The following is a 110,347-nucleotide window of genomic DNA, read 5'->3' as shown; positions in this document are numbered from 1 at the left end:
GGGGTGAAGGGCGAGGTGACGGTGGTGTCGCCCGCCTGGGTGTCGTCCGGCCTGTCGGCGCGCGCGGCCTATGCGCAGGCGGCAGAGCGGGTGATGGACGCGGTGCGCGATCTCGAACGCGCCCCCGGCACCAGCGACCGCGACCTTGGCGACATCGCCGAGTTGCCCGAGCTGACGTCGAATTTCAGCCATGACGCCTATCTCGCCGCCGTCGAGAAGGCCAAGGAGTACATCCGCGCGGGCGACATCTTTCAGGTGGTGCCCTCGCAGCGCTGGTCGCAGCCGTTTCCGCTGCCGCCCTTCGCGCTTTACCGCTCGCTGCGGCGCACCAACCCGTCGCCGTTCATGTTCTATTTCAACTTCGGCGGCTTCCAGGTGATCGGCGCCAGCCCCGAGATCCTCGTGCGGGTCTTCGGCGGCGAGGTCACGATCCGCCCCATCGCGGGCACCCGCCCGCGCGGCGCCACCCCCGAAGAGGACCGCGCCTTCGAGACCGACCTGATGTCGGATGAAAAGGAACTGGCCGAACACCTGATGCTGCTCGATCTGGGGCGCAACGATGTTGGCCGGGTGGCGAAGATCGGCACCGTACGCCCGACCGAACAGTTCATCGTGGAACGCTACAGCCACGTCATGCACATCGTGTCGAACGTCGTCGGCGAATTGTCGGACGACCACGACGCGCTGTCGGCGCTGCTGGCTGGCCTGCCCGCAGGCACCGTCTCGGGCGCGCCCAAAGTGCGCGCGATGGAGATCATCGACGAGCTGGAGCCTGAAAAGCGCGGCGTCTACGGCGGCGGCGTCGGCTATTTCAGCGCAGGCGGCGACATGGACATGTGCATCGCGCTGCGCACCGCCGTGTTGAAGGACGAAACCCTGTATATCCAGGCGGGCGGCGGTGTCGTCTACGACAGCGACCCCGAATCCGAGTATCTGGAGACGGTCAACAAGTCCAAGGCGATCCGCAAGGCCGCCGAGGATGCTGGGCGCTTCGTGCGCGACGGATCCAACAGCTAGGGTCGCGCGTCAGGGCTGCGCGGAATCCATCAGCGCGGCCGACAGCGGCGCTACCGCCACGTTCCCGGCGCGCTGTCCCAGCGACCATTCCGCCAGCGCCTGCAACGTCTCGGGCCGCATCACGCCTTCCAGGATGACCGGACCGCCAAGCCCGGCCTGAAACGCGCCCTGGTCGAGAAACCGCTTCATCGAGGCCACGTCCCGCTCGCCATCGTCAAAGGCGCGGAACACCGTTGCGGCGGCGACACCTTCCTGCGCGGCGATCTGAAGGCCCGCGTTCAGCCCCTTCTCGTAGGTCAGCAGCCCGTGGCCCGTCTCCTTGAGGATGGCGACGACCTGAATGGCACGCGGGCGGTTCTCTTGCAGGCGGCCATCGTCCATGTCGATCACGGCGACCGCTTCGGGCACCGAGGACAGGTAGACGCCAAAGGCGACCTCGACGTCGGATGGCTGGGCCGCGTCGGGCAGCGGCGATCTGACCGCGATCTCCAGTCCGGCGCCGCGATACATCGCCGCCGTGACTGCGGCATCCTCGGCCATCGGGTTGATCGAGACGGTGACGGGGATCGGCAACGCCTCGAGCGCTGCCGCGTCGGGCCGCCTGCCGGGATCGTCGTGCAGCAGGATCGACAGCAGCGGTGCATCACCGGGATTCTCGAAGGCGATTGCGTTGGCCTGCAGCGCGGGCGCTGAATCGCTGCGCGCGGGGCCCGCGCTGCGGTCCGGCACCAGCGGATCGACCGAGCGCAACAGCGGCGGCGGATCAGAGTCGGGCGGCGCGGGCATGGCGACGGATTCCGCACCCAGCCCAAGTGCGCTGGCGCGCGGTGCCACCTGGGTCGAGGGCGTGGGCGCCGCGCCGGGGGCAGCGTCCTGGGCGGGCTGCGGTACCTCGGTCACGACAAGCGGCGAAACCTCTTCGGCGGGAAGCTCCACGTCAAGTTCCGGCGCGGGCTGCGGCACGTCGGGCGTCACGGCGGCAGGGTCGGGGGCAAGTTCGGTGGCAGGGTCGGGGGCAGGCTCTGCCGAGGGTTCGGGCGAAGGGCCGGCGGCAGGCTCCGCCGTTGCCTCGGGGGCGGCGCGAACGGTCCCTTCCGGTTCGGGCGCGGGTGCGGCCTCAGGGGTGGTCTCCGCCATGGCCTCGGGCGCTCCATCGGCCTGCGGCGGCTCAGGCGCCACCTCCGCAACTGGCGGCTCGTCCGGTGCCTGCACGTCCGCGCGAACCGGAACCTGTCCCGACACATCCTCGATCGCCACGACCGGCGCATAGGCCACCGCGCCGATCAGGCCGAAGGCGGCCACGATGCCGCCGGAAATGAGACCGAACAGAAAGCCTTTCACGTCGCGCATTCTCCTGCGTGCGGGGGAGACACGGGCCGCTCTTGACCCCCGCCCCCGCGTCGGACCACATATAGCGCGACCGAAACCGGGGATGCACCCCCAATTTCCTCAAGACCAAAGGGGCGCCCTGCGTGATCCTGCTCATCGACAACTACGACAGCTTTACCTACAACCTCGTCCACTATCTGGGCGAGCTTGGGGCAAAGGTCACTGTGCGCCGCAACGACGCGCTGACCGTGCAGGACGCAATGGCGATGCGCCCCGATGCCATCGTGCTGTCCCCCGGCCCCTGCGATCCCGATCAGGCGGGCATCTGCCTACCCCTCACGCTGGCGGCAGCCGAGACCGGCACGCCGCTTCTGGGCGTGTGCCTTGGACATCAGACCATCGGCCAAGCCTTCGGCGGCAAGGTCGTCAGGGCCGCCGAGATCGTGCACGGCAAGACCGGCGCGATGCTGCATGAGGGCAAGGGCGTCTTTGCAGGCCTGCCCTCGCCGCTCAAGGCGACGCGCTACCATTCGCTCATCGTCGAGCGCGCAAGCCTGCCCGCCGCGCTGGACGTCACGGCCGAGCTGGAAGACGGCACGATCATGGGCCTTCGACACCGCGAGCGCCCCATCGAGGGCGTGCAGTTCCACCCCGAGAGCATCGCCTCCGAACATGGCCACGCGCTGCTGAAGACCTTCCTCGCCTCCGTGAAGGTCGCGGCATGAGCGACGCGCTGAAGCCGCTGATCGCCGCCGCCGCGGAACGCGCCCTGACCCGGTCCGAGGCCGAGGCCGCCTTCACGATCCTCTTCGAGGGCGAGGCGACGCCTGCCCAGATGGGCGGTTTCCTGATGGCCTTGCGCACACGCGGCGAGACGGTCGCGGAATACGCCGCCGCCGCCGCCGTGATGCGCGCCAAGTGCCACAAGGTCACAGCGCCCGAGGGCGCGATGGACATCGTGGGAACGGGGGGCGACGGCAAGGGCACGCTGAACATCTCGACCGCCACGGCCTTCGTGGTGGCAGGCGCCGGGGTCACGGTGGCCAAACACGGCAACCGCAACCTGTCGTCGAAATCCGGCGCGGCGGATGCGCTCACGCAGATGGGCATCAAGGTCATGGTCGGCGCGGACGTGGTGGAACGCGCCCTGTCTGAGATCGGCATCGCCTTCATGATGGCGCCGATGCACCACCCCGCAATGGCCCATGTCGGCCCGGTCCGGGCCGAGCTTGGCACCCGAACGATCTTCAACATCCTCGGCCCCCTGACCAACCCCGCCGGAGTGAAACGGCAACTGACCGGCGCCTTCTCCGAGGCGCTGATCCGACCGATGGCGGAAACCCTCAAGGAACTCGGCGCGGACAAGGCCTGGCTGGTGCACGGCTCGGACGGCACCGACGAGATCTCCATTGCCGGGACGACGGCCCTGGCCGCGCTGGAAAACGGCGCCGTGACGATGCGCACGCTTCACCCCGAGGATGCGGGCTTGCCCGTGCATCCCTTCGAGGCGATCCTCGGCGGCACGCCCGAACACAACGCCGCCGCCTTCCGCGCACTTCTGGACGGCGCGCCCGGCGCCTACCGCGACGCGGTGCTTCTGAACGCCGCCGCCGCGCTGGTGGTGGCCGATCGCGCGACCAACCTGCCCGACGGCGTCGCGATGGCGCGTGACAGCATCGACGCCGGACACGCCCGCGCCAAGGTCGAGGGGCTGGCGCGGATCACCTCTGCCTGAGCCCTTCGCATCTTTTGGTCCACAAATACCTCCGGGGGTGCGGGGGCAGAGCCCCCGCCCGCGCGCACAGCGCGCGCAAGCCCGATCTGCGCGCAGCGCGCGTAAGTCCATATCCGCGCGCAGCGCGCGCAAGCCTCGCGTGCGGCGCAGCCGCTCCGCTTGGCAACGGCCGCAGCCCGCGCTACTGACGGGGTCATGACAACCGTTCTCGACCGCATCAAGGCGTACAAGCTGGGCGAAATCGCCGAGCGCAAGCGCACCCGTCCCCTCGCCATGGTAGAGGAGGCCGCACATGCGGCCCCCGGCCCGCGCGGCTTTGCCGACGCGCTCCGGCGCAAGTCCCGCAGCGGCTATGCCCTGATCGCCGAAATCAAGAAGGCGTCGCCCTCCAAGGGTCTGATCCGCGCCGATTTCGACCCGCCGCGCCTGGCCGAGGCATACGAGGTCGGCGGCGCGGCCTGCCTGTCGGTCCTGACCGACGGGCCGTCCTTTCAGGGCGCCGACGCCTTCCTGCCCGTGGCCCGCGATGCCACGCAGCTGCCCGCGCTGCGCAAGGATTTCATGTACGACCCTTACCAGGTCGCCGAGGCCCGCGCGCTCCATGCCGACTGCATCCTCATCATCATGGCAAGCGTCTCCGACGCGCAGGCCGCCGAACTGGAGGCCGCCGCGACCGACTGGGGCATGGACGCGCTGATCGAGGTGCATGACGAGGCGGAACTCGACCGCGCGCTGGCGCTGAAATCGCCGCTGATGGGTGTGAACAACCGCAACCTGCACACCTTCGAGACGTCGCTGGACACCACCCGCCGCCTCGCCGCGCGCATTCCCGAGGACCGGATCATCGTCGCCGAAAGCGGGCTGTCGACGCCCGCGGATCTGGCCGATCTGGCCGCGCACGGCGCGCGCTGCTTCCTGATCGGCGAGGCGCTGATGCGCCAGCCCGATGTCGCCTCGGCCACCCGGGCGCTCCTTGCGGATCCGGTGCCTGCGCGATGACGGGGCTCACGCATTTCGACGCCAAGGGCGATGCCCACATGGTCGATGTGTCGGGCAAGGACGTGACCGCGCGAATGGCCGTCGCGGCGGGCCATGTCCGGATGACGCCCGAGACGCTGGCGCTGGTCGTCGAGGGGCGCGCCAAGAAGGGCGACGTCATGGGCGTGGCGCGGCTTGCGGGCATCATGGGCGCCAAGAAGACCGCCGACCTGATCCCGCTGTGCCACCCCCTGCCCGTGACATCGGTCGCGGTCGAGATCACGCCCGATGACACCCTGCCCGGCCTGCGGATCGAGGCGACCGTCAAGACCACCGGCCAGACCGGCGTCGAGATGGAGGCGCTGACAGCGGTGTCCACCGCCGCGCTGACCATCTACGACATGGTCAAGGCGGTGGAAAAAGGCATGGAAATCGGCGGCATCCGCCTTGTCCTGAAGGATGGCGGCAAGTCCGGTCGCTACGAGGCTTTGCCAGAGGCGCCCCGGTGATTTCCGTCGCCGAGGCGCTGGCACGGGTTCTGGCGCTAGGGGCCCCGCTTCCGCCCGAGGACGTGCCGCTGCGCGCCGCCCATGGCCGCATCCTTGCCGCACCGCTCACCGCACGCCGCGCCCAGCCGCCGTTCCCTGCTTCTGCCATGGACGGCTATGCCGCCCGCCGCGCGGACGCCGTCAACGGGGCAAAGCTGACCGTCATCGGCGAGGCCGCCGCAGGGGACCGCTTTGCAGGCACCGTCGGCCCGGGCCAGACCGTGCGCATCTTCACCGGCGCGCCGGTGCCAGAGGGCGCAGACCACATCATACTGCAAGAGGATGTCGCCCGCGACGTCGACACGATCACCCTCGGCGACCGCCTGGAACCGGCCGATCACATCCGCCCCGCCGGGGCCGATTTCGCCATCGGCTACACGCTGGACGCCCCGCGCCGCCTCGGCTCTGCCGACCTCGCGCTGATCGCCGCGATGAACCACGGCATCGTCCCCGTGACCCGCAAGCCTGACATCGCGATCATCGCCACCGGGGACGAGCTGGTGATGCCCGGAGAAGACCCCGGCCCCGACCAGATCGTCGCCTCCAACATCTTCGCGCTGGCCGCGATGGTGGAAGACGAAGGCGCAGAGGCGCGCATCCTGCCCATCGCCCGCGACAACGCCAATTCCCTTCGGCTGGCCTTTGAGCTGGCGGCAGGCGCGGATCTGATCGTCACCGTGGGCGGCGCATCGGTCGGTGACCACGACCTTGTCGGCAAGGTCGCGGGCGACCTTGGCCTCGACCGCGCGTTCTACAAGATCGCCATGCGCCCCGGAAAGCCGCTGATGGCCGGGCGCCTGTCGGGATCGGCCATGCTCGGCCTGCCGGGCAATCCGGTGTCGGCCATCGTCTGCGGGCACCTGTTCCTGCTGCCGCTCGTGCGCCGGATGCTGGGCCTGCCGGACGGCGCCGCGCCGCGCATCCGGGCGCCGCTGGCCGTCGATGTCGCCGCAAACGGTCCGCGCGAACACTATGTCCGCGCCCGGCTTGAGGGTGGCGCGATCCACCCGTTCGAGCGGCAGGATTCCTCGCTCTTGACCGTCCTGACCGAGGCGCATGGCCTGCTCGTGCGTCCCGTGGACGATCCGGCGCGCAAGGCGGGCGACATTATGGAGTATGTCCCGCTGACGCAGCGTTGACACGAATCCGGAACGGGTGTAGAACATAACCTGAACACGTCCATGACGATGCAGGTGCCGACATGCTGACCAAGAAACAGCTCGACCTTCTGGAACTGATCCACAAGCGGATGCAGAAGGACGGCGTGCCGCCTTCGTTCGACGAGATGAAAGAGGCGCTCGACCTGCGGTCGAAGTCCGGCATCCACCGCCTGATAACCGCGCTTGAAGAACGGGGCTTCATCCGCCGCCTCGCCCACCGAGCCCGCGCCATCGAAATCGTCAAGCTGCCGGACAGCATCGCCGCGAAATACAGCGCCGCGCCGCAGACGGGCGGCTTTACCCCGCGCGTGATCGACGGCGACCGGCCCAGCAGCCGGCCCTCTGCCGCCGCCCCGGTGTCGCAATGGGGCGCGACCGATGTGCCACTGATGGGCAAGATCGCCGCCGGTGTCCCGATCGAGGCGATCAGCCAGATCGAAACCCATGTCGCCGTTCCGGGCACGATGCTGGGCGGCAAGGGCCATCACTATGCGCTCGAGGTGAAGGGCGACTCGATGATCGACGCGGGGATCAACGACGGCGACATCGTGGTGATCCGCGAAACCTCGACAGCCGATGACGGCGACATCGTCGTTGCGCTCGTCAAGGGGCAGGAGGCGACGCTCAAGACGCTGCGCCGCCAAGGCGGCCGCCGCATCGCGCTCGAGGCTGCGAATCCCGCCTATCCGGCGCAGATCTACCCCGATGACCAGGTCGAGGTGCAGGGCAAGCTTGTTGGGCTGATCCGCACCTACTGACCCGTCCACAGCCGGTCGCCCGACAGCTGCCGCGCCGTGATCGTGCGCGGCCCCTCTGTCGCCGCCACCAGGGCGACGGCGCCGGTCTTGCGTAGCGATTGCCCGTCGTGGACGTGGCAAGGCCCGGCCGGCCCAGGCAGTTCCGCCGCCGAGACGACGATGCCGCCAAGTGCACAGGCACGGACGGCCTTTTCGTCAACGCCCCGCCCCGAGACGTGGCGCACGGTGACGCCCCCGATGTCGGCAGCAATCCAGTCTTCTGACCTGTCGATCCCCGCCCGTCCGGATGCCTCTGGCTGCGCGGCGGCGTCGCCGTCATTCTCCAGCCAGACCTGTGCGGCGAACCCCTGCCCGCGCTCTTTCGACAAGGCCCGCCCCGCCTCGGTCATCACGCCCATGAGGCCACCATCGGGCGAGATCAGCAGCGCCGGTCGCACGCTCGCCGACCAGAGCGCGAGCGCCGCCGCCAGTGGGATCATCCCGGCCCATCGCCCGCGCCCCTGCCACAGCACCGCGATCAGCCCGCCGACCGCGAACAGCGGCAACACCATCCCCTGCGGCGAGGGCACCGGCGTCACCGCGCCGTCCCAGCCCGCCACGGCATGCGCCACCCCGAGGATCCAGGCGATCGGCCAGCGCATCAGCCAGAGACCGATCCAGGACAGCCCAAGCGGCCAGAGACAGGCCGCCAGCACCGCGGCAGGCATCACGACCAATCCCATCAGCGGCACGCTGGCGAGGTTGGCGATCAGGCCATAGTCCGACAGGCGGTTGAAATGCGCCGCCGCCACCGGCGCCGTCGCCGCGCCCGCCACGGCAGAAGAGACGACGACCGCCAGGATCGGCCGCGTCCAGCGGGGCAGCCCCGATCCCGTGTCACGCAATCCGGCAAAGACCGCGACCAGCGCCGTGGTCGCCGCGAAGGACATCTGGAATCCGGGTTCGGTCAGGGTTTCGGGCCGCAGGACCAGAACGATCAGCGCGGCAATGGCCACGGCGCGCAGCGTCAGCGCCCGGCGGTCCACCAGCACGGCGCTCAACGCGACAGCGACCATGATGAACGCGCGTTCCGTCGCCACGTTGCCGCCCGACAGCAGGTAATACGCCGCGCCCGCGACGATGGCGACCACCGCCGCGATCTTCTTGCCCGGCCATGTCAGCCCCGTGCGCGGATGCAGCGCCAGCGCCAGGCGCAGCGCCGCAAAGACAAAGCCGGTCAACAACCCCATATGCAGGCCCGAGATCGCCAGCAGATGCGCAAGGTTGGAATCGCGCAACGCCTGCAGGGTCTCGGTGCCGATGCCCGAGCGGTCGCCGGTCAGAATGGCAGCGGCAAAGGCGCCGTTCTCCCCCGGCACCTGCGCCTGAACCGCCCGCGATATGGCAATCCGCAATCCCTGCACCGACCCGCCCGGCGGCGCGGCGGCGGTCATCACCAGCGGCATCCGGGAATAGCCCACCGCACCGATCCGGTCGAACCAGGCCATGCGCTGAAAATCGAAGCCGCCAGGCTCTACAGGTCCCTCGGGGCCGGACAGATGCCCGGTGGTCGCGACGCGCATGCCCGGCACAGGATCGAAATGCGCCTCGGCGTGGTGCAGCGACACCCGCACCCTTTCCGGTGTGCGCGCGGGCGCGACATCCAGCAGGACCACATCCGTCAGCGTCAGGCGCATCTTGTCGGATGCCGAGCGGTCGATCGCGGCGATGCGTCCCTCGACCGGGCCGTAGTAGCGAAATTCCAGCACCGGGGCGGCCACCAGGTGCGCCCGCGCGCCCGCGACCGCGTGTCCGCAGGCCAGCGCCGCCAGTGCGACAACCAGCGGCCCGACACCTTCGGGCACGCGGCGGGCGATCAGCATCAACACCGCAGCAAGGGACGCCCCGGCCCACAGCATCCAGACCGCAGGTTCCCACGGCACCGCGAAATACAGCCCGATGCCCGTACCGAAGGCCACAGGCACCCAAGGGAACAGGTGCCCGCGCTGTGCCGCGACGACGGCAGACAGGGAAGGGACGCGCACCTTGTTCTCTCCGATCCCGTTGGCTAGACCGACGCCGACGCTAGGCTCCGCCTGGTTTCCACAAGGTTAACCGCGCAAGGCCCTTCCCCATGTCAGACCCCAAGTCAGACCGCCCCGTCGTCACCCGCATCGCGCCCTCGCCGACCGGTTTCATGCACATCGGCACCGCCCGAACCGCGCTGTTCAATTGGCTCTATGCGCGCGGCCGCGGCGGCAAGTTCCTGCTTCGGATCGAGGATACCGACCGCGCCCGGTCGACCCCCGAAGCGACCGAGGCGATCCTGCGCGGGATGACGTGGCTGGGGCTGGACTGGGACGGCGAGGCGGTCAGCCAATCGGCCCGCGCGGACCGTCACGCCGACGTCGCGCACGAGTTGCTGGCGCGCGGCGCGGCCTACAAGTGCTTTGCCACCCAGGACGAGATCGAGGCCTTCCGCGAGGCCGCCCGCGCAGAGGGCAAGTCCACCCTCTACCGTTCGCCCTGGCGCGACGCGGATCCCGCGACCCACCCTGACGCTCCCTTCGTGATCCGCATCAGGGCCCCGCTGGGCGGCGCTACGATCATCGCCGACCGGGTGCAGGGGGATGTGCGCTGGGGCAATGACCAGCTGGACGACATGGTCCTGTTACGTTCCGACGGCACACCGACCTACATGCTGGCTGTTGTCGTCGATGATCACGACATGGGCATCACCCATGTCATTCGCGGGGACGATCACCTCGCCAATGCCGCGCGGCAGATGATGATCTACGACGCGATGGAATGGGAGGTGCCGGTCTGGGCGCATATCCCGCTGATCCACGGGCCGGACGGCAAGAAACTGTCGAAGCGGCACGGCGCGCTCGGGGTCGAGGAATACCAGCGCATGGGCTTCACCTCTGCGGCGATGCGCAACTACCTGACCCGGCTGGGCTGGAGCCACGGCGACGACGAATTCTTTACCGATGCGCAGGCGCTTGACTGGTTCGACCTTGGCGGCATCGGCAAGTCGCCCGCGCGCCTGGACCTCAAGAAGCTGGAGAACCTTTCAGGTCAGCACATCGCGGCAACGGATGATGGCACGCTGATTGCAGAGATCGCAGCATTTCGTGCGGCAACGCAGCAAGACCCGTTGACGGACGCGCAGCACAGTGGCCTGATGCGCGCGATGTACTGTCTGAAGGACCGGGCCAAGACGATCCCGGAACTTCTTGAAAAGGCTCACTTCGTGCTGACCGAACGCCCCATCGAACCGGATGAGAAGTCTGCTGCTGCGCTGGATTCTGTATCCCGTGGTATACTGGCGGAATTGACGCCGCACCTGCAGAATGCTAGCTGGACGCGCGAGGCGCTGGAGGCGGCCGTGGCCGAGGTGGCCGAGGCGCGGGGGCTGAAGCTTGGCAAACTGGCGCAGCCGCTTCGGGCCGCGATTGCCGGGCGCAGCGTTTCCCCAAGCGTGTTCGACATGATGCTTGTCCTTGGCCGCGATGAAACCATCGCACGGCTGTCGGACGCGGGCGGGGCCTGACGGCCCGGCCAGACAAGTTCACGACCGATCCGCCCCCGTATCGGGCCGGGTCCTTAACGGAAGGGACGACGATGGCTGATACCAACAAGACGGCGACGCTCAGTTTCGACAACAAGCGGATCGAGTTGCCGATCTATGCCGGCACCGCCGGGCCGGACGTGATCGACATTCGCAAGCTTTACGCCGAGGGCGGCGTGTTCACCTACGATCCGGGCTTTACCTCGACCGCAAGCTGCGACTCGACGATCACCTTCATCGACGGCGAGGAAGGCGTGCTGTTGCACCGCGGCTATCCGATCGATCAGCTTGCGGGCAAATCGCACTATCTCGAAGTCTGCTACCTGCTGCTCTACGGCGATCTTCCCACCGCCGAGCAGCTTGAGGATTTCGAAAGCCGCGTCACGCAGCACACGATGCTGCACGAACAGATGCAGTATTTCTTCCGCGGGTTCCGTCGTGACGCGCACCCGATGGCGGTCATGGTCGGTGTCGTCGGCGCGATGTCGGCGTTCTACCACGACTCGACAGACATCAATGATCCCTGGCAGCGCGAGGTCGCGTCGATCCGGCTGATCGCCAAGATGCCCACCATCGCGGCCTGGGCCTACAAGTATTCGATCGGCCAGCCGTTCGTGTATCCGCGCAACGATCTGGACTATGCGTCCAACTTCCTGCGCATGTGCTTTGCCGTTCCCGCCGAGGAATACGAGGTCAACCCGATCCTCAGCCGTGCGATGGACCGCATCTTCACGCTGCATGCCGACCACGAACAGAACGCATCGACCTCGACGGTGCGGCTTGCCTCGTCCTCGGGTGCCAACCCGTTTGCCTGCATCGCGGCGGGCATCGCCTGCCTTTGGGGCCCCGCGCATGGCGGCGCCAACCAGGCCTGCCTCGAGATGCTGCGCGAGATCGGCACGCCCGACCGCATCCCCGAATTCATCGCCCGCGCCAAGGACAAGAACGATCCGTTCCGCCTGATGGGCTTTGGCCACCGCGTCTACAAGAACTTCGACCCGCGCGCGACAGTGATGAAGCAGTCCGCCGACGAGGTGCTCGACCTTCTGGGGATCGAGAACAACCCGACGCTTCAGGTCGCCAAGGAGCTGGAAAAGCAGGCTCTGGAAGACCCCTATTTCGCAGATAAAAAGCTGTTCCCGAACGTCGACTTCTATTCGGGCATCATTCTTGACGCGATGGGCCTACCGACGTCGATGTTCACCCCGATCTTCGCCATCGCGCGGACCGTGGGCTGGATTTCGCAGTGGAAGGAACAGCTGTCGGACCCGCAGCTCAAGATCGGCCGTCCGCGTCAGCTGTATCACGGCGAGACCACCCGCGATTACATCGACGTCGAGAACCGCTGAGCCTCGGCACGCGCGTTGCCAGGGCCGCCCTTCGGGGCGGCCTTTTCAGTTCAGGCGCGGGCGTATCGGCGAAAGCCGCTCGCCCCCGGCCCCCTGCCCGCGCTGTCCGCGCCGTTCCAGCCGCAACAGCAGCTCGCTCGCCTTGCGTGCGCGCAGGAACGGATAGGCCGGGATCGGGCGCGCCGTGTGCCCCATGATCTCGGGAAAGACCTGGTCAATCTCGCCCCGCAGCGCCGTCGGCAGCCCGCTGCGGGCCTGATCGCCCAGATACAGGCTTTCGGCGGGCAGACCGTTCGCCCAGACCACCTCGTGCCGGTCAAAGATGAAATGCGAATAGCTGACGCCCGAAGCGCAAGGCGCCGCATCGATGCCTGGCAGCCGCGTCAGGTGCTTGGCCGCCACCAGCACCTCGTCGCTGCCGCAAACCCGTTCGACCAGTGACCCGCCCAGCATGATCCGGTGCTGCGGCGACACCACAAGCTCTTGCGCGGGCAACCCGGGGCCAAAGGTGTTCTGCGCGATCCGCACCGGCGCGAGATTGCCCTGCCGCGCCAGCCGTGACGCGGACAGCGTCGTCGTGCCGATCCAGCGGATTTCCTGCGGGCCGTTCTGCACCGTCTCGACCAGATCGCCGCGCCGCAGGGTGGCGATACGCCGCTCGCCGTGCGGCGTTCGGATCAAGGTGTCCGACCGGAAGCAGTTGATGAAATTCAGATCGTCGCGCGTCAGCTGCTCCAGCGCCGCATAGTCGCTGCGCGTGACGCCGGTGATCCGGAAACTTTCGACCGGCTTGTCGTCAAGCGTGGTCTGCGTGTCCCAGATGGCAAGGAACACGCGCCCGTCAGTGTCCTGGAACACCGCGAACTGGTCGGTCAACGTCGTTCCGTCGCGAAAGGTGATAACGCCCGTCACATCCGCCATCGAATCGATCGAGCGGGTGACCGGCCCACTGCCAAGATCGTAGGTGATCGTGTCGTTGTTGCCGCTGTCTTCCTGATCCGTTTCCACCGCATCGGCCATGTCTCCGAACTCGGACGGGCTGTCGGTGTCTATGTCGACAATATGGCGGCACAGCGGATCAAGTGCAGACCCATAGGTTCGCACAAGCGCACCCGGGTTCTCCATCTCGCGCGTGCCTTCGTCGGTATCCAGATCGCCGATCTGACCGAGATAAAGCGTGGAAAGAACGACGTTGAACGCCATACGTCACAGACCTGCACAATCGGGCCGGGGGCTGACCCATTGCGCAAGCTATGCTGACGCTCGGTCAGCATTCTGACGAATTCTGGTTATTTCTGCGCGCAATCGCTTTGTATCAAAAGGTTAACGGGACGGCGGCGAAACAATCCTGCGGCGATCAGCGCCCCTCGTAGCGCGGCACCCGCTTTTCGAGAAACGCCATCACGCCTTCCTTGAAGTCGCGCGTCTGGCCGCAGGCGCCCTGCAATTTCGCCTCCAGCTCCAGCTGGCTGTCGACGTCGTTGTCATAGCTGCCGCGAATGGCCTGCTTGATGCGGGTATAGGCTTCGGTCGGCCCCTGCGCCAGCTTGGAGGCGCGGGCGAACCAGTGGTCCGCGAACCCCTCGTCCGGCACCGCTTCCCAGATCATGCCCCAATCGGCGGCGTCTTTGGCCGAGACAGGTTCAGCGAACAGCGCCGCGCCCATCGCGCGCGAGAACCCGACCTGCCGGGGCAGCCAATAGGTGCCGCCCGCATCCGGGATCAGGCCGATCCGGCTGAACGCCTGCAGGAACACCGCCGACTCGGTGGCGATCACCACATCGCAGGCCAGCGCAAGGTTCGCCCCCGCTCCCGCCGCCGCACCGTTGACCGCCGCGATGGTCGGCACCCGCGCGCCATAGATCGCCCGCAGCAGCGGCTCGTACTCGTCTCGCAGGGTGCGTTCGAGATCAAGGTTGTTGAGGCTGCCCGCATCGCCCAGATCCTGACCCGAGCAGAACGCCTTGCCCTTTCCGGTCAGGACCAGCACGCGCGCATCCCGGTCGGCTTCGCGGACAGCGTGCAGCAACTCGGCGCGCATCTGGCTGTTGAGCGCGTTCATCACCTCGGCGCGGTTCATCGTGATCGTGGCGATGTCGTCGCGCAGGGTGTAGCGGATGGATTCGTAGTTCATGCGGTGGCCTCCCTCAGGGTCTGACGGCATCCTATCGGCCCTTCCCGAAAGGGAAAGCGCAACGCGCCGTCAGTCGCGGAGAATCTCGTGCAGGCGCGCCTGTTCCTCGGCGTCCAGCCCTTCGTCCGGGCCTTGCGGCGCGGCGCGCGACCGGCGCCGGACATAGACCGCGCCGATCCCCAGCGCGACGAGGAACAGCACCGGCCCCGCCCCCCACAGCACAAGGTTCGATCCCGTGGCGGTGGGGTTCAGAAGGACATATTCGCCGTAGCGGTCGACGATGAACTCGACGACCTGTTCGTCGCTGTCGCCCGTCACCAGCCGTTCGCGCACCAGAAGCCGCAGGTCACGCGCCAGGTCGGCGTTCGATTCGTCGATGGATTCGTTGCGGCAGACCAGGCAGCGCAGGCCGGAACTGATGTCGCGCGCGCGCGCCTCCAACGCCGGGTCGTCCAGCACCTCGTCGGGCTGCACGGCCATGGCAGGCCCCGCAAGGCCCAGCACGAGCATCGCCATCAGGACCGGTGCCAGCAGCCGCGACAAACGAAGCGGAAGGGTCATTCCGCAGGCACCGCAGGCGCTGCCGCCTTGCGCGCCCCTGCCGCGACACGGAAGCGCCTGTCGGTCAGGCTGAGAGCGCCGCCAAGCGACATGATGATACACCCGGCCCAGATCCAGTTGGCGAAGGGCTTGATATAGACCCGCACCGCCCAGCCGCCATTGTCCTGCGGATCGCCGATCACGACGTAGATGTCGCGCAGAAATCCGTTGTCGATCGCCGCCTCGGTCGTGGGCATCCGTGCGACGGGATAGATGCGCTTTTCAGGCTGCAGAAACGCCACGATACTGCCGCCGCGCGAGACCGTCATGTCGGCCATGGTCGAAGAATAGTTCGGCCCCTGCACCCGGTTCACAGCGTCCAGCGTCACCGCATAGCCGCCGACGTCGAACGTATCCCCGATCTGGGCGACGCGGATGTCCTCGACCTGCCAGGCGGTGATCGCGGTCACGCCGAAGATGGTGACGCCAAGCCCGGCATGGGCGACGACCTTGCCGAGATCGGCGCGCGGCAGGCGGGTCGCGCGGCGCAGCTTGTCGCCAATGCCGCCCCGCCCCGTGCGCTGCCACAGGTCCGCCGCAGCGCCGCCGACCAGCCACACCAGAAGCACCGCGCCGACAGGGGCCAGCATCGCGCCGCCCGTCTGGATCACCCAGACCAGGCCGCCCGCCGCCACCGACAGCGCCAGCACGCCCCAAAGCGGCTGTATCGCCCGGTCAATCCGCCCGCGTTTCCACGGCATCAATGCGCCCAGCGGCAGGATCGCGGCCAGCGCCACCACGAAGGGGGTGAACGCCGCGTCAAAGAACGGCGGGCCGACCGACAGCTTTCGGTCAAAGAACAACTCGGCCACCAGCGGCCAGATCGTGCCGATGAACACCACGAAGGCCGATACCGCCAGAAGGATGTTGTTGAGCACCAGCGCGCTTTCGCGGCTGACCACGCCAAAGACGCCCTTGGCCTCCATCGTGCCTGCACGCGCGGCGTAGAGCGTCAGCGCGCCGCCCATGAAGACGCCAAGGATCATCAGGATGAAGACGCCGCGTTCGGGGTCGTTGGCAAAGGCATGAACCGAGGTCAGCACGCCCGAACGCACGATGAACGTGCCGATCAGCGAGAAACCGAAGGCCAAGATCGCCAGAAGGATCGTCCAGGATTTCAGCGCCTCACGCTTTTCCACCACGATGGCCGAATGCAGCAAGGCCGCCGCGATCAGCCAGGGCATGAAAGATGCGTTCTCGACCGGGTCCCAGAACCAGAAGCCGCCCCAACCAAGCTCGTAATAGGCCCACCACGATCCAAGCGCGATGCCGATGGTCAGGAACATCCAGGCCGCAAGCGTCCAGGGCCGCACCCAGCGCCCCCATGCGGCATCCACACGCCCCTCGATCAGGGCGGCGACGGCGAAGGAAAAGCTCATCGAAAGGCCGACATAGCCGAGATACAGGAATGGCGGGTGGAACGCGAGGCCGGGGTCCTGCAACAGCGGGTTAAGGTCCTCTCCGTTCATCGGCGGCACGGCCATCCGGGTGAACGGGTTCGACGTGAACAGGATGAAGGCAAGAAATGCGACGCCAATCGCCCCCTGCACCGCAAGCACGCGGGCGCGCAAGGCGGGCGGCAGGTCTTGGCCGAACCACGATGCGCTGGCGCCGAACAGCGCCAGGATCAGCACCCAGAGCAGCATCGAGCCCTCGTGGTTCCCCCAGACGCCGGTGATCTTGTAGAGCAGCGGCTTGTCGGTGTGCGAGTTGCCCACGACCAGTTGCAGCGAGAAGTCCGACACGACGAAGGCATAGGTCAGAACGGCGAACGAAAAGCCGATCAGGATCACCTGCAGCGACGCGGCGGGATCGGCAGCAGCCATCCAGCCGCGCCATCCCTTGTGCGCCCCCACAAGCGGAACCACGGACTGAACCAGCGCAACCGCGAAGGCGAGGATGAGGGCAAGGTGGCCAAGTTCGATCAACATGGCCACAATTTACGCGCGGCGCGCGCAAAGGCCAATCCTCTGCGCGCATCCGTCGCGTGTTTGTCATTGCGGGCTCAGGGCACCGCCAGCCCGCCCCGCAAAGCATAGGCCACCGCCCCCGCAAGAAACGCACCAAGGATCAGCCGGACAAGCCATTTCAGCGTGTCCTCGATGGCCGACAGGCGGGTTTCCACGTTGGCGCGGTGTACGTCGTCGACCGCCCCGTGCAGTTCCAGCGATTGCACCCGCTTCTCGATGTGGCGGCGCCAGTCGGTATCAAGCGTCAGGGTTCCGGTCATCCGCGCCTCCAGTCGTCCAGCGCGGGGTTCGGCCCGGTCTGCGCCTCGGCCTCTCCCGCCCCTTGCTCAAGCGCACGCAGCGCCGCGATGTTGCTCTGCACCACCTGCGTTCGGGCGACCGTCTCGGCGATGGAGCGTTGGAACTCCTGCCCCTTGGCCTGCTGGCGCGCGCCGAAGTAGAAGCTGACGATGGCGCCCAGCAGCCACCACAGCGGTTCCGGCACCAGCGCGATGCCCTGCATTCGGCTGGCGAACCACACCGGGTCGACCATCGCCGCCACGAACAGCCCCACCGTGCCGAAGGCCAGCGCCGGACGCGGGATGCGGTTCAGCCCGTCGATGGCGCGGTCGAACCAGCCGCTGCGCGCCTGTCCGAACTCGGCGGCGAACTGCGCCAGCGTCGCCGTCTGCAGGCCCGCGCCGCGCTGCGCCCCGGCCTCGGCATTCTCGCGGAACACCTCGGCGGTGTCGCGGATCACGTTGCGCCCATCGCCGAACAGGGTGGCAAGGAGGCTTCCGATCAGACCCATCCCGCGACCCTCCGGGCATGTTCATCGGCGCTGAGATGATAGCGCGGCGAGATGAAGTCTTCGGCGCGCACGATCCAGCCGCCCTTGCCGCCATCGCGGCGGCGGGCGTATTTGCGGCTGGCCGGGCGACGGTCGGCAAGGCTGTAGTAGTAGTTGCGCCGGGCGATCCCGTAGGCATCGACGAAGTGCCCCGGCGCGCCCGCCGCCGCCACGTTCGCGGCCTCGGCAGTCTGCGGTCCGATCACTCCATCGACCGACACGCGCTGGCCCATGTCACCAAGCAGACGTTGCAAAAGGACAATCGCGTTTCCGCCTGCATTCACGAACGTGTCGAAAACGCTGGGCTGCACGGCATCCGGCAGATCGCCAATGCGGGGTTCGTGAAAGTAGTGGCGCACGAAGATGTCCCGCGCCTGCGCCTTGGTCAGCCGCCTCACGTCGTCCGTATCGATGTCGCCGTCGCCGTCCACATCGACGCCCAGCCGCCGCAGTGTGCCGATGGTCACGCCGTGGTTCGTCGCCCCGCCGGGATCGTCCGCGTCATCCACAAAGCCGCCTTCGCGCGCGATGATCTCGTCCGCAATCTGTTCGACCGTCCGCATGTCCCGCAGCCCCCCGGGATGAGTGAATCCGGGGATCAGGATGCTGCGAGGCGGTTAAAGCTTTCGGTGTCAGCCGTTCGGGTCGACGTAGACGCCCTGTTCCTTGAGCGCGTCAACGACCTCTTTCGGCATGTAGGTCTCGTCGTGCTTGGCAAGGATCTCGGACGCTTCGAACACGCCGTCGATGTAGCGCCCGGTGCCGACCATGCCCTGCCCTTCCTCGAACAGGTCGGGCAACACGCCGGTATAGCGGACCGGAACCGAGGCGCCGCCATCGGTCACGCTGAAGCTGATCGTCTCGCCTTGCCCGCGCATCAGCGTGCCGTCCTCGACCAGCCCGCCAAGGCGGAACACTTCGGCCGCGCCCGGCGGCTCTGCGATCACCTGGCTGGGCGCGCGGAAGAAGTTGATGCCGTCCTGCAGCGCATATCCAATCAGCGCGGTGGACCCCGCCAGCGCCACGAAGGCAACAGCAATGATCTGGATGCGGCGGCGTTTCTTGAGCGTCTTCATCGGCGATACCTCATGGAAAGCATGGGGCCAGCATCAGCCCCGCCGTCTCTTCGATGCCCAGCATCAGGTTGGCGTTCTGAAGCGCCTGCCCCGACGAGCCCTTGGTCAGATTGTCGAGCGCGGCAATCACCATCGCCCGGCCCGGCTTGCGGTCAGCGACGACGCCGATATGGCAGAAGTTCGATCCACGGATGTGCCGGGTCGAGGGATGCTCGCCCATCGGCAGGACCTGCAGGAACGGCTCGTCCGCATAGGCACGGGCCAGCGAGGCGTGGATGGCCGCCGCGTCGCCCGAGACGTAGACGGTGGCAAGGATGCCCCGGTTCGCCGGGATCAGGTGCGGGGTGAACTGCACCTCGACGGGCCGCCCCGCGACCTTGGAAAACTCCTGGTCGAATTCGCCAAGGTGCCGGTGCGTGCCGCCCGCCGAATAGGCGTGGTAGCCCTCGGACAATTCCGCGTGAAGCAGGTTCTCCTTGAGAGAACGCCCCGCGCCGGACACCGCCGCCTTGAGGTCGATGACGATGTCGTCAAGGTCGATCACCCCGTCTGCGATCAGCGGGCGCAGCGCATATTGCCCGGTCGCGGCGTTGCATCCGGTGCCCGCGCAAAGCCGCGCGCCAGCGATCTCGGCCCGGTAGAATTCGGTCAGACCATAGACCGCCTCGGCCTGCAGCTCGGGTGCATCGTGCGGCTTGCCATACCACTTTTCGTACATTGCGGGATCGCGCAGGCGAAAGTCGGCGGACAGGTCCACGACCTTCAGATCGCGCGGCAGCCCCTTGATGACGCTCTGTGATGTGGCATGCGGCAGGGCACAGAACACCAGGTCGATACCGGCAAAGTCGATCTCTTCGATCTTGACCAGATCAGGCAATGCAAGGTGGCGCAGGTGAGGGAACACAGAGGCCATGGATTGCCCAGCCTTGGCGTTCGCGGACAGCGCGCCGATCTTGATGGACGGGTGCGTGGCGATCAGCCGGACAAGCTCGGCGCCGGTGTAGCCGGACGCGCCCAGAATGGCGACGGTATGGGCCATTGAGAAACCTTTCAGATGCAGACGAATAGATATGAGACTTCGGGCCGTCCCGCAATCAGGCCGGCGTGAACTCGATCTTTCGTCGCAGGAAGCGCGTCGCGCCGTCCGACACCTTGCGCGGGTTTCCGGTCGTCAGGTAGGCGCTTTCGGTGCCCGCGCCGATCTTGCCGGGGTGCCGCGTCAGGTAGTCGGCAAGGCTTTCGGCCACCAGGTTCGCCTGGCTGAACACCGACACATCCGCCCCCAGCGCATCCTGAAAGATGTCCTGCATCAGCGGATAATGCGTGCAGCCCAGGATCGCCGCGTCGGGCGTCGGCATCTTGCGTTTCAGCGCATCGACATGGCTGCGCACCAGCGCCTCGGCCAGGATCATGTCGCCGTCTTCGATCGCGTCCACGACACCGCCGCAAGCCTGCGCCTCGACATCGACGCCGATGGCGCGGAAGGCCAGTTCGCGCTGGAAGGCACGGCTGGCGACCGTCGCGGGCGTAGCGAACAGCGCAACGTGTTTCACCGCCACTTCGCGCGGCGGAGAATTGTCGCCCCATTGCCGTTCGGTCAGCGCCTCGATCAGCGGGACAAAGACGCCAAGGACGCGCTTGTCCTTGGGCACCCAGCTTTCCTGCATCCGCCGCAGCGCTGCCGCGCTGGCGGTGTTGCACGCAAGGATCACCAGATCGCAGCCATGATCGAACAGCCTGCCCGTCGCCGCCGTCGTCAGCTCGAAGATGTCCTGCGCGTCGCGCACGCCATAGGGCGCATGGGCGCTGTCGGCGAAATACACGAACGGCACCTCGGGAAGGCGCCGCATCACCGCGTCCAGGACGGTCAGCCCGCCCAGACCTGAATCAAAAATGCCGACTGCCATTATGCCCTGTGCTTGTCCTCGAACTCGAAGCCGTACGAGGTCGACTTGAGAGGTTTCGGAGACAGGGCATAGGTTCTCTGGCGCAGGAAATCCATCATTCCCTTCGGGTCGTGATACCGCGCCTTCAGCTCCATGTCGGGGATCGGCTCTCCGATGACCATGCGGACGGGTTCATCCACCCGCGCACGGAACTCGTTGATGAGAAGCGCCATCCGCAAGGTGTAGTGCAGGTGGCTTGCCACCTGGAACAGGCGCGAGTTGTGGCCGTCGAAGAACACCGGCACGACGGTCGCGCCGCTTTTCGAGATCAGCTTGGCCGTGAAGGTGCGCCACACCGGATCAAGCGGATGCGCAAAGGGCTTGGGCGCGGTCGACACCGTGCCGCCCGGAAAGATCCCGATGGCCCCGCCGTTGCGCAAGTAATCGTGCGCCGTCTTGCGGGTTTCGAGGTTCTGGCGCACCGCTTCCTTGGTCTCGTCGAAGGCGATGGGAAGGATGATCTTGTTCAGGTCCTCGGCCTTACGGAACACCCGGTGCGCGAGAATGCGGAAATCGCCGCGCGCAAGGCTCAGGATGTGCCCCATCATCAGCCCGTCGAGGATGCCGTAAGGGTGGTTCGAGATCAGGATCAGCGGCCCGTTGGCGGGAATGTTCGACATCGCCCCGCCGACGACATCCAGCGTCAGCCCGTAGCGTTCGACCATCACCTGCCAGAAATCGCGGCCACCCGCGACCTCGGTCTCGTAACCCGCGGCACGCTTTATCAGGCTCAGCCGCCCGGTGGCGTTCTCGAGCACCCGAATGATGGCGCGGCCGCCCCGCGATTGGGCGGAACTTGCATAACTGATTTCACGAGCGACATGACTGCCAGCGCCCATCTGCCAGAACCTCGGCTTTCGAAAGGGGTGCTGCGGAAAATAATCGAACTCCCTGCGCAAAGCGAGTGATTTGCGCAGGGAGTTTCAAGGAAGTTACTCGGCGGCGCGGCGGGTGGCTTCCGGACCTTGCTCGATCGCGGCCAGCAGTTCCTCGCGGCGCTTGGCGGCCTTTTGCTGGTTGGCCTCCTTGACCGGTCCAAAGCCGCGGATCTGCAGCGGCAATTCGGCCAGCGCGACGATGGCATCCATCGTATCGGGCCCCGCCTTGGGCAAGACGCGCGCCATGTCGGCCTCGTATTCCGCGATCATCGCGCGCTCCATCCGCCGCTCGGCGGTGCGCCCGAACGGATCGAACGGGGTGCCGCGCAGGCTCTTCATCCGCGCCAGAACCGGGAACGCCCGCGCCAGCCATGGCCCGAACTTGCGCTTCTGCGGGCGGCCATCAGCCCCCTCTTTCGACACAAGCGGCGGCGCGAGGTGATAGTTGACGCGGAAATCGCCATCGAACTGCGCGCGCGCCTTCGCCTCGGTGTCCTTGAGCAGGCGTGCCACCTCGTACTCGTCCTTGTAGGCCAGCAGCTTGTGATAGCCCAAAGCGACCGCCTCTTTCAGGCGCGGATCGGTGATCCCGTCCAGAACCTTGGTGTAGCGGCGGGCATAGCGCACTGACTGGTAGGCGGTCAGGTGATCCACCCTGAACGCGACGCGCTCGTCCAGCGACCTGGGCTTGGCGACCACGTTGGACGGCGCAAGGATCGCCTCGACCTCGGACGGGTTCTCGGCCGCCCAGCGCCCCAGTTCGAACGCGCGCAGGTTCTTCTCGACGGCCGCGCCGTTCAACTCGATCGCGCGGGTCATCGACGCCAGAGTGATCGGCAGATAGCCCTTCTGCCACGCCGCGCCGAAGATCATCATGTTGGAAAAGATCGTGTCGCCCATCAGCGCCTTGGCAAGGTCCGAGGCGTCGAACAATGCCAGACGGTCCTTGATCCGCGCCTCCAGCGCCAGCGACAGCTGTTCGGTCGGCAGCTTGAATTCGGTGTCGCGGGTGAAATCGCCGGTGACGATCTCGTGGCTGTTGACCACGGCGCCGGTGCGCCCCGTGCGCGTCAGGCCCAGCGTCTTGGCGCCCGCGCTGACGACAAGATCGCCGCCGATCAGCGTATCGCACTCGCCCGTCGCCACGCGGATCGCGCTGATCGCGTCCGGGGTTTCCGCAAGGCGGCAGTGGATGTGCACCGCGCCGCCCTTCTGCGCGAGGCCGGCCATCTCGATCATGCCCGCGCCCTTGCCGTCGAGATGCGCCGCCATCGCCAGCACCGCGCCAAGCGTCACGACACCGGTGCCGCCGACGCCCGTGATGACGACGTTGTGCGTCCCTTCAATGGGCTTGATCTGCGGTTCGGGCAAAGTGCCGACAGTGACCTCTTGCGTCGCCGCCTTCTTCGGTTTCGCGCCATCGAGGGTCACGAAAGACGGGCAGAATCCCTTGAGGCAGGAGTAATCCTTGTTGCAGGCCGACTGGTCGATCGCGCGCTTTCGTCCAAGTTCGGTCTCGGCGGGAACGATGGCGACGCAGTTGGACTGCACCCCACAATCCCCACATCCCTCGCAAACATCGGTGTTGATAAGGATGCGGGTGTCGGGGTCGGGAAACTGGCCGCGCTTGCGACGGCGGCGCTTTTCAGCGGCGCAGGTCTGGATGTAAAGAATGACCGAGACGCCCTTGAACTTGCTGAATTGCTTCTGCACTTCGGCAAGGTCAGCCCGTTCGTGGCGCGGCACATCGGACGGGAACAGGCCCCAGTCCGGTTCTTCCTTTTCGTCATAGACGATGGCGACGCTACGCACGCCCATCGCTTGCACTTCTCGAACAATCTGCTCGGGCCGCATGTCGCCGTCATTCTTCTGCCCGCCGGTCATCGCAACGGCGTCATTGTAGAGAATCTTGTAGGTGATGTTCGTCTTGGCGGCCAAGGCGAAGCGGATCGCCTGCACGCCCGAATGATTGTAGGTGCCGTCGCCAAGGTTCTGGAACACATGCTCGGTGGTCGAGAACGGCGCCTCCCCGATCCAGTTCGCACCCTCGCCGCCCATGTGGGTGAACCCGGTCGTATTGCGGTCCATCCACTGCACCATGTAGTGACAGCCGATGCCTGCGTAGGCACGGCTGCCGTCCGGCACTTTGGTGGATGAATTGTGCGGACAGCCCGCGCAGAAATACGGCAGGCGGGCGGCGATCTCCTTGGCGTTGTCCGCGCGGCGCGCCTCGTCCAGCATCGTCAGCCCGGCCTTGACCCGGTCGGTGCCTCGGCCTTCCTCGATCAGGATGCCGCCGATCTTTTCCGCGATCCAGACCGGGTCGAGCGCAAAGCGCGTCGGGAACAGTTCCTCGCGGTGCATGCCGCCCGCGCCGCCCTTGTACCAGCCATAGACGCGGCGGCCCCGGCGGTCGTCAAAGATCGCTTCCTTGATCTGCACTTCGATCAGCTTGCGCTTTTCCTCGACGCAGACGATCAACTCCAGCCCCTCGGCCCAGTCATGGAACGAGGTCATGTCCAGCGGCCAGGTCTGCGCGACCTTGTAGGTGGTGATGCCCAGCCGTTCCGCCTCGGCCTCGTCGATGCCCAGCAGCGACAGCGCATGGACAAGGTCGAGCCAGTTCTTGCCCGCCGCGACGAATCCTATCTTGGCGCCCGGCTTGCCCCACATGCGTTTGTCCATGCGGTTGGCGCGGGAAAACGCCTCGGCCGCGAAACGCTTGTGGTCGATCATCCGCGCTTCCTGCGCGTGCGGCGTATCGACCAGGCGGATGTTCAGACCGTCCTCGGGCATGTCGAACTCGGGCGTGACGAACGACATGCGGTCCGGCAATGCGTCCACCACCGACGTCGCCTCGATGTTTTCCTTCACCGTCTTGAGGCCCACCCACAGCCCCGAAAAGCGGCTGAGCGCGTAGGCATAAAGCCCGTAGTCGAGGATTTCCTGCACGCCCGCAGGCTGCATCACCGGCATGTAGGCATCGACCATCGCCCAATCCGACTGGTGCAGCACGGTCGAGGATTCGCCGGTGTGGTCGTCGCCCATCGCCATGATGACGCCGCCGTTCTTCGACGAGCCGGCCATGTTGGCATGGCGCATCACGTCGCCGGACCGGTCCACGCCCGGCCCCTTGCCATACCACAGGCCGAAGACGCCATCGAACTTGCCCTCGCCGCGCAACTCGGCCTGCTGGGTGCCCCATAGCGCGGTCGCCGCCAGATCCTCGTTCAGCCCCGGCTGGAACCGCACATCCGCCGCACCAAGCTCTTTCCCGGCGCGCGCCATCTGCATGTCCACCGCGCCCAGGGGCGAGCCGCGATAACCGCAGACCATGCCCGCGGTGTTCAGCCCCACGGCGCGGTCGCGCTCTTTCTGCATCAGCATGAGGCGCACCAGCGCCTGCGTGCCATTAAGAAGCACCGGCGATTTCGAAAGGTCGAAACGGTCGTGCAGCGTCACATCCTGCCGCGTCATTGGGCATCCTCCCTGTGGTTCTGCTTTCCACGAGTATAGGTCAAAAAAGCTGACCTACAAACCGCTTCTGCCGTCACGTCTTTGTTTGCAAAGGCGGCTAGCGACCCTTTATGCCAAGTTACGCAACAGGTGCGCTTAGGGTAATGGTGGGGCCAGAATGGACTGGGACAAACTCAGAATATTTCACGCGGTCGCCGATGCCGGCAGCCTGACCCATGCGGGTGATACGCTGCACCTGTCGCAATCGGCTGTCTCGCGGCAAATCCGGGCGCTTGAAGAGAGCCTCAACACCACCCTGTTTCACCGCCATGCGCGGGGACTGATTCTCACTGAACAGGGCGAATTGCTGTTCGACGCCACCAGCGCGATGAACAAGCGGCTCGACACCGCCGCCGCCCGCATCCGCGACAGCGAGGAAGAGGCGTTCGGCGAATTGCGCGTCACCACCACGACCGGCTTCGGCACGCTGTGGCTCGCCCCGCGCCTGCCCGCGCTGTACGAGAAATACCCCGAGTTGAAGATCGACCTGATGCTGGAAGAGCGCGTGCTCGACCTGCCCATGCGCGAGGCCGACGTCGCCATCCGCATGAAGGAACCCAGCCAGGCCGACCTGATCCGCAAACGCCTGATGAACATCCGCATGCGGCTTTACGCCTCTGCCAGCTATTGCGAGCAGTACGGCACGCCGTCGCGGCTGGAAGACATCGGCCAGCACCGGATCATCTGCCAGAACACCACCAGCGCGCAGGTCAGCGCGGGCGCCAGCCTGATCCAGTCGCTGTTCGCCTACGAAATCCGGTCGCTGCTGACGGTAAACAACTATTTCGGCGTCCTGCAGGCGGTCCTCAACAACCTCGGCATCGGCGTTCTGCCCGACTACCTGACCGAGGATTTCCCCGATCTGCGGCGCATCCTGCCGGACGTGGAATCTGCCGAAGTGCCCGTCTTTCTCGCCTATCCCGAGGAACTGCGGCATTCCAAACGCATCGCAGCCTTCCGCGACTTCGTGACCGAGGAAATCTTTGCCTATCGCAAGAACCGCAAGGACGAGCCGCTCGGCTGACCTTTAGCCTTGCTGCAAATGCATAGCGGCCATGCATGGTTTCGTCTCGAAACTGCTTGATCCATGGGCATACGCGCCATAAATCCCGGCAAGGCGCAACGATAATCCATTGTCGTCGCGTCTACCTCCCTGTTGGACTTTGGCCGAGCTTTGTCTCGGCCATTTTTTTGCCTCATGCGCACACGCGCGGTGCCGATTTGGTGATCGGCAGGACCCTCGGTCGGTCCGGGCGCGTTTCCTCAGGTATCACGCATCTTGAACAGCAATTGAAAACCGACGGGAATGTCTTGATGGGCCTTGCTGCAAATCGGATCGCATTCACATTGCTGATCGGCGTCGCAAGTGCAGCGGCCGCCGCCCCGTCCCCTTGCACCGCGCAAAGCGTGTCGACGGGCGAGGGCCTGAACATCATAGCCCCCGGCACCCCAATCGACGAGTTGAACGGCGTCGAGCACAAATTGCTGTCCAGTGATGGTGTCATCCTTGGCGTCATCGTCGCCTCGACCACGAACGAGAATGGCTATCGCTGCACGATCATTCCCGACGCGGAACTGGGGCTGACACAGGCCCGGATTGTCGTGACCACCGACCCCGGCGAGGTGATCGGCACGGACACCCGCATCGGCCTCAGCCGCGCGCAGTTCATGGAAACCTACGGCGGGGGCGGCTGATCCGCCGTGCGGCCCGGCGGCAAGAGCCGTGCCGCCCTTCCACCTGCGGAACCGATGTTCTATGACCCCGCAAGCACGATCCGGGGGACAGAATGGACGAGCCGCAGATCACCGACGACCTTATCGCCGCGCACGGGCTGAAGCCGGACGAATACGCGCGCATTCTCGAGATCATCGGGCGGGCGCCGAGTTTCACCGAGCTCGGCATCTTCTCGGCGATGTGGAACGAGCATTGTTCCTACAAGTCCTCGAAGAAATGGCTGCGCACCCTGCCCACCACTGGCCCGCAGGTCATTTGCGGCCCCGGCGAGAATGCGGGCGTCGTCGATATCGGTGACGGTCAGGCGGTGGTCTTCAAGATGGAGAGCCACAACCACCCGTCCTACATCGAACCCTACCAGGGCGCGGCCACCGGCGTCGGCGGCATCCTGCGCGATGTGTTCACCATGGGCGCGCGGCCCATCGCGGCGATGAACTCGCTGTCCTTCGGCGCCCCTGACCATCCCAAGACCCGCCAGCTTGTCCATGGCGTCGTCGAAGGCATCGGCGGCTACGGCAACGCCTTTGGCGTGCCGACCGTGGGCGGCGAGGTGCGGTTTCACCCCGCCTACAACGGCAACTGCCTTGTGAATGCCTTTGCCGCCGGATTGGCCGATGCGGACGCGATCTTCTACTCGGCGGCCAGCGGCGTCGGGATGCCTGTTGTTTATCTGGGCGCCAAGACCGGCCGCGACGGCGTCGGCGGCGCGACGATGGCCTCGGCCGAATTCGACGACACCATCGAGGAGAAACGTCCGACCGTGCAGGTCGGCGACCCCTTCACCGAAAAGCGGCTGATGGAGGCGTGCCTCGAGTTGATGCAAACCGGCGCGGTCATTTCCATCCAGGACATGGGGGCCGCGGGCCTGACCTGTTCGGCCGTCGAGATGGGCGACAAGGGCGGCCTTGGCATCCGGCTTGACCTCGACCGCGTGCCCGTGCGCGAGGAGCACATGACCGCCTACGAGATGATGCTGTCGGAATCGCAGGAACGCATGCTCATGGTCCTGCGCCCCGAGAAAGAGGCCGAGGCCAAGGCGGTCTTCGACAAATGGGATCTCGACTTTGCAATCGTGGGTGAGACCATCGCCGAGGACCGTTTCCTGATCCTGCACGGCAACGACGTGAAGGCCGACCTTCCGCTGTCGAAACTCGCCTCCTCCGCCCCCGAATACGACCGCCCCTGGGACGAACCCCTGCCCGCCCCCGAGTTGCAGGACGTGCCGCAGATCGACCCCATCGACGGGCTGAAGGGCCTGATCTCCAGCCCCAACCACGCCGCGAAGAACTGGGTGTATGAGCAATACGACCACATGGTCATGGCCGACACGGTGCGCGCACCCGGCCTTGGCGCAGGCGTGATCCGGGTGCACGGCACCGGCAAACTGCTGGCCTTCACCTCTGACGTGACCCCGCGCTACGTGCGCGCCAACCCGGTCGAAGGCGGCAAACAGGCGGTGGCCGAGGCATACCGCAACCTCACCGCCGTGGGCGCAGTGCCGCTGGCCACCACCGACAACCTCAACTTCGGCAACCCCGAGAAGCCCGCGATCATGGGCCAGTTCGTCGGCGCGATCAAAGGCATCGGCGAGGCCGTGGCGGCGCTGGACATGCCCATCGTGTCAGGCAACGTCAGCCTCTACAACGAGACCGACGGCAGCGCGATCCTGCCCACCCCCACCATCGGCGCGGTCGGCCTGATCGCCACTGAAGAGGACATCATCGCAGGCAGCGCCCAGGCGGGCATGATGGCGCTTCTGCTGGGCCCCGAGGGCAGCCACCTGGGACAGTCCGCGCTTCTGCACGAGGTGTTCAACCGCGAAGACGGCGACGCGCCGACCGTGGATCTTGCCGCAGAAAAGGCGGCAGGCGATTTCATCCGCGCCAACCACGCGATGATCTCGGCCTGTCAGGACCTGTCGGACGGCGGCCTTGCCCTTGCCGCCTTCGAGATGGCCGAAGCGGCAGGCGTCGGCGTCACGCTCGACAGCGGCGACACGCCGGTCATCTTTGGCGAGGATCAGGCGCGCTACCTGATCGCCGCGACCTTCGACTGTGCCGAGACGCTGATGATCGAGGCGGGCAAGGCCGGGCTGACGATCCAGACCGTCGGCCGCTTCGGCGGCGACACCGTCAGGATGGGCCGCAGCGAGGCGCCGTTGTCCGAGCTTTCGGCGCTCTACCGCTCCAGCTTTGGCGCGGTCTTTGGCTGACCGCTCTACGCTTGCACAGACAGACCGCCCACCATACCTCTGGTGCAAGCGAACAGGAGACCGGCGATGGCGATCACCGCACAGGAAATCGAAGACCTCATCCGGGGCAGCTTTCCCAAGGCACGGATCGAGGTGCAGGGCGACGACGGCGCGCATTTCGCCGCGCTGGTCGAAGACGAAAGCTTTCGCGGCATGAACCGCGTGCAGCAACAGCGCGCGGTCTATGCGGCCCTGAAGGGCGCGATGGATGGCCCCAGCGGTGCGGTGCATGCGCTGGCGCTGACCACGCGCGCACCGGAATGACCGGGCTCGCGTTCTGGATCGTCGGCGCGCTGTGCGCCGGGCTTGCCGTCCTCGGCATCGCCGGGATCCTGCGCGAGGATCGGCGCCGCCGCACCCACGGCAAGCGCAAGCAAGGCACACCGCCCGGTCAGGGCGACCAGCTTTTGCACGCCGGGGAACGCATCGCTTTCATCGGCGCGGGGAACGAGGACGCCTCGCGCGTGTGGCGGGTCACCCGCGACCCGCAGGACTACGCCAAGGGCTTCGTGCCCGGCCGCAACCGGAAGGACGACAGGACATGACCGACGCAAAGACGCGCATCGACGAGACGGTGAAAGCGAACGACGTGGTGCTTTTCATGAAAGGCACCAAGGCGATGCCGCAATGCGGGTTCTCGTCCCGCGTGGCGGGCGTTTTGAACTTCATGGGGATCGAGTTCGCCGATGTGAACGTGCTCGAGGATGACGGCATCCGGCAGGGCATCAAGGAGTATTCCGACTGGCCGACGATCCCGCAGCTGTATGTGAAGGGCGAATTCGTCGGCGGCTGCGACATCATCACCGAGATGACGCTGTCGGGCGAGCTGGACCAGTTGTTCGACCAGCACGGCGTCACCTACGACAAGGACGCCGCCGAGAAGATCCGTGAGCACAACGCTTAAGGCTCGGGCGTAAGGCCCGGCCGGGGCGCAGGATTTCAAGGAAATCCTGAAACCAAATCCTCGACGAGGATTTGGCCCCTACGCCTCAGCCTTTTCCTCGATCTCGTCCGCCAGCGACTCGGCTCGGGCGGCGATCTCTGCCATCGAATCCCGCAACCCGTCCGGCACCACTGGCACCTGGATGCGCTCGGCGGGCGGCGGCGGCGCGTTGCGCAGCGCCTCGGCCTCTTCCTCGGCGGCAAGCGCGCGCCGCTCGGCCAGTTGCACGCGCTCTTCCAGTCCGCGGAGCTGCTCGTCCACTCCCGCAGCCTTGTCGGCAAGCATCAGGCCCGCCATCAGCAGCATCCGGTTTTCCGGCAGACGTCCGATCTGCGCCGACAGCGCGGTGGCCTCGGTGTCAAGAAGCCGCGCGGCGGCCTTGAGATAGACCTCTTCGCCCTCCTGGCAGGCCACGGCAAAGCTGCGGCCCCCGATGTTGACTTCGACTTCAGGCATTTTCGGCCTCCTTCACCAGGGGCTCAAGCTCCCCCAGGATCGCGTCCAGTTCCGCCCGGTCGGCCTCGCGCAGCGCAGTAACGCCGTCAAGCTCGGCCTGTAGCGCAGCGTTCAGGGTCTCGCCCGACACCTGATCGCCCCGCACCGAGGCGCGCAGGTCGTTGAACGTGCGGCGCATTTCTTCAAGTCGGCCCTTGAGAATGCGGTTGCGCGCATGGGTCTCCTCGACCTGCTCGCGCAGCCGATCCGCTTCGGCGCGCAGCTCGGACACCTCACGCTCCTGCCGGTCCTTGAGAACCTTCAGACGGTCCTCGATCTGCGCGTTCGCGGTGCGCTCTGCCTCCAGAAGCTCGCTCAATTCGCTCGCCTCGGCGCCCTCGCCCTGCGGCGCGGCGGGCGCGGGCGGAACCCGTGCCTCGGGCACCGCGCGCCGGTCCAGCCCCGCGATCCCCGCGCCGATCCTGTCGAGCGCCAGAGTGATGCGATGCTCCAGTTCGGAAATGTCTGCCATCTGCCTGTCCCTGTCGGTTCGTTCGTTCTGCGCCGAATCACCTTTCGTCAATGATAGCGCCCCTGCCTGTGCATTGCCCGCCAAAATCCGCACAAGCGCGCCCGGACCCCGGCCTTGCTTGCACTCACGCGCTTTCTTGCTATCAGAGGCGCGACATCTCCCCAAGACGAAGGATCCGCGCCCGTGGACATCGCAACCTTGCGCGAAAAGCACCCCGATCACTGGATGAAGGCCTGCGCGATCCGCACGCTGACGCTCGACGCCGTGGCCGCCGCCAACTCCGGCCATTCGGGGATGCCCATGGGCATGGCCGACATCGCGACGGTGCTGTTCGAGAAGCATCTCAAGTTCGATCCCAAGACGCCGGACTGGGCCGACCGCGACCGTTTCATCGTCTCGAACGGGCACGGCTCGATGCTGCTGTATGCACTGCTGCACCTGACCGGCTATGAGGACATGACCCTCGATCAGATCCGCAACTTCCGCCAGTGGGGCGCCAAGACGGCCGGCCATCCCGAATATGGCCATGCCAGAGGCATCGAAACGACGACCGGCCCGCTGGGCCAGGGCATCTCGAACGCGGTCGGTTTCGCCATCGCCGAGTCGCACCTGAATGCGGTCTGGGGCAAGAAGATCGTCGATCACCACACTTATGTCTTCGCGGGCGACGGCTGTTTGATGGAAGGCGTCAGCCACGAGGCGATCTCGCTGGCCGGGCATCTGAAGCTGTCCAAGCTGATCGTGTTCTTCGACGACAACGGCATCACCATCGACGGGCAGGTCGCCATGTCCGACTCGACTGACCAGCAGGTGCGCTTTGCCGCTGCGGGCTGGGACGTGTTCGCCTGCGACGGTCATGATCCCGAAGCGATTGACGCCGCCATCGTAAAGGCCAAGGCATCGGACCGCCCCGCGATGATCGCCTGCAAGACCCATATCGCGCTTGGCTCGTCCGCACAGGACACCGCAAAGGGCCACGGCGCGCTGACCGACGCGCAGCTGATCGCCGACACCAAGGCGCAGTACGGCTGGACCGGCGCCGCCTTTGAAATCCCGCAGGACGTCAAGTCGGCCTGGGAAGCCATCGGCGCGCGCGGCGCGCAGGCGCGCACCGAGTGGGACACCCGCTTTGAAGCCCTCTCGGCCAACAAGCGCGAGCAGTTCACCCGCCAGATGACCTGGGAGCCGCCGAAGAAACTGGCGGCAACCATCCGCGCGCTGAAAAAGCAACTGGCGGACAGCCAGCCCAAGGTGGCGACGCGCAAGGCGTCCGAAATGACGCTTGAAGTCATCAACCCGGTGATGCCCGAGACGTTCGGCGGCTCTGCCGACCTGACCGGCTCGAACAACACCAAGACCGGCGATCTGGGCGTCTTCTCGGCGACCAACCCGCAAGGGCGCTATGTCCATTTCGGCATCCGCGAGCATGGCATGGCGGCGGCGATGAACGGCATCGCCCTGCACGGCGGCCTGCGTCCCTACGGCGGCACCTTCATGGTGTTCACCGACTATGCTCGCCCCGCGATGCGGCTGTCGGCGCTGATGGGCATTCCGGTGGTCTATGTGATGACACACGATTCCATCGGTCTGGGCGAAGACGGCCCGACGCACCAGCCGGTCGAGCATCTGGCGCTTCTGCGCGCGACACCCAACACGCTGGTGTTCCGCCCCGCCGACGTGACCGAAACGGCCGAGGCGTGGGAAATCGCGCTTGAGACGATGGATCGCCCGTCGGTCCTGTGCCTGTCGCGCCAGAACCTTCCGTCGGTGCGGCCCGAGTTCAAGGCCAAGAACCTCAGCCGTCAGGGCGGCTATGTGCTGGCGGACGCGGACGGCAAGCGTCAGGTGATCCTGATGGCATCGGGCTCGGAAGTCTCGGTTGCGCTGGCCGCCCGCGAAGCGCTTCAGGCCAATGGCATCGGCACCCGCGTGGTGTCGATGCCGTCGATGGAGCTGTTTGCCGCGCAAGACGAAGCCTACCGCAAGCGCGTGTTGCCGGGCGGCGCCGTGCGCGTCGCCATCGAGGCGGGCGTGCGCCAGCCCTGGGACCGCTGGCTTCTGGGCGAGCGCGGCAAGGAGGCCAAGGCGGGCTTTGTCGGCATGGACAGCTTCGGCGCGTCCGCCCCGGCGGAAGAGCTGTTCGAGAAGTTCGGCATCACCGCCGAGGCCGTCACCGCAAAGGCGCAGTCGCTGCTCTGACACAGGCGCGCCCGACCCCATGACTGCAAGACGCCCGGGGAGACCACTCTCCGGGCGTCTTCGTTCAGAAGCGGCTCAGGACTCGCGGCGCCCTGCGACGGGCGCGGACGCCAACACCAGAAGCCCGCCCGCGATCGCCCAGTTCTTGACGAAGATCGACATCTGCCAGGGGTCCGACGGGATCAGGTGGAATACGCTCGTCACCATGCAATACACCGCCAGCGACAGCGCCACCGGGCGTGTCTTCCAGCCGAAGGCCAGCGCAACCGCCGCCGCCGCGTTGTAGACCAGCGCGGGCCAGATCAGCGCTGCGGGCAGGCCGCGCATCAGCAACAGCTCTTGCGCCGCGCCGGGATCGACGGCCTTCTGCACCGCGCCCGCCAGAAACAGCAGGCCGATCAGAAGTCGCCCGACAAGATGCAATACAGGTTCCATGCAGCCCGATATGACGCGGCACGGCACGGCGGCAAGCGCCCTTGCCGTCACCGCTTCATTTCCGGGGCGACTGCCGCTAGGGTCCGCGCCGAAGACCACGGGGCCCGGACATGACGAACCGCCTTTCGATCTACATCGGGCTGATCCTGATCGCTGTCCTCGCGTGGGATCTGTCGCGCGACGGGGTCCTTCTGGTTTTCCTCGGCCGCCAGCTACTGCGGCTGATTGAATGGCTGGCGATCTGGCGCTAAGCCCGTCCCGAGACATTTCCCGCCGCGCAGCAAGGTGCGGCCCGACAGACAGGAGACGATTTCATGGCAGTCAAGGTGGCGATCAACGGCTTCGGCCGCATCGGGCGCAACGTGCTTCGCGGCATCATCGAGTCGGGACGCACCGACATCGAGGTCGTGGCGATCAACGATCTCGGCCCGGTCGAGACCAACGCGCATCTGCTGCGCTATGACAGCGTGCATGGCCGTTTTCCGGCGACCGTCACCACGACCGAGGACAGCATCGACGTCGGGCGCGGCCCGATCCGCGTCACCGCCATCCGCAATCCCGCCGACCTGCCGTGGTCGGACGTGGACATCGTGATGGAATGCACCGGCATCTTCACCTCCAAGGAAAAGTGCCAGGCGCATCTCGACAACGGGTCCAAGCGGGTGCTGATCTCGGCGCCCGGCGCGGACGCCGACAAGACCATCGTCTACGGCGTGAACCATGACGTGCTGACTGCCGACGACATCATCGTCTCGAACGCGTCCTGCACCACCAACTGCCTGTCGCCCGTCGCCAAGGTGCTGAACGACGCCATCGGCATCACCAAGGGCTTCATGACGACGATCCACAGCTACACCGGCGACCAGCCCACGCTGGACACGATGCACAAGGATCTCTACCGCGCGCGCGCTGCGGCGCTGTCGATGATCCCGACCTCGACGGGCGCGGCCAAGGCCGTGGGCCTGGTGCTGCCGGAACTCAACGGCAAGCTGGACGGCGTCGCGATCCGGGTGCCGACGCCGAACGTGTCAGTCGTGGACCTGACCTTCGAATCCGCCCGCACCACGACCATCGATGAGGTTAACGGCGCCATCCGTGCCGCGGCAGATGGCCCGCTCAAGGGCATTCTCGGCTACACCGACGAGCCGCTGGTCTCGATCGATTTCAACCACAACCCGCATTCGTCGGTGTTCCACATGGACCAGACCAAGGTGCTGGAAGGCAACATGGTCCGCATCCTGACGTGGTATGACAACGAATGGGGCTTTTCCAACCGCATGGCCGACACCGCTGTCGCGATGGGCAAGCTGATCTGATCCCACGCCGGGGCCGCACAAGACCGAAACGCCGGGCGATCCGCCCGGCGTTTTCCGTTTCAGAGGGGGTGCAGGTTCTGCAGGCCGTTGCTGCGTTGCAGCAAATGCATGGCGGCCCTTCCGCCATGGGCGTTGTCGCGCACGCCCACAGGGGCCATTTCCCGTCCAACAGCAACGATCAACCCCAAAGGACAGGCCATGACCCGTTTCTTCGAAACCCTCCGCGACGCCGCCCGCCGCCGTGCCGCATACAACCGCACCGTCGCCGAACTGCGCAGCCTGCCGATCGAGCTTGCCGTGGAAGACCTCGGGATTTTCCCCGGCGACGCACGCAATATGGCACGCAGCGCCGTCTACGGCCGGTAATCAGCTCTACCTGATAGCAGCGGGCGGCCCTGCGGCCGCTCGGCGTGGGCTACTTGCCCAGCTTGGCCAGCAGGCGTTCGCGCACGGCGGGCGTGACGAACTTTGAGACATCGCCGTCCAGGCGCGCGATCTCCTTGACCAGCTTGGACGCGATCGCCTGATGCCGTGCCTCGGCCATCAGGAACACCGTCTCCACCGACGAATCCAGCGCGCGGTTCATGCCGACCATCTGGTATTCGTATTCGAAATCGGCCACCGCCCGCAGGCCCCGCACGATCACCCCCGCGCCGACGTCATGGGCGCAGTTGATCAGCAGGTTCTCGAACGGATGTGCGACGATCTCGGTGCCGGTGCGGTCCGACAGCACGCCGACCTCGGCCTCGATCATCTCGACCCGTTCCTCGAGCGAGAACAACGGCGACTTGTCGCGGTTTATGGCGATGCCGATCACCAGCCTGTCCACAAGCATCGCGGCCCGCTGGATGATGTCGATATGTCCCAGAGTGACCGGGTCGAAGGTGCCGGGGTAAAGTCCGATCCGCATCGCAGTCCCTCCGTGCGATTTGGGACGCAAGCAACATTATTGCGCTCCCGATTGCAACCCGCTTGGCCCCTGGTCAATCCGGCGAAGAGATCACCGCGCCGGGCGCATCGAGGTCCAGCGCGCCGACGGCTTGCAGACCGCCAAGGACCGCGTCCACGGCGACGGTGGCAAGAACGATCCCCATGATCCGGCTGACCACGTTGGCGCCGGTGTTGCCCAGAATCCGCTTCAACCGCCCCGCCAGCAACAAAAGGCCAAGCGTCAGCGCCAGGATCGACAGCAGAACCGCTGCCGTGACGATCTGGTCAGGGACGGAATTGCGGTGGTTGTCCGTCAGCACCACCACCGCCAGCATCGCACCCGGCGACGCGATAGAGGGCATCGCCAGCGGGAACACCGCCCCTGACATGTGATCCCGTCCGGCCTGCTCGATCTCGCGCTCGGCCTTGCCTTCGCCAAAGATCATCGTCAGGGCAAATAGGAACAGGACCACGCCGCCCGCAATCTGGAATGAGCCAAACCGCAGCCCGAGCGCTTCCAGCACGAATTGCCCTGCAACGAGGAACAGCAACAGAACGACCGTCGCCACGGCGACTGCCCGGATTGCAATCCGGGCATGATATTCGGGTGGCACCCGCCGGGTGGCGAAGAAATAGACCGGAAGCGTCCCAATGGGATCGATCACCACGAAAAGCGTGATGAACTCGCGCAAGAGCGTGGTCAGATCATGGGTGGGCATCGCAATCTCCGTCGGGCGCCGTCCGTCGCCGAACCATGTCGCATCAGACGTCTACCCGAGGGTCCTGCCGAAGTCAGTGCCCCATGATCATCCCTTCAAGGGCGCTTTTCTCCATCGACAACTCGGCCAGCCGCGCCTTCACCACGTCGCCGATCGAGATCAGGCCGACCATCTCGCCATCTTCGAGCACCGGCATGTGACGGAACCGGCCATCCGTCATCCGGGTCAGCACCGCGTCGGCGGTATCGTGACGCGAGCAGCCGACAAGATCCTTCGTCATCATGTCGCCGACCGTGTCGGTCAGGCAGGCGGTGCCCCGGCGCCCCATCTCGCGGACGACGTCACGCTCGGACAGGATGCCAAGCGGGGTCTTGTCGTCCTGCGTGACGATCACCGCGCCGATCCGGCGTTCGGACAGCAGCTTGATCGCGTCGTCGATGGACATGTCGGGGCGCACCGTCACCACGCCGTCATCCGACTTCGCCTTCAGGATCTGATGGACCAGCATGCACATTCCTCCTCTGTGTCGGCAAAGGGTCGGCGCGCTGCGACATTCTGTCAAGTTTTCCGGGACTCCAGCCGCGCAACTTCTCGCCGAAGCCCCTCGGCCAGCGCCTGCGCAAAGCGGTTCAGACGGTCGACCTTCCTGTCGTCGGCATGGCGGATAAGATAGAAGGCCCGGGTCAGCGCGATCTCGCCGGTCAGGATCGTCTCGACCTCGGGCGCGAAGGGAAGCGCGAAATCGTGGACGATCCCCACCCCGGCGCCCGCCCGCAAGAGGCCAAGCTGCACCGACACGGAATTGGAGGCCATCGCCACCCGCTCGGCCCCGATCTCGGCCAGGTAGTCGAGTTCGGGATCGAAGATCATGTCGGGGATGTAGCCGACGACCGGATGCGCGTTCAGGTCGGCGCGCGCCCGGATCGCCGGGGCGCCCGCCAAATAATCACGCGACGCCGCCAGATGCAGGCGGTAGTCGGTGATCTTCTGCACCGTCAGCCGCCCCGTCTCGGGCGCCGAGACCGCAATGGCCATGTCCGCCTCGCGCTTGGACAGGTTGAACACGCGCGGCAGAGCGACGATCTGGATTTCGAGTCCGGGGTTCTCGGCGGCGATGGCGGCGCTGACCTGCGGCAACAGGTAGTTGGCGCAGCCATCGGGCGCGCCAATGCGGATCAGCCCCGTCAACCGCCCCGCCTGCCCGCCAAGATCGGCAGTGGCCCCGTTCACCGCAGCCTCGGCACGCTCGGCATGGTCCAGCAGGCGTTGCCCGTCGCCGGTGAGCGCGTAGCCCTGCGGCGACTTGGCGAACAGCGGCGCGCCGATCGCCTCTTCCAGCCGCGCGACGCGCCGACCCACAGTCGCCGGGTCCAGCCGCAACACGCGCCCCGCCGCCGACAGGCTGTCACCCCGCGCCACCGCAAGAAACACCCTCAGATCGTCCCAATGCATGTCCATCGCCGTTAGCCTTTGCATTATTGCAAAACAGTTTTGAAAAACTGCGCCTTTTCAGGGGAATTGCGCAAGGCTAAACAGGCGACCAACGGAATCCGCGCATAATTGTCCCGGGAGGACCCCATGCAAGAGCTGACCCACTGGATCAACGGCGAACACGTCAAAGGCACCTCGGGCCGTTTCTCGGACGTGATGAACCCCGCCACCGGCGAAGTGCAGGCCCGCGTCCCGCTGGCCACCCCCGCAGAAATGGACGTCGCCGTCGCCAAGGCCGCCGAAGCGCAGGTCGCCTGGGGCAACACCAACCCGCAGCGCCGCGCGCGGGTGATGATGGCCTTCGGCGCGCTTATCAACAAACACATGGACGAGCTGGCCGAACTGGTCAGCCGCGAGCATGGCAAGACCTTGCCCGACGGGCGCGGCGACGTGCAGCGCGGGCTTGAGGTGATCGAGGTCTGCATGGGCGGCCCGGCGCTGCTGAAGGGCGAGTTCACCGACGACGGCGGCCCCGGCATCGACCTTTATTCGATGCGCCAGCCGCTGGGCGTCGTGGCAGGCATCACGCCCTTCAACTTCCCCGCAATGATCCCCCTGTGGAAGATGGGCCCCGCCCTCACCTGCGGCAACGCGATGATCCTCAAGCCGTCCGAGCGCTGCCCCTCGACCGCGCTGCGCCTTGCGGAACTGCTCAAGGAGGCGGGTCTGCCCGACGGCGTGTTGCAGGTCGTCAACGGCGACAAGGAAGCCGTCGACGCGATCCTCGACAACGAGACGGTGCAGGCCGTGGGCTTTGTCGGCTCGACCCCGATCGCTCAATATATCTATGGCCGTGCCTGCTCCAACGGCAAGCGCGCCCAGTGCTTCGGCGGCGCCAAGAACCACATGATCATCATGCCCGACGCCGATCTCGACAAGGCGGCGGATGCGCTGGTCGGTGCCGGTTTCGGCGCTGCGGGCGAACGCTGCATGGCGATCTCGGTCGCGGTGCCGGTCGGCGAGAAAACCGCCGACGCGCTGGTCGAACGTCTTGTGCCGCGCATCGAAAAGCTGAAGGTCGGCCCCTACACGGCGGGCAATGACGTGGACTACGGCCCCGTCATCACCGCGCAGTCCAAAGAACGCATCCTGAGCCTCATCAACTCGGGCGTCGAGCAGGGCGCGGAACTGGTCGTCGACGGGCGCGGCTTCTCGCTGCAAGGCTACGAGAACGGCTATTTCGTCGGACCGTCGTTCTTTGACCGCGCGACGCCGGACATGGACATCTACAAGCAGGAAATCTTCGGCCCGGTCCTGACGCAGGTGCGCGCGAACAGCTACGAGGAAGCGCTGAAGCTGACGATGGACAACGAATACGGCAACGGCACCGCGATCTTCACCGCCGACGGCGACACCGCGCGCGACTTCGCGCACCGTGTCAACGTGGGCATGGTGGGCATCAACTTCCCGATCCCGGTGCCGCTGTCCTACCACACCTTCGGCGGCTGGAAGAAATCGGCCTTCGGCGACCTGAACCAGTACGGCCCCGACGCCTTCCGCTTCTACACCAAGACCAAGACCGTCACCGCGCGCTGGTTCTCGGGCATCAAGGACGGCGGCGAATTCGCGTTCAAGGCGATGGAATGACCTGAACAGGCACGTCCGCTGCCACCAGTATCGGCACATCGATCACCGGCCCCGCTGCACCCGCAGCGGGGCCGGTTTCCGTTCGCATGCCGAACGCCTGAAGCGCAGCCGCCTCGGCTCCGCGCCTCTGCCGAGCCTTGTGGCATTCGAAGCTGCCCGCGCGAAACGCCCGGCACGCTTCTGGCCGGTTCTCGTAGATCGCGCACAGCATTTCGCCCGCAGCCGACACGCCCAACTGCGCGCAATGTCCGCAGTCCATCCGCATGTAGCGGCGTCCGTCGATTTCGGTTGTGGTGTCCGCCGGGATCGCGCGGTCCCGGTCCTGCGGCAGTAACGCGATATAGGCGTCGTGGCCGCCAAAGCAGCAAGCCCCGCACGCCGTGCAGTCCAGCGTCGTCGTCAATCCATGAACCTGTCGTGCCGCGCCGACAGGACGGCAAAAGACCCCCGCGATGCGCCAATGCGAGCGTTACGCTTCCGCTCGATCGCCGACAAGGCTTGTCACAAACGGCGCCGGACACTCACAAACTATTGAATATGTGAAGTGCGTCCTCACTGGACTTGAAGGCGTTGGGGGCAGAGTTTGCCGCCAAACTTACCGACCTGACACCGAGCAGACAGAGGCCCCCATGTCCCGACTGAACCGACGCGCCGCGCTGATCTCTGGCGCAGCCTTCCTCGCCGCCCCGACCGTCCTGCGCGCGCAGTTCGTCGAGCCGGATCGCCCCGAGTTCGCGCGCAACAACACCTCGGCCTTCATCCGGCAGGACTGGCGCGACCACTTCGACAACGTCGACCGGGTCACGCTAGTGGCCGACACCCGCAGCCGCGCCCTGCACTACTGGTCCAAGGACGCCGAGGATTACCGGCTGTATCCCACCAGCGTGCCCCTGACCGAAGAACTGACCAAGCGCGGCTACACCGAGATCGTGCGCAAGCGCGAAGGGCCCGACTGGACGCCGACCGCGTCGATGAAGGAACGCGATCCCACCCTGCCCGACTACATGCCGCCCGGCCCGGACAACCCGCTTGGCACCCACGCCCTGTATCTCAGCTGGCCCGCCTACCTGATCCACGGGACACACGACACCCGCAAGATCGGGCGGCAGTCATCCTCGGGCTGCATCGGCCTGTTCAACGAACAGATCGAAGAGCTGTTCGCACTGGTGCCCGTCGGCGCGCAGGTTCGCGTCATCTGATCGTCTGCCGAATCCACGGGCATTGCGAGGACCCCGAGGCACATCCTCGGGGTCTCTTGCTGCGCAGATCGCCTGGCTTTCCGGTTGCAATTCCCAGTCTCGGGGCAGAAAAAGAACGCACGTTCAATTCTGCGGTCTTGGGAGGACTGGCATGGATTTCGCACTGACCGAGGAACAGACGGCCATCGTCGACATGGCCCGCGCCTTCGGAGAGGATCAGATCGCCCCGCACGCCCGCGACTGGGAAGCGGCCGGCACCATCCCCAAGGATCTGTGGCCCAAACTCGCCGAACTGGGCTTCGGCGCGCTTTACGTATCGGAAGATGCGGGCGGATCGGGCCTGTCGCGGCTGGACGCCACGCTGGTGTTCGAGGCGCTGTCGCGCTCTTGCGCTTCTGTCGCCGCCTTCCTGTCGATCCACAACATGTGCGCGGCGATGATCGACAAGTTCGCCAGCGCCGAGGTCAAGGCCGAATGGCTCCCCCGCGCCGCGTCGATGCAGACCGTCCTGTCATACTGCCTGACAGAACCCGGAGCGGGTTCGGACGCCGCCTCTCTGAAGACCCGCGCCACCCGCACGAACGACGGCTATACCCTGAACGGCACCAAGGCGTTCATCTCGGGCGGCGGATACTCGGACGCCTATGTCACGATGGTCCGCACCGGCGAGGATGGCCCCAAGGGCATCTCGACCGTGATCGTCGAGGACGGCACGCCGGGCCTGTCCTTTGGCGGGCTCGAGGACAAGATGGGCTGGCGGTCGCAACCCACGCGGCAAGTGCAGTTCGACGATTGCAAGGTGCCCGCCGCCAACCTGATCGGCGAGGAAGGGCGCGGGTTTTCCTATGCCATGGCGGGGCTTGACGGTGGACGCCTGAACATCGCCGCCTGCTCGCTCGGCCCCGCGCAGGCCGCGCTGGACGCGACGATGGACTACATGACCGAGCGCAAGGCGTTCGGCAAATCCCTGACCGAGTTCCAGGCGCTGCAGTTCCGCCTTGCCGAGATGGAGATCGAATTGCAGGCCGCCCGTACCTTCCTGCGCCAGGCCGCGTGGAAGCTCGATACCGGCGCGCCGGATGCGACCAAGTTCTGCGCGATGGCCAAGAAATTCGTGACCGAGGCCGGATCGCGCATCGCCGACCAGTGCCTGCAACTGCATGGCGGCTACGGCTATCTTGCCGACTACGGCATCGAGAAGATCGTGCGCGACCTGCGCGTCCACCAGATCCTCGAAGGCACCAACGAGATCATGCGCCTGATCGTCAGCCGCCAGATGATCGCGGAGCGGGCATGACCGACGTCCTCATTCGCACCGAAGGCGCCGCTGGCCGGATCACCCTGAACCGTCCCAAGTCGCTGAACGCCCTGTCGCACCCGATGTGCCTCGAGATCGAGGCCGCGCTGGATGCGTGGCGCGACGATCCCGCCATCCGGATCGTCATCATGGACGCGGAAGGCGAAAAGGCGTTCTGCGCCGGCGGCGACATCGCGGCGATGTATCATGCCGGAAAGGCTGGGGATTTCGCCACCGCGCGGAACTTCTGGCGCGAGGAATATCGCCTCAACGCCAAGATCTTCGAATACCCCAAGCCCATCGCCGCCTTCCTGCAAGGCTTCGTCATGGGCGGCGGCGTGGGGCTTGGCGGCCACGCCTCGCACCGCGTTGTGGGCGACACGAGCCAGGTCGCCATGCCCGAATGCGGCATCGGCCTTATACCCGATGTGGGCGGCACGCTGCTGCTGGCGCGCGCACCGGGGCGGATCGGCACCTTCCTGGGCCTGACGGGTCACCGGATGGACGCAGCCGATGCGATCCACGCAGGCTTCGCCGATTTCCGCATCCCCGAAGACCGCTGGCCGGACCTCATCGCGCGCCTGTCCGAGGCTGGAGACACCGCGCTTCTACAGGATGCCGCCGCACCGGATGGTGACAGCCGCCTTGCCGAGGCGCAAAGCTGGATCGACGCGCATTTCGACCGTCCCGTGGCCGAGGCGATCGCCCTGCTGGCGACCGAAGACCACCCGCTCGCCGCTCCTGCCCTCAAGGCGCTGCAGCGCAACTCGCCACTGTCGATGGCGGCCACCCGCACGCTGATCGCCCGCGCCGCCGAAGACACCACCTCGATCCGCCACGCGCTTACGAACGAATACCGCGCGACATGGCGCGCCATCGAGACCGGGGACTTCCTCGAGGGCGTGCGCGCCCAGATCATCGACAAGGACCGCACACCGCGCTGGCAGCACGCCGCGCCCGGCGATGTGGCCGATGCGGATGTCGCGGCGATGCTGGCGCCGCTTGGCGACAACGACCTGAACTGGGAGAATATGCCATGAAAGTCGCATTCATCGGACTTGGAAACATGGGCCTGCCCATGGCCACGAACCTTGCGAAGGCGGGCCATGAGGTGACCGGCTTCGACGTCGCGGGCGTGACCACCGACGCCTTCGGGCGGGCGGCCACCGGACCCGAGGCTGCGACGGGCGCGGATGCCGTCATCACAATGCTGCCGAATGGCCAGATCCTGCGCAGCGTCGCGGACGAGTTGATCCCCGCGATGCGTCCCGGCGCGATCTTCCTCGATTGCTCGACGGTGGACGTGGACAGCGCCCGCGCCGCCGCAGAACAGGCCAGCGCGGCGGGCCTGCTGCCGCTCGACGCCCCCGTCTCGGGCGGGATCGGCGGCGCGACGGCGGGCACCCTGACCTTCATGGTCGGCGGCAGCGAAGAGGCCTTCACCAAGGCCGCGCCGCTGTTCGACATCATGGGCCAGAAGGCGGTGCATTGCGGCGCCTCGGGCAACGGGCAGGCGGCGAAGATCTGCAACAACATGATCCTTGGCGTGACCATGATCGCCACCTGCGAGGCTTTTGCCCTTGCCGACAAGCTGGGCCTCGACCGGCAGGCGATGTTCGACGTGGTGTCCACCTCGTCGGGCTACTCGTGGAGCATGAACGCCTATTGCCCTGCGCCCGGCATCGGCCCGAAGTCGCCGTCCGACAACGGCTACAAGCCCGGCTTCGCCGCAGACCTGATGCTCAAGGATCTGCGCCTCTCGCAGCAGGCCGCGACCAGCGCCGACGCCGATACGCCAATGGGCGCTGCCGCGATGGCGCTCTACGAGCGGTTCGTCGAGGCAGAAGACGGCAAGGGCATGGATTTCTCGGCCATGCTGCCCCGGTTCGAGAAACGCGGGCGCAGCGAGGGCTGAGACCGCGCTCTTGCGTATTTTTTCAAAGAAGAAACGAAAAGTTTGAATAGAATTTTCGGCTTCTTCTTTGTCCAAATACGCACTCCCCGGCATGACAAAGGCGACGTCCCGGATTGGGGACGCCGCCTTTGGATTTGTCCAGTTCAGCCGCGCTACCGCGTGATAAGTTCCGGCCCCATGAAGGTCGTCGGCAACCATGTCGACAGCCACGGGATGTAGGTGACCATGATCAGGAAGATGAACAGGATGCCGAGGAACGGCAGCGCCGCGCGCACGACGCCCATCATCGACATGCCCGCCACGCCCGAGGTCACGAACAGGTTGAGGCCCACCGGCGGTGTGATCATTCCGATCTCCATGTTCACCACCATGATGATGCCAAGGTGAATCGGGTCGATGCCAAGCTGGATCGCGATCGGGAACACCAGCGGCGCGACGATCACGATCAGGCCCGAGGGCTCCATGAACTGGCCGCCGATCAGCAGGATCACGTTCACCACGATCAGGAACATCACCGGGCCAAAGCCCGCGTCCAGCATCGAGGCCGCGATCCGCTGCGGAATCTGCTCGTCGGTCAGCACATGCTTCAGGATCAGCGCGTTGGCGATGATGAACATCAGCATGATGGTCAGCTTGCCCGCATCCATCAGCGTCGCCTTGGTGTCGCGGTGGAAGAAGGCCGTGACCAGCACCCATGGGCGCTGCAACAGGCTCGCGTTACCGCCCGGCGCTGCGGCGGCCGACAGGCTCCCCTCTGCAGGCCGGGTGTAGTCGGACGACTGCGGCACCTGGTTGGTGGCGGCAAGTGGCCCCATGTCGCGGTAGACGAAGTTGGCGATCAGGAAGGCATAGACCGCCGCCACCGCCGCCGCCTCGGTCGGGGTGAACACGCCGCCGTAGATGCCGCCAAGGATGATGACGATCAGGAACAGGCCCCAGGCGGCATCGCGCCCCGAGGCAAGGATCTCGCCCCAGCCTTGCCAGTCACCCTTGGGCAGATTGCGCAGCTTGGCGATGATGTAGATCGCCGACATCAGCATGACGCCCGCGAGGATGCCGGGGATCACGCCCGCCAGGAACATCCGCCCCACCGACACGTCGGTGGCCGAGGCGTAGACGACCATCACGATGGACGGCGGGATCAGGATGCCGAGCGTCCCTGCGTTGCAGATCACGCCCGCCGCGAAATCGCGGGTATAGCCGACCTGCCGCATCCCCGCGATCACGATGGACCCGATGGCGACCACCGTGGCGGGCGAAGAGCCTGACAGCGCAGCGAACAGCATGCAGGCGAAGACGCCCGCGATGGCAAGCCCGCCCGGCAGATGGCCAACAAGGGCAATCGAGAACCGGATGATCCGCCGTGCCACGCCGCCCGTCGACATGAACGACGAGGCGAGGATGAAGAACGGGATCGCCAGAAGCGTATAGTGCCCCGCCATCGCCTGGTACATCGACTGCGCAATCGACGCGAGCGAGGTGTCCGACAGGACAAGCAGGAAGATCATCGACGACAGGCCGAGCGACACCGCGATCGGCACGCCGATCAACAGCAGGCCCACGACCATGGCAAAGAGAATTGCGACTTCCATGTCGGTCAGTCCTTGTTGAGGGCCGCGGCATCCGCGACGGCGTCTTCGGCTTCATGGCTGACGATCAGGCTTTCCCGCTCGCCCTTGATGAGGCCGATGGTGGCCTCGACCAGACGGAAGACGATCATCGCGCAGGCGAAGGGCAGCATCGCGTAGGGAATGACGCGGGGCAGCTTTTCATACTCGTCGCCGTAGTTGATGAGATCCTCGAGCCAGCGGAACATGCCCAGCATAGGCACCTGGTCGGTCGTGTAGAACGCCCGGTCGCGCACACCTTCGGCAAAGCCGGTCGGCAGCCAGCGACCGTCGGTGGGCTGCAGCGCGGCGAAGGGAGCCCAGTAATCCCAGGCGCCCTTGAGCAGCAAAAGCGCATAGACAAGACAGACCGCCGCAGCCAGCAGCGACAGCATTCGCCTTGGCCGACTGGGAATGATGTTAATGAGCGCATCGACGCCCAAGTGCGCTGTCACCTTGAAACCGTAGGCGATGCCGAACAGTACCAGCCAGGCGAACAGGATCAGAGTGACTTCAAGCCCCCAGATCAGGGACTGGTTGAAGCCGTAGCGCAGGACCACGTTCACGAAGGTCACCAGCGTCATCAGGCCCAGAAGAAGCGCGATGACGGTTTCCTCGATCTCATTGATCCAGTGGCCAAGTTTGGTGCGGGCACGATAGCCGGACTGGCCGCTCATGGCCGTCTCCTCCTGCAAAAAGGGGATCGCGTGGAATGCGCGGTGGGCTTGGGGTGGCAGGCCCGGCGCGGGTGGCCGGGCCTGCCGAACGGTCAGGTCAGCGCCTTACATCGAGGCGTTGATGTCCTGTGCGGCGGCGATGTTGTCGGAGCCGACATCGGCTTCGAACTGGTCCCAGACGGGCAGCATCACGTCGACCCAGGCCTGACGCTGCTCGGGCGTCAGCTCGCGGATCTCCGCACCGGTGGCGAGGATCGCCTCGCGCGCTTCGGCGTCGACCTGATCGACGGCCGCGTTCCGCTCGAGCGTGACTTCCTCGAGGATGGTCAGGAACTGGTCCCGAACCGCCGGATCAAGGCTGTCGAGGAAATCGACCGAGGTCACGACGAGATAGTCGATCACGCCGTGGTTGGTTTCGGTCGAGCCGTCCTGCACTTCAAAGAACTTCTGGCCGTAGATGTTCGACCAGGTGTTCTCTTGCCCGTCCACGACGCCCTGCTGCAGCGCACCGTATACTTCCGAGAAGGCCATCGGCTGCGGCGACGCGTCCAGCGCCTCCATCTGCGCGACCAGCACGTCGGACGGCTGCACGCGGAACTTCAGGCCGGCGGCATCTTCGGGCATGATGAGCGGCTTGTTGGCCGAGAACTGCTTCATGCCGTTGTGCCAGAACTGAAGACCCTGAAGGCCGCGGCGCTGCATCGAGTCCTTCATCGCCTCGCCGGTTTCAGAGGTCTGGAACGCGTCGACAGCGGCGATGTTCTTGAACATGAAGGGAAGGTCGAAGATGCGGAAGACCTTGGTGAAAGTCTCGAACTTGGACAGCGACGGAGCGGCAAGCTGGACGTCGCCCTGCAGCATCGCCTCGAGAACCTGGTCGTCGTTGTAGAGCGTGGAGTTCGGGAAGACCTCCATGCACATGGTGCCGTTCATCTCGGCATCGACGCGGTCACGCAGCATGTTGGCCGCGATGCCCTTGGGGTGGCCCTGCTCGTTCACGACGTGAGCGAACTTGACGACGATCTCGCCGTCGTCGCAAGCGGCGCTTGCGGCCGATGCGCCAAGCACCAGTGCGATTGCGGTGGCTGCGGTGGTCATGAGTTTCATGGTGTCCTCCTCCCGAAGACTGTGGTCATGGAAAGCGTCCCGCGGTGCGGGAATGCTGAGCGACAAGACGCCTCGGAAGGGCGCTGCGCAATAGATTGTGTGCGGTCGTGAGCGGGGATGATTTTCTCTATCCGGGCCAGAGGCTTACGCAACGGCGCTCGGAGCCATGCAAATGCTGCAATGCAGCTATGCGCGGAAAGCCGCACAGGCGTTTGCGCTCACTGTGCGGAAAACCGCACACAGACTCAGCGATAATCCTCCGGGCGAAGCGCGTGGCGCGCCAGCTTGTCGTAGAAGGTCTTGCGCGGCAACTTGAGCTGGCGGGACGCTTCGGTCGCGTTTCCCGCGTTGCGCCGCAGCGCGTCGATCAGAAGTGAGCGTTCCACCTGCGCCAGCTGGTCGGTCAGCCCCATCTCGCCGGTGTCCTCACGCTCTCCCATGCCAAGGGCAAAGCGCATCGCGGCGTTCATCAGCGCGCGGGCATTGCCGGGCCAGTCCTGCGCCATCAGGCGCGCGTTCATCTCGGACGGGATCTCGGGCATCGCGATCGCGGCCTGTTCGCAGGCGTTGGCGACATACTGGCGGAACAGGATCGGGATGTCGTCCTTGCGCTCGCGCAGCGGCGGGATGCGCACCCGCATCACGTCCAGCTTGTAGAACAGGTCAGGATTGAAGCGCCCGGTCCGCACCTCGTCGTCCAGATCGCGGTAGGTGCCCGCGATCACCCGCGCGCCTGCGTTTGCTTCCAGCAGGTCGACGGCAGCCAGCTGCACCACAGGGCTCAGCGCCGCGATCTCGTCGAGGAACAGCGTGCCGCCCCGCGCCTCCTCGAAGGCGGCCGCCAGCGCCTCGGGCGTCAGCGATCCGGCGGCAAGTTTCTGGAACGGGCGCTGCGCCGCGCCGGACAGCAGGTGGATGACCTCGGCCACCTTGGACGTGCCGCTGCCCGGCTCGCCGGTGATCAGCACCTCGGCGCTGGTCCGCGCGACCGCGCGCACCCTCTCGCGCATCCGCTCGGCCTGCGTCGATCGGCCATACAGCAACCGCGCCGCCGCATCCCCCGCCGCCAGTTCCCGCTTGAGCGCACGGTTCTCCAGCACCAGATCGCGGGTGCGCAGCGCCTTTTCCACCACCGTCAGCAGATCCTGCGGCGCGCAGGGCTTTTCGAGGAAATCGAAGGCGCCCGCCGAGATGCCGCGCACCGCCATCGGGATGTCGCCCTCGCCCGTCAGCAGGATCACCGGCAGATCGGCGTCGATCTCCTGCACGTAGTCCAAGAGCGCAAAGCCGTCCTTGCCCGGCATCCGGATATCCGACAGCACCACGCCCGCAAAGCTGGCCGAGATATGGTCCTTGGCCTCGATGTAGCTGCCTGCCAGCACCGGCTTGAGGTCCGCCAGTTCCAGCGACTGGCCCAGCGCCTCGCGCACTGCGCGGTCATCATCGACCACCAGAACTTGCCGTGTCACGCCGCGCGCTCCAGTGCCGCGCGGTCGAGTTCCACCACGAATTCAGCGCCGCCCTCTGGCCGGTTGCGCCCCCGGATCGCGCCGCCGAAGCTTTGCACCAGGCCATAGCTGATCGACAGGCCCAGCCCCATGCCCTCGGCGTGGCCGACCTCCTTTGTGGAATAGAACGGATCGAAGATGCGGTCGGGATCAGCGATGCCGGGACCGCTGTCGCGCACGAACAGGCAGGTGCGCGCCGCCTGCTCCTCGATGTGAATGGCGATCCGGCGCCCGCCGGTGCCTTCCATCGCATCGACCGCGTTGGACACCAGGTTCATCACCACCTGCTGCAGGCGCACCTCGCCGCCGCGCACCATCACCGCACCGCCGGGGCGCACCCAATCGACGCGGGCCCCCGCCTGCTCGACTTTCGGCATCATGATCTCCAGCGCCGCATCCACCACTTCGCCAAGATCGACGTCCGCGACCTCTGCCACCTCCTGCCGGGCAAAGGCGCGCAGGTTCTTGATGATCCGGCCCATGCGGCGCGCCAGTTCGCTGATGCGGGCAAGGTTGTCGCGCGCGACCTCGGGCTTGCCGCGGTCGATCAGCATCCCGGCGTTTTCCGCGAAGGACCGGATCGCCATCAGCGGCTGGTTCAATTCATGGCTGATCCCCGCAGACATCTGCCCCAGCGCCGACAGTTTGCCCGCCTGCACCAGATCCGCCTGCGCCTTCTTCAGCGCGGTCTCGGCCTCGATCCTCTCGCCCACTTCGCGGCGCAAGTCGGTGTTGGCCTCGGACAGCGCCTGCGTGCGCTCGGCCACCCGCGCCTCGAGCTCGGCATTCAGCGCCGCCTCGGCGGCCAGTTGCTCGGCCAGAACGCGGCGGCGTTCCGTGGCGAGATAGAGAAGCGCGCCGAAGGCCAGGCACAGCGCGGCGGCGACAAGCGCCTGCAGGTTGGCGAGGTTGATCGCGGGCGTCAGGTCCAGAAGGATCTCTCCGGTCAGGCCGATCACCGGCAGCGGCTGGGTCAGGTGCAGCGCCCGGCGCGGCAGGTAGCGCCCGCCATCGACCGACCACAGGTCATGCCCCGACACCAGCGCCGCCGAAAAGTCCGGGAACGGTGCCAGACCGATGCCGGAATACAGCGTGCTGCGCGCCGCATCGCGCCGGTCGGGATCGCGCACCGTCAGGATCAGGTCCGACCGGTTCGACACGAACACCACGCCCAGATCGTCGCTGAAATACACCGTCGAGGGATCGGCGGGCCAGTTCCATTCCAGCCCGACCGTATCAAGCGTGACCGTCACCACACCCTCGACCGGCCCCCCCGGCCCGAATACCGGCGAGGCGAAGGTATAGAGCCTGCGGCCCGTATCAGGATCGACCCGGTGGTCCGACCCAAGACCGCCGTCCATCGCCCGCTCGAAATCGGGGCGCCCGGCGACAGTGCCCCCCGCAGCGCGGTCGGTCGCCACAAGGATGCGCCCGGAATGGTCGATCAGCCGGATGCGCAGCGATCCGGTCTTGTCGGCGGTCTCGGTCAGCGTCGCGCGGGCGACATCAAGATCGCCCTCGCCCGTCGTCACCAGCGGCACCAGCGCGGGGTGATCCGACAAGAGCACGGCCAGCTCGCGGAACCGCTGCAACTGCCCACTCACCCGGTCGGACGCCAGCGCCAGGTCGGCGCGCCCGCGTTCCTCGAGCTGGTCGAGCGCGGCGGTGAACGCGAACCACCAGACACCCGCCGCGAACAGCGCAGCGGCGATCAGGAACCCTGCGACCCGGGCGGATCGTCTGGAAAACGCACTCATCATGGGCGTGCAGTGTAGAAAGCGCCGCTTGCAAACGCCAGCGTGCTGCGCTCCTTTCGCGCCCATGCAGCACCTGTCCCAGTCCCCGACCGATCCCGCCTTCGAGCAGGACCCTTATCCGTTCTACGCCCGCGCCCGCAGCTTCGGCGATGTGGTCTGGTGGGACGACTACGCCCTGCCCTGCGCCGTCAGCGCCGAGGCGGTGAACGCGATCCTGCGTGACCGCCGATTGGGGCGCGAGCCGGTGGAGCCGATGGCGGTGCCCGATCACCTTGCCCCGTTCTACGCGGTCGAGGCGCATTCCATGCTGGAACTGGAGCCGCCCCGCCACACACGCCTGCGCGGGCTGGTGCTGCGCGCCTTCACCTCGCGCCGGATCGCGGCGCTGGCGCCCGAGATCGAGGTGCTGTGCCACCGCCTGATCGACGAGATGCCGCGCGGCGAGATCGATCTGTTGCCGCACTATGCCCAGCGCCTGCCGGTCATCGTCATCGCCCGCCTGCTGGGCGTGCCGGAAGACATGTCGGCGCAGCTTCTGGCATGGTCGAACGCGATGGTCGGCATGTATCAGGCCCGCCGCACCCGCGCGATGGAAGACGCGGCCAGCACCGCCGCGCGCGATTTTGCGGACTTCTTGCGCGGCTATGTCGAAACGCGGCGCAGCGCGCCCGCCGATGATCTCATCACCAACCTGATCGCCGCCGAGGAAGATGGCGCGCGCCTGACCACGGACGAGTTGATCACCACCTGCATCCTGCTGCTGAACGCGGGCCACGAGGCGACGGTGCACACCCTTGGCAATGGCGTGAAGGCGGTTCTGGAGCATGGCGCGCAGGACCGGCTCTCCCCGGGCCGGATCGAGGGAACGGTCGAGGAAATCCTGCGCTTCGACCCGCCGCTGCACATGTTCACACGCACGGCCTATGAGGACGTGACCCTGTTCGGCTGCGACCTGAAACGCGGCGACAGCATCGCCTGCCTGCTGGGCGCCGCGAACCGCGATCCGGCCGCCTTTCCGACCCCGGACCGCTTCGATCCGGCCCGCCCCTTGCGGGCCAACGCGGCCTTCGGAGCGGGCATCCATTTCTGCGTCGGCGCGCCGCTGGCGCGGCTTGAATTGCAGATCGGCCTGCGGGTTCTGTTCGAGCGCCTTCCGGACCTGTCGCTTACCGCCCCGCCCCGCTATGCCGACGTCTACCATTTCCACGGGCTGGAGAGGCTTCTGGTCAGCGCTAAAGCGGAAGCATCGTCGTCGACTTGATCTCTTCCATCGACAGCAGCGCGGTGACGTTGAAGATCTTCACCTCGGAAATCAGCGCCTGATAGAAGGCGTCGTAGGCGCGGGCGTTGGCAACGCGCACCTTCAGGATATAGTCGATCTCGCCCGCCAGCCGGTGCGCTTCCAGCACTTCGGGACGCGCGCGCAGGGCTGCGAGGAACTTCTGCTGCCACTCGGCCTCGTGCTCGGACGTGCGCACCAGCACGAAAAAGCAGGCGTCGAAGCCCAGCTTTTCGGGGTCCAGAATCACCGTCTGCTGGCCGATCACCCCGGCCTCGCGCAGCTTGCGGATGCGGTTCCATACCGGCGTCTTGGATGAGCCGATCCGCCCCGCGATCTCGTCCAGCGACTGGCTGGCATCACGCTGCAGCTCGGCCAGAATTTTGCGGTCCATGGCATCCAGGCGAACAGCCTTGTCCTCTGGCGCGTCTATCTGGGACATGCGTTCCGATCCCTCATTCTCGTGGAACATATGTTCTTGTTTATCGCAGGAGGTAGCGAGAAAACAGGACAAAGTTCTATATTGCTGCACAAGCGAGAAGGACACGCCATGCAGCACTTTCCCATCTTCCTCGACCTTGCGGGCCGCCGCGTCGTCGTTTCGGGCGGCGGCGAGACCGCGCTGGCCAAGCTGCGCCTGATCCTCAAGACCGAGGCCCGCGTGACCGTCTTCGCCCCGCAGCCCGAGGCCGACCTTGTACGCCTTGCCGCTGAAGGCCGTGTGACGCTGATCCCGCGCGCGCTGGACCACGGCGATGCGCTCTGCGCCGCGTTGTTCTATGCCGCCAATGACGATGCTGCCGAGGATGCGCGCGTGGCGCGCCTCGCCCGCGCCGACGGCGCGCTGGTGAACATCGTCGACAACCTTGCGGACAGCCAGTTCATCACCCCCGCCATCGTCGACCGCGACCCCGTGACCATCGCCATCGGAACCGAAGGCGCGGCCCCCGTGCTGGCCCGCCGGATCAAGCGCGATCTGGAAGAGGCGCTGCCGTCCTCGCTCGGCATCCTTGCGCGGATCGGCAAGGCGTTCCGCCCACTCGCCGACGCGCTGCCGATGGGCCGCAAGCGCCGCGATTTCTGGGCCGACTACTACTTTGCCGAAGGCCCGCGTGCCTTCGATGCTGAAGGTGAGGAAGGTGCGAATGCAACCCTGCACGGCCTGCTCGACCGCCACCTGAACGCCGAGGCCAAGGCGGGCCGCGTCGATTTCGTGGGCGCGGGCCCCGGCGACCCCGAGCTTCTGACGCTGAAGGCGCGCGCGGCGCTCGATACCGCCGATGTCGTGATCCACGACCGGCTGGTGACGCCGGAAATCCTTGAACTCGCCCGCCGCGAGGCCCTGATGATCGACGTCGGCAAGGAAGGCTTCGGCCCCTCGGCCAGGCAATCGGACATCGACGCGCTGATTGTCGAACATGCCCTGCAAGGCGCGCATGTCGTGCGGCTGAAATCCGGCGATCCTACGGTCTACGGACGTCTCGACGAGGAAATCGAGGCCGTCGAGGCCGCTGGCATCGACTGGCGCATCGTGCCCGGCATCACCGCAGCCTCTGCCGCCGTCGCCGCCATCGGCCAGAGCCTGACGCGCCGCGACCGCAACTCGGACATCCGGTTCGTCACCGGTCACGACATGAAAGGCTTTGCCGAACACGACTGGCGCGCGCTGGCGCGGCCCGGTGCCGTGGCGGCGATCTACATGGGCAAACGGTCGGCCCGGTTCATCCAGGGCCGTCTGATGATGCACGGCGCCGCGCCCGACATGCCCGTGACGGTGATCGAGAACGCCTCGCGCACGGACCAGCGCATCGTGGCGACGACGCTGGCCCGGATGACCGATGCGCTGGCCGAGGCCGGGCTCACCGGCCCCGCGCTGACCTTCCTTGGCCTTGCGCCACGCGATGCGCTTGCACTGGCCGACACCGCCCCCGAACAGGAGCTTGCGCTATGAGCCGCCGTTTCACCCCCAAGGTCGTGACCGCCAATGACCTGATCGAAGGCGACGTGGTCTATCTCTCGTCCAACGATGTCTGGGTCCGCGAATTGCACCGTGCAGAATTGATCGATGACGAGGCCCACGCCGACCTGCGCCTTCTGCATGCCCAAGGTCAGCCCGGCATCGTCGTCGGCGCCTACCTTGCCGATGCCAAGGCCGGCCCGAACGGCCCCGAACCCGTCCACTTCCGCGAGACGTTCCGGGCGACCGGCCCGTCGAACTACGCCCACGGCAAACAGGAAGTGTCCCCGCACCGAGCCTGACCCGGAACGGATGCAGCAAAGGACCAACCGATGTATACCTACACCGAATTCGACGACGCCTTTGTCCGCGAGCGCGTGGCGCAATTTCGCGGCCAAGTCGAGCGCCGGATCGACGGCAGCCTGACCGAGGACGAATTCCGTCCGCTGCGCCTGATGAACGGGCTTTACCTGCAACTGCACGCCTACATGCTGCGCGTGGCGATCCCTTACGGCACGCTGAACGGCGCGCAGATGCGCCAGCTTGCCTATATCGCCGAGCGCTGGGATCGCGGCTATGGCCACTTTACCACGCGGCAGAACATCCAGTACAACTGGCCCAAGCTGTCCGACGTGCCGGACATGCTGAGCGCGCTGGCCGACGTCGGGATGCACGCCATCCAGACCAGCGGCAACACGATCCGCAACGTGACCGCCGACCATTTCGCGGGCGCCGCAGCCGACGAGATCGAAGACCCGCGCCCGGTGGCCGAGTTGCTGCGGCAGTGGTCGACCGATCACCCCGAGTTCCAGTTTCTGCCGCGCAAGTTCAAGATCGCCATCACCGGCTCGCCCAACGACCGCGCCGTGACCCGCGCGCATGACATCGGCCTGCGCATGGTGCGCAACGACGCCGGAGAGCCGGGGTTCGAGGTGATCGTCGGCGGCGGTCTGGGCCGCACCCCGATGATCGGCAAGACCGTCCGCGACTTCCTGCCCAAGGCCGATCTTCTGCCTTACGTCGAGGCGATCCTGAGCGTCTACAACACGCTTGGACGCCGCGACAACAAGTACAAGGCGCGCATCAAGATCACCGTCCACGAGACCGGGATCGAGGCGATCCGCGAAATGGTCGAGGCGCGCTTTGCCGAGCTGCGCCCCGAGTTCACCGGCGCCGATCAGGAGGTCCTTGCGGGCATCGAGGCGCAGTTCGCCGCGCCCGAATGGGCAAAGGTCTCTGCCGCCCCGTTCGAAGCGGCCTACACCAATGATCCGCTGTTCCGCAGCTTTGCCGACACCAACCTCGCCGCCCACCGCAACCCCGACTACGCCATCGTGTCGGTGTCGCTCAAGGCGCATGGCGCGACGCCGGGCGATGCCACCGCGGACCAGATGCGCACCCTCGCCGATCTGGCCGAACGCTACGGCCACGACGAATTGCGCATCAGCCACGAGCAGAACGTGATCCTGCCGCATGTGCCCAAGGGCCACCTGCCCGCCGTGCACGCGGCGCTCAAGGCCGCAGGTCTGGCGACCGCCAACATCGGGCTGGCGTCCGACATCATCGCCTGCCCCGGCATGGATTACTGCGCTCTGGCCACCGCCCGCTCGATCCCAATCGCGCAGGAGATCGCCACCCGCGTGGATGAGTTGAAGCTGGAACACGACATCGGCGCGCTCAAGATCAAGATCTCGGGCTGCATCAACGCCTGCGGGCACCACCATGTCGGACACATCGGCATCCTCGGGCTCGACCGCGCGGGGGTCGAGAACTACCAGATCACGCTTGGCGGTGATGGCACCGAAACAGCAAGCATCGGCGAGCGGGCAGGCCCCGGCTTTTCCGCCGACGAGATCGTGCCCGCCATCGAGCGCCTCATCACCGGGTATCTGGACCTGCGCAACAGCCCGGACGAGACCTTTCTCGCAGCCTACCGCAGGCTTGGGGCAGAGCCGTTTAAGGCGATCCTCTACCCGCAGGAAAAGGAGAAGGCCCGTGCCGCTTGAATCCTCCCTCGCGCCGGTTCCGGGGCGGGTCGCCGCGCTGAACACGCGCTACCGTCACCACGGTGCGACCGCCGTTCTGGACCGCGCGCTGTCGGACAGCGAAGTCGGGCGCACCGCGCTGGTGTCGTCCTTCGGCGCGGAATCCGTGGTGCTTCTGCACATGGTCTCGGTTGTCGCACCGGATACGCCGGTGCTGTTCATCGACACCGAGATGCTGTTCGCCGAAACGCTCGAATACCAGCGCGACGTGTCCGAGAAACTGGGCCTGACCAACGTGCAGGTGATCCGTCCGGCGCGCGAACAGGTGTTCCGCCGCGACACCGACAGCCTGCTGCACCAGTCCGACACGGATGCTTGCTGCGCCCTGCGCAAGACCGAACCGCTGCAGAACGCGCTTGCCCCCTATGACGCCTGGATCACCGGGCGCAAACGCTTTCAGGGCGGCGCGCGCGAGGCGCTGCAATTCTTCGAATCCGAGGCGGACATCCGCATCAAGGTGAACCCTCTGGCGCATTGGGCGAAGGACGACGTGCGCGAGTATATGGTGAACAACCGCCTGCCGCGTCATCCGCTGGTGTCGCGCGGCTATCCGTCGATCGGCTGCTGGCCCTGCACCAGCCCCGTGAAGGATGGCGAAGACGAGCGCGCGGGCCGCTGGCGCGGCAGCGACAAGGAAGAATGCGGCATCCATTTCGTCGACGGCAAGATGGTGCGCGGCCGCGCGGCCTGAGGCCACAGGAGACAGCAATGACAGTGATCGTGACCGACGAGGGCTTTGCGCCCGACGACTGGACCGGCGGTTTCCTCGCCGTGGAAGACCTGCAGGCAGGCGCCGCGCCGCAAGCCGTGGATCTGCCGCCCGATGCCGACCCCGAGGCGCTGGCCGGGCTACTGGACAGCCTCGATCTGATCCGCGTGGCGTTTCCCGCCTTTTCGGACGGGCGCGGGTTTACCATCGCCCGGCGGCTGCGGCTGATGGGCTATCATGGACGCTTGCGCGCCAGCGGTCATGTCATCGCCGACCAGTACGCGATGGCCCGCCGCTGCGGCTTTGACGAGGTCGAGATCGCCGACGATCTGGCCGCGCGGCAGCCCGCCGATCAGTGGCTTCGCCGTTCCGACTGGCGCGCCCATGACTATCAGTCGCGCCTGCGCGCCTGACCCCGGGCTTTCGCACCCGAACTTCGACCGCTAGAACAAGGACGGGCGATGACGCCCGCAAGACAACATGACCGAGCATATGACCGTTTCCGACACCGCCGCGACACCCGTCAAGACCCTGCCCGACGCTCAGACCGTCACCGAGGTCGAGCACTACACCGACCGCCTGTTCCGCTTCCGCGTGACCCGGCCCGCGAGCCTGCGCTTTCGGTCGGGCGAATTCGTGATGATCGGGTTGATGGGCGACACCGGCAAGCCGCTCTTGCGCGCCTATTCAATCGCCTCGCCCGCCTGGGACGACGAGCTGGAGTTCTATTCGATCAAGGTGCAGGACGGCCCGCTGACGTCGAAGCTTCAGCACATCCAGCCGGGCGATCCGCTGATCCTGCGCCCCAAGCCGGTGGGCACGCTGGTCCATGACGCGCTGCTGCCCGGCAAGCGGCTGTGGTTCTTCGCCACCGGCACCGGCATCGCGCCCTTCGCCTCGCTGTTGCGTGAGCCCGAGACCTATGAGCGTTATGACAAGGTGATCCTGACACACACCTGCCGCGACGTGGCCGAACTGCGCTATGGCGCCGAGCTGGTCGAGAGCATCCGCAATGACGAGATGCTGGCCGAGCTGATCGGCGAGGGGTTCGCGGACAAGATCGTCTACTATCCCACCACCACCCGCGAAGAGAGCCCCAAGATGGGCCGCATCACCGACCTTCTGCGCGATGGCACGGTGTTCCGCGATCTCGGGATCGACGGGATTTCTGGCGACGAAGACCGTGCGATGGTCTGCGGCTCGCTGGGGCTGAACACCGACATGAAGGCGATCCTGGAAGGCTATGGCCTGCGTGAGGGCGCCAATTCCGAACCGGCGGAGTACGTTGTGGAAAAGGCCTTCGTCGGCTAGCCCGTTGCCACGGTTGAGCATGAAAAGGGCCGCGCGATTGCGCGGCCCTTTGTCGTTTACGGTCAGGGTGCGCTTATTCGATGCCAAGCGCCCGGCGGGCCTGGATCAGCGCGCCGTTCAGAAGGTCAGGATTGGACGCCGCCTGCTCGACCATCGCGATGATCCCGGTCTTGCGGATTTCGCTCAGATCGCTGTCCTGGATATAGGCGGTGACCTTTTCCAGATCGAAGCCCTCGGCGCTGAACAACTCGGCCGGGGTCGGCTCTGCCATCGCGTCGGCGCTCGCCTCTGCAGTCACCTCGGCCTCGGGAGCCTCTGCGGCCTCGACAGCCTCAGCCGGAGCTTCGGCATCCACGCCGACCTCTGCGGCATCCGCAACCGCTTCCCCGCCAGCATCGGCGGTGGCTTCCGCCGCTTCGGTGGCCTCTGACGCCATCTCCTCGGTCGCCGCCATCGCGCCCTCAGCAGCCTCCTCTGCCGCCGTCATCGCGCCGTCCGCAGCTTCCTCGGTCGCCGCCATCGCGTCTCCCGCAGCTTCCTCGGTCGCTACCATAGCGTCGCCCGCAGCCTCCTCGGTCGCTACCATCGCATCACCAGCAGCCTCCTCGGTCGCTGCCATCGCGCCCTCCGCAGCTTCCTCGGTCGCCGCCACGGCATCACCAGCAGCTTCGGTCGCCGCATCGCCTGCTTCGCTCAGCGACATGCCATCCGTGGCGTTCTCGATGGCGTCCTGCGCGCTCTGGCCTACGGCGTCGGCGGTCTCGGCCACCTCATCGGCTGCGTCCTCGACCGCTGCAACCGCCTCGTCGACGACGCTTTCGGCCTCTGCGGTCGCGGCTTCGCCTGCGCTGTCCAGCGCGGCCTCGCCTTCGATCGCGGCGCCTTCGGCCATCTCGGGGGCGCCCGCAGGCTTGTTCGCGTCATAGTAGATATACGCGCCACCACCCGCCGCTGCGAGAATTGCGATGATCCCCCAGATCTTGCCCATGTCGAAATACTCCTTGAATATCGGATCCCGCTCCGACGATAGCGTCAGATGATGCCGAAACGCCACCGCCGCAAGGCGAATCTCATTGTCCGCGACCGGTTTTTAAGCGACAATTGCCGTTGAAGCGGGCGCCTTGTGCCCGTATCTACTGCCGACCTGCTTCTTGGAAACCGAATAAGGAACCACACCATAGCCCGCAGACCGCACAACGCCCCGCCGACCCGCGACACCGGACCTCGCGTGAATGACCGGATCAGGGGGCCAGAAATTCGCCTGATCGGCGCGGAAGGCGAAAATATCGGGGTCATCGACCCCCGCCGCGCGATGGAACTTGCAGAACAGGCCGGGCTCGACCTGGTCGAGATTTCGCCGAACGCGACGCCGCCCGTCTGCAAGATCATGGACTTCGGCAAGTTCAAGTACGAACAGCAGAAACGCGAATCCGAAGCCCGCAAGAAACAGAAGATCATCGAAGTCAAAGAGGTCAAGTTCCGTCCCAACACGGACACCCATGACTACGAGGTGAAGATGCGCAGCGTTGTCAAGTTCCTCGAGAACGGCGACAAGGTGAAGGTCACCCTGCGCTTCCGGGGCCGCGAGATGGCGCACCAGAACCTTGGCCGCGAACTGCTCGAGCGGGTCGCGGAAGACGTCAAGGAAATCGGCAAGGTCGAGAACATGCCGAAGATGGAAGGCCGCCAGATGGTCATGATGATCGGCCCAGCCAAATAACCCCTTTCGTGACCGCCCCCCTGTGACACAGCGGCCGTCCAGCCCTGCCACCCCCCGCTATTCGGCGGGGGAGCATGGCGCCCACGGCGATGCCCGCCTGTCATCGGGGGTGTTCGACCGGGCCAATCCGGGCCTCTGCACCGCGCTTGCACCGCTGTTCGGGGCGCTGCCGGGCACGGTGCTGGAAATCGGCTGCGGCACCGGGCAGAACGCGGCGGCCTTCGCCAAGGCGTTTCCCGCCCTGCGCTGGGTGGCGAGCGATCCCTTCCCCGAACACCGCGCCTCGGCGCTGGCCTGGGCCGCGCATCTGCGCGTGACGCTCGAGGTCCTGCCGGTCGATGCGTCAGAGAATTGGGGAGGGATGCCGGAGATCCGCGCGCTCGGGCCGCTATCGGCGGTCTTTGCGTCGAACGTGGCGCATATCACGCCCTGGGCGGTGACGGCGGGCCTGCTGGCGGGGGCCGCTGAACGGCTGGCGCGCGGGGGCCTTGTGATCCTCGCTGGTCCCTTCAAGGTCCACGGCGACTGGATTGGCCCGGGAAACGAGGCCTTCGACACGCAGCTCCGCGCCGAGAACGCGGATTGGGGCATCCGAGATCTGTCGCAGATCGAGGCCGAGGCCCGCCCGCTTGGCCTGACATTCCACGCGCTTTCGGTCCTGCCCGCCAACAACCGCCTGATCGTGCTGCGTAAGGCATAGGCGCCAAATTCCTTGAAAAGGAATTTCCACAAAGTCTTTCAAAGACTTTGGCCTAGCCCCGTCGTCCCGCCCTCGGATGCGGGCGTGCAGGGCTTTCCTTGAGCAATCCACCAACCCCCATCCCGGCGATGTCCTCGCCGGTGATGTCGATGCCGCAGATCACCCTCTCCAGCACCCAGTCCGCGCCGTTCAGCGCGGGCGAGCGCGCGCAGCCCGGCAATCCGATCACAGGACGTTCGCCCAGATGCCCCAGGAACAGCAGGTTGCCGGGATCGACGGGCATTCCGAACCTCTCGACCGTTCCGCCCGCCGCGCGCAGCGCCGCAGGCGCGGTATCGGCCATGTCGGACGTGGCCGAGGCGGTCAGGATCAGCACCAGGTCCTCGCCCGCGTCCCGCACGGCGACGGCAATGTCCGCCTCGCGGTGCGGCACCACCTGCCGCTCGGCCAGCCAGAGGCCAAGGCGCGTCAGCCGCGTCTCCATCGCCTTGCGTCCCTTGCCTGGCGGTGCATCGGGGCCGATGCGCGTCTCGATCAGCCGCGCCGTCATCAGAACTGGCGCCGCGACCGCCATCGCCCCGCGCGCCAGGTCGCAGGCCCGCACCACCGCCGCCTCTGCCACGCCGTAAGAGATGATCTTGATCGTCGCGACCATGTCGCCCGGCGCAACGCGCTTGAAGGGGGCCAGCGTCGCTACCGTCACCATCGGATCGACGCGGTTGGCGGCATGGATCGCGCCTGCGTCCAGCGTCAGCACGCCCGCGGCCTCGGCATGCAGGTTCACGCGCCCGGTGGCTGCCTTGCCAAGGCGCAGATGCGCGCGGGCGGGATCGGGAACGATGGCACCGGCCAGACTCTCCGCCGCCGCATCCTCGTGCAGATCGCCGTCATCAAGCTGTGCGGCTTCGACTTCCATCTCACCGCTCGCCTTTAGCCGTGCGATTTCCGAAGGTCCCAGCCGCGTGCCCTTGCGGATGCGGCTGCCATCATCCAGCGCGACCGAATGCGCCAGGATCGCGCCGGCCGCCTTGTCCAGCGGAACCAGCCCGAAGCGCATCAGCCCTGCCTCAGCCGCTGGGTGATTTCTGCCATGATCGAGATTGCGATCTCGGCAGGGGATTTCGCCCCGATGTCGAGGCCAACAGGCGCATGGATGCGGGCGATCTGGTCCTCGGCAAAACCCTTGCCAAGCAACCGCTCGACCCGCTTGGCATGGGTGCGCGTCGATCCAAGCGATCCAAGATAGAACACATCCGACGCCAGCGCCGTCTCGATGGCCGGATCGTCGATCTTGGGATCATGCGTCAGCGTCACCACGCAGGACCGCGCGTCGAGCCCGAACTCGGCCAGCGCCGCGTCGGGCCAGTCGTTGGAAATCGTCTCATCCGGGAACCGGGCCTGCGCGCCAAAGGTCTCGCGCGGGTCGATCAGCGTGGCGTCATAGCCCGCCAGCCGCGCCATCTGCATCAGCGGCTGCGCGATGTGCACCGCGCCGACGACCGCCATCCGCAGCGGCGGATTGTGCACGGCCACAAAGGTCTTGCCGTCCTCCTCGAAGCCCGAGCGGTCCATGCGGAACCTGTGGGGATACTCCTCACGCGATTTCAGGCCGCCCTGCCAGCTTTCGGTGTCCACCACATAGGCCACGCCGCGCCGCGCGGCGCGCGCCTCGACCAGCGCCGCAAGCGTGTCCTCGGCCAGTGTCTTGCCGACGGGTTCCACCATGACGCGGATACGTCCGCCGCAAGCAAGGCCGACGGCAAAGGCCTCGTCGTCGGACACCCCGAACTCCAGCATCCGCGCGCGGCCATCCTCCAGCGCGTCCATCGCCTCGACCACCACCGCGCCCTCGACGCAGCCGCCCGAGACGGACCCCTCGATCTCGGCTGCGCCCGAAATGGCAAGCTGGCTGCCCACGGGCCGGGGCGCCGAGCCCCAGGTCTCGACCACCGTGGCCAGCGCCGCGCCCTTGCCCGCGCGGTGCCAGTGCAGCGCGATTTCGGCGACATCCTTCATCAGGGATACTCCTTCATGACGCACCGACCTAAGCATGACTTGTCCCCGGACCCAAGCGGACAACAGCGCGAACAGGCCAGACACATCTTCGGCATTCCATGCCTGTCGGGCTTTACAAATTCTGTTTTTGGAATATCTTACGAGACATCAGGAGAGCATCGCATGTCACACTGGGATCAAACGTATGCCGCGCGCCCCGAGGAGGCGCTGACATGGTTCGAAGAGGTGCCGCGCGTCTCACTCGACCTGATCGAACGGGCCGCCTTGCCGCATGGGGCCACCGCCATCGACGTCGGCGCCGGGGCATCACGGCTGGCGGCGCACCTTCTGGACATGGGGTACGCACATGTCACCCGGCTGGACCTGTCCGGCGACGGGTTGGCGATAGCGGCGATCGAGGACCGCTCGAAGGTCACTGACGTTGTGGCCGACGTGACGCAATGGGCGCCCCCGGCACAGTACGATCTTTGGCACGACCGCGCCGCGCTGCATTTCCTGACCGATCCTGAGGATCAGGCGCGCTATCTCGACGTCCTCAGGGCCGCCACGCATGCCGGAAGCGTCGTCATTCTTGCAGGTTTTGCATCGGACGGGCCCGAGAAATGTTCGGGCCTGCCCGTCGTCCGCCGTGACCCCGCCGCGCTGCTTGCCCTGCTGGGAGACGATTTCGAAGCCGTCGAGACGCGGCTTCACGCGCATCATACGCCCAAGGGCAACGTGCAGCCCTTCGCCTACGTTCTGGCGCGGCGCATCCGCTAGTCCAGCATCCGCATCAGCCGGTCCTTCTCGCCCCGGTCGCCCGCGCGGGCGATGGCCTCGGCGAGCGCCTCGAGCGAGGCGATGTTGTGACCTGCGCGGAAGCTGTCGACATGGGGCAGCATCGCCTTGATGCCCGCCGCGCGCGGGGCAAAGCCGTCCCAGCGCAGAAGCGGGTTGATCCAGACAAGACGGCGCGCGGTCAGGTGCAGACGCTCCATCTCGCGCTCCAGCGTCCCGGCATCGTCCCGGTCCAGCCCGTCAGTGATAAGAAGCACGACAGCGCCCTGCCCCAGCACCCGGCGCGACCAGTCGCGGTTGAAGGCATGGAGCGATTGCCCGATCCGCGTGCCGCCTTCCCAGTCCTGCGCCTCGGCCCCGGCGGCGGCAAGCGCGGCGTCGACATCGCGGGCGCGCATGTGGCGGGTGATGTTGGTCAGCCGCGTGCCGAAGGTGAAGGCGTGCACCTTGGCCCAGCCCGCGCCTTTCGTGTTCGACACCGCATGCAGGAAATGCAGCACGATCCGGCTGTATTGCGACATCGACCCCGAGATATCGCAGAGAACCACGAGGTTCGGCCAGCGGATGCGCTGCGATTTCATCGCCATGCGCTGCACCTCGCCGCCGCGCCGCATCGAGGCGCGCAAGGTCGCCCGCCAGTCGGCGCGCTGGCCGTGCAGGTCGGCGATGGTCCGGCGCGACTTCAACGGCTTCACCGGCAGCGACAGGCGCGCGATCATCCGCTTCGCCGCCGCCATCTCGGCATTGGACATCTGTTCGAAGTCGAGCGTGCGCAGCCGTTCCTCGCTGGAAATCGTCTTGGACGCGTCGATCTGGATCTCGACCTCGTCCTCGGTCTCGCTCTCGGGCAGGTCGGGCGCGTCACGTTCCACCCCGTCCAGCAGCGCCTCGGCCGCGCGTTTCTCGGCGGCCTCGGCGCGGCGGTCTTCCTGCGCGCCGCGCACGGCGGGCAGCATGTAGGCCATCATGTGTTCAAGATAGCGGGGGTCGCGCCAGTACAGCCGAAAGATCTGGCGGAAAATCGCCCGTTGCTCGGGGCGCGACACGAAGACCGCGTGAAGGGTCCAGTAGAAGTCGGCCTTTTCGGAAAAACCCACGGCATTCACGGCCCTTATGGCATCCAGCGTGCGCCCCGGACCCACCGGCAGACCCGCCTTGCGCAGGGCGCGGGCGAAGTGCGTGATGTTGTTCACGAGCTTGGGATCGTCCGGAATGTCCATCGCGGCCAATTCAGACATGAATCCCGGCTCCGACTCGCCTAGACCTGTGGGCATGGACAGCGAACTGACATGGCCTGAACACTGGGGACCGATCGGACGTCGGCGTGCCTCTGATCTTCTGTTTCAATTCCTGCACGAGGCCAGCAAGACCGACCCCGCGCGCCGCCACGTCTTGCGCGTGGTCGGCGAATGCTTTGCCACCGATGACGTGGTCTTCGAGATGAAGGGATGGGAGGCGCCCTTTGCGGTCGCGCACCTGCAATGGGGCCAGAAGCCGACGCTGCCGGAGCGGCTTTCGGCGCTTGTCGGCGGCAGGCGCAGGCGTGAAGACATGTCTCATCCGACCTCGCTTTCCCCGGTCCAGACGCTGGACGAACTCAGCACGCATTATCCCGGCGACTGACCGCTCATCCTGCCGGGCCAAGGCTGGTGCGCACCTCGTCGAGGATGCGTTTCGCCTCGGACCCCTGAAGTTTCTGGATGTCGTCCTGATACTTGAGGATCGCGCCCAGCGTGTCAGCGATGACCTCGGGCGACAGGTTGATGACGTCGAGCGCCAGCAGGCACTTGGCCCAGTCGATCGTCTCGGCCACACCCGGCTTCTTGAACAGGTCCTCGGTGCGCAGGCGCTGGACAAAGGCCACCACCTCGCGGCTCAGTTGCTCGGAGGCCTCGGGCGCACGGGCGTGCAGGATCTCGATCTCGCGGTCGAAGGCCGGGTAGTCGACCCAGTGATAGAGGCAGCGGCGCTTCAGCGCGTCATGCACCTCGCGCGTGCGGTTCGAGGTCAGGATGACGATGGGCGGCTCGGGCGCCTTGATCGTGCCCAGCTCGGGGATCGTCACCTGAAAGTCCGACAGCGCCTCGAGAAGGAATGCCTCGAACGGCTCGTCCGTGCGGTCCAGCTCGTCGATCAGAAGGATCGGCGCGCCGCCGGGCTGCGGGCGCATCGCCTGCAGCAGCGGACGCTCGATCAGGTACTCGTCGGTGAACAGTTCCGTCTTCAGCGCCGTGCGGTCCGCGCCGCCCGTCGCCTCGGCGGTGCGGATGGCGATCATCTGCTCGGCGAAGTTCCATTCATAGACCGCCGATGCGGCATCCAGCCCCTCGTAGCATTGCAGGCGGATCAGGCGGCGGCCCAGCGCGGCGGACAGCGCCTTGGCGATCTCGGTCTTGCCGACGCCCGCCTCGCCCTCAAGGAACAGCGGACGGCCCAGCGTGAGCGCAAGGAAAACCACCGTGGCAAGCGGGCGCCCGCACACATAGTCCTGCGCGGCCAGAAGCGCCTGCACATCGTCGATACTGCCGAATGCCTTGGTCAAGCCGACCTCCTCCGTCGTCTGCCGTTCGGGCATCCTGCACGCGTCGGCGCGAGGGTCAACAGAGGCCAGGTCAGGCCGCGATCACATTGACGCCGGGCATCCGGGCGATCTGTTCGAAGTCCTCGTCATAGACATCGGTCAACTCGTCCAGCAACTCGGGCGTCCAGCCGGGCAGGTCGATTTCGTCCTCCAGCTCGTCGTCCAGCGCGAACTTGTCGAGGAACGCCGACAGCACGCGGCGGCGCTGCGCTTCGTTCGCAGGCGGGCGCGTGGCAAGGTAGCTTTGCATCCGCTCATAGCCTTCGGGGGACATGATCGTCTCGATGATGTCGAAATTGCCCTCCAGCGGCACCGAAGCGTCAAGATCGGAAATCTCGCGCAGGATCTCGGGCCAGACGAAGGGCGTGTCCTCGTTGCACCAGACGGTGACCGGCGCGCCGGGATTTTCCTGCATGATCCGCGCGATCACCGGGGACCAGCGGATGTCCAGCGGATCGACCCCTTGCATCAACGCATCATAGGTGGTGCCGCGCGGCAGCGTGTCGAACAGCGCGGGCACAAAGGTCGCCGGGTTGCGGATCGCGATGAAGAACTCGGGCTGATGATCGGGAAAGATGTCGGCGAGCCAGCGCGCCTTGAACCCGCCCTTGGCATAGAGATCGCCATCATCGAACACCCGGCCCGGCCCGCAGATGAAATTCTGGAACGACAGGATCATCCGTTCGGCATGCTCGTCGCCCAGCATCGCGTCGATCACCCGTTCCTGTGTCTCGGCGTCGGCGACGGTGCCGCGCAATTCCAGCGTGGTGTCGCGGATGATGGTGCGGAACCGGCGCGGACGCACGCAAACCACTCCGTACTCGCGCAGCCGCGCATCGTTCTTCAAGAGCGAGCGCGCAAGCTTGTCATCATCGGTGCAATGGGCACCAAGGTGGAATGCGATCTTCATCCGGTCGCTCCCTGGGACGTTGCCCGACCTATAGACCGTCCGAAGGGCCGGATGAAAGGGCGCACCGGGCGATTGGCCAGCCTAGCGCTTGTGGACCACAAGCACCTGATCCTTGCGCCGTTTCTCGAACCGCGCCTGAAAGACGAAGCACCCCGAGATGTCGGCGCGCAGGGCGTCGAATTCGGCCGCGACACCGGGATCGGAATGGGTGAACACGCCGTCCTGAATGTAGGACTGGAACAGATCGGCGGTCTTGGTGATGCCGGGGCGCTCGATCTCGTCGGGCTGCCAGCGCAGGTCTTCGACAATGTAGAGACCGCCGGATTTCACGGTGCCGAACAGCTCCAGAAATCCGTTCTGCTGGTGGTGGCTTGCGTGGCTGCCATCGTCGATGACGATGTCGAGGGGCGGCATGTCGCCCGCACCGGCGCGCAGGGCGGCGCGATCTTCGGGGTCGAGCCGGTGATGCACATAGCGCGGGTCCGAGAACCAGTCCGTATCCGCCGGGTCGAGACCATGCACCTCGGCCTTGGGGAAATAGTCGAGCCAGAGCCGCGCCGAGGTCAGATCGTCCGGCGCCCCGACCGGAGGGCCGATTTCCAGCAGCTTGATCGCGCGCTGCCGGAAAGGCAGGAACAGCATCTGGTAAAGCTCGGTATAGCGGTGCTTGGGCGATCCCTTGTCGAGGCCCAGCGCATCGGCAAGATCTGTCAGGTTGGTCTGGCCCCGACCCCGGCGATCCTCGGGCGTCAAGGGCGCGCGCGGCGCAGCGGCCATGGTGGGCGGGCGCATCCCGGGCGGCGCGGGCATTGCGGCGGCGACGGGCACCGGCGCGCGCAACTCGGCGGGCCGGTTGGCATGCAGCGCGGCGATCTCGGCGATGGTCTTGTCGGGGCTCGGCGCCTTGACGCGGCCCTTGTCCTTGGGGCGGGGCTTCAGCGGCACGGGCGATTTGTGCGGGTCGATCCCGTGCTTCTGCACCAGTTTCTCGATCAGCGAATCCTTCGGCGGCACGCCGCCATCCTTTTCCGCGATCCGCGCACGCACGCGGCGGCCATACAGGTGCACCGAATAGGTGTTCTCGGTGATGTAGTCGGACGTGTCGAAGTTCGGCTTGAACATGAACCGGCGGTCGCGGAACGTGAACGGGTAAAGCCCCTCCTGCGGCAGCGCGTATTTTGCCTCGCCCGTCTTGTGCAGGAAATAGGTCAGCGCGTGCGGCCCCCAGACGCCCCAGGGCTGGTCGCCCGCATGAACGGGATCGCCCCGGTCGCGCGCCTCGGTCAACTCGCGCTCGTATTCCTCGCCATACCAGGGCGGGATCGAGAATTCGTCGGCGGTATAGGCCAGTAGCTCGCCCAGGGTGTCGCTGTCGGCGGGCAGACCCAGCACACCGCCGTTGATGTGCTTGGACGACTCCCAGCCGTAGAAATGGCCGTTCGGCGTTTCAAACGGCTTCATACAATAGGCGTCGGTGTCGGCCCAGATGGTGCGGTCCAGCTTGGCCAGCATGCGGTAGCGGAAGATGTCGGAATGCAGCGCGGGGCTGCCGGTGCGTTCATGCTTGATCGCGCCAGCACGGGGCAGGATGTCCTCGGCCGATTTCATCTCGACCCCGTCCGGGACATTCTCCAGCGGGCCATAATGGTAGAGAACGACGTGGTGCCCGGCGTCCACGAAGGATTTCAGGCACAGCTCTTCCAGAAAGCTCAGCCGTCCCTCCATCCAGAGAGCGGCGATCTGATACTCGGTTGCCATCCAGTCTGCCTTTCTGCCCCAAAGGGTCGCCTCGACGGCGCTTATACCCGGTTTCGCGCCTAGTGAACCTGCGCCTTGTGCTGCACGGTAAAGAAGAATTCCTCGGGCAGATCATCCTGCCACACATGATCGGGGATCACCTCTGGCCCGGCAAGGAACACCCCCGCCCCGAAATGGCGCAGCATCTTCGACAGCTTTTCCATCCGCGGGCCGGTCAGTTCGGCATAGAAGGCGGCGTAATTCTCGGTGGCCTTCAAGGCGTCGATCTTGGCGCGGTGGCAGGCGACCGAATGGGCATGCGCCGCCGCGATCTCGGGATCGGCCAGCATCCGCGCCAGTTCCTCTTGTGCGCGGGGCAGGCGTTTCTGGATCGACAGATCCTCGACGGCGTTGTGGTTCATGCGAAACCAGTAAGCCAGGCCCTGGTCCCGGTCGACGTGGTTCACCCGGCCCCGGTCGCGTTTCACAAGGAAGCTTTCGGCCGACCGCACGGCGTAGTGGTTCAACGTCACCAGATCGTAGCCGTAGGTGTCCGCGTTGGTGCGCCAGGCGTTGCGCCACATGTCTTGCGGCAGGGGCTTGCCCGACCCGTTCACCCAGTTCACCTCGCCCACAAGCTGCGGCTTGAGGCCCTTGGGCCGATGCACACCCAGTTTCTTGAAGATGCCGACGTTGCGCGCAAGCGTCTTGAAGCCCCAGGCCTGGTGCGGCTTGTTGCAGAATTCGGGCGCGCACAGAGTGAACTGCTCGGTGATGAAGCGGTCCTCGAAGCCGTGCACGTCCGCATTGCCGAACAACCGCCAATTCATTGAGATGAGGTTCGCGTCCGGCACAGCGTCGTAAAGATCGTTCAGCGTGCCGTCGCCCACATGGATGGTGATGAACTCGTCCACGTCCATGCAGACCGTCCAGTCCAGCGCCTTGACCATCGGTTCTGTCTCGGCGGCCTGAAGCGCGGCGTGCTGCGGTTTGAGGTCGGTGCCCTTGAACGGGTTGTCGCGGTGCTGGACATATCCCTTGTCCTGCAACAGTTGCAGCATCGTATCGGTGCCGTCGTTGCAATCGTTTGTATAGACAAGGAAATCCTCGACCCCAATGGACCTGTGATAGGCCAGCCATTCCAGGATGAACGGGCCCTCGTTCTTCATCGTGGTGACGATACCGGTGCGCCCGCGCTCGATCTTCTTCATCGGCTTGAGCGTCTCGGCAGGCGCGCGCACCGGGTCGGCGCCGAACGCCTCTGTCATCACCTCGATCAGCCGCGTGTCCTCGACCAGCGAGGTCTTGGGGACGATGGCCGACACCTTCTGCCCCGGATGCCGCAGCGCCATGCAGCGCCAATAAAGCTGCGGTGTCCCGTCCGGCTCGGCGCCGACGACGCGGATCAGCCGCAGCACCGATGTCTCGGGCAGCTTGGCCGGCGCGATGCACCAGCGCGGGTTCGACGGCTGCCCGTCGAAGCGGCGGCAGATGTGATCGCCAAAGCCTGCCGCGTCGTCCTTGCGCAGGCCCCAAGGGTAGACCCGGCGCGCGACAAGCTGGGTCATGCCGCCGCGCGACGCGACCGCGCGATCAAAGATCGTCGTCCCCTCGATGGGCGCGACCAGATCGGTCACATCGACGTTCATCACCGCCCGCGCCTGCCCCAGATACCGCGTGCGCAGGTGCTCAAAAAGCGTGAACTCGGCAAAGGGCGCGGTCCAGCGTTCCGGCGGGGGCTCCGTCATGCGGTCCTTGCCGGGCGCGTCGGGCGCGTAATACGGGTCGGACTCGGGGCCAAGGTCCGGATGTCCCGTGGCCATGCCGGGAAACAGCAGGACGACCTTCTGCAATCCCTCGATGTCGGCGCGTGCAAGGGCGAGGTCCAGCCCCGGCCCATCCGCCCCCGCCAGCCGGTCGATGATGAGCGCGGCCTGCATCCGGTGCACGCGCGCATGCCAGCGCAGCCAGTCCAGCACGATCTCGGGCGGCTCTCCGGTGCGCACCGCAAGGCCCACGTTCAGGCCCTCGAACAGGTGCGGCTCGGCGATGCTCGGCTGCACCCAGACCTCTTCGTTCACCGGCAGGCGCAGCGCGCCGCCGCGCAGGTCGGTGTCCACGTCAAGCACAAGGCCGCCGTTGATCGCCCGCGTGGAACGGATGCGGGTCTCGGGCACCTCCGCCAGCGCATGCGGCGGAAACCCGGTGCCCAGCACGATGCGCGCCGTCGTCGCACCGGGAGCGGCGATGACGCTGTCCAGATGGATGCCCACGCCCAGATCAAGGGGGGTCAGACGCTTGCGCGAATAGTCCAAACGGAACGCTCCCGCAGGGCCGTGCCTGCCGCTCTTGTGCCTCGGGCCGCGCGGATGCGCCGCCTCTCATTGTTGACGCCAAGGCTATCCGGTCGGCGCCAGTCGGGCAAATCCTACCGGTGCGTCGGGGCGGTTTTGGGACGATCTGGGATGATTTTTCTGCCCCGATACCATCAAATGGCCACGTTCCCCCCCTAGATGAAGGGAAACGGAGAGCAGGATGACAGGCGTAACGGCGGACGATGCGCAACGCGAACAGGACTTGCGGACCGCGCTTCTGGCGCGGATCAGCGAGGTGGAAGCCCCCCGCAGGTTCCTTCGCACGCTCGGCGCCCATCATCATGCCGCCTTTGCGCAAGGCAGCGAAACGCTGGTCGTCACCTTCGAGGACAGCGCCGCCGTCGCCGCCGAGGAAGACGCCCTGCCCCTTGCCCACACCCTGCGCGAGGCGTTCGGCTGGTCGGCGCTGTCGCTGCTGGCGGACCGGCGCGACTGGTTCCGCGCGCAGGCGGTCTATGACTTTTTCGACGAGATGACGGAAAAGGGGCTGTTCGACGCCTTCGACCGGGTGCTGTTCTACGGCGCGGGCACGTCTGGCCATGCGGCCTGCGCGTATTCCGTCTCTGCGCCCGGTGCCACGGTCATCGCCATCGCGCCGCAAGCGACGCTGAGCGCCCAGCGCGCTGCGTTCGATTCGCGCTTCCGCACCGCGCGGCGGCTCGATTTCACATCGCGCTACGGCTATGCCCCCGACATGCTGGACGCCGCCGAGGGCGCGCATATTTTCTTTGATCCCGCAATCTGGACCGATGCCGCCCACGCCGCACAGTTCAACCGCGCGCATATCCGCCTGCACCGCCTGTTCCATTTCGGCGAGACGCCCGAGACGATCCTGGTCGAGGGCGGGATGCTGGGCGCGATCTTCAGGCTGTTCGAAGAGGACAAGCTGACCCCTGCCCGCATCTCGCGCGCGCTGCGGGCGCGGCGCCAGACGCGCAGCTACCTGCTGCGGCTTACCCAGGTGCTGGCCGCCCGCAAGCACGACTATCTCAACGCGGTGATGTGCAACAACGTCGCCGTCCGCATGAACGCGCCGAGGTTCCGCAAGCGGGCCGACCAGATTGCCGCCGCGCTGAACGAGAAGGGCATCAGCCTGCCGTTCCAGGACGATCAGGTGATCCCGCCGCCCGCCGCCTCCGCCGCTGCCAAGGGCTGATCGGCCAACGTCAACCCGCCCTCGCGCACCAAAAACCGCACCACGTCCTCGACGCCGCGCCCCGTGCGGAGCGCCGCCATCACGAACGGGCGGTGCCCCCGCGCGGCAGCGGTGTCGCTGGCCAGAAGGTCCAGATCGACGCCGACATGCGGCGCAAGATCGGTCTTGTTCACCACCAGCAGGTCAGAGCGGGCCAGCCCCGGCCCCTTCTTGCGCGGGATGTCCTGCCCGGCGGCGGTGTCGATCACGTAGATCGAGATGTCCGCCAGTTCCGGGCTGAACGTCGCCGCCAGATTGTCGCCGCCCGATTCGATCAGGATCACGTCGAGATCCGGGAAGGCGGCGTTCAGGTCGGCGACGGCGGCAAGGTTGATCGACGCATCCTCGCGGATCGCGGTGTGCGGGCAGCCGCCCGTTTCCACCCCGCGAATGCGCTCGACCGGCAGCGCCTGCACCCGCATCAGATGCTCGGCATCCTCGCGCGTGTAGATGTCGTTGGTGATGACCGCGACGGAACAGCGGTCCGCCAGCGCGCGGCACAGCTTTTCGGTCAGCGTGGTCTTGCCCGCTCCGACCGGGCCGCCGATGCCCACGCGCAGGGGACCGTTGGGGCTTGTCACAGGCGCACGTCTCCGACCCGCTCGACCAGCCGCAGCGTCAGGGTTTCGTCCTCGATCGACACGCCGCCGATCTTCCACACGCCCTTGCTGCGGCCCATCGAGGCATTGTCGTTGTCGGTCAGCTCCACATGCCGCACCCAGACGACAGCGTCGTCCTTGAGAAGCGCCAGCCACTCTGCATGGTCCGGCTGCATCCACCACGCGGGGGTCTCGTCGTCCGATTCGGGCTTGGCCTCGGTGTAGGTGGGGCGATCCGATCCGGTCCAGTCAAAGGCGCCGCTTCCCCAGTCGCGCAGCACCGGAATCGGGTCTTCGCCCAGAACCGCCTGGGTGCGCGCATCATTCGGAACGGCAAGCGCAGAGCCGCGCTTGGTGTGTTTCAGACGGAAAAACGTCGGCTTCTTCATGTGCGGAAAATCCTGACTTCAAGCGTTTCATGGGCCATCGCTGCAATATCGGCAGCGAAGACGGCGCTGGCGATGTCCGCGACCTCGGCGGTCGCCGCCTCTGCGGCCACCTGCTCGATAACAGGGTGAAGCCGGGATAGCACGCCCTGCCCGTCCGACTGGCCAAGCGGCACGAACCGCACGGCGGCCGAAACAAGGGTCGAGGTGAAGCCATGCAGATAAAGCGCGGCGACCGTTTCGGTGGCCAGCGAAAGCCGCCGCGCCGCCACGCCGACCGCAACGGGATAGGGCATCGCCGCGATATCGTCCCCGGTCGCCATCGCTGCGGCGGCAAAGGCGCGGCCCTGATCCATCGTCTCGGCCCAGCGTTCACGCGAAGCACAAAGCGCGCGGGCGGTGTCAGACAGCGCGCCGCAATCCTCGCCGCGATGCGCAGCCGACAGAAGCGTCGCATCCGCGCGCCCGGCGCCCAGCGCCAACACGTCGCCAAGCCATTCCTGCAGCGACGCCGCGTCCGTCACGTCGCCCGCCAGAACCGCGGCCTCGAGCCCGTGCGAATAGGCATAGGCCCCGACGGGAAAAGCGGGCGACAGCCATTGCGTGAGGGTGAGAAGGTCAGCCGTCATGCGCCGGCGCAAGCCGCCCCGGACCCACACGCAGGTAATGCAGTTCGCGCACCAGTCGAAGCGACGGCTTGGCCGCGAACAGGACCGAACCGATCAGGAAGTTCCAGGTGCCGAAGGTCTTCCACGCCTCGAAGAAAAAGGCGATCGATCCGACGACAAAGCACAGCGCGGCGAGCATGTCGACAAGCGTGTAGACCACTTCGTACAGCGCATAGAGCCTGCGATGGGCTTGGGATTTCGTGCGGTTTCCGGGGGCGAACAGCGGCATAGTTCCTCCGTCAATGGCCGTGGTCATGCGAACCCTCCGGCGCATGATCGTGGTCATGGTCGTGCCCAGCATTGTGCCCATGGTCATGCCCGAAGGTCCGCCCATGACCATAGGCCCCGCCCTCGGGAGTGAAAGGGCCGACCGTGTCCCGCAGGTCCGCCCCAAGGTGTCGCAGCATGTCCGCCAGCACATGATCGGCACGGATCACCAGATGCCCGGCCCGGATCTCGCACGGGGTGTGGCGGTTGCCGATGTGCCAGGCAAGGCGCGGCAGATTCCCGCCGCGCACCTCGATCAACGGCTCGTCAGCGGCCTGCACGGCGATCAGCGCGCTGTGGCAATCAAAGGCGTCACCTTCGTTCAGGCTGACGACCTCGGGCAGGTCCACCAGCATGTCGCGCCCGTCGGCCAGCGTAAGCCGCTTGCGGCGCAAGAGCCGCGCCTCGTAGCTGAGCGACACCGCGCCCGCCGCGCCAGACCAGTCGCCCGCACGGCGCACGGCGTGGGCGATCAGGGGCGCGGTCTCGGTCGTGCCTTGCGAGGGGTCCATACCAATCAGCCCCTCAATACATGAAATACCGCTGTGCCATAGGCAGCTCGCGCGCGGGCTCGCAGGTCAACAGCTCGCCGTTCGCGCGCACCTCGTAGGTCTCTGGGTTGACCTCCATCGACGGGGTCGCGTCGTTCAGCACCATGTCGGCCTTGCCGATGCGGCGGGTGTTCTCGACCGCGACGACCGACTTGCCCAAGCCCAGCGCCTCGCCGATCCCCTCGTCGGCAGCCAGCGCCGAGACGAAGGTGACGGCCGAGTGTGTCACCGCCCGCCCCATCGCCCCGAACATGGGCCGCGAATAGACCGGCTGCGGCGTCGGGATCGAGGCGTTGGGATCACCCATCTGCGCCACCACGATGGACCCGCCCATCAGCACCATTTCCGGCTTCACGCCAAAGAACGCAGGTTTCCACAGCACCAGATCGGCGCGCTTGCCGACCTCGATGCTGCCGATATGCGCCGACATCCCCTGCGCGATCGCGGGATTGATCGTGTACTTGGCGATATAGCGCCGGACCCGGAAATTGTCGTTGTCCCCGGTTTCCTCGGCCAGCCGTCCGCGCTGCTTCTTCATCTTGTCGGCGGTCTGCCAGGTGCGGATCAGCACCTCGCCCACCCGCCCCATCGCCTGACTGTCGGACGCGATGATCGAGAACGCGCCCATGTCGTGCAGGATATCCTCGGCCGCGATGGTTTCCTTGCGGATGCGGCTTTCGGCAAAGGCCACGTCCTCGGGGATCGACTTGTCGAGGTGGTGACAGACCATGAGCATATCCAGATGCTCTTCCAGCGTGTTGACGGTGAACGGCCGTGTCGGGTTCGTGGACGACGGGATGACATGCGGGTTCTCGACCACCTTGATGATGTCGGGCGCGTGCCCGCCGCCCGCGCCCTCGGTGTGAAAGGCGTGGATCGTGCGGCCCTTGATCGCCGCCACCGTGTTCTCGACGAAACCGCTTTCGTTCAGCGTGTCGGTGTGGATCATCACCTGAACGTCGTATTCGTCGGCGACGGTCAGGCAACAATCGATGGCGCCGGGCGTGGTGCCCCAGTCCTCGTGCAGCTTGAGCGCGCAGGCCCCGCCGCGCACCATCTCGACCAGCGCGTCAGGGGTCGAGGCGTTGCCCTTGCCGGACAGCCCGATATTCATCGGCACCCCGTCGATGGCCTGCAACATCCGCCCGATGTGCCAGGGCCCGGGCGTGCAGGTGGTGGCCAGCGTGCCATGCGCAGGGCCGGTGCCGCCGCCCAGCATCGTCGTGACGCCCGAATGCAGCGCATCCTCGATCTGCTGGGGACAGATGAAATGGATGTGGCTGTCGAACCCGCCCGCAGTCAGGATCTTGCCCTCGCCCGCGATCACCTCGGTGCCGGGGCCGATGATGATGTCGACGCCGGGCTGGGTGTCGGGATTGCCGGCCTTGCCGATGGAGGCGATCCGCCCGCCGCGCAGGCCCACGTCCGCCTTGTAGATGCCGGTCACGTCGACGATCAGCGCGTTGGTGATGACGGTGTCCACGGCGCCGCCCGCCCGGCTGATCTGGGATTGCCCCATGCCATCGCGGATCACCTTGCCACCGCCGAACTTCACCTCTTCGCCGTAGGTGGTCAGGTCGCGCTCGACCTCGACGATCAGGTCGGTGTCGGCCAGCCGCACCCGGTCCCCGGTGGTGGGGCCATACATGTCGGCATAGGCGGCGCGGGAAATGGTGGCTGGCATGTCGGCTCTCCTTGAGGGCGGCTACAGCGCGCCCATCACCTGTTGATTGAAGCCCCAGACGGCGCGCCCGCCGCCATATGGCACCAGACGCACCTCGCGGGTCTGGCCAGGCTCAAAGCGCACGGCGGTCCCGGCGGCGATGTCCAGGCGCATTCCGCGCGCGGCGGCGCGGTCGAAGGACAGGGCAGAGTTGGTCTCGGCGAAATGGTAGTGGCTCCCGACCTGCACCGGGCGGTCGCCGGTGTTGGCGACCTCCAGCGTGATCGCGTCCAGACCGGCGTTCAGCACGATCTCGCCCGCCGCTGGCATCACCTCGCCGGGGATCACCGGCGCGGCTCCCGCACCCGGACGGGAACCGGGCGCGGCTGCGGCACAAGGCCCAGCACTTCCATCATCTTCTCAAACAATGTCATCGTCTCACCCCCAGGTTCTTCTTTGCGAAAATACGCATCTTTCAACGGATCGGATGGTGCACCGTCACCAGTTTGGTGCCATCCGGGAACGTCGCCTCGACCTGCACGTCGTGGATCATCGACGCGATGCCCTCCATACACTGTTCGGCGGTCACGACATGCGCGCCCGCCTCCATCAGGTCGGACACCGACCGCCCGTCGCGTGCGCCCTCGACCACGTAGTCGGTGATCAGCGCGATGGCTTCTGGATGGTTCAGCTTCACGCCGCGCTCCAGCCGTCCGCGCGCCACCATGGCGGCGAGCGAGATCAGCAGCTTGTCCTTTTCGCGGGGGGTCAGGTTCATGTTCGGTCCCTTCAGATCGTCCAGACGCGCGGCAGCGGACCGGGGCGCAGCGCCGCGATGGCCGCCATCACCAGCCGCCGCAGCGGAAACGCATCGGGCGCCATCGCCCTCAGCACGCATTTGCCGTCCCATCCGCTGACTGCCCAGGTCACGCCCGGCACATCGGGCAGCGCCCGCAGGCGTCCGGCGGCGTCCTCTGCGCCCGGCGCGATCAGCGCAAGCGTGGCGACGGCGCGGGCTCCGGCCAGCGTGGCGCGGCCCGTGCGGCGGGACAGGACCGTCTCGTCGATCCGCACCGGTTCGACCAGAACCGGGCAGCCATCGCGTGTGACCCGGCGGTGATCGCTGAACTCGGCACGCTCCACCACCTCGCCCATCGCGGCGCGGCCCAGCACCAGGGTCTCGACCATCAGACAGACGGCATCCCCCGCCAGCGCGATGTCGGTGCGGCGGGCCAGCGCGGCGCGCTCGAACAGGATCGTCTCCTGTGGCAGCCAGTCGAGCCGCGCGCCGGTCCCGACGGTCAGGGACACGTCCATCCGCGCCGTCCCGCCGGACGACGCATAGGCGCGCTCTGCCGTCTGGGTGGCGGCGGTGACCCTTGTGCCTGCGCCCAGCGCGACCTCGTAGCGCAACGCATCGCCGCCGGTCAGACCCCCGGCGGTGTTGAGGAACACCAGTTCCGGCCCCTCCCCATAGCTGGCGGGCAGCATCGCCTTGGCCGAGCCCGACTGGTGCAGGCGATCAAGGCGCGACTGCCCGCCGCGCAGGGAAAACGCCACCGCGGCATGGCCGCGGGCACGTTGCAACTCGGGAGGAGGCATGGCTGCGTCGTACATCTTCGGCGTTTCTTCTGTCCCCCGCACGCTGGACGGGCGCGGCGGGCGCAGCAATTTGCGCGGGCCGCCTCGACGGGCCCCCGCCCCCCTGTTTGCCGCCGGTTGACCCGGATTGAGGCAACTTGCCCGTTTCTTAGGCGATGCGCGAACTCGCGCGCCGCCTTGGCCCTCTGTTTCCAGTGGCGCCGCGCCGCGCCATTCGGTATCGCCTCGCCCCATGACCGAGACGCTGACGATCCGCCGCCCCGACGACTGGCACCTGCACCTGCGCGACGGCGCGGTCCTGCGAGCCGTGCTGCCCGAAACGGCGCGCCACTTCGCTCGCGCCATCGTGATGCCGAACCTCGTTCCCCCTGTGGTGACGGGCGCCGAGGCTGCCGCCTACCGCGACCGCATCCTGGCCGCGCTGCCGACAGGCATGACGTTCGAGCCGTTGATGACGCTCTACCTGACTGAAGACACCGACCCGGACGATGTGGCCGCCGCCCATGCCAGCGGGCTGGTCACGGCGGTCAAGCTGTATCCGGCGGGGGCCACGACGAATTCCGCCTCGGGCGTGCGCGACTTCGACAAGGTGCGCGGCGTGCTGGACCGGATGGCCGAGATCGGCCTGCCGCTGTGCGTGCACGGCGAAGTCACGGACCCCGATATCGACATCTTCGACCGCGAGGCGGTGTTCATCGACCGCGTGCTCGACCCGGTGCGCCGGGCCACGCCGGGGCTGCGGGTGGTGATGGAACACGTCACCACCCGCGAGGCGCGCGACTATGTGCTGGCGCAGGACGGGGGCGATCTTGCCGCGACGATCACCGTGCAGCACTTGATGCTGGACCGGAACGCCATGCTCGTGGGCGGCCTGCGCCCGCATTACTACTGCCTGCCGATCCTCAAGCGCGGCACCCACCGCGCCGCGCTGGTCGAGGCGGCAATCTCGGGCGATCCGCGATTCTTTCTGGGCACCGACAGCGCGCCGCATCCGACCCGCAAGAAAGAGGCCGAGTGCTGCGCGGCGGGATGCTTTACCGCGCCCGTCGCTCTGTCCTGCCTTGCGCATGTGTTCGAAGAGGCAGGCGCGCTGGCCCGGCTCGAGGCGTTCACCTCGCTGAACGGCCCCGCGTTCTACGGCCTGCCTGCGAACGGCGACACGATCACGCTGACGCGGGGGGCTGCCGCAGCGCCACTAGGCCAGATCGAGACCGACGCGGAAACCGGGCCGATCACGGTGTTCGATCCCGGTATTCCCCTGCACTGGCGCGTCACCCCGTGACGCGCAAAACTTTCATGGAAAGTTTTGACCAAAGCCTCGTCGAGGCTTTGCCCGCGAGACCCCGAAAGGAGCGCCCTGAATGATCCCGTCGAGTTTCCCCACCCGCGAAGAGATCGCCCGCCTGTCCGCCCGGATGCTTCTGGAAATCGGCGCGGTGAACTTCCGCCCCGAAGAGCCGTATATCCTGGCCTCCGGCCTGCCGTCGCCCACCTACATCGATTGCCGCAAACTGATCTCCTACCCGCGCATCCGCTCCACCCTGATGGATTTCCTGACCGTTACGGTCATGCGCGACGCAGGCTTCGAGGCGTTCGACAACATCGCGGGCGGCGAGACGGCGGGCATCCCCTTTGCCGCGCTGGTGGCAGAGCGCATGGCGCTGCCGATGAGCTATGTGCGCAAGAAGCCCAAGGGCTACGGCCGCAACGCCCGCATCGAGGGCGCGATGGCGCCCGGCCAGCGGGTGCTTCTGGTCGAGGACCTGACGACCGATGGCGGATCGAAGCTGTCTTTCGTGGACGCGATCCGCGAGACGGGGGCGAGTTGCGGCCACACGGCGGTGATCTTCTACTACGGCATTTTCCCCGAGACGGAAAAGACGCTGGGCGACCACGGCATCGCGCTGCATCACCTGTGCACCTGGTGGGACGTGTTGGCCGAAGCGCGCACCAGCGGGGTATTCCCGGCCGACACGCTGCATCAGGTCGAAGGCTTCCTGAAGGATCCGCGCGGCTGGCAAGAGGCGCACAAGCCCGCCTAGCCTGCGGTCCTGCTGCGCTCCAATCGTCCGATCAGCGGGCAGCCCAGCGTCGCGTTCAGCGCCGCTATCAACTCGCCCACCGTCTCGGTCGAGGTGTAGGTGCCGCCGGTGATCTCGGCCATGCATTCTGCCACGGTCGGCGCCTCGAGGTGGCCTGCGCCCGCGCCGCTTTCCCAGTCGAAATACTCGGCCCGCACGCGGAAGCCCACAACATGGATCGTCAAGTCCGCCGCCTCGGCCCGCAGCCGCAGGGCAGAGGCGCAGGGATCGCCGCCGCAGGTTTCCTTGCCATCCGTCACCAGCACCACGACGCCCGGTGCCGCGCGGAAGTCCAGAACCTCGGCCGCCGTCTCGACTGCCTGCGTCAGCGGTGTGGTGCCGAACGGCGCCAGCGCATCGATGGCAAGGATGATCGGACCGGCGGCTGCGGGACGCGGCGCAAAGTGCAGGCGGATATTCTCGCACGGAGGGCGGGCGCCGGGGCCGTAGACGATCAGCCCGATGTCGCGCAGCGGCGCGACCTGCGGCATCGCCTGCTGGATCGCCGCGCGCGCATCCGAAATCCGCGGCCCGCCGCGCATCGTCACGCCGTTCTCGGCCATCGAGCCGGACCCGTCGAACACCACCATCGCGTCCGATGTGCAGCCCGCGATGGCCTGCGTCGCGGCAAGGCAGGTGGCGGTCGCGCTGGCGACAAGACAGGCAGGCAGGCGCATGGATGGTCCCTTTTCATGGCAGTCTGCCCCGACCCTGCCCGCCGCGCAAATCACGGACCTGCGCGCGGCAAGATTTCTGTGGATCACTTCGGAATGGTTTGTGGACAGATTGGCCCGATCGCGCCTGTTCAGCCCACAACCGGCGCGCCGCCGACCATATCTATCGCTTCTTGGCCCCAAACGCGCTACATCTTGGAACAGCATCCGGGCATCCCAAGGCCATACAGACCTTGTCCACAGACTTGTTCCTCTTTCGCCCGCACCGGTCTTTCGCATATCCCTTCGCGCTTACAGGGGGCTGACATGAACAGTTTGACAACGATACGGCCGGATCAGCCAAAGGCCGACGACATCGAGACGATCCCGCACTCCATCGAGGCCGAACAGCAGCTTCTGGGCGCGATTCTTACCAACAACGACATCTTCGACCGGGTCGCGGCGATCATCGAGCCCGAGCATTTCTATGATCCGGTGCACCGGCGCATCTACGAGACGGCGGCGACGCGCATCCAGAAGAACGCGCTTGCCTCGCCGGTGACGCTGAAATCCTTTCTCGAGGATGACGAGGGCCTCAAGGAACTTGGCGGCGGCGCGTATCTGGCCAAGCTGGCGGGCGCTGCGATCTCGTCCTTCGCCGCGCGCGACTATGCGCAGATGCTCTATGATCTGGCGATCCGGCGGCAGTTGATCGAACTGGGCAACGAGATTTCCGGCAAGGCCGCCAAGGTCGATGTCGCCAGCGAGCCCGCCGACCAGATCGTCGAGGCCGAGCAGCGGCTGTATCAGCTTGCCGAAAAGGGTCAGGCGGACACCGGGTTCCAGTCGTTCCTGCGGGCCGTGACCGACGCCGTGCAGGTCGCCAATGCCGCCTACATGCGCGAGGGCGGGCTTGCGGGCATCTCGACCGGGCTGGCCGATCTGGACAAGAAGCTGGGCGGCCTGCACAAGTCCGACCTTCTGATCCTTGCCGGGCGCCCGTCGATGGGCAAGACCTCGCTGGCGACCAACATCGCCTTCAACATCGCCAAGGCCTACCGCAAGGGCCTGCGCGCCGATGGCACAGAAGGTTCGGTCGATGGCGGCGTCGTCGGCTTCTACTCGCTGGAAATGAGCGCCGAGCAGCTTGCCGCCCGTATCCTGTCCGAAGCCTCCGAAGTGCCGTCGGAACAGATCCGGCGCGGCGACATGTCCGAGGCCGAATTCCGCCGTTTCGTCGATGCCGCCAAGGCGCTCGAATCCTGCCCGCTCTATATCGACGACACTCCCGCCCTGCCGATCAGCCAACTGGCCGCGCGGGCCCGGCGGCTGAAGCGCCAGCACGGGCTGGACGCGCTGTTCGTCGACTACCTCCAGTTGGTCCGCCCCGCCTCGGCCAAGGACAGCCGGGTGAACGAGGTGTCCGAGATCACCCAGGGCCTGAAGGCCATCGCCAAGGAACTGGATATTCCCGTGGTCGCGCTGTCGCAGTTGTCGCGGCAGGTCGAATCGCGCGAGGACAAGCGCCCGCAGCTGTCCGACCTGCGCGAATCCGGCTCGATCGAGCAGGACGCGGACGTGGTGATGTTCGTGTTCCGCGAGGAATACTACAAGGAACGCGAGAAGCCCGGCGACCATGAGCTGGAAAAGATGGCCAAGTGGCAGGACGAGATGTCGGCCCTGCACGGCAAGGCCGAGGTCATCATCGGCAAGCAGCGTCACGGCCCCATCGGATCGGTGGACCTGTCGTTCGAAGGCCGCTTCACCCGCTTCGGCAATCTTGTGAAACCGTGGCAGACCGGCGCGGTCGGACCGCGCGGCGCGGAAGACATTTAACCCCGCTTTCCGCTTGCCAGCCCGCCGCCGCCCGTCCAAAACAGCGGCCCATGGGAACGGGCATTCTGACCATTGATCTCGACGCGCTCGCCGCCAACTGGCGGGCGCTCGATGCCGCGTCCGCCGCCACGGTGGAAACCGCCGCGACGGTCAAGGCCGACGGCTACGGCCTTGGCATCGGCGCCGTCGCGCGCACACTGGCCCGCGCGGGCGCGCGCCGCTTCTTCGTCGCCGTCGCCGAGGAAGGCGCCGCGCTGCGCGAGGCGCTGGGGCCGGGGCCGCAGGTGCATGTCTATTCGGGGCACATGCCCGGCGACACCGACATGATCGCCGATCTGCAGCTGATCCCGATGCTCAACTCGATCGAGCAGATGACCCGCCATTTCGAGGCATTGCCCGGCCATCCCTTCGGCGTGCAGCTGGATTCGGGCATGAACCGCCTTGGCATGGAGCCCGCCGAATGGGCCGCCGTGCGCGCGGTGGTCATGGCGCAAAAACCCGACCTTGTGATGAGCCACCTCGCCTGCGCCGACGAGCCGGATCACGAGATGAACCCCCGCCAGCTTGCCGCCTTCCGCGAGATGACCGCCGGGCTCGACTGCCCGTTGTCCATCGCGGCGACCGGCGGCGTGCTTCTGGGGCCGGACTATCACTTCGGTATGACCCGCCCCGGCATCGGTCTTTACGGCGGCATGCCCTTCGAAGACGCGCGCCCCGTGGCGCACCTGTCGCTGCCGATCATCCAGATCCGCCCGCTGGACGCCGGGGAACCCGTCGGCTACGGCAATTCCTGGCACGCCGATGCCCCCGCGCGCATCGCCACCGTCAGCGCAGGCTACGCCGACGGCATCACCCGCCACATCTCGAACCAGGCTGTCCTGTTCGCGGGCGATGTGCCCTGCCCTCTGGTGGGCCGGGTGTCGATGGACCTGCTGACCATCGACGTCACCCACCTGCCCGAGGTGCCCAGCCACCTCGACCTTCTGGGCGTGCACCAGACCGTCGACGACATCGCCGACATCGCGGGCAGCATCGGCTACGAGGTGCTCACCCAGCTTGGCCGCCGCTACACCCGGCGCTACAAGGGCGGCATGGCGTGATGGACACGCTCCTGTCGCCCCTCGCGGCGCTGGGGCGCGCCACGCTCTCGCTGTTGGCCGCCATCGGCAGCGTGGCCATATTCGCCGCCGACGCGGTCAGCCAGATCCTGCGCCCGCCGCTCTACGTCCGCGAATTCGGCACCGCCCTTCTGACGATCGGCTGGTTCTCGCTGCCTGTCGTGGCACTGACGACGCTGTTCACCGGCGGCGCGCTGGCCTTGCAGATCTACGCGGGCGGCGCGCGCTTCAACGCCGAAGCCGTGGTGCCGCAGATCGTCGCCATCGGCATGGTGCGAGAGCTTGGCCCGGTGCTGACCGGCCTGATGGTCTCGGGCCGCGTCGCATCGGCCATCGCGGCGGAACTCGGCACGATGAAAGTGACCGAGCAGATCGATGCCCTGACGACGCTGTCCACCAACCCGATGAAATACCTCGCCGCGCCGCGCATCCTCGCCGCCACGCTCGCGCTGCCGCTGCTGGCGGGCGTCGGCGACGTAATCGGGATCATGGGCGGCTACCTTGTCGGCACCTCGCGGCTGGATTTCAACGCGGCCACCTACCTGACCAACACCGCGCAGTTCCTTGTCGCGGGCGACGTGGTCTCGGGTCTCGTCAAGGCGGCGGTCTTCGGCTTCATCGTGGCGCTGATGGGCTGCTACCACGGCATGAACTCGGGCCGCGGCGCCGAGGGCGTGGGCCGCGCCACCACCAACGCCGTGGTGTCGTCGTCGGTGATGATCCTCGCCTCCAACTACGTCCTCACCGAACTGTTCTTCTCGGCATGATCGAGCTGTCCGGCGTCCATAAATCCTTCGGCGCCAAGCATGTCCTGCAAGGCATCGACCTGACGATCCCGCGCGGCGAAAGCATGGTGGTCATTGGCGGCTCGGGCACCGGCAAGTCGGTCCTGCTGAAATGCATCCTTGGCCTCGTGCGCCCCGATGCGGGCAGCATCACGCTGGACAGCGAGGATGTGACCCGCGCCGACCGCGACGCCTTTCTCGCCCGCTTCGGCATGCTGTTCCAGGGCGGCGCGCTGTTCGATTCGATGACCGTCTGGCAGAACGTCGCCTTCCGCCTCCTGCGCGGCACGCAAAAACGCCCCAAGGCAGAGGCGCGCGAGATCGCCATCGAGAAACTGCGCCGCGTCGGCCTGCAGCCCGAGACCGCCGATCTGTTCCCCGCCGAGCTTTCAGGCGGCATGCAGAAACGCGTCGGTCTTGCCCGCGCCATCGCGGCCGAACCCGAGATCATCTTCTTCGACGAGCCCACCACCGGCCTCGACCCGATCATGTCGGGCGTCATAAACGACCTGATCCGTGAGATCGTCACCGAGATGGGCGCAACCGCCATGACCATCACCCATGACATGACCTCCGTGCGCGCCATCGCCGACCGCGTGGCGATGCTGCACAATGGGGTGATCCAGTGGACCGGCCCCGTCGCCGGGATGGACGCCTCGGGCGATCCCTATCTTGACCAGTTCATCCACGGCCGCGCGACGGGACCGATCGAGGCGGTGAGGTGATCTGCAATCCAATCACGCTAGACTAGTGGATCGACTGCTTGGGCAATTAGCGCTAGAGCCGTGAAGAGTGCTGCAAAGCGGTTCCAACGCGCCTGATGGCGAAGCGTCGCGATGAGGTCGTATCTTGCTTGTCCATCAACAATTTCTACTCCTCCGCGATCAAGTTGCTCGCCCGGAGCAGCAGCACGAATACGGCGGGCTAGCTCCTGCTTTCGTGACACAGTCTTACAGGCGTAGAACCACAAGGCCGCGGAAATAAGCGCTATGGCAATAGTAACAGGCGCCAGGTCCATTTAGGGCTTTCCTTTCAGGATAAATCTCACTCATCAGGACACTGACAATGCGCCGAGAAAATGCCCAGTGAAACATTTTCAGTGAGATTGAGGATGCGCACGCTCCGCCTCTACACCAACCTCTCCCTCCTCATCCTCTTCCCCCTCGCCTGGACCGCCCCGCTTCTGCGCGCGGGCCTGCTCCCCCTTTTCGGCCTGTCGGAAATCTCGGTCCTGTCGGGCATCGCATCGCTCTGGCGCACCGACCCGGCGCTGGCCCTGATCGTCGCGCTCTTCGCCCTCGTCCTGCCCTACGCGAAAACCCTTGCCCTCGCCGCCATCCAGCTTGGCTGCCTGCCCCGCCGCTGGCTCCCCGCTCTCACGGTCCTGACGAAATTCGCCATGGCCGATGTCTTCCTCGTCGCGCTCTACATCGTTCTCGCCAAGGGCACCGGCGTCGGGCGCGTGGAAACCGCCTGGGGGCTCTACCTCTTCACCGCCTGCATCCTCGCCTCGCTCACCCTCAGCCTGTCCGAGAAACGCTGACCCCATCTTTGGTCTGCAAATACCTCCGGAGGGTTTGGGAGGCAGAGCCTCCCATGCGGTCCGGCGGGGGCTCGATGCCCCCGCAGGACCGCCCCCCTTGCGGAACGCCTGCAGAACATCGCAAATAGCCCCATGGCCAAGTCACCCACCTTCACCTGCCAGTCCTGCGGCGCGTCCCATTCCAAATGGTCCGGGCGCTGCGAGGCCTGCGGCGCCTGGAACTCCATCCTCGAGGAGGCGCCGCTCTCTTCCGGGCCTGCCAAGACGGCCCTCGGCGCCGCGCGGGGCGCCTCTATCGCCCTCAGCGATCTGTCGACCGCCGAGGCGGCGCCGCCGCGCACCTCCTCGGGGCTGGCGGAACTCGACCGGGTTCTGGGCGGCGGACTGGTGCCCGGCTCGGCAATCCTGGTGGGGGGCGATCCCGGCATCGGCAAGTCGACGCTGCTCTTGCAGGCCGCCGCGCGCTTTGCGCAGCAGGGCCTCGATTGCCTGTACATCTCCGGCGAGGAAGCCAGCGCGCAGGTGCGGATGCGTGCCCAGCGCCTTGGCCTCGAACAGGCGCCGGTCAGGCTCGGGGCGGAAACCAACCTGCGCGACATCCTCACCACGCTCGACACCGTGCGCCCCGCGCTCGCGATCATCGATTCGATCCAGACGATGTGGGCCGACAACGTCGGCAGCGCGCCCGGCTCGGTGTCCCAAGTGCGCGCCGCCGCGCATGAGCTGGTCAGTTTCGCCAAGCGGCGCGGCACGGCGGTGATCCTTGTGGGGCACGTCACCAAGGACGGCCAGATCGCCGGTCCGCGCGTCGTCGAGCATATGGTCGATACCGTGCTGTATTTCGAGGGCGAGCGCGGGCACCAGTTCCGCATCCTGCGCGCGGTCAAGAACCGCTTCGGCCCTGCCGACGAGATCGGCGTCTTCGAGATGACTGGCGGCGGGTTGGCCGAGGTCGCGAACCCATCGGCACTGTTCCTGTCGGACCGCGACGCGCCCGCGCCCGGTTCGGTCGTCTTTGCGGGCATCGAGGGCACGCGCCCGGTGCTGGTCGAGTTCCAGGCGCTCGTCGCGCCGACACCCCACAGCCAGCCGCGCCGCACCGTCGTCGGCTGGGATGGCGGGCGCCTTGCGATGATCCTTGCCGTGCTCGAGGCGCGCTGCGGCATCCCCTTCACCGGCCTCGATGTCTACCTGAACGTCGCGGGCGGGATGAAGATCAGCGAACCGGCCGCCGATCTGGCGGTGGCGGCGGCACTTTTATCGGCGCGCGAAGATGCGGCGCTTCCCGCCGATACAGTTGTTTTCGGTGAAATCTCGCTGTCTGGCGCGCTTCGGCCGGTGGGTCAGACCGAAAACAGGTTGAAAGAGGCGGAGAAACTTGGTTTCTCCACGGCGATTGCGCCGGAACGCAGCAAGACGGGCCCGGGAACCGGCCTGACGATGCGACAAATGCCGGATCTGACGCGGTTCGTGGGTGAGATTTTCGGGGCGGGCTGACCTCCCGCCGGAGAGAGGGGCATGGACAGCTTCACGATTCTGGACGGTGGCGTCGCCATCGTCATCCTTCTTTCCGCAATCCTCGCCTATGCGCGCGGGCTGACGCGTGAATTGATGGCCATCGTCGGATGGGTCGGCGCCGCAGTGGTGGCGTTTCTGTTCGCGCCCCGCGCCATGCCGCTCGTCAAGGAAATCCCCTATGTGGGCGATTTCCTGCGCGACAGCTGCGAGTTGTCGGTGATCGCCGCCTTCGCGGCCGTCTTCGCCGTCGCTCTGGTGATCGTGTCGCTGTTCACGCCGCTGTTTTCCTCGCTGATCCAGCGCTCGGCGCTCGGCGGCGTCGATCAGGGGCTTGGGTTCCTGTTCGGTGTCGTGCGGGGGCTGGTGCTGGTTGCGGTCGCGCTGGTGCTCTATGACCGCATCGTTCTCGACGACAGCTATCCGGTTGTGGACAATTCCCGCACCGCGCAGATCTTCGCGGGCGCACAGGACGACATCAATCAGGCGGTGCCCACGGATGCGCCCGGCTGGATCGTGCAGCGCTATGAAGAGCTTGTGAACGCGGGCGAGTGCGAGATCTGAGCCCTTGCGCCAAAGGCGCACGGACTTATGTGATCGTTCCGTGACACCTGCCCGTGTTTTCCGTATGACGGGCGCAACACCGTCCCCCATGGATTCGAACTTATGGTCGATACCGACGACTGGCGTGCCCACCCTTTCGATGACGACAAGCTGAGAGAGGAATGTGGCGTCTTTGGCGTCATCGGTCTTTCGGATGCGGCGAACTTTGTCGCGCTTGGTCTTCACGCCCTGCAACACCGCGGACAAGAGGCGGGCGGCATCGTCAGCCATGACGTCGCCCACGGCTTCAACTCGGCCCGCCGCTTTGGCTATGTGCGCGACAACTTCACCAAGGTGTCGCTGATGGAAACGCTGCCCGGCCCCTTGGCCATCGGGCATGTGCGCTATTCCACCGCCGGGTCCAAGGGCAACACCCAGATCCGCGACGTGCAGCCGTTCTTCGGTGAATTCTCTGTCGGCGGCGTCGCCATCGCGCATAACGGCAACATCACCAATGCCGCCGCCCTGCGCCGCGAGCTGATCGAGCGCGGCTCGATCTTTCAGTCTTCCTCGGACAGCGAATGCATCATCCACCTGATGGCACGCTCGCTGCAGCGCACGATCCCCGAGCGGATGAAGGATGCGCTGCGCCGCGTCGAGGGCGCGTTCAGCGTCGTGGCGATGACCCGGACCAAGCTGATCGGGGTGCGTGATGCGCTTGGCGTGCGCCCGCTGGTGCTGGGCCGCGTCGGCGGCGGCTGGGTGCTGTCGTCCGAAACCTGCGCGCTCGACATCATCGGCGCCGAGTTCGAGCGCGAGGTCGCGCCGGGCGAGATGGTGGTGATCGAGAACGGCGAATTGACCAGCCACCGCCCGTTCGAGCACAAGAAGCCTCGCTTCTGCATCTTTGAGCACGTCTATTTCTCGCGCCCCGACAGCCATTACGGCGGCCGCTCGGTCTATGAGACCCGCCGCCAGATCGGCGTCGAGCTTGCGCGCGAAACCCATGTGGACGCCGATCTTGTCTGCCCGGTGCCCGACGGCGGAACGCCTGCCGCCATCGGCTACAGCCAGGAATCGGGCATCCCCTACGGCATGGGGATCACCCGCAACCAGTACATGGGCCGGACCTTCATCGAACCGACCGAACAGATCCGCAACATGGGCGTGCGGCTGAAGCTGAACGTCAATCGCAAGCTGGTCGAGGGCAAGCGCGTGATCCTTGTCGACGACTCGGTCGTGCGCGGCACCACCAGCCGCAAGATCAAGGACATGATCCTCGATGCCGGGGCAGCCGAGGTTCATTTCCGCGTCGCCTCGCCGCCGACCGCTTGGCCGTGCTTTTACGGCGTCGACACGCCCGAGCGGGAAAAACTGCTGGCCGCGACCATGTCCGAGGACGAGATGCGCGAGCATCTTGAGGTCGACAGCATCAAGTTCATCTCGCTTGATGGTCTGTATCGCGCCGTGGGCGAGGCCAATGGCCGCGACCCCAAGCAGCCGCAATATTGCGATGCGTGTTTCTCGGGCGAATACCCTGTCGCGCCCTCCGACAAGATCGAGGAAGGCTTCCGGCTCAAGACCGCCGCCGAATAGCGCCGGTCACGTTTGCGCCAGCGCAGCGCGGCCCGGGCGGCATTCCGCCTGTCGCCGCGCGGCGTGCGCGGGCTTTGGCGCATCGCTCTGGCGCCTTGTTTACAAGGCCCTCGCCGCCCCCTAGCGCAGCAGTCCGACAAGACTGCCGCGCAAAGGAGCGACACGAACATGGCCGAGCAGACATCCCCCCAACCGAGCCCCGTCGAGGGTTACGCGACCGAGGCGAACCGCCTGTCGCTGGACGGCACCGCGCTGATCGGCGTGATGGGGCCAAGCGACAACCAGGAGGCGCTGATCCGGTTTTCATCGGGAAAGATCGTGAAGGTGCGCCGGGGCGCAAAGGTCTCGGGGCTGGGCGTCATCGCTGCGATCCGCGGCGACCGCGTCATCCTGTCGGACAAGGGCCGCACCCGCACGCTTGCCGTTCTTGGCGGCTGAACGCCCGAACGAAAAACGCCGCGCCCGAAGGCGCGGCGTTCATCATTTCAGGGCGTGGCCGTCGGATCAGGCGCGCTTGCCCAGCGCGGCCCAGCCGCCGGTGACGACCAGCGCCGCCAGAACCGCCTTGACCGCATCACCAATCAGGAACGGCGACATCCAGCCCGACCACAGCTCGGGCATCGTCTTGCCCATCAGCGCGGCAGGCCATGCAAGCCCGGGAACGTAAAGCAGAAGCGACACCACGACTGCAGCAATCGCCATCCGCACGAAACCGCGCGCAAGGCCGGTTTCAACGGCCAGACCAGCCAGAACCGCCATCATCGCAAAGCCGATCAGGAAGCCGCCGGTCGGGCCCATCATGTAGGCCAGCGTCGAGGCGCCGTTGGCAAAGACCGGAAGGCCAACCGCGCCCTCGGCCAGATACAGAAGCAGCGTCGCGCCGCCAAGCCGCGCGCCGAAGGTCAGGCCGACGATCAGGATCGCAAGCGTCTGCAGCGTCATCGGCACCGGGTAGAACGGCACCGCGATCTGTGCGGCCAGCGCGATGAACAGCGAGCCGGCAACGGCCATCGCCGCCTTCTGGGTCAGGCTCAGGCCGGGCAGGAGGGCTTTGGTGAGGGTCATGTCGTGTGCGTCCTTCGGTTCTGGGTTTGCGCTGAAAATCCACTCTGCGCGACACAGTGTCAACACGGCTTGCGCTAACGCCCCGCCGGTGACAAAGCGTGCGCCATGACCGATCAGCCCGACCGCCCCGTTCTTGTCACCGGTGCCTCGCGCGGCCTTGGCGCCGCGATAGCCGAGGCGCTGGCCCCGCGTTTCCACGTTGTCGCCGTCGCCCGCACCGTCGGCGGGCTGGAAGACCTGGACGACCGCATCAAGGCAAAGGGCGGACAAGCGACGCTTGCGCCGATGGATGTGACCACGCCGGGCGCGATGGCGCATCTGTGCCGGTCGATCTTTGATCGCTGGGGGGGGGTGCGCCTGTGGGTCCACACGGCGGTGCAGGCGCCGCCGCTGTCGCCCGCCGATCACGTTGCCGCCAAGGACTTCGACAAGGCGCTTGCCGTCAATGTCACCGCAACGGCGACGCTGATCCCGATGGTCTCGCCGCTGCTGCGGCCGGAGGACGGCGCGGCGGTGTTTTTCGACGACCCCCATGTAGGCGAAAAGTTCTTTGGCGCCTATGCCGCGACCAAGGCGGCGCAGATCGCGCTGGCCCGTGCCTGGGCGGCCGAGACGGCGCGGCTTGGCCCCAAGGTTCATGTGCTGACGCCTGCACCGATGCCCACCGCCACCCGCGCGCGGTTCTTTCCCGGTGAGGATCGCGCCGCCCTGGCCCGGCCCGAGGCCGAAGCGGCGCGGCTTCTGGCAGGGATCGGGCTTTGACGGGCGCCTGAATGCGCAACCCCGCCTTGCCGCGCGGGCGGCTGTCGCCTAACAAAGACAAAACCTCGGGGCAGGCATGCGGATACTCATCACCAACGACGACGGCATCAACGCCGAGGGCCTGAAGGTCCTGCACGAGATCGCGGCCGAGATCGCGGGCCCGGGCGGCGAGGTCTGGACCGTCGCCCCCGCCTTCGAGCAATCGGGTGTCGCCCACGCGACCAGCCATGCCCACCCCACGATGATCGTGCAATACAGCGACCGGGTCTTTGCCGCCGAAGGCTCGCCCGCCGACTGCGTCCTGGCGGGTCTGCATGACGTGATGGCGGGATCGCCGCCCGACCTGGTGCTGTCGGGCGTGAACCGGGGCAACAACTCGGCCGAGAACGCGGTCTATTCCGGCACTCTTGGCGCCGCGATGGAAGCGGCGTTGCAAGGTCTGCCCGCCATCGCGCTGTCGCAATACCTTGGCCCGCACAATTTCAACGCCGACGACCGGTTCGAGGCTTCGCGCAGGCACGGCGTGCGCGTGGTGCGCGATCTTCTGGACAAGGGCCTGTGGGACGACGCCGACTACCGGCTGTTCTACAATGTCAACTTCCCGCCGGTCCCGGCGGCGCAGGTTGGCGGCGTCAAGGTCACGTCGCAGGGGTTTCGCCGCGCAGGCGCGCACCGGGTGGAACCCTATACCTCGCCAAACGGGCGCAAGTTCCTGTGGATCGTCGGCTCGTCGCAGCAGACGGAAACCGCGCCGGGCACCGACGCGGCGGCGAACCTGCAGGGATTCATCTCGGTCACGCCAATGCGCGCGGATTTCACCGCGCACGAGGTGGTGGACGACCTTCGGTCCCGTCTGGAGTAACCGCACGAGATGTTCGATGCCGAGCAGAAGATGCAGTTCCTCTTCGCGCTTCGCTCAAAGGGCGTCACCGACACACGTGTGCTGACCGCGATGGAAACGGTGGACCGGGGCGACTTCGTGCGCGGCATCTTTGCCAATCGCGCCTACGAGGACATGCCGCTGCCGATCGCTTGCGGGCAGACGATCAGCCAGCCGTCCGTGGTCGGGCTGATGAGCCAGGCGCTGAACGTGCAACCGCGCGACAAGGTGCTCGAGGTCGGCACCGGCTCGGGCTACCAGGCGGCGATCCTGAGCCAGCTTGCGCGGCGGGTCTACACCGTCGACCGCCACCGCCGCCTCGTGCGCGAGGCGAAAGAGGTGTTCGACCGCGCCGGGCTGGTCAACATCACCGCCTTCACCGCCGACGGCAGCCACGGGCTGCCCGACCAGGCGCCGTTCGACCGGATCATCGTCACGGCGGCCGCCGAGGACCCGCCCGGCCCCCTATTGGCGCAACTGCGGATCGGGGGTATCATGGTATTGCCTGTGGGACAGTCGGACGCGGTGCAGAGCCTTATCAAGGTCACACGCACCGATGCGGGGTTCGAGTATGACGAGCTGCGCGACGTGCGCTTCGTGCCTCTTCTCGAGGGGCTGGGACAGGATTGAAGGAACGCCCCCGGGGACACGGGGGGAAGACCTGATGAGGATGAGCAAGATGACCGTTTCGACGCACATATTTCGAATGACCCTGGCCAGAACCTTTGGCGGCCTGTCGATCTTCGCACTTGCCGCCTGCAGCGGTCCGCTGGATTTCGACTTGCGCGACCTTGCCGACAGTGGCGCCGACACCACCGCTGCGGTGCAGTCGGTGTCCGACCGGCCCGATGCCGACAACCGCGGCGTGATTTCCTATCCGCAGTTCCAGGTGGCCGTCGCCCGGCGCGGCGACACGGTCGGCACCATCGCCACCCGCGTCGGCCTGCCCGCCGAGGAGCTTGCCAGCTACAACGCGCTGACCACGGACACGTCCTTGCGCGAAGGTGAGGTTCTGGCCCTGCCCCGCCGCGTGGCGGAACCCTCTGCCGCGACCGGGGCGAGCGGCAACCGCATCGACGTCTCGGCCCTGGCCTCGAACGCCATCGACCGCGCCGAGGCCTCGGGCCAGGCCGCGCCGCAAGCGGGCGCCGCGCCGGTGATCCAGACCGGCCCCGCGCCGATCCGCCACCAGGTCGTGCGCGGAGAGACCGCCTATTCGATCTCGCGGCTCTATGGCGTGTCGGTGCGATCACTCGCGGACTGGAACGGGCTTGGCCCCGATTTGTCGGTGCGTGAAGGGCAGTTCCTGCTGATCCCGGTCGCCTCGTCCGGCGCGGCGCCCTCCCCGACCCCGGCGCAGGTGCCCGAGACGCAAATCGCCTCTGCCCCCGGCGCGGGCAGCGTGGCCCCGCTGCCGCCCTCCTCTGCGGCGCCCCTGCCCGACGAGACCGAGGAAGCCGCCGCCGCCGCGCCGCCCGCCTCGCCCAATCTCGGAAGCCAGACGACCGCCGCCAGCGCCTCCGGCGCAAAGTTCCGCGCGCCGGTGTCCGGGCCGATCATCTCGGAGTATTCCGAGGCCGACAAACGGTCCTACGTGGTCTTTGCCGCCGACAACGGCACCCCCGTGCGCGCCGCCGCCGATGGCACGGTGACGCTGGTCTCACCCGACACGACAGGCAACACCTACCTGGTGATCCGCCATTCGGGGAACGTGTCATCGGCCTATGCCGAGATTTCCGACATCAAGGTGGCGAAGGACCAGACCGTCAAGGCGGGCGACGTGATCGCCACGGTGAACAACAACTCCGGGTCTGGCCTGCGGTTCTTGTCGCTGCGCGGCGCCGAACTGGTGAACCCGGCGCAATTCCTGCCGTGAGGTTTCGCGCGGCTTGCGCCGCGCGACCGGGCTGGGGGGCTCTGCCCCCCAGACCCCCCGGAGGTACTTGTGGACCAAAAATGACAAGGGCGCGCGCGCCCCGAGTATCTAGAGCCGGACGCCCTGCCGTCCTGCAAGATCGGTGAAATACTGCCATGCGACGCGGCCCGAGCGGGCGCCGCGCGTGGCCTGCCATTCGATCGCCTCGGCGCGGAGCGCGGCGTCGTCGATCCTGATCCCGTAGGCGTCGCAATAGCCCCGGATCATCGCCAGATAGTCGTCCTGCGTGCAGGGGTGGAAGCCCAGCCACAGGCCGAAGCGGTCGGAAAGCGATACCTTTTCTTCGGTCGCCTCGGCGGGGTTGATGCCCGACTGCCGCTCGTTCTCGATCATGTCGCGCGGCATCAGGTGGCGGCGGTTCGAGGTGGCGTAGAACACCACGTTGTCCGGGCGCCCCTCGATGCCGCCGTCGAGCACGGCCTTTAGCGACTTGTAGTGCTGGTCGTCATGGCTGAAGGACAGATCGTCGCAAAACAGCACGAAGCGGACATCGGCGCCGCGCAAGAGGCCAAGCAGGCGGCCGATGGACGGGATATCCTCGCGCTGGATCTCGATCAGCTTGAGCGCATGCCCCTCGGCCACTACGGCGGCATGGACCGCCTTCACGAGCGAGGATTTTCCCATGCCCCGCGCGCCCCACAGCAGCGCGTTGTTCGCAGGAAAGCCGCGCGCGAATTGCAGGGTGTTCTGCACCAGCGTGTCGCGGGCGCGGTCAACGCCGATCAGCAGGCCAAGATCGACCCGGTTCACCTGCTGCACCGGCACCAGCCTGTCGGGCGCGACATGCCACAGGAAGGCGCCTGCCCCGCCGAAGTCGGGGGCGGCGCCGGGGGGCGGACTGATCCGCTCCAGCGCTTCTGCGATGCGGCCCAGCGCGTCCCCGGTCACGCGTCGCCCTTGGGGTTGCCAAGATCGTCGAGGTCTTCGTCCTCGTCGAGGATGCCTTCGGCGCGCAATTGTTCGGTGCGCTTCTTCTCGACACGGCGCACGAGGAAGATCGAGATCTCGTAAAGCCCGTAGACGACCACGAACAGGATCACCTGCGTGATGACATCGGGCGGCGTGACGATGGCGGCCAGAAGCAGGATCGCGACGACCGCATATTTGCGCACATCCGCCAGACCGCGCGAGGAGACAAGGCCCGCCTTGCCCATCAGCGTCAGCAGCACCGGAAGTTGAAAGCACATCCCGAAGGCGACGATGAACTTGATCGTGAGGTTGAGGTATTCCTGCGCCGAGCCCTGGAACACCACCGACAGCCCTTGCCGCACGCCCTCGTCCGGCACGGCCTCGCCCGATTGTCCGAATTGCTGGAATCCGAGGAAGAAGTCATAGGCCAGCGGCGTGACGACGTAGAAGGCGAAGGAAGCACCGAGGATGAACATGAACGGGGAGGCGACGAGGAAGGGCAGGAACGCGCCCTTCTCGGACCGGTAGAGACCCGGCGCCACGAAGCGCCAAAGCTGGCTGGCGATGAACGGAAACGACAGGAAGAAGCCGCCGAGCAGCGACACCTTGATCGCGACGAAGAAGCCTTCCTGCGGCGAGATGAAGATCAGGTCGCAATTCTGGCCGCGCGCGGCAAGCTGCTGGCACAGCGGATCGGTGAGAAAGTTGAAGATCGGCGTGGCGACGGTAAAGCAGATCACCATGCCGACGAGGAAATAGCCGACGCACCACATCAGGCGCGTGCGCAGCTCGGCCAGATGCTCGATCAGCGGCGCCGAAGTGTCCTCGATCTCATCGGCCTTGCTCATTCGGTGTCATCCCCGGCGGGTTTTGCGGCGGCCTTGCTGCGGCGGGCGGCGGGCGGCTTTGCAGTCGTGGTCGCGGTCTTGGCGGGTTTCGCCTTGGCCGGTGTCTTCGGCGCGGCCTTTGCCGGTGTCTTGGGCTTTGCGGCGGCAGCGGGTTTGGACTTGTCAGCGGCAGCGGGTTTGGGCTTGGCCGGTGCCTTGGGCCTGGAGGCCGCCGCAGGTTTCGCAGCTGGTTCCGCTGGGGCCTCGGCGGCCTGCACCTCGGTTTCGACGCGGTCGGCAGCGCGTTTGGCGGCCCCGGTCTTCAGCTTTTCGGCGGCGGCGGCGCGTTCTTCGGCCAGCTTTTGCGTCGCGGGGCCCTTGGCAGGCGCGGAGGCCACGGCGTCCTTGGTCTCGGTCGGTTTCGATCCCTTCGCGGCCTTCGTCGGGTCCCATTTCTCGAAGCGGTCGGCGGCGTCGTTCAGGCGGTCAAGGCCCAGCTTGCGCGCCGAGGTCGCGTTCTTGAGGTCCGCGCCCATCTTCTTGAGATCGCTCGCGCCCGCCTCTTCGGCGGCATCGTTCATGGCGCGCTGAAAATCGCGGGCCATGCCGCGCATCTTGCCCGTGAACCGCCCAAGTGTGCGGAACATGCCGGGCAGGTCCTTGGGGCCCACCACGATCAGGGCGACGACGCCGATGACCAGAAGCTCGGTCCAGCCGATGTCGAACATGGGTGCTTATGCCTTCGGGCGATCAGCAGGTCGGGACAGGCCTTCAGGCCTTGTCCTTCTCCTGCTCGGTGGCGTTCTCGTTGGCGGAGGCGCTTGAATCCTCAAGCTCCTTCTTGCTGTCATCGACGCCGCGCTTGAAGGCGGTGATGCCCTTGCCGACCTCGCCCATGAGCGACGAGATCTTGCCGCGCCCGAACAGCACGAGCACGACGACGGCGATCAGAAGAAGGCCAGGAAGGCCGATATTGTTGAGCATGACGTCTCTCCCAAGTCTGGCCGCGCGCTGTCCGCGCCGCCGGAAAATCACGTCTCGTGTGTAGGGTCATCGCCGGACAAGGAAAAGCGGCATGTGCGGGAAAGCGGGCGCCAATGGGCGCTGCGGTGCAATTCGCCGCATCTGCCGGGGTTTGCCCGAACTACCTGACAGGATAATGTCAGTTGAGCGCCCATGAACCCCGAATCGGCTGCCCGAAATGAAGCGATCCGACCGCCTGTTCGAACTCATCAGCCTTCTGCGCGACGGCAAGGTGCATCGCGGCAGCGACCTTGCGCAGCGCATGGGCGTGTCGGACCGCACGCTTTACCGCGACATGGAAACCCTGATCGCGTCCGGCTTGCCGGTCGAGGGCGCGCGGGGCATCGGTTACCGGATGACGGCGCCGGTAACGCTGCCGCCGCTGAACCTGTCGATGTCGGAACTCGAGGCGCTGCACCTTGGTCTCGCCATCGTCGCCGAAGGCGCGGACGACGAGCTTGGCAAGGCCGCCCGCAGCCTGTCGCAGCGCATCGACAGCGCCCTGCCCGAGGAACCCGGCGCACGCGGCGAGGGCTGGGCGCTGGCGGTGCATCCCTTTGCCGAAGCCGCGCAGGCGTTTCGCCATATGCCACGCCTGCGCGCCGCGCTGCGCGCCCGCCAGAAGCTGTCGCTGGATTACCGCGATCTGTCGGGCGACAGCGCCTCGCATGTGATCCGCCCGCTCAAGCTGGACTACTGGGGGCGCGTCTGGACGCTGACGGCATGGTGCGAGACCAGCGGGGATTTCCGGGTGTTCCGGGTCGACCGGATCACCGGGCTTCGGGTGCTTCCGGCGCTGTTCATCGACGAGGACGGCAAGACGCTCGAGGATTACGCCCGCGCCGTCGCCCGCCGCGCGACGTGATGCGCGGCATGCGGGATGTCACAGCCCGTTTACCTCTCCGTTTATTCTGCATAGTCTTTGCTGCACCTGCACAATCATCCCTGGCGAGGCCCGCGACATGCCCGAATTCAAGAAGATCCTGATTGCCAACCGGGGCGAAATCGCCATTCGCGTGATGCGCGCGGCGAACGAGATGGGCAAGCGCACGGTCGCGGTCTACGCCGAAGAGGACAAGCTGTCGCTGCACCGCTTCAAGGCGGACGAAGCCTACAAGATCGGCGAGGGCATGGGACCGGTGCAGGCCTACCTGTCGATCGAAGAGATCATCCGCGTCGCCCGCATGGCCGGCGCAGACGCGATCCACCCCGGCTATGGCCTGTTGTCGGAAAACCCCGCCTTCGTGGATGCCTGCACCGAGGCGGGCATCACATTCATCGGCCCCAAGGCCAAGACGATGCGCGAGCTGGGCGACAAGGCCAGCGCGCGCCGTGTCGCTATCGAGGCGGGCGTGCCGGTGATCCCGGCCTCCGAGGTTCTGGGCGACGACATGGACGAGGTGCGCCGCTGGGCAGACGAGGTCGGCTATCCGATGATGCTCAAGGCGTCCTGGGGCGGCGGCGGGCGCGGGATGCGACCGATCCTGAAGCCGTCCGAGCTTGAGGAAAAGGTCAAGGAAGGCCGCCGCGAGGCAGAGGCCGCCTTTGGCAACGGCGAGGGCTATCTGGAAAAGATGATCCAGCGCGCCCGTCACGTCGAGGTGCAGATCCTCGGCGACAGCCAGGGCAACATCTATCACCTGTGGGAGCGCGACTGTTCGGTGCAGCGCCGCAACCAGAAGGTCGTGGAACGCGCGCCCGCGCCCTACCTGTCCCCGGCCCAGCGCGAGGAAATCTGCAACCTCGGTCGCCGCATCGCGGAACACGTCGGCTACGAATGCGCGGGCACCATCGAATTCCTGATGGACATGGACACCGGCGAATTCTTCTTCATCGAGGTGAACCCGCGCGTGCAGGTCGAACACACCGTGACCGAGGAAGTCACCGGCATCGACATCGTGCGCGCCCAGATCATGATCGCAGAGGGCAAGTCGCTGGTCGAGGCGACGGGGGTGGCCAGCCAGTATGACGTCCGCCTGACCGGCCACGCGATCCAGTGCCGGATCACCACCGAGGACCCGCTCAACAAGTTCATCCCCGACTATGGCCGCATCACCGCCTATCGCGGCGCGACGGGCATGGGCATCCGGCTGGACGGCGGCACCGCCTATTCCGGTGCGGTCATCACCCGCTATTACGACAGCCTGCTGGAAAAAGTCACCGCCTGGGCCCCGACGCCAGAGGCAGCCATCGCCCGGATGGACCGCGCCCTGCGCGAGTTCCGCATCAGGGGCGTGGCGACGAACATCGATTTCGTCATCAACCTGCTGCGGCACCAGACCTTCCTGAACAACGAATACCACACCAAGTTCATCGATCAGACGGCAGAGCTGTTCGATTTCAAACAACGGCAGGACCGCGCCACCAAGATCCTTACCTATGTCGCCGACATCAGCGTGAACGGCCACCCCGAGACGGAAGGCCGCGTGCGCCCGCCTGCCGATGTGAAGGAACCGAAAGCGCCCGCTGCGAAGGCCGAGCATCCCCGCCCCGGCACGCGGCAGATCCTTGACGAATTCGGCCCCGAGGCGGTGGCGGACTGGATGAAAGAGCAGAAACCGCTTCTCATCACCGACACGACGATGCGCGACGGGCACCAGTCGCTGTTGGCGACCCGTATGCGGTCCATCGACATGATCCGCGTCGCGCCCGCCTATGCCGCGAACCTGCCCGGGCTGTTCTCGGTCGAGTGCTGGGGCGGCGCGACCTTTGACGTGGCCTACCGGTTCCTGCAGGAATGCCCCTGGCAGCGCCTGCGCGACATCCGCGCCAAGATGCCCAACATCATGACGCAGATGCTGCTGCGCGCGTCGAACGGCGTGGGCTATACCAACTATCCCGACAATGTGGTGCAGGGGTTCGTCGCGCAGGCCGCCACGTCGGGCGTCGACGTGTTCCGCGTCTTCGACAGCCTCAACTGGACCGAGAACATGCGCGTCGCGATGGACGCGGTGATCGAGGCGCGGAAGGTCTGCGAGGGCACGATCTGCTACACCGGCAACCTGCTGGACCCGGCCCGGTCGAAGTATGACCTGAAATACTACGTCTCGATGGCGAAAGAGCTTGAGGCGTCAGGTGCGCATGTGCTCGGCCTCAAGGACATGGCGGGCCTCTTGAAACCCGCCGCCGCGCGGGTGCTGTTCAAGGCGCTCAAGGACGAGGTCGGGCTGCCGATCCACTTCCACACACATGACACGGCGGGCATCGCCTGCGGCACCATCCTTGCCGCCGCCGAGGCGGGCGTCGATGCGGTGGACTGCGCGATGGACGCGCTGTCGGGCAACACGTCGCAGGCGACGCTTGGCACCGTGGTCGAGGCGTTGCAGCACACCGACCGCGACACCGGCCTTGATATCGAGGCGATCCGCGAAATTTCCAACTACTGGGAATCCGTCCGCGCGCACTACGCCGCGTTTGAAAGCGGTCTGCAGGCCCCCGCCTCCGAGGTCTACCTGCACGAGATGCCCGGCGGGCAGTTCACCAACCTCAAGGCGCAGGCCCGGTCGATGGGGCTGGAAGAACGCTGGCACGAGGTCGCGCACATGTATGCGGAAGTGAACCAGATGTTCGGCGACATAGTGAAGGTCACGCCGTCCTCCAAGGTCGTGGGCGACATGGCCCTGATGATGGTTTCGCAGGGCCTGACCCGCGCCGACGTGGAAGACCCCGACAAGGACGTGACCCTGCCCGACAGTGTCATCGACATGATGCGCGGCAACCTCGGCCAGCCCCCCGGCGGCTTTCCCGCCGCCATCGTCAAGAAGGCGCTCAAGGGCGAAAAGCCCCTGTCGGACCGGCCCGGCAAGCATCTGAAGCCCGTGGACATCGCGGCGACGCGGACCGAGATCGCCGAGAAGCTGGGCGTCGAGATCGACGACGAGGACTTGATGGGATACCTGATGTATCCCAAGGTCTTCACCGACTACCGCGAGCGCAACAAGACCTATGGCCCGGTGCGCACGCTGCCCACCAGCACCTTTTTCTACGGCATGGAACAGGGCGACCAGATCTCGGTCGAGATCGACCCGGGCAAGACGCTGGAAATCCGGCTGCAGGCCATCGGCGAGACGCATGAGGATGGCGACGCGCGCGTGTTCTTCGAACTGAACGGCCAGCCCCGCGTGATCCGGGTGCCGAACCGCAAGGTCAAGGCGACGACGCAGGCGCGCCCCAAGGCCGAGACCGGAAACGCCGCCCATGTCGGTGCGCCGATGCCGGGCGTTGTGGCGTCGGTCGCGGCAGCGGCGGGCAAGTCGGTCAAGCAGGGCGATCTGTTGCTGACCATCGAGGCGATGAAGATGGAAACCGGCCTTCATGCCGAACGCGATGCGACGATCAAGGCGGTGCACGTCACCGCCGGAACGCAGATCGACGCAAAGGACCTGCTGATCGAGTACGAATGACGCTGCGCACGGCGGAGGGGCAAGAGGGGGGGCGCTGCCCCCCCGCCGCCTTGCGGCGACTCCCCCCAGGAGTATTTTCTGACCAAAGATGTCATGGGCGGAACCGGCACGGTGCTGTTCGCCTTGTTCCTGCGGAGGTGCTGCCATGCTGGATCTTCTGTCCGACCCGGCGGTCTGGGCGTCGTTTCTGACCCTGACCATTCTGGAAATCGTCCTGGGCGTCGACAACGTCATCTTCATCTCGATCACGGCGGCGCGCCTGCCCGAGCATCAGCGGCGCCGCGCCCGAATGCTGGGTCTGACCGGCGCGCTGGTGTTGCGCATCCTGCTGCTGTTCTCGATCGCCTGGATCGTCGGGCTGACCGAACCCTTCGCCGAGATCGCGGGATGGCAGGTCAGCTGGCGCGACCTGATCCTTCTGGGGGGCGGGCTGTTTCTGATCTACAAGGCGGCGACCGAGATCTTCGAGGAGGTTGAGGGCGACAGCCACGAAAGCACGGTCGCGGCTGCCGGCTTTGCCGCCGTGATCGCGCAGATCATGCTTCTGGACCTGGTGTTCTCGCTCGACAGCGTCATTACAGCCGTGGGCATCGCCGACCACCTGGAGGTGATGATCGCCGCCGTGGTCGTCGCGATCCTGGTGATGATGGCCGCTGCGGAGCCGATCGCCGCCTTTGTCGAGGCGCACCCGTCGACCAAGATGCTGGCGCTGGCGTTCTTGGTGATGGTCGGCATGGCACTGGTCGCGGACGGCTTTCACGTCCATGTCGAACGCGGGTTCATCTATGCCGCGATGGTGTTCGCGGGCGGGGTCGAGGTGCTTAATCTCTGGCGGGCGAAGCGGAGGGCGGCGGCCCGCGCCGACGCGCCGTAAGGCCGCGCCACAGCAGCCACAGCGCCGCCAGCACGACGGCGCCGGTCAGCGCCCAGACCGCGGCGCCCGCGGACATGCTGGCGCCCGCGAAGACCGTGAGCGCCACCATCGGCAGGATGCCGACGGCCGTGGTCCACAGGAACGTGCCCCAGCCGACGCGGGTCAGCCCGGCGCCGTAGTTCACCAGGTTGAACGCGATCACTGGGATCAGCCGGGCGGTCAGCAACCCGCCCGCGCCCAACCGGTCGCTTGCCCGGGCCAGTTGCGCGCGGCGTTTGACCGGCAGCCGCGCCTCGACCCAGTCGCGGCCCAACTTGCGCGCCAGCCAGAACGCGATGATCGCGCCCGCCATCGCGCCCAGCCAAACCGCCAGGATGCCCAGCCACGGCCCCAGCGCCATGCCTGCGCAGACGGCGATGATCTCGGCCGGGACAGGAACCACGTTGTGAAGGATCATCAGCACGATGATGACGGCAAAGGCCCAAGGGCCCGCCGCCTCGATCCGGGCCATGACGATCTCGGGCTCGATCCGCACCGCCAGGGCCCAGCCGCATAGCACCACGAGCGCCAGCGCAAGGACGGCGGCAGCGGTGACAAGGCGGGGCGAGAGGGTCATGGACGGTCCATCGGACATGCAAAGGCTGGTGCGGGCAAGGCTAGCAGCATGCCGCGCCGGGATCAGCAATCAAGATCACGCGCGGGCGGGGAACACAAAGCACTTGTCGCGGCGGATCATCAGCCACAGAGCCATGCCGGGCCTTGGCAGGAACACCGAGGGCACCGTCGCCTTCAGCACCGAGCCGTCATGGTCCATGCGGAACTCCACCAGGCTTTCCGACCCCATGTAGCGCGCCCGCTCGACCACGCCGCGCGCAGGCGTGCCGTCCATCGAGGTCGGGTTCGGCCCCTTGCCGCCCCGGTCGAAGTCTATCTTGAGGTGCTGCGGGCGGATCACGATCTCGACCTCGGTGCCGTCGGGATAGCCGGGGGCAAGGAACTGGCCGAAGGGCGTGTCGGTCAGCGCGCCCTGCACGCAGCCCCGGATCACGTTCACATCCGAGAAGAACGATGCCGCCGCGCGGTCAACGGGCGTGTTGTAGACGTTGTAGGGCGCGCCCTGCTGCACGATGCGGCCATCGCGCATCAAGGCGATCTCGTCAGCCATGCGCATCGCCTCGTCCGGCTCGTGCGTGACCAGAAGGACAGCGGTGCCTTCTTCCTTGAGGATGTCCAGCGTCTCGTCGCGGATGCCGTCGCGCAAGCGGTTGTCGAGGCCCGAGAACGGCTCGTCCATCAGCATGATCTTGGGGCGCGGCGCGATGGCGCGGGCCAGCGCGACACGCTGCTGTTCGCCCCCTGACAACTGGTGCGGATAGGCGTCGATGTGCTGCACCAGATGCACGCGGGTCAGCATCTCGGCCACCCGCGCGCGTTTCTCCTCGCGGTTGCCGGTCAGCCCGAAGGCGACGTTGTCGGCAACGGACAGGTGCGGAAACAGCGCAAAGTCCTGGAACATGAGGCCGATGCTGCGCCGCTCGGGCGGCACGCGGAAGACGGTATCGCAGACCAGCGCGCCGTCGACAAAGATGCGGCCGGTATCCTGCATCTCGACGCCCGCGATCATCCGCAGCGTGGTCGACTTGCCGCAGCCGGACGGGCCCAGAAGGCAGGTCACCTGCCCCGGCATCACCCGCAGCGACACGTCGTCCACCACCGCGCGCCCCGCGAAGCTGCGGGTCAGGTGCTGGATTTCGAGTCTCGGGGTTTCGGCCACGGCTGCCTCATGCAATCCCGACTTATCGTGTCGGGCAATCGGCAGATAGCAACCGCCGCGCAGGGCTGCAAGCTAGACAGCCGCGACCTGATCGCCCACCGCCACCGTGCCGCTGCTGACGACACGGGCGAGAATGCCGAAATCCGCCGCGCCGGTCAGCGCGTGCAGATCGCGGCAGAGGTCGCTGTCATACGTTCCAGTGTCCGGGCTGGCATCCACCGCGCGGCAGCGTGCAATCGGCTCCAGCCCTTCCAGCGTCACGTCGCCGATGGAGAAGCGATGGCCGACCAGCGCGGTCTCGGCGAACGGGGCGCCGCCCGCGATCCACAGGTTGCCGCGGAACCGCTCCTTGCCCAGCGGTCGGCCTGCCCTGTCCGACAGCGCGGCCAGGCTGGCCTCGGACATGACCGACACGGCGGGCAGCGGCGTGTCGTGCAGCGCCTGGCGCGGCACCTGCACAAGCGCGAAGGGGCCGGGCTGGTCGGCATGGGCCGCGATCCAGTCGCACAAGGCCGCGCGGTCTGAGTCTGACGTCAGGTCGGCGACAAGGCGGTCTCCGTCCGGGGCGGTCAGGGCGATCCCGCCCTCCTCGGCGGCAAGGCGCAGGGCCGCCAGCCCCGGCGAGCGCGCCACGACGACGAAGTTGCCGCGCGGCACCCAGGCCGGATTTGCCGGATCAAAGGCCGATGCGGCATGGGTCAGCGCAAGCCCCCGGTCGCCCGGCATCGCCGCATCCGCATAGAGCCGGAGCTGGCCCACATCCTCGGGCGGCAGACCCTTGACCGGGTAACGGCAGATGGCCGTCAGCGGCCCCATCAGAGCGTCGCGTTGGACGCGCCGCCGTCGAGCAGGAAATTCTGCCCCACGATGAACCCGGCATGCTGCGAGCACAGGAAGGCGCAAGTCGCGCCGAACTCGTCGGCGGTGCCGTAGCGGCGGACGGGAATGGATTGCTCGCGCTTGGTGCGCGCCTCGTCCAGGGTGATGCCCTCGCGGCTGGCGACGCCGCCGTCGAGCGACACCGCGCGGTCCGTCGCGTGAATGCCCGGCAGCATGTTGTTGATCGTCACGCCGTGCGGCGCCACCTGCCGCGAGGTGCCCGCCACGAACCCCGTCAGACCGGCGCGTGCCGAGTTCGACAGGCCAAGCGCCGCGATGGGCGATTTCACCGATTGCGAGGTGATGTTGACGACGCGGCCCCAGCCCCGGTCGATCATGCCCGGCAGGACCGCCTGCATCAGCGCGATCGGCGTCAGCATGTTGGCATCGAGCGCCTTGATGAAATCCTCGCGCGACCAGTCGGTCCAGACGCCGGGGGGCGGGCCGCCCGCGTTGGTGACAAGGATGTCGACCTCGCCCGCAGCCGCCAGCACGGCGGCGCGCCCCTCTTCGGATACGATATCGGCAGCAACGGCGGTGATGGACACGCCGAATTCCGTGCGGATCGCCTCTGCCGACGCCTCAAGCGCTTCGGCACCGCGCGCGTTCATCACCAGATCGCACCCTGCGGCAGCCAGCGCCCGTGCGCAGCCAAGCCCCAGCCCCTTCGACGAGGCGGTGACCAGCGCGCGTTTTCCGTTAAGTCCCAGTTCCATGCGATCCCCCTGTTTGAAGCATCCGATTACCACGGTCGCGCGCCACAAAAAACCGCATCGATTCGGATTGTGGCAGCGGTGTCGCCGCTTTGGGCAAGCCGGATCAGGATTGCCTCATTTCGACCGAAATTCCCAAAACTGGAGACATTCCTGCCCTACTCGCATCGCATTCACCGGCATAAATTGACCTCGACCCCGGCCCGCACTAGCGTTCAGGCGACGGTGTGGCGGGGTGCTTGCAGGTCTGGCTATGGGGGCCGCCTGAATTTGTAAGCAGCTGTGCTGACCATAGTGAGCTGCCGAACGATGAATGTTGATGTGTTTCATGAACGTGTGTCCGCACACGGCCTGCCCGTCTACCGAGCCTCCGAATTCTCGGTGGCCAGCGGTGCGAATCTAGGCGACCCGATCGGGGATGCGTCCGAGCTGATTCTCGACGACATCTACCACCTGCGCCCGACCGCGCGGCGCTGGCGGCTGTCCGTGTCGCTGACTGCGACGCTGAACCGTCTGGTGGTCACCGAAGGCTCCGAGATCGGACGGATCGCCGCCGATGTCTTTATCGACAGTTGTATCACCCTGATGGCGCCCGACGGATCGACCGTCGATGCGCTGGTTCTGGTCGAGATCCTGCGCGGCGGCGACATGATCGCCGAGGTCTACCTCTTGCCATTCGACGAACTGGCCGCCCGCACCGACTATACCCTTGTCCATATCGACAACAGCAATCCGGTCGCGCGCTTCGCGGAACTGGCCTGCGTGTCCTTCACGCGCGGCACCCGCATCACCATGGCCACCGGCGAACAGCGCCCGATCGAGGACTTGCGCGTCGGCGATGCCGTCCTGACGCGGGACAACGGAGTCCAGCAGATCCGCTGGGTCGGCCAACGCACCGTTCGCGCAACCGGCGCTTTCGCCCCCATCGTCATCGGCCGCGGCGCTCTCAACAACGAGCGGGAACTGACGCTTAGCCCGAACCAACGCATCTTTGTCTACCAGCGCGAGGATCGCCTTGGCGCCGGACGCAGCGAGGTGATGGTCAAGGCCGAGCTTCTGGTGAACGGCACCACCGTCCAGCGCGGCGACGGCGGCTTCGTCGAATATTTCATGGTGCTCTTCGACAGCCACGAAATCGTCTATGCCGAGGGGATCGCGACCGAGAGCCTGCCGCATGACATGCGCACGTCGCCCGCCCTGCCGCGCGATGTGCAGGACCGGCTGGGTCTGCCGCGCGGCCAGTCACGCCGCGAGAGGCAGATCGCCGTCGAGCTGGGCGAAGGCACGCTGGACAGCGCGATTGCCGCCGACATCCTGAAAAAAGCCTCGACGCTCTAAGCGCCGAGGCCTTCGGGTCGTCCGTCCTTGCCCGCAGAATCAGCCTGCGCGGCGTTCATCCAGGCTAAGCGCGATGAAGCTGGGCAGATGATCGCCCATGCCGACCACCGCGTCGCGGTCGTTGCGGCGATTGTCCTGCCGCTGGCCGCGCCGGGGCTTGTCTTCAGAGCGAGGTGCAGGCGCGTCGGCGGTCTTTGCTTCCGGTGCAGGTTCTGCAGCGGTTTCAGGCATGGCCTCTGCTTCTGCCGGTGCCGGTGTTGGCGCGGCGGCGGGGGCCTGTTCGGATCCCTGTCCTTCCGCATCGGCCTTGCGGCTGCGTCCGCGCCCCCCGCGCGTGCGGCGGGGCTTGGGTGCATCGTCAGAGGCTTCGGCAGGCGCGTCGGGCGCGCTGTCTTCGGACACCATTGCCTGCCCTTCGGCGCGCGGAATGGTCCGTTCCAGAAGCTTTTCGATCGCATCGAGGTATTTGCCCTCGGCCGGTGTGGCGAACATGATCGCCTTGCCCGACCGCCCCGCACGGCCGGTGCGACCGATCCGGTGAACGTAATCCTCGGAATGCGTGGGCACGTCGAACTGGAACACATGGCTTACCGCCGGAACGTCGAGGCCGCGCGCGGCGACATCGGACGCCACGAGGAACCGCAAGCCGCCCTCGCGGAACAGATCCAGCGTGCGGGTGCGCTGCGACTGTTCCAGATCGCCGTGGATCGGAGCCGCGTCGTAGCCGTATTTCTTGAGCGATTTCGCAACGATATCCACGTCCGTCTTGCGGTTGCAGAAGACGATGGCGTTCTTGCACGCCTCGCCCTCACGCTCGATCGTGGCGCGCAGGGCCTCGCGTTTCATCGCCGCAGCGGTGTCGCGGCGCGACGCCTTCAACTCAATCACTTCCTGCGCGATGGTTTCGGACGCGGTGGCCTGACGCGCGACCTCGACCTTCTTGGGATTGGACAGGAAGGTGTTGGTGATCCGCTCGATCTCGGGCGCCATAGTGGCCGAGAAGAACAGCGTCTGGCGGGTGAACGGCGTCAGCGAGAAGATGCGTTCGATATCGGGGATGAACCCCATGTCGAGCATCCGGTCAGCCTCGTCCACGACCATGATCTGCACGCCGGTGAGCAGCAGCTTGCCGCGCTCGAAATGGTCGAGCAGACGGCCTGGCGTCGCGATCAGAACGTCGACGCCCCGGTCGATCAGCTGGTCCTGTTCCTTGAACGAAACGCCGCCGATCAGCAGCGCCTTGGTCAGCTTGAGGTGCTTGGTGTAGGTGTCGAAATTCTCGGCCACCTGTGCGGCCAGCTCTCGCGTGGGGCACAGCACCAGCGAGCGGGGCATGCGCGCACGCGCGCGGCCCTTGGCGAGAAGCGTTATCATCGGAAGCACGAAGCTTGCGGTCTTGCCGGTGCCCGTCTGGGCGATCCCGAGCACGTCCTGCCCTTGCAGCGCGGCGGGGATTGCCCCGGCCTGAATTGGCGTCGGCGTTTCGTAACCGGCCTCGGTTACAGCCTGAACAACCTTGGGGTCGAGCCCCAGTTCGGTGAATTTTGTCATCAATGCCCTTGTTTCAGCGGCGTTGTTTCAGCCGCGTAAACAGGCGGCCCGACCGGCCGGATTGCCGATCTGTCATCGTGTCTGCCAGATAGTCCAGTCGCGGGGGAGAATCAAGAATTGCCTTTGCCATCACACAGCGTTCCAGCAGGCCCCCGTCACGAAATCCACATCCCGATATCAGGCGCGAGCGTGCGATACAGCATCCAGCCCGGCAGGATGAACAGCAGCAGCCCGACCACCATCGCCGCGCCGTCACGGGCGGTCATCGCCATCCCGATGACCAGCACCGGCACGCCCATCAGGAACGGCACCAGCGGGACGAACCCCAGCGGGATCAACAAGAGCCCCGCCATCAGCAGCGCCAGCGCCGCCACCCGAAGCGACACCGGCCCCGATGCAAGAGCCCCGGCGCGCGGCGAGACAAAGGCGCCGATGAAACGCGCGGCAGGCCGCCCCTTCTCGATCGCGGCATCCAGCTTGCGTTCGCTCAGCGTCAGGCGGCGCAGGCGGCTGGGAAGCCAGGGACGCCCGGACCCGACCAGAAGCTGAACCGCGATGACGATGATGGCGCCCCCCGCCAGCGCGGGCACGCCGGGGATCGCCCCGGTGGGCAGCATCACGATGGCGGCGCAGAAAATCAGCAGCGGGCCAAAGCCGCGCGATCCGATGCGGTCGACAAGATCGCCAAAGGTGCAATCCCCCTCGCGCGCGGCGTCCGCCATGTCGTTGAGCGTCTGGTAAAGCGGATTGGGGTCTTCGCCTGTCCGGTCTTTCCCACCCTTCGGCGTCAGACCATCATTTCCTTCGTCGCCGAAAGAGTCAGGTCGGGATGGTCGCGCTGAACCCTGTCGATGTCCCATTGCAGCCTTGTCAGGAAAACCAGATCGCCGTCGTTGTCGCGGGCCATGTGGCCCTTGTTGCCATTGGCGAACGCTTCGACCTTGTCCTTGGGTCCATGCACCCAGCGCGCAGAGGTGAATTGACTGGGTTCGAACCGCACCGGCAGCCCGTATTCCAGCTCGATCCGGCTGGCGAGCACCTCGAATTGCAACTGCCCGACGACGCCAACGATGAAGCCCGACCCGATCACGGGCTTGAACACCTTGGCCGCGCCTTCCTCGGCGAACTGCATCAGCGCCTTGTCCAGATGCTTGGCCTTCATGGGATCGCCCGCGCGGCAGCTTTGCAGAAGCTCGGGCGCGAAGGACGGAATGCCCGTCACCTTCAGCGCCTCGCCCTCGGTCAACGTGTCGCCGATCCGCAATTGCCCGTGGTTGGGGATGCCGATGATGTCGCCCGCCCAGGCCTCTTCCGCCAATTCGCGGTCCGACGCGAGGAACAGCACCGGGCTCGACACCGCCATCGGCTTTTTCGTGCGCACATGGGTCAGCTTCATGCCGCGCTTGAAATGCCCCGAGGCAAGACGGACGAAGGCGACCCGGTCGCGGTGCTTTGGGTCCATGTTGGCCTGCACCTTGAACACGAAGCCGGTGACGGTCTTTTCCTCGGGCGCGATCTGGCGCGGCTCGGCCGATTGCGGCTGCGGGACGGGGCCGTATTTCCCGATCCCTGCCATCAGTTCCTGAACCCCGAACGAGTTGATCGCCGACCCGAACCAGATCGGCGTCATCGTCCCGTCCAGAAGCGCCTGCTGGTCGAATTCCGGCAAAAGCGCCTTGGCC

At 66.6% G+C, this 110,347-nt stretch carries 114 protein-coding genes (2 of these 114 only partly in view); 55 read left to right on the top strand and 59 right to left on the bottom strand.

The features are described 5' to 3' along the window. Window positions 1–1,017: the 3' portion of an anthranilate synthase component I gene (gene trpE, locus KTJ87_RS04140; protein ID WP_267137796.1), read on the top strand. 498 nt of this gene lie to the left of the window's left edge; only the last 1,017 of its 1,515 coding nucleotides appear in the window; its start codon lies beyond the left edge, outside the window; it ends in the stop codon at window positions 1,015–1,017. A 9-nt stretch (window positions 1,018–1,026) separates the two neighbouring features. Here trpE and KTJ87_RS04135 read toward each other — a convergent pair whose 3' ends face one another. Continuing rightward, window positions 1,027–2,358, bottom strand: coding sequence for a divergent polysaccharide deacteylase family protein (locus KTJ87_RS04135; protein WP_267137795.1), 1,332 nt, complete (start codon window positions 2,356–2,358; stop codon window positions 1,027–1,029). Window positions 2,359–2,489: 131 nt separating this feature from the next. Between KTJ87_RS04135 and KTJ87_RS04130 the strand changes: the two genes are divergently transcribed. The 6 genes from KTJ87_RS04130 to lexA all read left to right on the top strand — a co-directional run bounded on the left by KTJ87_RS04130 (window position 2,490) and on the right by lexA (window position 7,525). Then, window positions 2,490–3,071: an anthranilate synthase component II gene (locus tag KTJ87_RS04130; protein ID WP_267137794.1), complete on the top strand. Its 582-nt coding sequence runs from the start codon at window positions 2,490–2,492 to the stop codon at window positions 3,069–3,071. Next, the gene (gene trpD / locus KTJ87_RS04125) at window positions 3,068–4,081 is read left to right on the top strand and encodes an anthranilate phosphoribosyltransferase (protein WP_267137793.1); all 1,014 of its coding nucleotides are present in this window, start codon (window positions 3,068–3,070) and stop codon (window positions 4,079–4,081) included. The genes KTJ87_RS04130 and trpD overlap by 4 nt, the downstream gene beginning before the upstream one ends. 195 nt (window positions 4,082–4,276) lie before the next feature. Then, window positions 4,277–5,080, top strand: a complete 804-nt coding sequence (gene trpC, locus KTJ87_RS04120; RefSeq protein WP_267137792.1) for an indole-3-glycerol phosphate synthase TrpC — start codon at window positions 4,277–4,279, stop codon at window positions 5,078–5,080. Next, window positions 5,077–5,568: a cyclic pyranopterin monophosphate synthase MoaC gene (gene moaC / locus KTJ87_RS04115; protein ID WP_267137791.1), complete on the top strand. Its 492-nt coding sequence runs from the start codon at window positions 5,077–5,079 to the stop codon at window positions 5,566–5,568. The genes trpC and moaC overlap by 4 nt, the downstream gene beginning before the upstream one ends. After that, window positions 5,565–6,746 carry a molybdopterin molybdotransferase MoeA gene (locus KTJ87_RS04110; protein ID WP_267137790.1) on the top strand — a complete coding sequence of 394 codons (1,182 nt, stop codon included), beginning with the start codon at window positions 5,565–5,567 and terminating at the stop codon, window positions 6,744–6,746. The genes moaC and KTJ87_RS04110 overlap by 4 nt, the downstream gene beginning before the upstream one ends. Window positions 6,747–6,808: 62 nt before the next feature. Then, window positions 6,809–7,525 (top strand): transcriptional repressor LexA, encoded by a 717-nt coding sequence (gene lexA, locus KTJ87_RS04105; protein WP_267137789.1) that lies wholly within the window; start codon window positions 6,809–6,811, stop codon window positions 7,523–7,525. Here lexA and KTJ87_RS04100 read toward each other — a convergent pair. Next, window positions 7,519–9,549 (bottom strand): ComEC/Rec2 family competence protein, encoded by a 2,031-nt coding sequence (locus KTJ87_RS04100; protein WP_267137788.1) that lies wholly within the window; start codon window positions 9,547–9,549, stop codon window positions 7,519–7,521. The two genes, lexA and KTJ87_RS04100, sit on opposite strands and share 7 nt — an antisense overlap. An 89-nt stretch (window positions 9,550–9,638) precedes the next feature. Here KTJ87_RS04100 and gltX point away from each other — a divergent pair, with 89 nt between their 5' ends. After that, window positions 9,639–11,057 carry a glutamate--tRNA ligase gene (gltX, locus tag KTJ87_RS04095; RefSeq protein ID WP_267137787.1) on the top strand — a complete coding sequence of 473 codons (1,419 nt, stop codon included), beginning with the start codon at window positions 9,639–9,641 and terminating at the stop codon, window positions 11,055–11,057. 71 nt (window positions 11,058–11,128) lie between these two features. Beyond that, the gene (gltA, locus tag KTJ87_RS04090) at window positions 11,129–12,424 is read left to right on the top strand and encodes a citrate synthase (RefSeq protein ID WP_267137786.1); all 1,296 of its coding nucleotides are present in this window, start codon (window positions 11,129–11,131) and stop codon (window positions 12,422–12,424) included. 45 nt (window positions 12,425–12,469) lie between these two features. Here gltA and KTJ87_RS04085 read toward each other — a convergent pair whose 3' ends face one another. From KTJ87_RS04085 to KTJ87_RS04030, 12 genes are all read right to left on the bottom strand, one after another. Next, window positions 12,470–13,627: a Hint domain-containing protein gene (locus KTJ87_RS04085; RefSeq protein WP_267137785.1), complete on the bottom strand. Its 1,158-nt coding sequence runs from the start codon at window positions 13,625–13,627 to the stop codon at window positions 12,470–12,472. 154 nt (window positions 13,628–13,781) lie between these two features. After that, window positions 13,782–14,558 (bottom strand): enoyl-CoA hydratase-related protein, encoded by a 777-nt coding sequence (locus KTJ87_RS04080; protein WP_267137784.1) that lies wholly within the window; start codon window positions 14,556–14,558, stop codon window positions 13,782–13,784. Window positions 14,559–14,627: 69 nt separating this feature from the next. Continuing rightward, complete coding sequence (locus tag KTJ87_RS04075; RefSeq protein WP_267137783.1) at window positions 14,628–15,119, bottom strand: cytochrome c-type biogenesis protein; 492 nt, start codon at window positions 15,117–15,119, stop codon at window positions 14,628–14,630. Further along, the gene (locus tag KTJ87_RS04070; RefSeq protein ID WP_267137782.1) at window positions 15,116–17,089 is read right to left on the bottom strand and encodes a heme lyase CcmF/NrfE family subunit; all 1,974 of its coding nucleotides are present in this window, start codon (window positions 17,087–17,089) and stop codon (window positions 15,116–15,118) included. The genes KTJ87_RS04075 and KTJ87_RS04070 overlap by 4 nt, the downstream gene beginning before the upstream one ends. A 74-nt stretch (window positions 17,090–17,163) precedes the next feature. Further along, complete coding sequence (locus tag KTJ87_RS04065; protein WP_267137781.1) at window positions 17,164–17,388, bottom strand: hemolysin XhlA family protein; 225 nt, start codon at window positions 17,386–17,388, stop codon at window positions 17,164–17,166. Continuing rightward, window positions 17,385–17,918, bottom strand: a complete 534-nt coding sequence (locus KTJ87_RS04060) for a holin family protein (protein ID WP_267137780.1) — start codon at window positions 17,916–17,918, stop codon at window positions 17,385–17,387. The genes KTJ87_RS04065 and KTJ87_RS04060 overlap by 4 nt, the downstream gene beginning before the upstream one ends. Then, complete coding sequence (locus tag KTJ87_RS04055) at window positions 17,909–18,520, bottom strand: holin-associated N-acetylmuramidase (RefSeq protein ID WP_267137779.1); 612 nt, start codon at window positions 18,518–18,520, stop codon at window positions 17,909–17,911. Before KTJ87_RS04055 ends, KTJ87_RS04060 begins: the two co-directional genes overlap by 10 nt. A 69-nt stretch (window positions 18,521–18,589) precedes the next feature. Further along, window positions 18,590–19,033, bottom strand: a complete 444-nt coding sequence (gene ccmE / locus KTJ87_RS04050) for a cytochrome c maturation protein CcmE (RefSeq protein ID WP_267137778.1) — start codon at window positions 19,031–19,033, stop codon at window positions 18,590–18,592. Window positions 19,034–19,043: 10 nt separating this feature from the next. Then, window positions 19,044–20,072: an N-acetyl-gamma-glutamyl-phosphate reductase gene (argC, locus tag KTJ87_RS04045; protein ID WP_267137777.1), complete on the bottom strand. Its 1,029-nt coding sequence runs from the start codon at window positions 20,070–20,072 to the stop codon at window positions 19,044–19,046. Window positions 20,073–20,127: 55 nt separating this feature from the next. Further along, window positions 20,128–20,940, bottom strand: a complete 813-nt coding sequence (locus KTJ87_RS04040) for a glutamate racemase (RefSeq protein WP_267137776.1) — start codon at window positions 20,938–20,940, stop codon at window positions 20,128–20,130. Next, window positions 20,940–21,818, bottom strand: coding sequence for a lysophospholipid acyltransferase family protein (locus KTJ87_RS04035; RefSeq protein WP_267137775.1), 879 nt, complete (start codon window positions 21,816–21,818; stop codon window positions 20,940–20,942). Before KTJ87_RS04035 ends, KTJ87_RS04040 begins: the two co-directional genes overlap by 1 nt. A 93-nt stretch (window positions 21,819–21,911) precedes the next feature. Continuing rightward, window positions 21,912–25,334: an indolepyruvate ferredoxin oxidoreductase family protein gene (locus KTJ87_RS04030; RefSeq protein WP_267137774.1), complete on the bottom strand. Its 3,423-nt coding sequence runs from the start codon at window positions 25,332–25,334 to the stop codon at window positions 21,912–21,914. A 157-nt stretch (window positions 25,335–25,491) separates the two neighbouring features. On the opposite strand from KTJ87_RS04030, the gene KTJ87_RS04025 reads away from it, so the two are divergent. The 6 genes from KTJ87_RS04025 to grxD all read left to right on the top strand — a co-directional run bounded on the left by KTJ87_RS04025 (window position 25,492) and on the right by grxD (window position 30,263). Further along, on the top strand, window positions 25,492–26,397 hold the full coding sequence (locus KTJ87_RS04025; protein ID WP_267137773.1) for a LysR family transcriptional regulator: 906 nt from the start codon (window positions 25,492–25,494) through the stop codon (window positions 26,395–26,397). A gap of 290 nt (window positions 26,398–26,687) precedes the next feature. Continuing rightward, a complete protein-coding gene (locus tag KTJ87_RS04020; RefSeq protein WP_267137772.1) occupies window positions 26,688–27,068 on the top strand; it encodes a hypothetical protein in 381 nt (126 codons plus the stop codon). Between the two features lie 92 nt (window positions 27,069–27,160). Beyond that, window positions 27,161–29,320, top strand: coding sequence for a phosphoribosylformylglycinamidine synthase subunit PurL (gene purL / locus KTJ87_RS04015; protein WP_267137771.1), 2,160 nt, complete (start codon window positions 27,161–27,163; stop codon window positions 29,318–29,320). A gap of 66 nt (window positions 29,321–29,386) precedes the next feature. Then, window positions 29,387–29,623, top strand: coding sequence for a BolA/IbaG family iron-sulfur metabolism protein (locus KTJ87_RS04010; RefSeq protein ID WP_267137770.1), 237 nt, complete (start codon window positions 29,387–29,389; stop codon window positions 29,621–29,623). Continuing rightward, window positions 29,620–29,904, top strand: a complete 285-nt coding sequence (locus tag KTJ87_RS04005) for a hypothetical protein (RefSeq protein WP_267137769.1) — start codon at window positions 29,620–29,622, stop codon at window positions 29,902–29,904. Before KTJ87_RS04010 ends, KTJ87_RS04005 begins: the two co-directional genes overlap by 4 nt. Next, window positions 29,901–30,263 carry a Grx4 family monothiol glutaredoxin gene (gene grxD / locus KTJ87_RS04000; RefSeq protein ID WP_267137768.1) on the top strand — a complete coding sequence of 121 codons (363 nt, stop codon included), beginning with the start codon at window positions 29,901–29,903 and terminating at the stop codon, window positions 30,261–30,263. The genes KTJ87_RS04005 and grxD overlap by 4 nt, the downstream gene beginning before the upstream one ends. Before the next feature lie 78 nt (window positions 30,264–30,341). Here the strand turns inward: grxD and KTJ87_RS03995 are convergent, their stop codons facing one another. Further along, window positions 30,342–30,758 (bottom strand): cell division protein ZapA, encoded by a 417-nt coding sequence (locus tag KTJ87_RS03995; RefSeq protein WP_267137767.1) that lies wholly within the window; start codon window positions 30,756–30,758, stop codon window positions 30,342–30,344. Then, window positions 30,751–31,269 (bottom strand): hypothetical protein, encoded by a 519-nt coding sequence (locus KTJ87_RS03990; RefSeq protein ID WP_267137766.1) that lies wholly within the window; start codon window positions 31,267–31,269, stop codon window positions 30,751–30,753. Before KTJ87_RS03990 ends, KTJ87_RS03995 begins: the two co-directional genes overlap by 8 nt. 183 nt (window positions 31,270–31,452) lie before the next feature. Between KTJ87_RS03990 and tkt the strand changes: the two genes are divergently transcribed. After that, complete coding sequence (tkt, locus tag KTJ87_RS03985; RefSeq protein ID WP_267137765.1) at window positions 31,453–33,468, top strand: transketolase; 2,016 nt, start codon at window positions 31,453–31,455, stop codon at window positions 33,466–33,468. A gap of 75 nt (window positions 33,469–33,543) precedes the next feature. Here the strand turns inward: tkt and KTJ87_RS03980 are convergent, their stop codons facing one another. Continuing rightward, entirely contained in the window at window positions 33,544–33,903 is a 360-nt protein-coding gene (locus KTJ87_RS03980; RefSeq protein WP_267137764.1) for a DoxX family protein, read from the bottom strand. A gap of 110 nt (window positions 33,904–34,013) precedes the next feature. Here KTJ87_RS03980 and KTJ87_RS03975 point away from each other — a divergent pair, with 110 nt between their 5' ends. The 3 genes from KTJ87_RS03975 to KTJ87_RS03965 all read left to right on the top strand — a co-directional run bounded on the left by KTJ87_RS03975 (window position 34,014) and on the right by KTJ87_RS03965 (window position 35,585). Beyond that, window positions 34,014–34,154 carry a hypothetical protein gene (locus tag KTJ87_RS03975; RefSeq protein WP_267137763.1) on the top strand — a complete coding sequence of 47 codons (141 nt, stop codon included), beginning with the start codon at window positions 34,014–34,016 and terminating at the stop codon, window positions 34,152–34,154. Between the two features lie 63 nt (window positions 34,155–34,217). After that, window positions 34,218–35,219: a type I glyceraldehyde-3-phosphate dehydrogenase gene (gap, locus tag KTJ87_RS03970; RefSeq protein ID WP_267137762.1), complete on the top strand. Its 1,002-nt coding sequence runs from the start codon at window positions 34,218–34,220 to the stop codon at window positions 35,217–35,219. 198 nt (window positions 35,220–35,417) lie between these two features. Next, entirely contained in the window at window positions 35,418–35,585 is a 168-nt protein-coding gene (locus tag KTJ87_RS03965) for a hypothetical protein (RefSeq protein ID WP_267137761.1), read from the top strand. A gap of 49 nt (window positions 35,586–35,634) precedes the next feature. Here the strand turns inward: KTJ87_RS03965 and coaD are convergent, their stop codons facing one another. The 4 genes from coaD to KTJ87_RS03945 form a co-directional block, all read right to left on the bottom strand. Continuing rightward, on the bottom strand, window positions 35,635–36,129 hold the full coding sequence (coaD, locus tag KTJ87_RS03960; protein WP_267137760.1) for a pantetheine-phosphate adenylyltransferase: 495 nt from the start codon (window positions 36,127–36,129) through the stop codon (window positions 35,635–35,637). Between the two features lie 73 nt (window positions 36,130–36,202). Continuing rightward, the gene (locus KTJ87_RS03955) at window positions 36,203–36,868 is read right to left on the bottom strand and encodes a MarC family protein (protein ID WP_267137759.1); all 666 of its coding nucleotides are present in this window, start codon (window positions 36,866–36,868) and stop codon (window positions 36,203–36,205) included. 73 nt (window positions 36,869–36,941) lie between these two features. Further along, the gene (locus KTJ87_RS03950; RefSeq protein ID WP_267137758.1) at window positions 36,942–37,376 is read right to left on the bottom strand and encodes a CBS domain-containing protein; all 435 of its coding nucleotides are present in this window, start codon (window positions 37,374–37,376) and stop codon (window positions 36,942–36,944) included. A gap of 50 nt (window positions 37,377–37,426) precedes the next feature. Further along, complete coding sequence (locus KTJ87_RS03945; protein WP_267137934.1) at window positions 37,427–38,320, bottom strand: LysR family transcriptional regulator; 894 nt, start codon at window positions 38,318–38,320, stop codon at window positions 37,427–37,429. 126 nt (window positions 38,321–38,446) lie between these two features. Between KTJ87_RS03945 and KTJ87_RS03940 the strand changes: the two genes are divergently transcribed. Beyond that, window positions 38,447–39,946: a CoA-acylating methylmalonate-semialdehyde dehydrogenase gene (locus KTJ87_RS03940; RefSeq protein WP_267137757.1), complete on the top strand. Its 1,500-nt coding sequence runs from the start codon at window positions 38,447–38,449 to the stop codon at window positions 39,944–39,946. Here the strand turns inward: KTJ87_RS03940 and KTJ87_RS03935 are convergent. Beyond that, a complete protein-coding gene (locus KTJ87_RS03935; protein WP_267137756.1) occupies window positions 39,930–40,349 on the bottom strand; it encodes a YkgJ family cysteine cluster protein in 420 nt (139 codons plus the stop codon). The genes KTJ87_RS03940 and KTJ87_RS03935 overlap by 17 nt on opposite strands. A gap of 226 nt (window positions 40,350–40,575) precedes the next feature. On the opposite strand from KTJ87_RS03935, the gene KTJ87_RS03930 reads away from it, so the two are divergent. The 4 genes from KTJ87_RS03930 to mmsB all read left to right on the top strand — a co-directional run bounded on the left by KTJ87_RS03930 (window position 40,576) and on the right by mmsB (window position 44,357). Next, window positions 40,576–41,145 (top strand): L,D-transpeptidase, encoded by a 570-nt coding sequence (locus tag KTJ87_RS03930; protein WP_267137755.1) that lies wholly within the window; start codon window positions 40,576–40,578, stop codon window positions 41,143–41,145. Window positions 41,146–41,296: 151 nt separating this feature from the next. Next, complete coding sequence (locus KTJ87_RS03925) at window positions 41,297–42,442, top strand: acyl-CoA dehydrogenase family protein (protein ID WP_267137754.1); 1,146 nt, start codon at window positions 41,297–41,299, stop codon at window positions 42,440–42,442. Further along, on the top strand, window positions 42,439–43,482 hold the full coding sequence (locus KTJ87_RS03920; protein ID WP_267137753.1) for an enoyl-CoA hydratase/isomerase family protein: 1,044 nt from the start codon (window positions 42,439–42,441) through the stop codon (window positions 43,480–43,482). Before KTJ87_RS03925 ends, KTJ87_RS03920 begins: the two co-directional genes overlap by 4 nt. Further along, window positions 43,479–44,357 (top strand): 3-hydroxyisobutyrate dehydrogenase, encoded by an 879-nt coding sequence (gene mmsB, locus KTJ87_RS03915; RefSeq protein WP_267137752.1) that lies wholly within the window; start codon window positions 43,479–43,481, stop codon window positions 44,355–44,357. The genes KTJ87_RS03920 and mmsB overlap by 4 nt, the downstream gene beginning before the upstream one ends. Before the next feature lie 152 nt (window positions 44,358–44,509). Here the strand turns inward: mmsB and KTJ87_RS03910 are convergent, their stop codons facing one another. From KTJ87_RS03910 to KTJ87_RS03890, 5 genes are all read right to left on the bottom strand, one after another. After that, window positions 44,510–45,949 carry a TRAP transporter large permease gene (locus KTJ87_RS03910; protein WP_267137751.1) on the bottom strand — a complete coding sequence of 480 codons (1,440 nt, stop codon included), beginning with the start codon at window positions 45,947–45,949 and terminating at the stop codon, window positions 44,510–44,512. A gap of 5 nt (window positions 45,950–45,954) precedes the next feature. Continuing rightward, window positions 45,955–46,641 carry a TRAP transporter small permease gene (locus tag KTJ87_RS03905; RefSeq protein WP_267137750.1) on the bottom strand — a complete coding sequence of 229 codons (687 nt, stop codon included), beginning with the start codon at window positions 46,639–46,641 and terminating at the stop codon, window positions 45,955–45,957. 105 nt (window positions 46,642–46,746) lie between these two features. Beyond that, window positions 46,747–47,748, bottom strand: a complete 1,002-nt coding sequence (locus KTJ87_RS03900; protein ID WP_267137749.1) for a DctP family TRAP transporter solute-binding subunit — start codon at window positions 47,746–47,748, stop codon at window positions 46,747–46,749. A gap of 245 nt (window positions 47,749–47,993) precedes the next feature. Further along, window positions 47,994–49,217: a sigma-54-dependent transcriptional regulator gene (locus KTJ87_RS03895; RefSeq protein WP_267137748.1), complete on the bottom strand. Its 1,224-nt coding sequence runs from the start codon at window positions 49,215–49,217 to the stop codon at window positions 47,994–47,996. Then, entirely contained in the window at window positions 49,214–51,013 is a 1,800-nt protein-coding gene (locus KTJ87_RS03890; RefSeq protein ID WP_323371614.1) for a sensor histidine kinase, read from the bottom strand. Before KTJ87_RS03890 ends, KTJ87_RS03895 begins: the two co-directional genes overlap by 4 nt. Before the next feature lie 64 nt (window positions 51,014–51,077). Here KTJ87_RS03890 and KTJ87_RS03885 point away from each other — a divergent pair, with 64 nt between their 5' ends. Further along, window positions 51,078–52,274: a cytochrome P450 gene (locus tag KTJ87_RS03885; protein WP_267137746.1), complete on the top strand. Its 1,197-nt coding sequence runs from the start codon at window positions 51,078–51,080 to the stop codon at window positions 52,272–52,274. On the opposite strand, the gene KTJ87_RS03880 is transcribed toward KTJ87_RS03885, so the two are convergent. Next, window positions 52,246–52,734 (bottom strand): Lrp/AsnC family transcriptional regulator, encoded by a 489-nt coding sequence (locus tag KTJ87_RS03880; protein WP_267137745.1) that lies wholly within the window; start codon window positions 52,732–52,734, stop codon window positions 52,246–52,248. The two genes, KTJ87_RS03885 and KTJ87_RS03880, sit on opposite strands and share 29 nt — an antisense overlap. Before the next feature lie 108 nt (window positions 52,735–52,842). Here KTJ87_RS03880 and cysG point away from each other — a divergent pair, with 108 nt between their 5' ends. From cysG to KTJ87_RS03850, 6 genes are all read left to right on the top strand, one after another. After that, window positions 52,843–54,243 carry a siroheme synthase CysG gene (gene cysG, locus KTJ87_RS03875; RefSeq protein ID WP_267137744.1) on the top strand — a complete coding sequence of 467 codons (1,401 nt, stop codon included), beginning with the start codon at window positions 52,843–52,845 and terminating at the stop codon, window positions 54,241–54,243. Continuing rightward, a complete protein-coding gene (locus KTJ87_RS03870) occupies window positions 54,240–54,551 on the top strand; it encodes a DUF2849 domain-containing protein (RefSeq protein ID WP_267137743.1) in 312 nt (103 codons plus the stop codon). The genes cysG and KTJ87_RS03870 overlap by 4 nt, the downstream gene beginning before the upstream one ends. A 30-nt stretch (window positions 54,552–54,581) precedes the next feature. Continuing rightward, the gene (locus tag KTJ87_RS03865) at window positions 54,582–56,255 is read left to right on the top strand and encodes a nitrite/sulfite reductase (protein WP_267137742.1); all 1,674 of its coding nucleotides are present in this window, start codon (window positions 54,582–54,584) and stop codon (window positions 56,253–56,255) included. After that, window positions 56,245–56,985, top strand: a complete 741-nt coding sequence (locus KTJ87_RS03860) for a phosphoadenylyl-sulfate reductase (protein ID WP_267137741.1) — start codon at window positions 56,245–56,247, stop codon at window positions 56,983–56,985. Before KTJ87_RS03865 ends, KTJ87_RS03860 begins: the two co-directional genes overlap by 11 nt. Before the next feature lie 17 nt (window positions 56,986–57,002). Continuing rightward, window positions 57,003–57,416, top strand: coding sequence for a DUF934 domain-containing protein (locus KTJ87_RS03855; protein ID WP_267137740.1), 414 nt, complete (start codon window positions 57,003–57,005; stop codon window positions 57,414–57,416). Between the two features lie 67 nt (window positions 57,417–57,483). Beyond that, window positions 57,484–58,314 (top strand): ferredoxin--NADP reductase, encoded by an 831-nt coding sequence (locus KTJ87_RS03850; protein ID WP_267137739.1) that lies wholly within the window; start codon window positions 57,484–57,486, stop codon window positions 58,312–58,314. A 73-nt stretch (window positions 58,315–58,387) separates the two neighbouring features. Here KTJ87_RS03850 and KTJ87_RS03845 read toward each other — a convergent pair whose 3' ends face one another. After that, complete coding sequence (locus tag KTJ87_RS03845; RefSeq protein WP_267137738.1) at window positions 58,388–59,302, bottom strand: hypothetical protein; 915 nt, start codon at window positions 59,300–59,302, stop codon at window positions 58,388–58,390. A gap of 240 nt (window positions 59,303–59,542) precedes the next feature. On the opposite strand from KTJ87_RS03845, the gene infC reads away from it, so the two are divergent. Beyond that, window positions 59,543–60,034: a translation initiation factor IF-3 gene (infC, locus tag KTJ87_RS03840; protein WP_267137737.1), complete on the top strand. Its 492-nt coding sequence runs from the start codon at window positions 59,543–59,545 to the stop codon at window positions 60,032–60,034. Window positions 60,035–60,056: 22 nt separating this feature from the next. Beyond that, the gene (locus KTJ87_RS03835) at window positions 60,057–60,734 is read left to right on the top strand and encodes a DUF938 domain-containing protein (protein WP_267137736.1); all 678 of its coding nucleotides are present in this window, start codon (window positions 60,057–60,059) and stop codon (window positions 60,732–60,734) included. Between the two features lie 52 nt (window positions 60,735–60,786). Here the strand turns inward: KTJ87_RS03835 and KTJ87_RS03830 are convergent, their stop codons facing one another. Both KTJ87_RS03830 and KTJ87_RS03825 read right to left on the bottom strand, forming a co-directional pair. Then, window positions 60,787–61,791, bottom strand: coding sequence for a molybdopterin-binding protein (locus KTJ87_RS03830; protein ID WP_267137735.1), 1,005 nt, complete (start codon window positions 61,789–61,791; stop codon window positions 60,787–60,789). Continuing rightward, window positions 61,791–62,750, bottom strand: a complete 960-nt coding sequence (locus tag KTJ87_RS03825; protein WP_267137734.1) for an XdhC family protein — start codon at window positions 62,748–62,750, stop codon at window positions 61,791–61,793. Before KTJ87_RS03825 ends, KTJ87_RS03830 begins: the two co-directional genes overlap by 1 nt. Before the next feature lie 162 nt (window positions 62,751–62,912). Between KTJ87_RS03825 and KTJ87_RS03820 the strand changes: the two genes are divergently transcribed. Further along, window positions 62,913–63,509 (top strand): class I SAM-dependent methyltransferase, encoded by a 597-nt coding sequence (locus tag KTJ87_RS03820; protein WP_267137733.1) that lies wholly within the window; start codon window positions 62,913–62,915, stop codon window positions 63,507–63,509. Here KTJ87_RS03820 and KTJ87_RS03815 read toward each other — a convergent pair. Next, window positions 63,506–64,765, bottom strand: coding sequence for a vWA domain-containing protein (locus tag KTJ87_RS03815; RefSeq protein ID WP_267137732.1), 1,260 nt, complete (start codon window positions 64,763–64,765; stop codon window positions 63,506–63,508). The genes KTJ87_RS03820 and KTJ87_RS03815 overlap by 4 nt on opposite strands. Window positions 64,766–64,799: 34 nt before the next feature. On the opposite strand from KTJ87_RS03815, the gene KTJ87_RS03810 reads away from it, so the two are divergent. Next, window positions 64,800–65,150 carry a hypothetical protein gene (locus KTJ87_RS03810; protein WP_267137731.1) on the top strand — a complete coding sequence of 117 codons (351 nt, stop codon included), beginning with the start codon at window positions 64,800–64,802 and terminating at the stop codon, window positions 65,148–65,150. 4 nt (window positions 65,151–65,154) lie between these two features. Here KTJ87_RS03810 and KTJ87_RS03805 read toward each other — a convergent pair whose 3' ends face one another. From KTJ87_RS03805 to KTJ87_RS03790, 4 genes are all read right to left on the bottom strand, one after another. Beyond that, window positions 65,155–66,069 (bottom strand): AAA family ATPase, encoded by a 915-nt coding sequence (locus tag KTJ87_RS03805; protein WP_267137730.1) that lies wholly within the window; start codon window positions 66,067–66,069, stop codon window positions 65,155–65,157. 70 nt (window positions 66,070–66,139) lie between these two features. Then, a complete protein-coding gene (locus KTJ87_RS03800) occupies window positions 66,140–67,018 on the bottom strand; it encodes a hypothetical protein (protein WP_267137729.1) in 879 nt (292 codons plus the stop codon). Between the two features lie 81 nt (window positions 67,019–67,099). Continuing rightward, on the bottom strand, window positions 67,100–68,776 hold the full coding sequence (locus KTJ87_RS03795) for a hypothetical protein (protein WP_267137728.1): 1,677 nt from the start codon (window positions 68,774–68,776) through the stop codon (window positions 67,100–67,102). Window positions 68,777–68,835: 59 nt separating this feature from the next. Beyond that, window positions 68,836–71,070: a glycosyltransferase family 2 protein gene (locus KTJ87_RS03790; protein WP_267137727.1), complete on the bottom strand. Its 2,235-nt coding sequence runs from the start codon at window positions 71,068–71,070 to the stop codon at window positions 68,836–68,838. A gap of 220 nt (window positions 71,071–71,290) precedes the next feature. On the opposite strand from KTJ87_RS03790, the gene KTJ87_RS03785 reads away from it, so the two are divergent. Then, window positions 71,291–72,286, top strand: a complete 996-nt coding sequence (locus tag KTJ87_RS03785; protein WP_267137726.1) for a phosphoadenosine phosphosulfate reductase — start codon at window positions 71,291–71,293, stop codon at window positions 72,284–72,286. Here KTJ87_RS03785 and ureG read toward each other — a convergent pair. The 9 genes from ureG to KTJ87_RS03740 all read right to left on the bottom strand — a co-directional run bounded on the left by ureG (window position 72,241) and on the right by KTJ87_RS03740 (window position 78,076). Next, window positions 72,241–72,906, bottom strand: coding sequence for an urease accessory protein UreG (gene ureG / locus KTJ87_RS03780; RefSeq protein ID WP_267137725.1), 666 nt, complete (start codon window positions 72,904–72,906; stop codon window positions 72,241–72,243). The genes KTJ87_RS03785 and ureG overlap by 46 nt on opposite strands. Next, complete coding sequence (locus tag KTJ87_RS03775) at window positions 72,903–73,313, bottom strand: hypothetical protein (protein WP_267137724.1); 411 nt, start codon at window positions 73,311–73,313, stop codon at window positions 72,903–72,905. Before KTJ87_RS03775 ends, ureG begins: the two co-directional genes overlap by 4 nt. Next, on the bottom strand, window positions 73,310–73,939 hold the full coding sequence (locus tag KTJ87_RS03770; protein WP_267137723.1) for an urease accessory protein UreF: 630 nt from the start codon (window positions 73,937–73,939) through the stop codon (window positions 73,310–73,312). Before KTJ87_RS03770 ends, KTJ87_RS03775 begins: the two co-directional genes overlap by 4 nt. After that, on the bottom strand, window positions 73,929–74,234 hold the full coding sequence (locus tag KTJ87_RS03765; protein ID WP_267137722.1) for a YrhK family protein: 306 nt from the start codon (window positions 74,232–74,234) through the stop codon (window positions 73,929–73,931). The genes KTJ87_RS03770 and KTJ87_RS03765 overlap by 11 nt, the downstream gene beginning before the upstream one ends. Then, window positions 74,218–74,757, bottom strand: coding sequence for an urease accessory protein UreE (locus KTJ87_RS03760; protein WP_267137721.1), 540 nt, complete (start codon window positions 74,755–74,757; stop codon window positions 74,218–74,220). The genes KTJ87_RS03765 and KTJ87_RS03760 overlap by 17 nt, the downstream gene beginning before the upstream one ends. A 13-nt stretch (window positions 74,758–74,770) precedes the next feature. Then, window positions 74,771–76,480 carry an urease subunit alpha gene (gene ureC / locus KTJ87_RS03755; RefSeq protein ID WP_267137720.1) on the bottom strand — a complete coding sequence of 570 codons (1,710 nt, stop codon included), beginning with the start codon at window positions 76,478–76,480 and terminating at the stop codon, window positions 74,771–74,773. A 21-nt stretch (window positions 76,481–76,501) separates the two neighbouring features. Further along, window positions 76,502–76,807 (bottom strand): urease subunit beta, encoded by a 306-nt coding sequence (locus KTJ87_RS03750; protein WP_267137719.1) that lies wholly within the window; start codon window positions 76,805–76,807, stop codon window positions 76,502–76,504. A gap of 127 nt (window positions 76,808–76,934) precedes the next feature. After that, entirely contained in the window at window positions 76,935–77,237 is a 303-nt protein-coding gene (locus KTJ87_RS03745) for an urease subunit gamma (protein WP_267137718.1), read from the bottom strand. A gap of 11 nt (window positions 77,238–77,248) precedes the next feature. Then, window positions 77,249–78,076 (bottom strand): urease accessory protein UreD, encoded by an 828-nt coding sequence (locus KTJ87_RS03740; RefSeq protein ID WP_267137717.1) that lies wholly within the window; start codon window positions 78,074–78,076, stop codon window positions 77,249–77,251. A gap of 217 nt (window positions 78,077–78,293) precedes the next feature. Between KTJ87_RS03740 and pyrC the strand changes: the two genes are divergently transcribed. After that, window positions 78,294–79,343, top strand: coding sequence for a dihydroorotase (pyrC, locus tag KTJ87_RS03735; RefSeq protein WP_267137716.1), 1,050 nt, complete (start codon window positions 78,294–78,296; stop codon window positions 79,341–79,343). A gap of 79 nt (window positions 79,344–79,422) precedes the next feature. Continuing rightward, entirely contained in the window at window positions 79,423–80,103 is a 681-nt protein-coding gene (locus KTJ87_RS03730; protein WP_267137715.1) for an orotate phosphoribosyltransferase, read from the top strand. Here KTJ87_RS03730 and KTJ87_RS03725 read toward each other — a convergent pair. Beyond that, window positions 80,100–80,819: a vWA domain-containing protein gene (locus KTJ87_RS03725; protein ID WP_267137714.1), complete on the bottom strand. Its 720-nt coding sequence runs from the start codon at window positions 80,817–80,819 to the stop codon at window positions 80,100–80,102. The genes KTJ87_RS03730 and KTJ87_RS03725 overlap by 4 nt on opposite strands. Window positions 80,820–81,122: 303 nt before the next feature. Between KTJ87_RS03725 and KTJ87_RS03720 the strand changes: the two genes are divergently transcribed. From KTJ87_RS03720 to KTJ87_RS03705, 4 genes are read left to right on the top strand one after another with little or no spacing between them, the layout of a single operon-like run. Then, on the top strand, window positions 81,123–82,631 hold the full coding sequence (locus KTJ87_RS03720) for a replicative DNA helicase (protein ID WP_267137713.1): 1,509 nt from the start codon (window positions 81,123–81,125) through the stop codon (window positions 82,629–82,631). A 50-nt stretch (window positions 82,632–82,681) separates the two neighbouring features. Further along, the gene (alr, locus tag KTJ87_RS03715) at window positions 82,682–83,731 is read left to right on the top strand and encodes an alanine racemase (RefSeq protein ID WP_267137712.1); all 1,050 of its coding nucleotides are present in this window, start codon (window positions 82,682–82,684) and stop codon (window positions 83,729–83,731) included. Further along, window positions 83,731–84,516 (top strand): MlaE family ABC transporter permease, encoded by a 786-nt coding sequence (locus KTJ87_RS03710; protein ID WP_267137933.1) that lies wholly within the window; start codon window positions 83,731–83,733, stop codon window positions 84,514–84,516. Before alr ends, KTJ87_RS03710 begins: the two co-directional genes overlap by 1 nt. Beyond that, entirely contained in the window at window positions 84,513–85,259 is a 747-nt protein-coding gene (locus KTJ87_RS03705) for an ABC transporter ATP-binding protein (protein WP_267137711.1), read from the top strand. Before KTJ87_RS03710 ends, KTJ87_RS03705 begins: the two co-directional genes overlap by 4 nt. A gap of 17 nt (window positions 85,260–85,276) precedes the next feature. Here the strand turns inward: KTJ87_RS03705 and KTJ87_RS03700 are convergent, their stop codons facing one another. Next, window positions 85,277–85,552: a hypothetical protein gene (locus KTJ87_RS03700; protein WP_267137710.1), complete on the bottom strand. Its 276-nt coding sequence runs from the start codon at window positions 85,550–85,552 to the stop codon at window positions 85,277–85,279. Between the two features lie 93 nt (window positions 85,553–85,645). Between KTJ87_RS03700 and KTJ87_RS03695 the strand changes: the two genes are divergently transcribed. From KTJ87_RS03695 to KTJ87_RS03675, 5 genes are all read left to right on the top strand, one after another. Next, window positions 85,646–86,077, top strand: coding sequence for a paraquat-inducible protein A (locus KTJ87_RS03695; RefSeq protein WP_267137709.1), 432 nt, complete (start codon window positions 85,646–85,648; stop codon window positions 86,075–86,077). A 132-nt stretch (window positions 86,078–86,209) separates the two neighbouring features. Next, the gene (gene radA, locus KTJ87_RS03690; protein WP_267137708.1) at window positions 86,210–87,574 is read left to right on the top strand and encodes a DNA repair protein RadA; all 1,365 of its coding nucleotides are present in this window, start codon (window positions 86,210–86,212) and stop codon (window positions 87,572–87,574) included. Between the two features lie 21 nt (window positions 87,575–87,595). Beyond that, a complete protein-coding gene (locus tag KTJ87_RS03685; protein ID WP_267137707.1) occupies window positions 87,596–88,156 on the top strand; it encodes a CvpA family protein in 561 nt (186 codons plus the stop codon). 102 nt (window positions 88,157–88,258) lie between these two features. Next, the gene (purF, locus tag KTJ87_RS03680) at window positions 88,259–89,731 is read left to right on the top strand and encodes an amidophosphoribosyltransferase (RefSeq protein WP_267137706.1); all 1,473 of its coding nucleotides are present in this window, start codon (window positions 88,259–88,261) and stop codon (window positions 89,729–89,731) included. A 168-nt stretch (window positions 89,732–89,899) separates the two neighbouring features. Continuing rightward, window positions 89,900–90,169, top strand: a complete 270-nt coding sequence (locus KTJ87_RS03675) for a hypothetical protein (RefSeq protein ID WP_267137705.1) — start codon at window positions 89,900–89,902, stop codon at window positions 90,167–90,169. A gap of 66 nt (window positions 90,170–90,235) precedes the next feature. Here KTJ87_RS03675 and KTJ87_RS03670 read toward each other — a convergent pair whose 3' ends face one another. Next, window positions 90,236–90,796, bottom strand: coding sequence for a biotin transporter BioY (locus tag KTJ87_RS03670; protein ID WP_267137704.1), 561 nt, complete (start codon window positions 90,794–90,796; stop codon window positions 90,236–90,238). A 105-nt stretch (window positions 90,797–90,901) separates the two neighbouring features. Between KTJ87_RS03670 and KTJ87_RS03665 the strand changes: the two genes are divergently transcribed. The 4 genes from KTJ87_RS03665 to KTJ87_RS03650 all read left to right on the top strand — a co-directional run bounded on the left by KTJ87_RS03665 (window position 90,902) and on the right by KTJ87_RS03650 (window position 94,314). Next, the gene (locus KTJ87_RS03665) at window positions 90,902–91,558 is read left to right on the top strand and encodes an SDR family NAD(P)-dependent oxidoreductase (RefSeq protein ID WP_267137703.1); all 657 of its coding nucleotides are present in this window, start codon (window positions 90,902–90,904) and stop codon (window positions 91,556–91,558) included. Between the two features lie 76 nt (window positions 91,559–91,634). Then, a complete protein-coding gene (gene surE, locus KTJ87_RS03660; RefSeq protein WP_267137702.1) occupies window positions 91,635–92,420 on the top strand; it encodes a 5'/3'-nucleotidase SurE in 786 nt (261 codons plus the stop codon). A 9-nt stretch (window positions 92,421–92,429) separates the two neighbouring features. Continuing rightward, complete coding sequence (locus tag KTJ87_RS03655; RefSeq protein ID WP_267137701.1) at window positions 92,430–93,068, top strand: protein-L-isoaspartate(D-aspartate) O-methyltransferase; 639 nt, start codon at window positions 92,430–92,432, stop codon at window positions 93,066–93,068. A gap of 49 nt (window positions 93,069–93,117) precedes the next feature. After that, window positions 93,118–94,314, top strand: a complete 1,197-nt coding sequence (locus KTJ87_RS03650) for a LysM peptidoglycan-binding domain-containing protein (protein WP_267137700.1) — start codon at window positions 93,118–93,120, stop codon at window positions 94,312–94,314. 108 nt (window positions 94,315–94,422) lie between these two features. On the opposite strand, the gene KTJ87_RS03645 is transcribed toward KTJ87_RS03650, so the two are convergent. From KTJ87_RS03645 to KTJ87_RS03630, 4 genes are read right to left on the bottom strand one after another with little or no spacing between them, the layout of a single operon-like run. After that, window positions 94,423–95,262: an ATP-binding protein gene (locus KTJ87_RS03645; protein WP_267137699.1), complete on the bottom strand. Its 840-nt coding sequence runs from the start codon at window positions 95,260–95,262 to the stop codon at window positions 94,423–94,425. Then, a complete protein-coding gene (gene tatC / locus KTJ87_RS03640; RefSeq protein ID WP_267137698.1) occupies window positions 95,259–96,131 on the bottom strand; it encodes a twin-arginine translocase subunit TatC in 873 nt (290 codons plus the stop codon). The genes KTJ87_RS03645 and tatC overlap by 4 nt, the downstream gene beginning before the upstream one ends. Continuing rightward, complete coding sequence (tatB, locus tag KTJ87_RS03635; protein WP_267137697.1) at window positions 96,128–96,838, bottom strand: Sec-independent protein translocase protein TatB; 711 nt, start codon at window positions 96,836–96,838, stop codon at window positions 96,128–96,130. Before tatB ends, tatC begins: the two co-directional genes overlap by 4 nt. A 43-nt stretch (window positions 96,839–96,881) precedes the next feature. Then, window positions 96,882–97,094, bottom strand: a complete 213-nt coding sequence (locus tag KTJ87_RS03630; RefSeq protein ID WP_267137696.1) for a twin-arginine translocase TatA/TatE family subunit — start codon at window positions 97,092–97,094, stop codon at window positions 96,882–96,884. 217 nt (window positions 97,095–97,311) lie between these two features. Between KTJ87_RS03630 and KTJ87_RS03625 the strand changes: the two genes are divergently transcribed. From KTJ87_RS03625 to KTJ87_RS03615, 3 genes are all read left to right on the top strand, one after another. Then, window positions 97,312–97,998, top strand: a complete 687-nt coding sequence (locus KTJ87_RS03625) for a helix-turn-helix transcriptional regulator (RefSeq protein WP_267137695.1) — start codon at window positions 97,312–97,314, stop codon at window positions 97,996–97,998. A gap of 97 nt (window positions 97,999–98,095) precedes the next feature. Further along, on the top strand, window positions 98,096–101,536 hold the full coding sequence (locus KTJ87_RS03620; RefSeq protein WP_267137694.1) for a pyruvate carboxylase: 3,441 nt from the start codon (window positions 98,096–98,098) through the stop codon (window positions 101,534–101,536). Between the two features lie 145 nt (window positions 101,537–101,681). Then, a complete protein-coding gene (locus KTJ87_RS03615; RefSeq protein WP_267137693.1) occupies window positions 101,682–102,410 on the top strand; it encodes a TerC family protein in 729 nt (242 codons plus the stop codon). Here KTJ87_RS03615 and KTJ87_RS03610 read toward each other — a convergent pair. The 4 genes from KTJ87_RS03610 to KTJ87_RS03595 form a co-directional block, all read right to left on the bottom strand. Continuing rightward, window positions 102,358–103,026: a TVP38/TMEM64 family protein gene (locus KTJ87_RS03610; protein ID WP_267137692.1), complete on the bottom strand. Its 669-nt coding sequence runs from the start codon at window positions 103,024–103,026 to the stop codon at window positions 102,358–102,360. The two genes, KTJ87_RS03615 and KTJ87_RS03610, sit on opposite strands and share 53 nt — an antisense overlap. Before the next feature lie 75 nt (window positions 103,027–103,101). Then, complete coding sequence (locus KTJ87_RS03605; RefSeq protein WP_267137691.1) at window positions 103,102–104,184, bottom strand: ABC transporter ATP-binding protein; 1,083 nt, start codon at window positions 104,182–104,184, stop codon at window positions 103,102–103,104. Window positions 104,185–104,256: 72 nt separating this feature from the next. Beyond that, a complete protein-coding gene (locus KTJ87_RS03600) occupies window positions 104,257–105,000 on the bottom strand; it encodes an MOSC domain-containing protein (protein WP_267137690.1) in 744 nt (247 codons plus the stop codon). After that, window positions 105,000–105,779, bottom strand: a complete 780-nt coding sequence (locus KTJ87_RS03595; protein WP_267137689.1) for an SDR family oxidoreductase — start codon at window positions 105,777–105,779, stop codon at window positions 105,000–105,002. The genes KTJ87_RS03600 and KTJ87_RS03595 overlap by 1 nt, the downstream gene beginning before the upstream one ends. A gap of 306 nt (window positions 105,780–106,085) precedes the next feature. On the opposite strand from KTJ87_RS03595, the gene KTJ87_RS03590 reads away from it, so the two are divergent. Further along, window positions 106,086–107,114, top strand: a complete 1,029-nt coding sequence (locus tag KTJ87_RS03590) for a Hint domain-containing protein (protein WP_267137688.1) — start codon at window positions 106,086–106,088, stop codon at window positions 107,112–107,114. Window positions 107,115–107,153: 39 nt separating this feature from the next. On the opposite strand, the gene KTJ87_RS03585 is transcribed toward KTJ87_RS03590, so the two are convergent. From KTJ87_RS03585 to KTJ87_RS03575, 3 genes are all read right to left on the bottom strand, one after another. Further along, window positions 107,154–108,665 (bottom strand): DEAD/DEAH box helicase, encoded by a 1,512-nt coding sequence (locus KTJ87_RS03585; protein WP_267137687.1) that lies wholly within the window; start codon window positions 108,663–108,665, stop codon window positions 107,154–107,156. A gap of 155 nt (window positions 108,666–108,820) precedes the next feature. Then, on the bottom strand, window positions 108,821–109,525 hold the full coding sequence (locus KTJ87_RS03580) for an exopolysaccharide biosynthesis protein (protein ID WP_267137686.1): 705 nt from the start codon (window positions 109,523–109,525) through the stop codon (window positions 108,821–108,823). After that, window positions 109,453–110,347, bottom strand: the 3' portion of a protein-coding gene (locus KTJ87_RS03575) for a peptide chain release factor 3 (protein WP_267137932.1). It continues 725 nt past the right edge of the window; 895 of the gene's 1,620 nt are visible here — the last part of the coding sequence; its start codon lies off the right edge, out of view; it ends in the stop codon at window positions 109,453–109,455. The genes KTJ87_RS03580 and KTJ87_RS03575 overlap by 73 nt, the downstream gene beginning before the upstream one ends.

It is taken from the genome of Anianabacter salinae (assembly GCF_019061145.1).
GTDB classification, from domain to species: domain Bacteria; phylum Pseudomonadota; class Alphaproteobacteria; order Rhodobacterales; family Rhodobacteraceae; genus Anianibacter; species Anianibacter salinarum.
This window is presented reverse-complemented; position numbering and strand designations above follow the sequence as displayed.

What these genes read in the sequence shown, in the direction of transcription:
- trpD (WP_267137793.1), top strand. Translation starts at nt 3,068, where the DNA reads ATGAGCGACGCGCTGAAGCCGCTGATCGCCGCCGCCGCGGAACGCGCC.
- trpC (WP_267137792.1), top strand. Translation starts at nt 4,277, where the DNA reads ATGACAACCGTTCTCGACCGCATCAAGGCGTACAAGCTGGGCGAAATC.
- moaC (WP_267137791.1), top strand. Translation starts at nt 5,077, where the DNA reads ATGACGGGGCTCACGCATTTCGACGCCAAGGGCGATGCCCACATGGTC.
- lexA (WP_267137789.1), top strand. Translation starts at nt 6,809, where the DNA reads ATGCTGACCAAGAAACAGCTCGACCTTCTGGAACTGATCCACAAGCGG.
- gltX (WP_267137787.1), top strand. Translation starts at nt 9,639, where the DNA reads ATGTCAGACCCCAAGTCAGACCGCCCCGTCGTCACCCGCATCGCGCCC.
- gltA (WP_267137786.1), top strand. Translation starts at nt 11,129, where the DNA reads ATGGCTGATACCAACAAGACGGCGACGCTCAGTTTCGACAACAAGCGG.
- KTJ87_RS04085 (WP_267137785.1), bottom strand. Translation starts at nt 13,627, where the DNA reads ATGGCGTTCAACGTCGTTCTTTCCACGCTTTATCTCGGTCAGATCGGC.
- KTJ87_RS04080 (WP_267137784.1), bottom strand. Translation starts at nt 14,558, where the DNA reads ATGAACTACGAATCCATCCGCTACACCCTGCGCGACGACATCGCCACG.
- KTJ87_RS04075 (WP_267137783.1), bottom strand. Translation starts at nt 15,119, where the DNA reads ATGACCCTTCCGCTTCGTTTGTCGCGGCTGCTGGCACCGGTCCTGATG.
- KTJ87_RS04070 (WP_267137782.1), bottom strand. Translation starts at nt 17,089, where the DNA reads ATGTTGATCGAACTTGGCCACCTTGCCCTCATCCTCGCCTTCGCGGTT.
- KTJ87_RS04065 (WP_267137781.1), bottom strand. Translation starts at nt 17,388, where the DNA reads ATGACCGGAACCCTGACGCTTGATACCGACTGGCGCCGCCACATCGAG.
- KTJ87_RS04060 (WP_267137780.1), bottom strand. Translation starts at nt 17,918, where the DNA reads ATGGGTCTGATCGGAAGCCTCCTTGCCACCCTGTTCGGCGATGGGCGC.
- KTJ87_RS04055 (WP_267137779.1), bottom strand. Translation starts at nt 18,520, where the DNA reads ATGCGGACGGTCGAACAGATTGCGGACGAGATCATCGCGCGCGAAGGC.
- ccmE (WP_267137778.1), bottom strand. Translation starts at nt 19,033, where the DNA reads ATGAAGACGCTCAAGAAACGCCGCCGCATCCAGATCATTGCTGTTGCC.
- argC (WP_267137777.1), bottom strand. Translation starts at nt 20,072, where the DNA reads ATGGCCCATACCGTCGCCATTCTGGGCGCGTCCGGCTACACCGGCGCC.
- KTJ87_RS04040 (WP_267137776.1), bottom strand. Translation starts at nt 20,940, where the DNA reads ATGGCAGTCGGCATTTTTGATTCAGGTCTGGGCGGGCTGACCGTCCTG.
- KTJ87_RS04035 (WP_267137775.1), bottom strand. Translation starts at nt 21,818, where the DNA reads ATGGGCGCTGGCAGTCATGTCGCTCGTGAAATCAGTTATGCAAGTTCC.
- KTJ87_RS04030 (WP_267137774.1), bottom strand. Translation starts at nt 25,334, where the DNA reads ATGACGCGGCAGGATGTGACGCTGCACGACCGTTTCGACCTTTCGAAA.
- KTJ87_RS04025 (WP_267137773.1), top strand. Translation starts at nt 25,492, where the DNA reads ATGGACTGGGACAAACTCAGAATATTTCACGCGGTCGCCGATGCCGGC.
- KTJ87_RS04020 (WP_267137772.1), top strand. Translation starts at nt 26,688, where the DNA reads ATGGGCCTTGCTGCAAATCGGATCGCATTCACATTGCTGATCGGCGTC.
- purL (WP_267137771.1), top strand. Translation starts at nt 27,161, where the DNA reads ATGGACGAGCCGCAGATCACCGACGACCTTATCGCCGCGCACGGGCTG.
- KTJ87_RS04010 (WP_267137770.1), top strand. Translation starts at nt 29,387, where the DNA reads ATGGCGATCACCGCACAGGAAATCGAAGACCTCATCCGGGGCAGCTTT.
- KTJ87_RS04005 (WP_267137769.1), top strand. Translation starts at nt 29,620, where the DNA reads ATGACCGGGCTCGCGTTCTGGATCGTCGGCGCGCTGTGCGCCGGGCTT.
- grxD (WP_267137768.1), top strand. Translation starts at nt 29,901, where the DNA reads ATGACCGACGCAAAGACGCGCATCGACGAGACGGTGAAAGCGAACGAC.
- KTJ87_RS03995 (WP_267137767.1), bottom strand. Translation starts at nt 30,758, where the DNA reads ATGCCTGAAGTCGAAGTCAACATCGGGGGCCGCAGCTTTGCCGTGGCC.
- KTJ87_RS03990 (WP_267137766.1), bottom strand. Translation starts at nt 31,269, where the DNA reads ATGGCAGACATTTCCGAACTGGAGCATCGCATCACTCTGGCGCTCGAC.
- KTJ87_RS03980 (WP_267137764.1), bottom strand. Translation starts at nt 33,903, where the DNA reads ATGGAACCTGTATTGCATCTTGTCGGGCGACTTCTGATCGGCCTGCTG.
- KTJ87_RS03975 (WP_267137763.1), top strand. Translation starts at nt 34,014, where the DNA reads ATGACGAACCGCCTTTCGATCTACATCGGGCTGATCCTGATCGCTGTC.
- gap (WP_267137762.1), top strand. Translation starts at nt 34,218, where the DNA reads ATGGCAGTCAAGGTGGCGATCAACGGCTTCGGCCGCATCGGGCGCAAC.
- KTJ87_RS03965 (WP_267137761.1), top strand. Translation starts at nt 35,418, where the DNA reads ATGACCCGTTTCTTCGAAACCCTCCGCGACGCCGCCCGCCGCCGTGCC.
- coaD (WP_267137760.1), bottom strand. Translation starts at nt 36,129, where the DNA reads ATGCGGATCGGACTTTACCCCGGCACCTTCGACCCGGTCACTCTGGGA.
- KTJ87_RS03955 (WP_267137759.1), bottom strand. Translation starts at nt 36,868, where the DNA reads ATGCCCACCCATGATCTGACCACGCTCTTGCGCGAGTTCATCACGCTT.
- KTJ87_RS03950 (WP_267137758.1), bottom strand. Translation starts at nt 37,376, where the DNA reads ATGCTGGTCCATCAGATCCTGAAGGCGAAGTCGGATGACGGCGTGGTG.
- KTJ87_RS03945 (WP_267137934.1), bottom strand. Translation starts at nt 38,320, where the DNA reads ATGCATTGGGACGATCTGAGGGTGTTTCTTGCGGTGGCGCGGGGTGAC.
- KTJ87_RS03940 (WP_267137757.1), top strand. Translation starts at nt 38,447, where the DNA reads ATGCAAGAGCTGACCCACTGGATCAACGGCGAACACGTCAAAGGCACC.
- KTJ87_RS03930 (WP_267137755.1), top strand. Translation starts at nt 40,576, where the DNA reads ATGTCCCGACTGAACCGACGCGCCGCGCTGATCTCTGGCGCAGCCTTC.
- KTJ87_RS03925 (WP_267137754.1), top strand. Translation starts at nt 41,297, where the DNA reads ATGGATTTCGCACTGACCGAGGAACAGACGGCCATCGTCGACATGGCC.
- KTJ87_RS03920 (WP_267137753.1), top strand. Translation starts at nt 42,439, where the DNA reads ATGACCGACGTCCTCATTCGCACCGAAGGCGCCGCTGGCCGGATCACC.
- mmsB (WP_267137752.1), top strand. Translation starts at nt 43,479, where the DNA reads ATGAAAGTCGCATTCATCGGACTTGGAAACATGGGCCTGCCCATGGCC.
- KTJ87_RS03910 (WP_267137751.1), bottom strand. Translation starts at nt 45,949, where the DNA reads ATGGAAGTCGCAATTCTCTTTGCCATGGTCGTGGGCCTGCTGTTGATC.
- KTJ87_RS03905 (WP_267137750.1), bottom strand. Translation starts at nt 46,641, where the DNA reads ATGAGCGGCCAGTCCGGCTATCGTGCCCGCACCAAACTTGGCCACTGG.
- KTJ87_RS03900 (WP_267137749.1), bottom strand. Translation starts at nt 47,748, where the DNA reads ATGAAACTCATGACCACCGCAGCCACCGCAATCGCACTGGTGCTTGGC.
- KTJ87_RS03890 (WP_323371614.1), bottom strand. Translation starts at nt 51,013, where the DNA reads ATGAGTGCGTTTTCCAGACGATCCGCCCGGGTCGCAGGGTTCCTGATC.
- KTJ87_RS03885 (WP_267137746.1), top strand. Translation starts at nt 51,078, where the DNA reads ATGCAGCACCTGTCCCAGTCCCCGACCGATCCCGCCTTCGAGCAGGAC.
- KTJ87_RS03880 (WP_267137745.1), bottom strand. Translation starts at nt 52,734, where the DNA reads ATGTCCCAGATAGACGCGCCAGAGGACAAGGCTGTTCGCCTGGATGCC.
- cysG (WP_267137744.1), top strand. Translation starts at nt 52,843, where the DNA reads ATGCAGCACTTTCCCATCTTCCTCGACCTTGCGGGCCGCCGCGTCGTC.
- KTJ87_RS03870 (WP_267137743.1), top strand. Translation starts at nt 54,240, where the DNA reads ATGAGCCGCCGTTTCACCCCCAAGGTCGTGACCGCCAATGACCTGATC.
- KTJ87_RS03865 (WP_267137742.1), top strand. Translation starts at nt 54,582, where the DNA reads ATGTATACCTACACCGAATTCGACGACGCCTTTGTCCGCGAGCGCGTG.
- KTJ87_RS03855 (WP_267137740.1), top strand. Translation starts at nt 57,003, where the DNA reads ATGACAGTGATCGTGACCGACGAGGGCTTTGCGCCCGACGACTGGACC.
- KTJ87_RS03850 (WP_267137739.1), top strand. Translation starts at nt 57,484, where the DNA reads ATGACCGAGCATATGACCGTTTCCGACACCGCCGCGACACCCGTCAAG.
- KTJ87_RS03845 (WP_267137738.1), bottom strand. Translation starts at nt 59,302, where the DNA reads ATGGGCAAGATCTGGGGGATCATCGCAATTCTCGCAGCGGCGGGTGGT.
- KTJ87_RS03830 (WP_267137735.1), bottom strand. Translation starts at nt 61,791, where the DNA reads ATGCGCTTCGGGCTGGTTCCGCTGGACAAGGCGGCCGGCGCGATCCTG.
- KTJ87_RS03825 (WP_267137734.1), bottom strand. Translation starts at nt 62,750, where the DNA reads ATGAAGGATGTCGCCGAAATCGCGCTGCACTGGCACCGCGCGGGCAAG.
- KTJ87_RS03820 (WP_267137733.1), top strand. Translation starts at nt 62,913, where the DNA reads ATGTCACACTGGGATCAAACGTATGCCGCGCGCCCCGAGGAGGCGCTG.
- KTJ87_RS03815 (WP_267137732.1), bottom strand. Translation starts at nt 64,765, where the DNA reads ATGTCTGAATTGGCCGCGATGGACATTCCGGACGATCCCAAGCTCGTG.
- KTJ87_RS03810 (WP_267137731.1), top strand. Translation starts at nt 64,800, where the DNA reads ATGGACAGCGAACTGACATGGCCTGAACACTGGGGACCGATCGGACGT.
- KTJ87_RS03800 (WP_267137729.1), bottom strand. Translation starts at nt 67,018, where the DNA reads ATGAAGATCGCATTCCACCTTGGTGCCCATTGCACCGATGATGACAAG.
- KTJ87_RS03795 (WP_267137728.1), bottom strand. Translation starts at nt 68,776, where the DNA reads ATGGCAACCGAGTATCAGATCGCCGCTCTCTGGATGGAGGGACGGCTG.
- KTJ87_RS03785 (WP_267137726.1), top strand. Translation starts at nt 71,291, where the DNA reads ATGACAGGCGTAACGGCGGACGATGCGCAACGCGAACAGGACTTGCGG.
- KTJ87_RS03775 (WP_267137724.1), bottom strand. Translation starts at nt 73,313, where the DNA reads ATGAAGAAGCCGACGTTTTTCCGTCTGAAACACACCAAGCGCGGCTCT.
- KTJ87_RS03770 (WP_267137723.1), bottom strand. Translation starts at nt 73,939, where the DNA reads ATGACGGCTGACCTTCTCACCCTCACGCAATGGCTGTCGCCCGCTTTT.
- KTJ87_RS03765 (WP_267137722.1), bottom strand. Translation starts at nt 74,234, where the DNA reads ATGACCACGGCCATTGACGGAGGAACTATGCCGCTGTTCGCCCCCGGA.
- KTJ87_RS03760 (WP_267137721.1), bottom strand. Translation starts at nt 74,757, where the DNA reads ATGGACCCCTCGCAAGGCACGACCGAGACCGCGCCCCTGATCGCCCAC.
- ureC (WP_267137720.1), bottom strand. Translation starts at nt 76,480, where the DNA reads ATGCCAGCCACCATTTCCCGCGCCGCCTATGCCGACATGTATGGCCCC.
- KTJ87_RS03745 (WP_267137718.1), bottom strand. Translation starts at nt 77,237, where the DNA reads ATGAACCTGACCCCCCGCGAAAAGGACAAGCTGCTGATCTCGCTCGCC.
- KTJ87_RS03740 (WP_267137717.1), bottom strand. Translation starts at nt 78,076, where the DNA reads ATGTACGACGCAGCCATGCCTCCTCCCGAGTTGCAACGTGCCCGCGGC.
- pyrC (WP_267137716.1), top strand. Translation starts at nt 78,294, where the DNA reads ATGACCGAGACGCTGACGATCCGCCGCCCCGACGACTGGCACCTGCAC.
- KTJ87_RS03730 (WP_267137715.1), top strand. Translation starts at nt 79,423, where the DNA reads ATGATCCCGTCGAGTTTCCCCACCCGCGAAGAGATCGCCCGCCTGTCC.
- KTJ87_RS03725 (WP_267137714.1), bottom strand. Translation starts at nt 80,819, where the DNA reads ATGCGCCTGCCTGCCTGTCTTGTCGCCAGCGCGACCGCCACCTGCCTT.
- KTJ87_RS03720 (WP_267137713.1), top strand. Translation starts at nt 81,123, where the DNA reads ATGAACAGTTTGACAACGATACGGCCGGATCAGCCAAAGGCCGACGAC.
- alr (WP_267137712.1), top strand. Translation starts at nt 82,682, where the DNA reads ATGGGAACGGGCATTCTGACCATTGATCTCGACGCGCTCGCCGCCAAC.
- KTJ87_RS03710 (WP_267137933.1), top strand. Translation starts at nt 83,731, where the DNA reads ATGGACACGCTCCTGTCGCCCCTCGCGGCGCTGGGGCGCGCCACGCTC.
- KTJ87_RS03705 (WP_267137711.1), top strand. Translation starts at nt 84,513, where the DNA reads ATGATCGAGCTGTCCGGCGTCCATAAATCCTTCGGCGCCAAGCATGTC.
- KTJ87_RS03700 (WP_267137710.1), bottom strand. Translation starts at nt 85,552, where the DNA reads ATGGACCTGGCGCCTGTTACTATTGCCATAGCGCTTATTTCCGCGGCC.
- KTJ87_RS03695 (WP_267137709.1), top strand. Translation starts at nt 85,646, where the DNA reads ATGCGCACGCTCCGCCTCTACACCAACCTCTCCCTCCTCATCCTCTTC.
- radA (WP_267137708.1), top strand. Translation starts at nt 86,210, where the DNA reads ATGGCCAAGTCACCCACCTTCACCTGCCAGTCCTGCGGCGCGTCCCAT.
- KTJ87_RS03685 (WP_267137707.1), top strand. Translation starts at nt 87,596, where the DNA reads ATGGACAGCTTCACGATTCTGGACGGTGGCGTCGCCATCGTCATCCTT.
- purF (WP_267137706.1), top strand. Translation starts at nt 88,259, where the DNA reads ATGGTCGATACCGACGACTGGCGTGCCCACCCTTTCGATGACGACAAG.
- KTJ87_RS03675 (WP_267137705.1), top strand. Translation starts at nt 89,900, where the DNA reads ATGGCCGAGCAGACATCCCCCCAACCGAGCCCCGTCGAGGGTTACGCG.
- KTJ87_RS03670 (WP_267137704.1), bottom strand. Translation starts at nt 90,796, where the DNA reads ATGACCCTCACCAAAGCCCTCCTGCCCGGCCTGAGCCTGACCCAGAAG.
- KTJ87_RS03665 (WP_267137703.1), top strand. Translation starts at nt 90,902, where the DNA reads ATGACCGATCAGCCCGACCGCCCCGTTCTTGTCACCGGTGCCTCGCGC.
- surE (WP_267137702.1), top strand. Translation starts at nt 91,635, where the DNA reads ATGCGGATACTCATCACCAACGACGACGGCATCAACGCCGAGGGCCTG.
- KTJ87_RS03655 (WP_267137701.1), top strand. Translation starts at nt 92,430, where the DNA reads ATGTTCGATGCCGAGCAGAAGATGCAGTTCCTCTTCGCGCTTCGCTCA.
- KTJ87_RS03650 (WP_267137700.1), top strand. Translation starts at nt 93,118, where the DNA reads ATGACCGTTTCGACGCACATATTTCGAATGACCCTGGCCAGAACCTTT.
- tatC (WP_267137698.1), bottom strand. Translation starts at nt 96,131, where the DNA reads ATGAGCAAGGCCGATGAGATCGAGGACACTTCGGCGCCGCTGATCGAG.
- tatB (WP_267137697.1), bottom strand. Translation starts at nt 96,838, where the DNA reads ATGTTCGACATCGGCTGGACCGAGCTTCTGGTCATCGGCGTCGTCGCC.
- KTJ87_RS03630 (WP_267137696.1), bottom strand. Translation starts at nt 97,094, where the DNA reads ATGCTCAACAATATCGGCCTTCCTGGCCTTCTTCTGATCGCCGTCGTC.
- KTJ87_RS03625 (WP_267137695.1), top strand. Translation starts at nt 97,312, where the DNA reads ATGAAGCGATCCGACCGCCTGTTCGAACTCATCAGCCTTCTGCGCGAC.
- KTJ87_RS03620 (WP_267137694.1), top strand. Translation starts at nt 98,096, where the DNA reads ATGCCCGAATTCAAGAAGATCCTGATTGCCAACCGGGGCGAAATCGCC.
- KTJ87_RS03615 (WP_267137693.1), top strand. Translation starts at nt 101,682, where the DNA reads ATGCTGGATCTTCTGTCCGACCCGGCGGTCTGGGCGTCGTTTCTGACC.
- KTJ87_RS03610 (WP_267137692.1), bottom strand. Translation starts at nt 103,026, where the DNA reads ATGACCCTCTCGCCCCGCCTTGTCACCGCTGCCGCCGTCCTTGCGCTG.
- KTJ87_RS03600 (WP_267137690.1), bottom strand. Translation starts at nt 105,000, where the DNA reads ATGGGGCCGCTGACGGCCATCTGCCGTTACCCGGTCAAGGGTCTGCCG.
- KTJ87_RS03595 (WP_267137689.1), bottom strand. Translation starts at nt 105,779, where the DNA reads ATGGAACTGGGACTTAACGGAAAACGCGCGCTGGTCACCGCCTCGTCG.
- KTJ87_RS03590 (WP_267137688.1), top strand. Translation starts at nt 106,086, where the DNA reads ATGAATGTTGATGTGTTTCATGAACGTGTGTCCGCACACGGCCTGCCC.
- KTJ87_RS03585 (WP_267137687.1), bottom strand. Translation starts at nt 108,665, where the DNA reads ATGACAAAATTCACCGAACTGGGGCTCGACCCCAAGGTTGTTCAGGCT.
- KTJ87_RS03580 (WP_267137686.1), bottom strand. Translation starts at nt 109,525, where the DNA reads ATGGGACATCGACAGGGTTCAGCGCGACCATCCCGACCTGACTCTTTC.